Here is a 115,343-nt window from a genome sequence, read left to right on the forward strand (position 1 = left end):
CGCCTTGACCTTCAAAATAAATTGCTGGTTCCACCGATACAACCATATTTTCTTTCAAAACTGTGTCATTACCTAATGATAAAGTTGGCTCTTCATGGTTATTTAATCCGATGCCATGACCAGGTCGATGAAGAATGTTAGCCGTAAGATGCTGGTCAATAAGGTAATCTCGCACTTTTGTCTCTACTTCAGATGCCTTAACACCAGGTCGCAGCATATCGAGCATTATATTTCTAGCCGTCATCATCTGATTAAAGTGTAATTCTTCTTCTTTTGTTGGTTTCTCCATGAAGAAGGTACGTTCACATTCGGCAGCATAGCCCGCTAATCTAAACACAGCGACGTTAACATTTGGTCCATGATCAACTGTTGCCGCCATATCAGGAATACTATGAGGCATGAAACTATAAGTTGACGGCCATACACCGTTTGTTACTCTATTTGTGAGACTAAAATTATCCGCGATTTCTTTACCAACTACCTTAAACGGAAGGTTATAAAGGTCTATCACTTTGGAGTCGTTATTCACTTGGCCTAACGTTGCACGAACCACTCGACTACATACTCTTGCAGTCGTTGAAATTTTGTCAATTTCGTAAGCACTCTTTATTTCACGTAACTTTTTGATTATATCATTTGGTTGCCAATCTACTGTCGGTGCCTTTGCAGTTATTTCTAAAAGCGCATTACTTTCGATACCAATTTTATCCAACCCGTCAAACTTTTTTGTAACCACCTCGTACCAGTTTTGACCAACTTCAGACGTAACATCAAAATACGTTTGAATATCATAATCAAAATAGTCAACATCAATATGTGATTCTTCTAATTTTGGTACCAGCATTAAAGGTTTCTTATCTGGATAAATAATTAAGAAAAACGGCCGTTGCTCAGGGCTATAATCAATATTGGTCAGATACCATATGTCCTCTACATCTGTTACTGCGTATGCACTTAACTCTTTTTCTTGCAAGAATCTTTGGCAATTTTGGATGCGGTTATTTATTTCATCACTGAGTATACTCATAATTTCCTTTTTTAAAATATTAACTGTGCTTATAATTAATCTTCTTGATTTTTAATTGCTTGAACATATAGAAACCAATCATAATCAATGTAAAGGCAACAAATATGCCAAACATAACCATCACATCACTTTTAGCGGATCCACCAATCATCAACGTTTCTCGCAGTGCATTGACTGAATAAGTCATTGGCAAATATGGGTGTATGGCTTCAAAGAAACCATTTGACAATTGAATTGGATATGTTCCTGCGGAACCACCTAATTGAATAACCATCAAAATCATTGCCAGGAATGAACCAACTTTACCAAACCACAAGTTAAGGGATGTTACGACATTAATAAAGGTAAATGATACCAGAATCAGTACCCAGAAAGTTGCGACATAGTGAACTGGTTTGATGCCAATCATACTAATAGAAACAAAGTACATAATTGCTGCTTGCAGAAATGCGAATGGATAAAGCACAGACATTTTGCTTGCCCACCAACTAATAGCCTTTTTAGGATACTTTAGAGGTGTCACTAAATCAAACATCAAGTTAAAGGCAACGGCACCAACGAACAGTGCCACTGACAACATATAAGGTGCCATAGCTGTACCATTATTAGGAACTTTGTCTTTTTCCACATGCTTGGTGCTTGCTGGGGTAGCTAATTGATTATAGGTTAACTTATTTGAGTTAATTTTATTAACTTTGTTGTTTGCTTGACCTAGCTTGTCAGCAAGCGTTGCATTCCCATCTTTAACTTTCGTCAGCCCATCACCAAGTTGTGCTGAACCATCAGCCAACTTAGCACTGCCGTCTGCTATCTTTGTGGCACCACTAGCTAATTGAGTCGACCCGCTTAACAACTTGCTGTTATTAGCAGCCAATTTATCCAGTCCTGACGTTAACTGACTACTTCCTGACGATAACTTTGACGTTGCTGAACCTAAAGCAGGCATCTTTTCATTTAGTGATGATAAGCCGCTGCTAATTTTTTGGGATCCAGCATTTAACTTATCACTGTTTTGTGACAACTTTTGGGTACCATCGCTCAGCTTAGAACTACCGCTAGCTAAGCTTTCAATACCACTAGTGAGTGAGGGTACATTCGTATTAAGTTGTTCAAGCCCCTCTTGTAGCTGTGTTGAACCACTAATTAACTGTGCTGATTTCCCGCTCAGTTGTGACAGCCCACTAGTTAATTTTGTTGCCCCAGTACTTAATTGCGCAGTTGAATCACCGACCTTATTAAGTGAGCCAACCAAACTGCTTATGCCACCATACAGCGTTTTTGTATCGTCACTAGTCCCATAACTAGTGTTTAGTGTATTCACAGCTGCTTTTAACTGTGACATACTTGTGTTACTTGATTTAATTAATGTGGTTAAGTTAGTCTGTAATTCACTTAAATTTGTTGTTGCTGATTTGAGTGAATCATTAATGTCATCTGTTGGTAATAGTGCCGTTTCTAATGCACTGACTTGCGTGTCAGTTAGCTTTTGTGTTTTAGCCACAGATTCGATTTTGCTTTGCGTACCGCTGATATAATCGCTAATCGTAGTAACGTTTGCTGCAAGACTACTCATACTACTTGTTAATTTAGTAATTTGCTCAGTATTTTGATTACTGTTGTCCAACGAGGTCTTCAACTGGTTCAAGCCTGTCTGAAAACTTTGCAGCCCTGTTTGCAATTGCGTCATTTTGTTTTTGGCGTCGTCACTATTTAAAGCTTCATTCATTTGTGTCAAGCCATCGGAAACTTTTTGGCTTCCTTTATACGCTTCGTCTGTTCCGGTTGTGTATGCACTAACGCCTTTGGTCAAAGAACTCGATCCGTTAGTTAATTTATTCACCCCAGTAGCTAAATTACTACTACCACGAGCTAATTTTTGCGCACCAGTATTAAGAGCATTGGCACCAGTATTGAGTTGACTCACACCTGCTGTATATTGCTGCAAACCACTGTTTAAACTCGATGATCCTGTAGATAATTGTGAAACACCATTACTTAACGTAGGCATTTTTTCACCTAATTGTCCCAAACCAGCAGTTAACTTTGAGCTTCCTGCATCAAGTTGACTCACACCACTAAAGTATTGTGATAACCCGTCTGTCAGTGTATTCGTACCATTACTGAAAGTTAAACCACTTGAAGCAAGTGTCCGTAGATTTGTTGTGACCGTCTGATTTCCAGATTGTAATTGTTCAGTTCCATCTACTAACTTTTTGTTACCGTTAGCCGCTGTGCCCATACCATTGCCTAACGTTTTAATTTGTTTAAACAATGTCTCAGCATAGGTCTTTGTCACTTGTTTGGAAATTGTGTTTGTAATGCTTTCAGCCGCTGATTTTGAAAACTTTCCAGCGATAAAACTGTGCCCTGAGCTTGTTGTATAGTGAATTAACATCTTTTTGGGATGCGCGTCCAGTAATGTTGTCGCATTTTTAGAAAAGTTCTTTGGAATTGTCATGACCATATAGTACTTGCCATTGGACAATCCTTTTTTAGCTTCTTTTTGCGATGGAAAACTAAACTTCATCGCATCTGAATCCGCTAAATTATCTTTTAACTTAGCTCCTACTGCTAATTTATTTCCTTGGTAATGCACAGATTTGTCTTCATTGATAACTGCCACGGGCAAATCTTTAATTTTGCCATATGGATCCCACATCGATTTCAGAAACCCAATCGCATAAATTGACGGAATCAACACAATAGCAATTAGAACAACCACCATAAATTTATTTTTCCATATTTTTTTCCATTCTATTCCGAGCATGTTACTCCCCTTTTTTTAACAACGTGTTGCTTTTTTTGTAGCTATAGTTTATATTAGCATTGGTTATATATAAATCAATGTACAAGTACTAAGGGATTTGTCTAATTTTATGAGGAGAATAGTATGAATCGGCAGGAAAAAAATAAATTAACACAGCAACGAATTATGGACGCTTTCGTGAAATTAGTGAGCGAAAAAGGCTTCAATAACTTAACCGTCTCCAACATCACACGAACAGCAAAACTAAGTCGTGGCACTTTTTATATTTATTATCTTGATAAATACGATGTATTAGAAAAAATTGAGACCTATTTACTAACTAATATGGAAAAACTAATGCAAATTAATATAGATAAGACAATATCTTGGCTAGACGATGTTGATAATAATAAACTATCGGCTGAGTTAGATACCTATTCACCGTATCGTAGTTTCATTCAGTCTTTTGATTTTCTCGATAAAAACCGTTTTACGCTTAAGACACTCCTCTCTAAGAATGGTGATTCACAATTTGTTTACAAGTTACGTCATTTGATTGATGAACAAATTGACTCACATTACAAAAATATTTTTAAAGATGGTAATGAAGTTATTCCCAGTGACTATACACATGATCTATTAATTAGTTCGCTCATTAGCATTATTGGTCATTGGTTACAAAAAGATGACCCTGAATCTCCAGCTGAAATTGCCGAAATTTTGATTAGAAGTCGTATACTGGCTGCTTACCAGGTAAAATAATTTTTGTAACACAAATCAAGTCTCAGTCATTTTTCCCTAAAGTGACAATGACACCGCAATTAATAAAACAAAGAGAATATGTGACTAGCATATTCTCTTTGTTTTATCTTTATTTTTTCAAAATCAATGACACGAATTATAAGCTTAGCTCGACGAAATCGTACGTTTAATGGTTAGCAACAGTTTTTCTAGTTTTACTAAATCATTAATGGCAGTTATCGATACTCTAATAAAATAGTCGTTATTTGATTTCCAACCACCTGCTTGAAACTGCGGGCTGTACAATACATGTATTCCTAGCTTGTCCAGACGCTCTTTCACTTGTTTAATATTAATTGCAGAATCTATCTTAACCCATTGAAATGGACTCAACGGCGCCTTTGTTTCAAAGACGTTCTCAAATAAAGTTAAACTAGTTTTTATCTGCTTCATTTGGCTATCAATTATCTTTAAAACAAAGTCATGGTTAATTAAATACTTAATAATTTCAAAATCTAAGGTTGGTTCCTGTAAATTAAGATTTGTGAATGAATGCTTTATTTTCTGCTCAAACTTTTTATCAAACAATACCAGCGCTACGCGAATTCCTGGAGCAACTATTTTAGAGAAACTAGATAAGTAGATTGTATGACTCGGTGCCAAGTTAATTATGGCTTTCGTTTTTTCAACATCCAAGTATCGTAAGTAATCATCTTCGATGATTAAAAAATTATGGCTAATGCTTAGCGCTGCTAACTTTTCGCGCCGCGTAATAGACATGGCAACATTAGTGGGATTCGACCGAAAAGGCATGACATAAACACCTGCAACCATATGCGTTGTCAACATATTTTCCAACTGATCAAGCTTCATCCCCTCGTCATCTTGTGAAATTGACAATAACTTAATATGTAACGTTTTAGCTAATTCAATAAAATTAGAATATGTGAAGTCATCCACAACTATAGTGTCTGAAGGTTTGAATAAAGCTGTTAAAATGATGGCGAGTGCGTTCTGCCCGCCATTTGTTATTAGACTGACCATATCGTCAGATACATCTATTTTTAAATATTCAAACCATTTTTGTGTTGCCCCAGCATAACTTTCATCTAAGGATGAATTTGTGAAATACCGTAGTAACTTTTTAACGGGAATATTTTTAATAGCTTCTTTCACATAAAATTCTGCTGAACTATTTTCAACTGAAGTTACATTCAAAATACCTAAATCATTTACGCCTTCTTTTCCTTGAATAGTATGATCAGAAATGCCATTAGGCGATATAAAAGTACCTCGCCCTTTTTCGGTATATAATAAGCCATTTTTCAAGCCAAGATCATAGGCATGTGTCACTGTGGTGAAGTGAATATCCAAAAAATATGACAATTCACGTTGCGAGGGTAACTGATCGTGTGGCTTAAGGACACCTGTCAGAATATCATCATATAAGGATTGATAAATACTTTTATAGAAAGGTTTCTCAAGTGGTAACTTGCTCGGTACCCATGACAATTCATAATCATTCACCCCGTTCAGCCTCCTAAATAAAATTTATCAACATCAACACCTGTAACCACTAAAATATCTGTTCATTAAAAATCAGTATACACTAATCTATGCACAATAAAAATTATATGGCATACAATTTTTTTATTGTATGCTTATTTAATTGCTGGTAGCCTTATACTTATAAATTTGTCCATTGAGAGAGTGAGGTTACATTGAATGATGAATAAGTTATCAAAGAGTGTGCAAGCAATTATATTAGGCGTGATAGCGGCTTTTTTCTTCTCTCTTACATTTATATTTAATGAAGTTATTGCTAATAAAAATGGGTTTTGGCTCTGGTCTGCCTCCTTACGATATTTATGGATGCTGCCAATGCTTGCTTTGATATTCATTCCATTGGGCGGATCCTTTAGGCGAGTTAACCAATCAATACGCAAACAGCCTCTATCTTGGTGGGTCTGGAGCCACTTCTGTTTTGTTCTATTTTATGTTCCGTTATGCCTAGCTAGTACTTATCTACCTGGTTGGCTAATCGCCAGTGTTTGGCAGGTAACTATTGTTTGTGGTGTTTTAACAACGCCTTTACTAAATATCGGTAAGCCTTCAAAAAAAATTCCTTTTCCTTGGCAAAGTTTACCTTGGATGTTCATTATTCTTTTAGGTGTCTTCCTAACTATCCTCCAGTACTTGGGTGCCATTCGCATTTCTAACCAAATATACTTATCAATACTAGCGATAGTGGTTGCGGCTATTTGTTATCCACTTGGGAACCGAAAAGTTATGATGACTGCGCCAAAAGTTACCGGTCTCGAAAGAATGTGGGGCATGCTACTGTGTACCTACCCAACATGGATTTTCTTGGCGTTTGTTAGTTTCTATATTAGTGGTGCCCCTAGTGCCAAAACAATGGTGTCTACTCTTTTAGTGGCACTATTTTCTGGTATTATAGCGACCGCTATATTTTTTCATGCAACTTCCTTAGTATTCCGAGAAATCAAATCGTTATCGAAGGTTGAAGCTACTCAAGCGATGGAACTCGTTTTTTCCATCCTATTAAGTGCAATCTTTCTCCATCACCCCTTCTCACTCAGTTGGGAACTCGTAGGTGTCCTAGTAATTATAGTAGGCATACTAGGAATTAGTTTGCGTAAGTAATCTTCCCTAGTTATCAACCACAGCACTTTTTTATCAAAGCGCAATAGTAAACGATGGCGTTTTAGTTCAACATATAGCCGCTATTCGAATCAAAATAGTGGACACTACCGTCCTTGAACTTGATAGAATAGCCCTTTACTTGTGTACCATCAGATTTAAAATAATAGGTATGTCCGTCAATAATCTGCTCACCTGTTAAAGGTACCCCATTGCTGTCTAAGTACTTCCAAGTGCCATCATTCATTTCTACAAAACGATTCTTAATCGTACTAGTTGCTTGCGACTGATTAGTATCAGTTATACTAAAAGGATATAATACGGCTGAAAAACTTTTTTCAGAATTTGTACTATTAATTGTAGCAGTTAGTTCTGTTGCACGTGTACTGCTAATTAAGTTACCCGCAAAACATCCAGAACCAACCCTTTGAATATTAGATGGTAATATTATATTTGTCATTTGATTATCAATGAAGGTACCATCCCCCATTGTTTTCAAAGTGTTTGGCAAATTGATACTAGTAAGCTGATTACTAGCAAACACAAAATCATTCAATGCTGTCAGACTATTATTTGGTAAGTTAACTTTTGCTATATTGTTTGACGCAAATGCGTACCAGCCAATACCTGATATATCAGCATTTAAGCTGTTTGGTAAAGTTAATGTGTTTGAAATTTGGTTATCATAGAAAGCAAAGTTACCAATCTGTTTCAGATTTGTTGTTTTGGAGAAATCTACGCCCGTAATGCCTAGTGATTTAAACGCGTTAGCAGCAACCTTTGTCACATTCGTGGGAATAACAATAGTTTTACCAAGTGTGGCGACTCCTGATTTAACACCTGTCACTATTGTTGAATTATTGCGATCATAAGTAAAACTTTGTGGGTTGCTTATGCTACCAGATACCCCTTTCCCATAAGATTGATGCTTCAATGCATATTGCTTAGCAGCGGCATCCGCTTGTCCAGTATTTTGTCCAAAAGTTTCATAACCATACCAGCGAACCGGATGATTACCGCTACTATCTAATACGTTATTGGGCAACACCGCAACATGTGAGGCTTGATTTCCATAGAAGGCTCCGGAGCCAACACTTAAGCTATTCGTATTTTTTATCGTTGTTAGATCAACCGTCTTTAAGCGATCACCGGCAAATGTCCAATCACCAATTGATGTAATTGTTGCTGGAAAGGTGACCGATGTCAGATTAGGATTTTTGGCAAAGGCGCCATCGTTAATATGTGTCACACACCTAGCAAACGTGACTGAGCTGATCGCGTTGTCATAGAAAATATACCATCCTAAATTATTATCATTTAGATTAGGATACTGCACAGCTGTTAAACGATTTTTAGCAAAAGCAAAATCTCCGATAGATTTTAGGTTAGTTGCTGAACTAAAATCAACACTCGCAATGCCTTGATTATAAAAAGCAGTGCTAGCAATACTGGTAACATTATTCGGAATCACAACCTTTGCACCTGTATGTTGTGATGAATTGTCCGAAAAACCATACAAGACTCCATTTTTTATTTTGAGAGACGGCTGTGGTACACCATCAGCATGAATGATCGTGCTATTGATACACAATGCACCACCAACAATCAACATAATAAACATCATTCTAATCAAAAAATATTTGCTCCCAGTTTCTCTAACCGCGTCATCGTTATACATCATACATTGATTCCTCCTCTACCCATTCCGTACTGCAATAAAACTCCTTCACAACATGTTTTACGATAGAAAACTGACTAAGCACTGTTAAAGCAAAATACAACATCACATAATCAGAATTTTCTTATATCTGCTTTTATTATAAATCACATTATTCATCAATACATCTTTCAGCAATTGATAGGTTAATAATATATTAAATTAATATATTTTAATCTGTTGCTATATTTGGTATCATTAAAATATATTAAATACGAACGTGCAACAACTTATTCACGTTAAAAGGTGTTGACAATATGGAGTCGCATATGATTGCAAATAAAAATAACTAATCTGCATCACGTTTGAATTGTTGATGCAGATCATAAAGCTCATGACAATTTAAAGAAGAGAGATCAAAGCAGACATGTTTATAGGAAAAAAAGTAAAACTATCACACTATCATGACGGCGACGGTAAAAAATTTGCTGAATGGCAGTGGGATGATGCGTTCAATAACCCATTATCAGATGATATGATTCACCCCCATACTGCTGAGGACTGGGAAAATATATTTAGACGTTCATCTAAAAGCAAAGAAAATGTTGAATTTACTGTTAGAAAAACAGAGAATAATGAATTGGTCGGATTTGTTGCCTTGTTTGACCTCAACATACGCAATCATACTGGCGAATTAGCGATTGGTTTTCCTAAAAAGGAAGATCGTTTAAAAGGTTATGGATCTGAAACCTTGAGCTTAATCTTAGATTATGGTTTTAACAATTTGAATATGCATAAAATTAAGCTCACCGTCTATCCATTTAACACACCAGCCGTGAAAGCCTACAAAAAGAATGGATTTACCAAAGAAGGTACCTTTAAAAACGAAGTCTTCTATGATGGAAAATGGGTCGATATTGACCATTACGCCATCTTCCAAAATGACTGGTATACTTCCCAAAATGAGTATCAATGATAATCATGGATAAAAAACGCGAAATAACATAATGTTATCCCGCGTTTTTTCTATCTCATTATAAATATCGCAATTCAGCGTTAATACATCTTAACACCAAATTTTTTTGTTGTGATACAACTGCTAAACTACTTTTTTGAACAATTTTCCCTTTACTTATCATTGTTTATTCGCGGCCTGACAACACCAACATTTAAAGCAAGCAATTACTTGCATGCTTTAAATGTTGGTGTTATGATAACTCTTGGTAACACATCAAATAGGTTTTATTCAGATACCAAATACTTAAACTTACTTACAACGAACTTTTGATTTTTGATACTTATGGAAAAGGATATACGCATGAATAGACAAGATAAGAAAAACTTGACCAGAACAAAGATTACCACAGTGTTTATAAGTCTAGTCCACCAAAAAGGTTTTACTAATACAACGATATCAGATATTACTCAACAAGCTGGCCTCAGCCGTGGTACGTTCTATGTATATTTTCTGGATAAATATGATCTCTTGGAGAAAGTAGAAAATAATTTATTAAAACACATTGAAACACTCTCCACCATAACAATTAGTAAAACAGTTTCTTGGCTAGACAATCCCTCAGATGATATACTATCTACGCCCTCCTCACCATATTTTAGTTTGATTAATATTTTCAATTATCTGGGTAATAACCGCTTTTTCTTTCAAACCCTGCTATCCGAAAACGGTGATAAACAATTTATTTACAAAATGAACTGCCTTCTCGACCAATTGTTTAAAAAGCTATACACAAATACTAGTGACCATATATTGCAAGCCTTACCAAGTGACTACACAATTGAGTTATTGACCAGTAGCCTTGTCAGTATCATTGATCATTGGTTACAAAAAGCTAATCCTGAAACGCCAAGCGATGTAGCAAAAATTTTAATTCAAAGCCGATTATTTGCTGTTTATCAACCAGCATAATTAGAATTTTCTTTTCCTATACTACAGTGACTCATAAAAAGCTGAGCTCCACTTTTACTAATTCTATATTCGCTTTTGATGACCTCTAATTTTCATCACAGTTGATTTTTTCTCCCAACAATGTCATTTATATTTGATCGTTTTAAAGTTATAATAGTAAGCAATGTGAGGGGAAATCATGAAAAGAGTTTTATTAATTGGCTCAGGCGGTGCTGGAAAATCAACGTTAGCACGCAAAATGAGCAAACAACTAAACATTACAGCTTTTCACTTAGATAAGTTGTTGTGGAAACCGAATTGGCAAATGACGCCAAAACCTGAACAAGCCATCATTGTTAACAATTTAGTGCGTCAAGATAGCTGGATTATTGACGGTAATTATAATGGCACACTAGATATTAGAGTTGCTGCTGCCGATACCATTGTATTCTTGGATAGAAGTCGATTTGTATGTATCTATCAAGTTTTTAAACGTCTTCTGCAGTATAGAGGTACCTCACGTCCAGATATGCAAGACGATTGCCCGGAAAAAATTGATTGGGATTTTCTCAAGTGGATTTGGCAATTTCCCAATAAACAAAAAGTTATAATCATGAACATGTTTGAAACGATAGATCAATCTAAAAATATTGTTATCTTAAAAAACAAAAAACAGATAGAAAAATTTTTGGATCAATTATAAGTTTTACAAAAAACGTACAAATATATGTAATCAAAACAAATGTTGAATCAGGTCGCTCAAATAATCCATCATACTTTAGAAAGAACGCTATCCGATGAAATCATATGAAAGCAAGGCCGCATTAAACGAGGCCATCAAAACCAATTATAAAAAGTACATTGATGAATTTACAAATATTCCAAATTCACTTAGCAATAAACGGATACAAAATGTTGCTCGCACACCAAGCGAAAATATTTCATACCAGTTAGGATGGATTACCGCCTTATTGAACTGGGAAAAAGATGAAATAGCTGGTCAAGATGTCTTTGTGCCAGCAAAGGGTTATACATGGAATAATTTAGGCGGACTCTATCAATCATTTTATGATGATTATGCTGACCTTTCTCTTGAAGAACAGATCAACTTACTAAACAGACGTGTTATTGAACTTTGTGAACTTGTAAGTTCTTTACCAGATGACATTTTATTTGAGCCCAATAAGCGAAAGTGGGCAACTACTCCAGCCCAATGGCCAGTATGGAAATGGATTCACATCAACTCGGTAGCACCTTTTAAAACTTTTAGAACCAAGATTCGTAAGTGGAAAAAATTAGCATTGATTAAATAAACAAAAAGCCATGATAACATATATGTTATCATGGCTTTTTTTACTATAATTTAACGTTCATTTTGATACAAATCAACCAACCGTTGCCTTAGTTGATCATCATAAGCTGTTAAATACATACCATATTTGCCACGCTTAATTAAAACATTCAAAACATTAGCAATAAAATCTTGATATTCTTTGCTTGTAAATTTGATGTCCTTGCGCTTCTTAAAAATCTCTTTATGTGAGTATTTTTCTGGCAAAATAGTCATGCTATCGGTTTTGTCATCATAGCCAAATGATGGACCAATGATCATGCCCACGTAATTTAAATCAAATCCTTGTAACGTATAAATTGTGCCTACTTGTGTAATAGACGATTCACGTTTAGCCCAGTGTGTACGTTGTGGATCCCATTCATCCCAAGGTAAAGAAAAGGTGTCCATCTCAACATTGTGACGCCCATTGATGCGTGGAAATCCAGAAGTTGCGACTACACGACTCAACCCAACTTCGCGATTTTTAGCTTTAACTTCCTCATATAAATCCCCTGCTGTTGAGAATACTTTAAAGTCAAAATCACTATTACGAGGAAAAGGAATCAATGGCTTTTGTGCTGTTAAGTCATCCATCCATTGTACCTGTTCTGAACTAGCAACCATACGATATTGAAAATCCATATCAAATTGTCGGTATGGATGACTACCAACGGTCTGACGTAATAAATCTTGTGACCAGTACATTTTAGATTGAAAAACTTGTGCAAAATCATAGACCACCACAACAACTTTGGCTAAGTTCATTAAATCTGTGAGCTGGTTCTCACCTCGATAGTGTGCATAAGGCTCTGGTTTTGAATATAATAAATGTGCCTCATCTACGAAAATAACATCATATTTCCAATTGTTTTTCTGGGCACGATTAATGAGTGCTGTGGGACGTAAGATATCCTTTTCTTTCATGCCGGGAATATCATGGGCAAGGTCTTGATAAGCTTTAAATAATTCGGGATGATTAACAACTAACGCGGTTTTATAACGTTTATTCGTCATATATTTTGTGACTAAATTCATTAAAACAACTGATTTACCCGTGCCGGCAGCCCCTTGAATAACCGCCACAGCATGCTGATTCCCTTTAATGCTCTTGTTGATATAACTGTTTATATTTGTAATGGTTTCTTTCTGGTTATCAGATAATTGATCAATCATGAACTGATCTTTTAAAATTTTATTCATTGCGATTCACTCCTATTGTATTTATTATACAGACTTAGTAAGGAAACATCAGATTTTATTGTTATTCCCATCAGCTTCATCATGTTAACATTTATTTAAGGTTTTTCTAATAGTATTTGTGTCCTTTTACTATTTGATACTATATAAGCAAAGTAAACTGTTCCAAATACCAACGTGCAAATACTTATCCACGATAAAAGATGTATCAACGGAGTTGCATTATGACTGCAAGTAAGATGAACTAGGCCGCATATTTCTTTAATTGTTTATAGGAAACTCACTAATGCATATTAAAGAAAAGAGAAAAACATGTTTATAGGTAACAATGTAAAACTATCGCATTACCACGAAGAAGATGGGAAAAAGTTAGCTAGTTGGCAATGGGACGAAGATTTTGTAACGCCGTTAGCTAGTGATATGATTCACCCTTATACCGCGGAAGATTGGGAAAAAATATTTAGGGATGCTTCCAACAGCTACGAAAATGTTGAATTTACTATTCGAAAAGTTAGTGATGATAGTTTAGTTGGGTTTGTCGATCTATCTGATATCAGTGTACGCAATCATTCCTGCGAACTTGGGATTGGCTTCCCCAAAAAGGAAGACCGATCAAAGGGATATGGCACCGAAGCTCTATCCCTAATATTGAGTTACGGTTTTAATAATCTCAATATGCACAAAATTAAGCTCTCAGTATACCCCTTCAACATTGGCGCTGTAAAAGCCTACACTAAAGCGGGATTCGTCAAGGAAGGCACAGCCAAAAATGAAATTTTTTACAACGGCAAATGGGTTGATATAGACTATTATGCGATTTTCCAAGAAGACTGGTATGCAAGGCAACAATAAAAAATAAAAGCACTCATTGAGTGCATACATAAACAAGTTAACGTGTATGACTCACGTTAAAAGAATTAGGAGAATGATTATGGATGAGAATGGTAAAATTGTACCTGTTGAGATTAAAGGTTGGAACTGGGGCGCCTTCATGTATAACATATTTTGGGGAATTGGTAACAAAACTTATTTACCTTTACTATGCCTAATCCCTTTATTTAATTTCATTTGGATCTTTGTTTGTGGATTTAAAGGCAATGAATGGGCCTGGCAAAAAGGTGATTACACAGACGTCGAAACATTTAAAGCTGTCCAGGCCACATGGAATCGTGCTGGATTGGTGCAGTTTATTTTGACAATCGCCATATTAGTACTATACTTTTTACTTTTCGTGGTTCTTTTCTCATCAGTCTTAAATCAAAATAACTATTAGTAGTCTCATCCTATTTGATGTGCTTGCACAGAGAAAAATCAACAACAAATTTTAAACCCGTCAATAACTCGTTTGAAATTTATAGGAACTGAAATCAAATGATGACCACTCAAGACAATATTCTTTTAAAATCCGCAATAAAAATGAGACATGAAAAAGAATTTAAGGCGTCCAACCGTATCTTAAAAAAATTAGATGCCAAATATCCGCTTAATGCCAATATTCAATATCAATATGCTTGGAGCTTCGATATTCTTGGACAAGAAAGAGAAGCTGTCCCTCACTACTATGCAGCCATTGATAACAATGGGCTAGAATCTGTCGATTTAGAAAACGCCTACTTAGGTTTAGGTAGTACTCTACGATCAATAGGTTCTTATGATGAATCATTAGATATTTTATCAAAAGGTACGGAATTATTTCCAACAAATAATGCTTTAAAAGTTTTCAAAGGGATGACACTCTATAATTTAAAACGCTTTAAAGAATCCTCAACAATTTTACTGCAATGTCTTATTGAGACAAGTGAAGACACTGATATTAAATCATATGCTAAGGCGCTAGGTCTATACTCACAAGATCTAGACCAGACATTTTAAATAATTATCAAGCATCGCAATTAAAAAAGCCTTAATGGGAACAAAGCATGAAAATAAAACTGGTAAATAGCTGCTGTTCCATTACAAATAACTTGCTGCTTTAATGCGCATATAAAATGCAAAGAAGAAAAAATATGAGCAGAAAAAATATAAAAACACGTTCCAAAAATAAAAGTTTTTATCAAAGTATTTGGATTACCACGCTAATAATAGTAATTGTCGTCATTATTGGCTTTTGGCAAGTTTATACTAGGTATTCTGGTGATTTGGTTAAAAAAGTTGATACAACCTCATCCAAAAACACTTTAAAACCGCAGTCAATTTTTAAAGTTGGTGAGACAGCAGAATATAAAGATATTCAGTTTAAAGTAAATGACTTCAGTTTCATAGATGGTTACCCCAAAATTGATAAATTAGCTGCTGGAAATCAATTTGTTGTTGTCAATATGACCATTACCAATAACAGTAATAAAAAATTTGATTATGATTCATACTTTTTTCACCTTGATGACAATGGTAAACAAACAGATACAACGGAGTCTCCTTACAACGTAACTGCTTCTTTAGACAGCGGCACTTTGCGTCAAGGTGAATCAACGACGGGAAACCTTGTGGGACAAGCAAATACAAATCATCAACTAAGGTTAATTTACCAACAAGATACTAATCTTAACAAAGGAAGAATAACTTTTAAACTGAATCAGGAATAAGGTTTAAAACTGAAAGTAAAAAACAGCTCACCTTTCCCTTGCTACTCTGACTACGTATCAAGTGGACTATATTAAAACACTAATAAATATCGTCCAGCACAACGCTATAATTAGTTTTAATGCCTATGCATTAAAACTTCTTGCTTGACCTCTACTTTGACGAGAAAACAGAAAGATATAGCAAAATTTATGACTTCATGGCGTACTTCGTTATACCTGCGTCACTCGAGAGTGCTGTTTTGAAAACATATAACTTAGGAGTATTTTATGGATTTATTAACAACGTTCCCAATGGCTATGAGTGGACTAACATTTTTAATACTAAGTAAAGATAAGAAAAGTAAAAAGTATCGTGTGGCGGGAATAATGATGTTATTGGCAAGTTTCATTAGCTTTGTGACTTACTTTGTCTATAAATAGAAATCCCCCTACCATCAGTATGTGACTTAAAACGAAAAAAACTGCTTATTTTAACAAGGGGATAAACTCTATGTGTCGCTTCCCTATTGCATAACAGCGGGGGAATAACAATATGCAAAAAGCCACTATTTTTAGAATAATTGCCACAGTAGGAATTTTAGGAACAGTCCTATATGAAATTGTGACTAATACCAACACGTTATATATAAAAATTGTCCAAGCAGTTTTTATGGTAATACTATGGACTGCTCTTGCGGTTGATAGATACCAACATAATAAATCGAAGAGAGAACTAAAAAAAGATTTATTTTTAGTGGGGTGTTTGCATTACCAAGCATTGCAATAATATCCTTTTTTAGATAATTAGCCTAGCCATATTAGCAAATACTACGTGCAGAACCACGTTAAAAGCGTAATTGGGGATTAAGGATGACAAAACATAAACAAGAATTAAAGACGCAAATAGTAGCTTATGGTTGGCAACTATTTATACCTGAAAATACAATCGTTATGGATAATGACCAGGGTAACATAGCCATTGAGGATAGTTCTGATAATTTTAGGGGTGGACCATTTATAGTGTTAAAAGTTAGCGAAAATGAAGTTACAGTAGAATCTAGCGGCATCTTTGACCAAGGCGTCTCAATTACGTTAGACAAAAAGATTGTCATTAAACGTCGTCCTGACATTGAAATTAATGATTAAGTGACCTCTAAATAAAAAGTATTCACAGAGTACTTACATACCGCAGAATAAATTAGGAGCATTATTATAATGAAAAGAACTACACTCTGGTTAAGTATTACATTGCTGATTGCTTTACTAACGATCTATACAGTCTACCAAAATGGGCTTGACTTTAGTTTTTCTCTAACCATATCTAAAAATGCGGCTTCAGCAAATGGCTCAATGGCGTTTTTATTTACTTTGCTGACTATTTTTAGTGGCATAAAATATCTAACGTGTAGATTTACTAAATAAGCACTCACAGAGTGCTTACATACATTAAAATTAATTGGGGATGAGACATGAAAACACAACTGATAAATGGTTACTGGACAGCTACGAGTTTTACAGATAAATTAAACACTGCTTTGGCTCAACTAGAAGCGGACGGGCACGAAATCGTTGAAGTACAATATAAAACGCCCGTAGTCTTCTATTCTGCTATAGTAATTTACAAATAATGTACTCACAGAGTACGTATATACGTGCAGAACCACGTTAAAAGTATAATTGGGGATGACATATGACAAAACAACCATTTAAAATGATGAAAACTATAGGTGCGGTTGCCCTGATTGTAATGGCATTGCTGAATTATGCCAACTTTCAGTTTAACTATACAAAATACAGCGCTCTTATTGTGACATTAATGATGCTGGCTCTTGGATTTCAGAGCTACAGTGAGAAGAAAAAATTCAATTCAGATATTGCTTTTGTCACGATTGCTGGCCTAGCGACGTTATATATTTTTTTCGTTAACTAGAGCATTAAAGGGAATGAAATTATGAAACAAAGGGACGTACCTTTTCGATAAATATAAAAAAGTGGTGTAATTTCAAACAAGTTAGCTGATGACATTGACGAGATTCATATGCTCATCATTGCTAACTCCGTCAACAAAATAGAAGATAAAAATAAAGAAAGAGAAAATGTAAATATGGAAAACATAAATATACACAGCAAAATGTTTCAATATAGAGCAGCGCTTTTTGTAATTGCTATTTCTTTTATTGTAGCCAATTTTACATATCCGAATAATATCTATATTCAGCGCTCAATGCCATTGTTACTAGCATTTATGCTTATTTCATACGCTGTTGAGAGATTTAGAGAGAAAAAATGGTTACCTTTTTCAGCTTACGCATTGGTTAGCCTGCTCAATATTTTTCAGGTTAGCCAAGAACTATATCGCCATTTATATATTTATAAATAATAACCAAATCTCCAAATACTAGTTGGGGGCTTTTCGCTTTATAAAACAAAAGTGATTTAATGGCATGCTTTTGACTCGCTAATTCACAGTGTCAGCAAATAAATAATAATAAGTTAAAACACGCTCTCTCATTATTTTATATATTGACTTCTAATCCAACTCCGACCTCTTCAACAGTAATAAATTGATTTATATATGCCTTAGCTTTAAAAGAAACACAGTGACTCGGATATAGTTGTGCAATATTATTATTTTGAAAATAATCAACAGTTTTTTCTAATCGTTCATCTAGGTCAAACAAATGAAAGCCACCAATGATACCAAGTATTTTATTGGTACCTGTAACTTTCTTAGCATGCTCACAAATATTGCAAATGCCGCTATGGGAACATCCTGTGATAATAAATAGCCCTTCATCTGTTTCATAAGCCATCGCTGTATCATCCATTACATAATCGTCTTCCCATTGGTTATTAACAAAATATTCTCCTATGGCTTCTCGCTCTTCAAAAGCAGTATACTGACCTATTTCTCCTAAGTACCAAATTTTATTTGTTAATTTAATTGGTTCCTTTTGTAAGTTCAAATCAAACTTATTTGATACCCATTCCGTACTTTTGGGAGACCCGATATCTAATTTCTCATATCGCTTTGAATTCAAAAAAAGTGGATGTGCATAAACTGACTTACCAAAAAGTCCTGATGATTTTGATAAAAAACTCATACCACGTGTATGATCATTGTGTCCGTGCGAAAAAACAATTTTAGTCATTTCACTTAGATTAATACCCTTGATTTTTGCATTCTGCAAAAATATGTCGCTGTACCCCATATCAAAAAGTATTTTTTCATCTTGATCTTCTATTAGCATAGATAAAGCGGGCTCACCGAAATAATATTCATCAATAAATGTGTTATTGTCTACCAAAATGTTTATCTTCATTGCTCTCTTCCAATCTTTTATCTTTAATACTTTACTATACAGACTAAATTATTTTTTAAAAGTGCAAATCAGTAAATTTAATATATTGTAAAAATCAGTGATATTCTTTTACTATCAATATTGACAAGTTAGTTAAACATTTATATAATAATGTTTCAAATTCAAAAATTACCTATATAAATATTTTTAATTTTATCTAAAGATTCCCATTCTAAATTGCCTAATAAAAATAGTTAGTTTATTATTAATCTATAGTTTTCTAGGGTTCCGCTATAATAATAGGTCTGGTCCAAGAGAAAACATACAATGATTACATTGTACACACGGACGGATAAAAGCCTAGGAGATATTTCTTAACGAAATATTTCCTAGGCTTTTTAATTTACTAAGGAGAATACACTATGGAATTAATACTTTTGCCAGAACAACTCTCGGTTTTTCAAATCGAATCATTGGAACAATTGGATTTATCAATGAAGCCTCTGTTTATTGGCTCTACTGCAGATGAGCTTTCTATCGTTGCTCCAACAAAGAGTGTGCCAACAAAAACAATAAACCAAGAAGATGGTTGGCGCGCATTAAAAATCAATGGTGTTTTAGATTTCAGTTTAGTTGGCATTTTATCTAAGATAGCAACTTTGTTAACCGAAATTGACGTCAGCATATTTGCAATATCAACGTACGATACTGATTATATTTTAATAAAAGAAACAAATCTCTCTAATTCAATAGACTGTCTGCGTCAAAACCAATATGTAGTTTCAGAAAAATAAGTAACGCAAAATAGCTCACAATCAAAAATCAATAAAATACTGCATTTTTACATAAAAAAAGCGTTGCACCAAGATCTTGGTGCAACGCCATGAAATGCTAAATGGAGAAGAAGGGATTCGAACCCTCGCACGCTTTAACACGTCTACACCCTTAGCAAGGGCGCCTCTTCAGCCGCTTGAGTACTTCTCCATAACAATAACTAATATACCAGAATTTAGAATGGATAGCAATACCCAAAATGCCGTCAACACTGCTTTTTGCGCTCAATAAACAGTTCATGAGCGAAGACTCATAGTACTGTCATAATTACCGTATTTCAATGCCATGGTTTTCCATGAAAGATTGCTTTAGTAGTTTTTAAAAGGCCGACATACATTCACATAGAGTCCGTATCGGCTTTTTTAATTACATTCGGTCAAGCTTAACCGTCGCATATCTGGAAACACCTGCTCATCTATTACACGGGTGCACAGAAATTGTTAACTCTTTATTGTTATTCCGCTTCTTCTTTATAGCTTAATGCGGCAACGTTTAATTCTTTATCTCCTAGTCCCTTTGTAAAGCTAGTTTCGTGGGAAACAATAATCACGTTTCCTGGGAATTTGTCGATAGCTGCACGCAAAGCATTTTTTGTGCCTTCATCCAAGTGGTTTGTCGGTTCATCTAAAATCAAGAAATTACTTGGTTTCATTTCCATAATGGCCAACTTAACTTTGGTCTGTTCCCCACCAGAAAGCTGCTTCATTGGTTTTTGCGCATTTTCAGCGTTAATACCAGCAGCAGCTAACCGAGTACGTAAAGCTTTCGGCTCCAATTTAGGGAAACGATCTTGCATTTCTTGCAGTGGTGTTTTTTGATCATTGTCCCATTCTAAATCTTGATCAAAGTAATTCACAACTGCTGATGGTGAAAACTCTGCTTCACCACCAAGTGCTGGAATAACACCCAAAACAGATTTAATTAGTGTAGACTTACCAGCACCGTTAAAACCTTTGAAGACAACCTTTTGACCCGATGTCATCGAAAAGGTCACCGGCTCCAAAACAGGTGTTACATAACCAACAGAAAGTTCATTCACTGTTAGTGCGTTTGCAGACTGAGAGTTAACATAGGGAAAATTAAACTTAGCTTGCAATGCCTCTGACGGTGGATCAACTCGATCCATTCTTGCCAACATTTTTTCACGTGACTTGGCTTGTTTTGATGTTGACGCACGTGCCTTGTTTTTGGCAATAAATTTTTGCGCTTTCTCAATTTCACCTTGTTGCTTTTCATATTGACGTAACTGTTGCTCAGCTCGCTCGTCTTTTTGACGCATTGCCTTTTTAAATGAGCCACGGAACTTAGTAATTTTACCAAACGATAGGTCAATTATTGCATTGGTTACCTTATCCAGGAAGTCAAAATCATGCGAAATAATCATCGCTGATCCTTCAAAAGACTGTAGGAAATCTTCAAGCCATTCAATATGGGCCACATCTAGATAGTTTGTTGGTTCATCTAAGATAATAACGTCGTCATTTTCTAACAATAACTTAGCCAGAATGACTTTGGCACGTTGCCCACCAGACATTGATTCTAGTGCCCGAGTGCGCCCAATGGCTTCCAATCCCAATCCAGAAATCACGCGCTCAATTTTGGTGTCCACGTCATAAAATCCGGCAGCGTCTAGCTCTTCTTGCATGCGTCCGGCGCGTTCTAACAATTTATCAGATAAGCTCTCTGCATATTCATTGTACAGTTCCGTAATACGGTCTTGTTTGTCATACAAATCTTGATAAGCCGTATGCAAAAAATCAACCAGCGTCATTCCCTCAGGAATTTCTGCATACTGGTCTAGATAGCCGACCTTTAGGCCTTTTTGCCATTCGATTTTACCAGAGAGAGGTAGTTCTTGACCGGTAATGATCTTGATAAGTGTTGACTTACCAGCACCATTTTGGCCAACAATGCCCATGTGTTCTCCAGCCTGTAATTCAAATGCTGCATCTTCGTATAAAGTTTTTTCTGCGTAGGCCATTGAAAGGCCTGAAATTTCTAATAATGCCATAACTATAAGTCTACCATACTTTAAAGCAACATTGAGTATGTACGAGGTATTTTTTGCGTTTCACCCGATAAAACAGCGTCTCGTGTTTTTTCGATAACTTCTTTGGAATATTTCACTTTATCTTTTTGGTCAGTAATTTCGTAAACAGTAAGAACCGAATGAGCTAATTGATAGCCTTCTTCCACACTTCCTTGCATCATCATTAATAAACCCTTTCCAAATTTCAAACGAATTCGCTCACCAGTCCAATCTAATATAAACTGGTCAGCATCGCTCAATATTTGTTCCGATAAGGTTAACATTTCAGCTGCACCTTTAAGATCTACAAAAAGCAGTCCGTTAAAGGCTGTATAAGCAATATCTACTAATCGCTTTTTTTCTGTACGTAACTGTGTATAAAATTTTGCTCGTTTGATAGCTAAACGGCTTAAAATTAACAAGTCACTTGGAGACATACCAAAATAAAACAAAGTAAAAATATCTAATTCAATTTGTCCCCACGTTTCGGCTTGCTTTAAAAAATTAACTGCTGGTCTGACGTGTTTTTTCACAATATCAATGTCATATATTTGTAAATTCTCTTCTTCGGCAAGTGCGCCCTGTATCATTAAACCAAAATCACGTATAAAGCGTGCACTGATACCGCCACGACCTTGACGCATATCATTTGTAGCTTTCAAAATCATTGCTTCTAATTGTTTCTTTTCTTGTGGTTTCCCGGATTGAACACCCATTTCACGGAGCAACATATAAATATAATTATTGTTGGTTTCTCCACCAAGAAACAAGAATTCATCATGACTAACACCCATATCTGATAATAATTTATCTAGCCGATCCGCTGAAATACGAGTATGCCCTTTTTCAAATTTTCCAATCAGTGATCGAGATATGCTAGGCTGTTCTAAGTCAACTATTTTCAAACCCTTATCTTCTCGTAAACGTTTAAAAGTCGCACCATAATTCATTTTCATTACCCTCATTATTTAAAAAATAGAATATATTCTCTTTTTGTTGTCAAACTGACTTTACCATGTATGCTATATTTATTCAATTTATCATTAAAAAAAGGAGTTCTTATATGCGCGTTGCCAAAAATAATACAGCATTTCGAGTAATGATTACATCACAGTTCGTTAATAACTTAGGAAGCAGCTTTTTCAATATTGTTTTTTTAGTTTATGCTGCAACACTGCCAAACAAAACACTTAGTGTTACATTAGTCGCATTTACAGAAATGCTACCAACACTATTCTCCATTATTGTTGGAAACTTTGCTGATAAAACGAAGCATCACCTTCGGTCTTGGCGTATTGCTCGCCTCTCTCAATCAATAATTTTTTTGATTATTACTGTGATATTGATTTTCTTTGACGGTCAATTTTGGAGCTTTTTGATACTGTTATTATTAGTCTTTGTTTCTTCGGTAGTCGGATCTTATAGTAATTTACTAATGAAACCAGTTTCTAGATTTATTTTAAGCGATTCTGATCTGCAAGAAGCAATGAGCTTGGAGCAAACTGTCAGTGTTGCCGTCAACTTAATTGGTGGTTTTTCCGGCGTCGCTTTACTTGGCATTTTGCATCAAAATTACGCTGGATTTAGTCTTATCAATGCTGGGATGTTTGTTATTGCTTGGTCCATTATGGCGCTTAATCATCGTCAATTTTTGGAAGCCGAACAACATATTGAAGCAGAAACAAAGCCAAATACCAATACATCAATTTTTTCAGATTTAAAATCAACTTTTATTTATGTTTACAAGGATCATTTGTTTTTTCAAATTTTACTACTCGCTACCGCCATTAATTTTGTCGGCACCTCTTTTAATGGTGTTTTTAACCTGACCTTATTACATAACAAATCATTATTAATTGGTAACTTTGGGACGACCGTAGCTATTTTTGGCGCAATAAGTTCAATTGGCCTATTAACTGGATCTTTGATTATCAATGATTTTTTCAAGAAACTAACAACAAAACAATTAATTGGCATTTCTGGTATTGGTATTGTGTTAATTGCTGCTGTACCCCTTTTTTATCCAAATGGTGTTTTATGGATGCTAATCATTTTTTTATTTTCATACATTGAAGCTAAAATCAATCCAAAATTAGGAGCAATCTTAATGAAGCGAACCAATCATAATCGCTTGGCGGGTGTTTCTGGTCTAATTAATACATTCGTTATGTCGGCCACGCCACTTGGTCAAATTATTTTTCTCGGCACCGCAAACATCTATTCACCAAATATTTCTTGGTTCTTCATGGGATTTGTCGCATCACTGATTACCATTTATACAATCTTAACTCGCCAACAAGATATGGAACTGGTTGAAAAAACCAGAGAATCCGCTATACTATAATTATTATGAAACCACGTAAACTAAACATCAAAACTATTCCAGCTGCTGACATCAACCGTGCTTATCGCTTTTGGCGTGATGTATTTGATTTGCCGCAATCTGGTCACCAAAGTGGTCGGCACCTTGTGATTGATGGCGAAGATATTGTGTTTGTCACCGGCAAACCAACTGACCGCCTAGAAATGCTCGTTCGTGATCACCAAGCCGATTTGGTAAAACACTTACGTAACAATTTCATCCCAATTATTGGCGAGCCAGAAAAAAGATTTGGAAACAAAATTGCCTTATCAATACATGATTCCGAAGATAATTTAATTGTTTTAGAAGCCAATGCTTAAGATCAAAATAAAAAGCGTAAACAGCTATTATAAGTTGTTTACGCTTTTTTACTATTAAAGTGTTGTAAAATCAATGACCTTACGACCAGTAATTGAACCAGCTTTCATTTCATCAATAATTTCATTCATATCTTGGAAGGCAACTGTCTCAACAATTGGCTTAACTTTTCCTTCAGCACCAAATTGGAAAGCTTCCTTTAGGTCTGCACGTGTTCCAACCAATGAACCGCGAACTTCAATACCATCAAGGACTGTTTTAGCAATATTCAAAGCCATATCACCTTGTGGCAAAGCAACGGCTACAAGCTTGCCCATTGGACGAAGCACATTCACAGCCTGGGAGAATGCAGCATCGTTAACAGCTGTCACTTGAGCATTGTGAACGCCGCCAGTTAATTCATTCACCTTAGCTACAACATCTTCCTTCTTACGATTAACTAGTACTTCCGCTCCATTAGCTTTTGCGGCTGCTAATTTATCATCGTTTCCATCAATAACTGCAACGTGAGCACCGAAAACACTGTGTGCATATTGAACAGCCAAATTACCTAGACCACCAGCACCGTGAACTGACACCCACTCACCAGGCTTAGTTTCACCGACTTTCAAGGCTTTGTACATTGTAACACCAGCACAAGTAATTGATGTCGCTTCAACAGGGTCTAAGCCTTCTGGTACTTTAACTGCATACTTAGCATTTACAACAACTTGTTGTGACATTGCGCCATCAATTGTGTAACCAGAATTACGCACCTTACGGCAGAACGTTTCGTTTCCTGAGACACAGTAATCACAAACGCCACAAGCGTCATAGAACCAGGCAATTGAAACACGGTCACCGACTTTAAGGTAATCGCTAGCACCTTCACCTAATTTAGACACGCGTCCAACACCTTCATGTCCAATAACTCGACCAAAATTACCGTTACGTTCACCGATCTTGTTAGGGTCACCGAAATCGCCGTTAGCACAGTGCAAATCAGTGTGACAAAGGCCAACGTATTCAACATCAACCAATGCATCTCCAAATGCTAACGCACGTGGCTGCCAATCCTCGATCAAATCAACATAACCATCATTTACGTTACGAACAACTGCTGCTTTCATTTTTAACCTCTTTCTTGTATGTGAACTTATTTACAATTAATTTTACCGCTTTTTGTCATATTTGTAAAGTATTATTTACTACGCATCTCCTTCTGTTAGTGACTCGTTTCACATAAATACCCAAAAGAAAAAGAACATTATCATTAAATGTTCCTTTTAATTTTATTGAATTATTGGTCAGTATTTAATTTTTTAAATCCAGGAATTGTTAACATAAAAATTAAACTAATGACGTACATTAACGATAAACTCAGCATCACGGCTGCCACACTATAATTGTCCATAATCCAACCAATCACAACTGATGAAAAGGCACCAATAGCACGGCCAGATCCCATCAAGGTATTGGCTGCAGTTGCTCGAATTTCCGAAGGATACAATTGACTAATAACTGCGCCAAATCCACCATACATGCCGTTAGAGAAAAATCCAACTAATGCACCTAAAATTGTTAATGTCCACATATTATATGCAAATGTAAAGACATAAATCATAAGCGCTGAAGCTACTAAGAATATAGCAAACGCGCGTCGGGGACCTATGGTGTCTAGAATCGTACCAAAAGTAAGCATACCAACCGCCATACCAATAATAATAGGTATCATACCAAGATTGACGTATCCTGCTGTAATTGTTTCTGTGATACCCAATTGCTTCCGCATAATTGTTGGCAACCAGTTCATCAATCCGTAATAGCCCGATGTTTGAATAGTCAACATCACAATTAACACAAAAGAAGTATAAGCGCGTTTGGGGGTATTGGCAATCGTTTTAAAACTAAATTTCTTTTTACCAGTCTTGTAGTCAGCCTGCAGTTGCTCAAATTCAGGTGTTTCTTTTAAGTGTCGTCTCACAATGTATACAACGATTAGTGGCAAAAATCCTAACATAAACAAACCACGCCAACCAAAGAAAGGCATAATTAATGTTGCTAAAATTGCCGCGAGTATGGCACCCACTTGTCCGCCAATTGCAGTAATAGAGCTCATACGGCCTACACGACTAGCTCTAAAGCTCTCAGCAATCAATGCCATACTTACACCATACTCACCACCAGTTCCCATCCCCAGAAGGAAACGAGCTGCATAAATCGTGTGCGTGTTATCCAAAAATGCCAAGATAACTGTCGCAAAGGTCACGAGCATAATAGTATAAGACAATACTTTAACACGACCGATACGGTCAGCTAAAATACCAAACAAGAGACTTCCTAATAGTGCTCCCCAGTTTGACATTGCTGCAATAATTCCACCCTGTGCACCAGTAATGTGTAGTTCGGCAATCATAGGCGCCAATGCGAAAGATAGGAATGTTGCGTCCATATGATCCAAAGTAAACCCTAGGGTTGTTGATCCAAGAACCACCTTTTGTTCGCTGGTCATTTGAGCACCAGTCTCTACCTGATCTTGCTGCATTACGTTTTCGGACTGACTAATTGTCATATATTGTTTTCCTCCAAAATGTCTGCTCACTGGCAAACGTTATTTTGTCCGTTAATTATTAAACCATATATACAGTAATTAATCAATCAAACGTTTAACAATTTTTAAATTATTGTACAAAAAAAGCGCTCTCGCGCTATTTTTGAAATTACTTTTCCGAAATTGAAGCGATTCCAGGCAATTCCTTACCTTCAAGGTATTCAAGTGAAGCACCACCACCAGTTGAAATGTGGGTCAACTTGTCGGCAACACCCAATTGTTGTACCGCAGCAGTTGAATCACCACCACCAACGATTGTTGTACCACCATTTTCAGTCACTTTAACCAATTCTTCACCAATTGCCAAAGTACCCTTTGCAAAATTAGACATTTCGAACACACCCATAGGTCCGTTCCAAACAACAGTCTTTGCATCAGACAATGTGTCTTGCAACAACTTAACAGACTTAGGACCAATATCTAGACCCATGTAGCCGTCAGGAATACCATCTTCAGCATCAACAACTTCAGTCTTTGCATCATTTGAAAATGCGTCAGCAGCAATTGAATCAATTGGCAAAACCAACTTGTCGCCAGCTTCTGCCATCAATTCCTTAGCCAATTCAACTTTATCAGCTTCAAACAATGAATTACCAATCTTGTTACCCTTAGCAGCATCGAATGTATAGGCCATTCCACCACCAACGATAACCTTATCAGCCTTGTTCAATAATGACTTTACGATTTCAATTTTATCAGAAACCTTTGCACCACCGATAATAGCAACGAAAGGACGAACTGGGTTCGCAACAGCATCACCCAAGAACTTGATTTCTTTTTCCATCAAGAAGCCAGCAGCTGCTTGTGAAACATTTGAAGCAATACCTACGTTTGAAGCGTGGGCACGGTGAGCTGTACCAAAGGCATCGTTGATGAACAAATCATCACCCAATGATGCCCAATACTTACCCAATTCAGGATTGTTCTTTGATTCGTTTTTGACCACTTCACCATCAACAACGTCTTCAAAACGTGTGTTTTCAACCATCAAAACTTCACCATCTTGCAAAGCGTTGATTGCTGATTCTAATTCTTCACCGCGAGTTTGTGGCACGAACTTAACGTCCTTACCCAATAATTCACCCAAGCGTGCGGCAACTGGTGCTAATGACAATTCTTTCTTATCGTCTTCAGACTTAATACGTCCCAAATGAGAGAACAAAATTGCGCGACCATTGTTTTCCAAAACATACTTGATTGTTGGCAAAGCTGCCACAATACGGTTATCGTTTCCGATAACGCCTGCCTTGATAGGCACGTTGAAATCAACGCGCATCAATACTTTCTTACCTGAAAGTTCCAAATCTGAAACAGTCAATTTAGCCATGATAGCCTCCAAATTTTTATAGTTACAAGTCTATTATAAAACAAAATTTTGTCTTTGTGTTGTTCGCGTGTGAGAAACTGCACGATTAATTTCGACGGTGAACCTTTTTCATAGGCAATCCCGTCATCCGTAATTTCAAATAATTTTTTTGGTCCACCAAAATCCGTGTTATTTCATGTTGATTATCTTTTAAAATAGCGGTTAATTGACTCCAAATATCTCTTTTTTCGTTTGATAATTCGTCAAGAATTGTTAACGTTGTTCGCTTAGGTACGTAGCTCATTTCTCTTTGCAACTGCGTAACATTATAATCATTTCCAGCATATTTACTTAACGTGTTCATGATATATTTTTCAGCACTAGCATATTTTTGACCAGCAACATAAACAAAATTGCGTTTACCTTCAAAATAATAATCACTGACCACCACTTCAGGATGACCAAAATAAAAATCGGATTCTAATAACTTTCCTTCGCTAAAATATTGTTTTGCAAATAAACGTCCATCCCGTAAATAAATATCTTTATAGTCTATTTTACCATCTGAATCCTGCCAAACAACTGCCTGCACGATTCGTTTAGAATCACCAAACCAACGTACAGTTGCTAGCTGTTGCCCACGACTAACGATACTTTTAGTCCAGTCTTTGTTAATAATCAATTGCGCTTCGTTGGGCACTGGCAATTCACCCCACCAGATGCCTTTGGTTTCATCAATCTCACTTAAATAAGACTGCGCATATATATCAAACACCCTATGAGGATTTAGACCAAGTTTTTTAATGAGATGCGCTGCATCTTCATGTGGTGTAGCCAACCACAATTCATCACTATTACCGGACTTTACTTGCTCTATTTGCCAAGCAACTCCCTTTAAATTGGTTTCTGTGAGGGAATTGATAATCTCTATCTTCATATTAGCACCTCACATATCTTTTGCCACTGATCAGCGATGTTATTTGTCTGATATTCCTGTGCCTTTTTGTGAGCACCAACAGATAAGTGATCATAATTATCGAAAATACGTCGCATCGCATCAGCAAGATTGGAAATATTAGCACGCTCTTGCGCTTTGTCTCTGTCAAAATCAGCTAGACACCCATTCACTCCCTCACACACAAGCTCTTGGGCACCATATAAGTTAGCATAGGTGGCTATCGGTAAAGCGTCCCCAATGGCTTCAATATACGTTAATCCGAACCCCTCAGAATAAGAGGCTGATACAAATGCATCATATTTTTGAAAATCATGAATAATGTCTTGGCTCAAACCTTTTAAATGCACACTAAATTGCAAGTCTAATTCCGCTATTGCTCTTTGTATATTTTCTTTTTCGTTTCCTGAACCGTAGATGGCTAACGTGACATCCATCCCCTCATCGCGTAATTTTTTAATCGCTTTTATGATTTGTAGTATATTTTTTTCTGGATGTAAGCGTGAGGCGGTGACGAAATTAGCTGTACCGCCGTGCCAGCGACGTGGATTTTCTAATTTAGCTACCCCACCGACCGGTACTGCACAAATTTTATCTGCGCCTCGCATATTCATTTGAGTAAGTTGTTTTTTTATCATCTCAGCTTGCAATTCTGTAGCTGTTACGACTAAGTCCATATCATCCAGATGATCAAACATATATTGATAATAATTGTTCCATAAAGGGTGCCCACCTTGATAGGTTACTAGGTGTTCAGCATGAATCATATCCACAATTTTCAAGGGTAATCCAATGCGCTTTAATCGTACTAATGATTCTTCGCACGCTGTCCCACGATCTAAAAAATAAATATTTTTTTGAAAAATATGTTGCATTTCTATAAAAAAGAAATCAATTAATGCTTCTTTTGTTGAAAAAACATAATTTTTACCACGAAAATTACGTAGATGAATATTTGTAGCAATTTTTCCACGTGAACCACTATCTCGATAGTGCCACATTATTTCATGGATACCATTTTTTAAAATAACACGATCATCGTCAATCAAGAATAATTTTTTCGCTTCAGAATAACTTTTAGAACGAAAAATGGTCTCAGTATATTGCCCCGTCGTTTGATGCACGATAGTGCGCTGCGTGTTCGTTAAGTCCCACAAAGAGTTAGTGGAATATTCATTAATTTCCGTTAAACCAGTTTTGGCGTATCGATCTGGATCATCACTTAACAACAAATCATATAATCCGATAACTTCATTTTCTGGTAGGGACCACAATTGCATATGATGGTGTAATTGTGGCAATAAGTCAGTGAAGATAAATTTAAATTCAATCTTTTTTTCACGAAAACAGTGCGCACGATAAAACTGTGCGTGTTCAACGCCACTATTACTTTCTCCAATTGCCTTATTCACAAAAAAGTTCATAATTATCGCCTCACATTTTATCTGTTATGGATAATTATATACAAAAAAAGGAACTCTCCCAAGTTCCTTTTTATATTAGTTGCCCCTGCTGGATTCGAACCAGCGCATGTCGGTACCAAAAACCGATGCCTTACCACTTGGCGAAGGGGCAATAGCTAATTTATTTTGCCGTTAGCTTTTATCGGCAATGGGAGCGGTAGGATTCGAACCTACGAACCCGAAGGAACGGAGTTACAGTCCGTCGCGTTTAGCCAGACTTCGCTACACTCCCATATCTCAAACAACTATATTATAATACCAGAAAATCAGGCCGTTGACAATACTTTTTCATAATTTTTTTAAACATTCTTCTTCATAGAATCACGAACCAACCCAAAAATTGTCCACAAAGCTACAATAACAATTAACTTGTTTAATAAATCGACATTCATACTAGTAAAGAACTTAGCCGCAACAATCACACCTAGAACACCACCTATAGCTACTCCAGCAAACCCTCGCCATGATACCCGATCCATTTTGATTACATTTAAAGCTGTCGTAGGCATAATCAATGCTGCATCTAACATCATTACAGGGAAAGCAACAGCGGGATTAACACCCATCAAAGAGAAGAATATTAATTCTGGCGCATAATTACCCAAACCCATAGTCATCAACACACCAATACCAAAGTTGAAAACAATTCCCAAAATCAACCACCAGCCATGTAACCCATGCACACCCATTGAATTATTACTTCCTGGGGTAGTAATCATACGTACTACCATGATAATAACAGCAATTAATAACGCTACAGCCATCACACGTTGTACCGTAGGTGCGTGCCATTTTTTTGTGACATGGGTCCCGGCGTAAGCCCCAATCACTGCAGCTGTTGTCATAGGTAATAACGTTGTCAATTCAACTTTAACAGCCGTAATAAAAAATAAAGCTTGAAACATTACTGGTATCGCATGAACCGCGTTCAAGGTTCCCGGTAATTTGCGATCATCATCTATATAATGTGTCATCCGGAATGCCGCGGTTGTTGTTGCAAATGAACCAATACCCAGTGTATCTCCAAAATCTGTTATAAATCCAATCAACATGCCTAAACCAAATCGCTTAAAAATGGGTTGTCTATGGAGCAGATAAGATCTGATAACAACTATAATCATTGCTATCATCACAACAACAAGTAGTATTTGTATACTATACAGTATGAAATTTTCAGGAAACATATTTCTCTCACTTCAAAATTAGTCTTTTTTATTGTATCAAAAAAAAGCGCCCATTTTGCGCTTTTTAACTGTAACATATATTTAAAAATAAATTCACCAAATTTGTACACGTTCTTGGGGATCAAGCCACATGTTATCTCCTTGCTTCACGTTAAATGTCGCAAAGAAGTCATCAAAATTTTTCACTTGTATATTGACCCGTAATTTAGCAGGACCGTGAGGATCTGATGCGGCTAGTAACTTCATATATTCTGGTCGTGCTTTCATTCGCCAAATGGCAGCCCAATTTTCAAAGAATTCAGTTGCAGAGAAGTCATCATCACGTTTAGCTGCTTCTAGTGCGGCTGCTAAACCACCTAAGTCTGCTACGTTTTCGGAAACAGTTAGGTGACCATTGACTTTTGCACCGTATGAGTCTAAACCATCAAATTGCGCAACAATTTGATCCGTCCTTACTTTGAATGACTCATAGTCCTTGTCTGTCCACCAGTTATTCAGACTACCAAATTCATCAAATGAAGCACCATTGGTATCAAATGCATGAGAAATTTCATGAGCAATCACTGCGCCAATGCCACCATAATTGGCCGAAGATGATTGTGCCAAGCTATAAAATGGTTCTTGCAAAATAGCCGCCGGAAAAACAATCTGATTTTGCTGTGGATCATAATACGCGTTAACCAAATGAGCCGGCATGTGCCATTCACTACGATCGACTGGTTGATGCCACTTACTCCAAGCATAAGCAATTTCTATCTTTCGAAATTTCAAAGCTGTTTCAAACAACGTTACATCGCTAGAAACTACTTTTTTCTTCAAGCGTTCTGGTAACTTTTCTGGATAGCCAATGTGTGGCACAATGGTATTTAACTTAGTAACTGCCTTCTTGCGCGTTTCTGTGTTTAGCCACTGTACCGACTGCAACCGATTCTTATAAACATCAATCATTGAAGCAACTTTTTCTTCAACATCAGCTTTGGCTTTAGGAGAAAATTTCTCTGATGCATAATATAAGCCAATTGCTTGGTTAAACGGGCGTGATGCAAGATAAAAGGCTGATTTTTCTTGACTCATCGCTTCAGGAAGACCACTTAATGCTCGTTGATAGACTCCTCCCAAGATGCGAATTTCGTCCGATAGATATGGTGTAAATTGATTAACCAATGCCACAAGCAGGTATGCTTTTAATAATGGCCATGCTTCTTCTGAATAAAATTGATCAGCCGCTTGCCAAAAACGTTCTTCTGGAACCACAACCATATCCGGTATCTGACCAACCAATTCATTTAAAATATCGTTTAAGGGTAACGCCGGTGATAATTGGACAAACTTTTCCCACTCATATGGGTGGTATAGCTTTGCATACTCGTGCCCCTCTTCTTGACTCAATACCACGGTCGCAACCCGTGCATCAAATGCAAGATATTTGTCAATCAAATCATTAGTTTCACTTTCTGAAAAGCCAAATTTTGGCAACAAATCCTCTTGTTCTTCACGAAACTTAGCAAGTAACACCTTTGCCTGTGGATGATCTTTAGCATAGTATGTTGTGTCTGGCAAAAGAATATCCAGACCACCCGCCCACAAAACGTTGGTACGTGCGTCCTTGAAATCAGGTTCCACACCAAACGGAAACGCATTTGGTAATCCCGCTTTTTCTAAATCAGCGATGTGTGAAGCAAAGTCAGCAAAAGACGAAAAGGATTGGTATTGCTTCAAAAATGGTCGTATCGGAGACGAACCAAGCTCGTCACGTGTTGCAAAATCAGATGCCAATCGATGATATTTCACAAAGTTATTCAAAATATCGTCATCAGGTAAATCTTGCCCTTTTTGCCAGTCAGCTGTCGTTTTCAGTAACCACTGCTCAATATCATCGGCTAAATCACTAAACCCACCAGTGCGAGGTTTATCAGATGGAATTACCGCCTTTTTTTCCCATTCTCCATTTATTGCCTCATAAAAATCATCTTGGATTCGAACCATTAAATCACTCCTTCTCATTTAATACACTCAATTTGTTAACAAACATTATATACTAGTTTCATTAAAATATAAAAATCGAACAATATTGCATGTTCGATTTTTATATTACTTCTGTTGTACTTTATAAGTTGCGGCTTCTTCTTCAGTTGCCAAAACAAAGTGCCCTGGATTAACTTCCAACATTGTACGTTCTTTGCCGTCTGTTTCAACACTAGAATCGTAATCAATATGTTGGCGATTATTCTCAACTTCCGGATCCGGTACCGGAATAGCCGATAATAGACTTTTCGTGTATGGATGCAAGGGGTGATTATATACGGCGTCTGCCGTTCCAATCTCAAGCAGCTTTCCCCAATGCATGACACCAATACGATCTGAAATATATTTTACCATCGACAAATCGTGAGCAATGAACAAGTAAGTTAATGAATGTTTCTTTTGTAATTCTTTCATCAAATTAACAACCTGCGCTTGAATCGAAACATCCAACGCCGATATCGGTTCATCAGCAATAATGAACTTAGGATCGACCGCAAGTGCACGCGCAATTCCAATACGCTGACGTTGTCCACCGGAGAATTCATGTGGATAACGAGAAGCATGATCTTTGTTTAAACCAACTAAGTCCAACAACTCTTGAACCTTAGCATTACGCTCTTCTTTGGACTTCGCTAAATGGTTCACGTCGATACCTTCAGCAATAATGTCGCGCACTTTCATACGTCCATTCAAACTAGCTTGAGGATCTTGGAAAATCATTTGTGAATCCTTACGAAATTCAGAAAGATGCTTTCCTTTTAACTTAGTGACATCTTCCCCATCAAATGTAATTGAACCAGCCGTTGGTTCATATAATTTTAAAATTGTACGACCAATTGTTGTTTTACCAGATCCAGATTCACCAACAAGGCCAAATACTTCACCTTCATAAATATCAAAACTGACATGGTCAATAGCACGAACTTCATTCGATTTACCTTTGTTAAAATACAACTGTAAATCTTTCAACTCAACCAATTTCTTTGGTGCTTCTTCGGTCATGATTAAGCCTCCTGCCCTTGTAATTCTTGCCAATGGGCCCAACGATTCAAAATTTGTCTTGGTGGGGTAACCTTAGGCGCACGTTCATCCAACAACCAAGTGGCCGCATAGTGTGTCTCACTAACTTTGAAAAATGGTGGTTCCTCACGACTATCAATTGCTAATGCGTATTGATTACGTGCCGCAAAGGCATCCCCAACAGGAGGTTCCAACAAATCAGGTGGTGTTCCTGGAATGGCTTGCAGCGATCCTTCTTCAGTATCTGTTGTTGGCATTGAATTCAACAATCCCCATGTATATGGATGTTGTGGATTGAAGAAAATTTCATCAACAGTGCCATACTCAACAATTTTACCAGCATACATAACAGCCACTCGATTGGCCATGCCAGCAACAACACCTAAATCATGAGTGATGAAAATAATGGATGAATTTGATTCTTTCTGTAGTTCTTTCATCAAGTTCAAAATTTGCGCTTGAATGGTTACATCTAAGGCAGTTGTTGGTTCATCTGCGATCAATATTTCAGGATCAGCTGCCAAAGCAATTGCAATAACCGCACGTTGTCTCATTCCACCTGACCATTGGTGTGGATAGTCATTGATGTGTTCTTCGGCATCAGGAATACCAACACCTTTCATCAATTCTAGCGCACGAGCCAGAGCCTCTTTTTCTTTCATGCCACGATGCTTAACCAATGGTTCAGCAATTTGATGACCAATTTTCATTGTTGGATCCAAACTCGTCATTGGATCCTGAAAAATCATAGCAATTTCGTTACCACGAACGTGTTGCCACTCTTCTTCTTTCAACTCTAATAAGTTTTTGTCCTTAAATATCAATCGACTATTATCAGGAATGATGGCATTCTTAGCATTTAGTCCCATTAAAGTTTTTGTTGTTACTGATTTTCCTGATCCAGACTCACCAACAATTGCTAATGTTTCACCTTCATTTAAATCAAATGAAACATCACGAATCGCCTGCACGGTACCAGCATAAGTATTGAAGTTGACGTGTAAATTTTCAACTTTTAAAATTGGATTACTCATTATACATGTACCTCTTAATCTTCACTCGCACGTGGGTCGAAAGCATCACGAAGTCCGTCACCCAATAGAATGAACGCCAACGAAATTAACACCAACATACCGGAAGGAATCAAAACTTGATAAGGATAGAATTGCAACATACTTTGTGCATCAGAAATCAGTGATCCCAATGATGCTGTTGGTGGTTTAACACCCAAGTTAATCGCTGATAATATTGCTTCAAACATAATGGCACTTGGCACTGTCATCATAATTTGAACAATAATTGTACCAGCCATATTTGGTATCAAATGTTTGATAGCAATTTTTGTTGAACTCTCACCCAATGATTTTGCGGCTAATATATAGTCACGTTCTTTCAAAGAAAGTGTCATATTACGAACTTGACGAGCCATACTCAACCAACCAGTAATGGCAATCGCGATTATAATCGATGTAACACCATTACCAAGTAACAAACCAAACATTGTAACAACAATTAGGTTTGGAACAGATGAGAGAATTTCAATGATTCGTTGCATGACAACATCGACCCAACCGCCTTTCCATCCAGAAATGACGCCATAGGTCACACCAATAACTAAATCAATGACTGTTGCCGAGATTGCAACTAATAGAGAAATGCGCATACCGACAATAACACGTTTTCCTAGTGAACGGCCAATGTTATCAGTACCAAACAAAAAGTTTTGCTTCACATTATTATCACTATATGAATCGGTCGCTTCTGTTGATCCTGGTGATTTTATTTTACCGTTCCAGCCAGGAATTGGTAGTCCAGACTTTGGTGGTAAATTTTTATATTTACCGACATTGTCAGAATCAAACGAGTTTGCGTCACTTTGCTTCACAAAAACATTCGATATAATGGCAAATCCAAGGATAAATACCAAAAACCACATTGATACAACCGCTAATTTATTTAATTTCAGACGACGCCAAGCATCCTGCCAAAATGACAGTGCTGGCTTGGAAATATGTTCGTTGGCATCAGAGCTTTGTGCGCCAACGATGACAAAATCTTCAGTATTTGCAGCCATCATGAGCCTCCTTATTGCAAACGAACACGTGGATCAACAATTGCCGTCAAAATGTCCGTAATCAGAATCATTACCATCAACATCACAGCATAAACAATTGTTGTACCCATGATAACTGGAAAATCTTTTGTAGGAATAGATGAGACGAATTGTTGCCCAATGCCTGGAATTGAGAAAATATTTTCGATCAGTGTTGATCCGGTTAACAAACCAGCAGCCATCGGTCCAACTAATGTCAAAACTGGAATCATTGAATTACGATAAGCATGTTTATTGACAATTTCTTTTTCACTAAGACCTTTAGCACGTGCCAACTGTACATAGTCTGATCCTAAAGCCTCAATCATTTCTGAACGGACAAAGCGCGTCACAACGGCGGCCGGTGTAACAGCTAATGCTAAGGTTGGCAAAACTGACTGAGAAAATGAATCCCCCCAACCAGAGACTGGAAATAGCGGCCACTTAAATCCAAATAAATATAGGAAAATAATTCCTAAAATAAAACTTGGAACCGAAATTCCTAGTGTTGATACCACACCTAATGTGCCATCAATTTTATTATTTTTATTTCGAGCTGATACTGCACCCATTAGCAGACCAGCAACAACACCGATAACCAGTGCTTGGGCACCCAGCTGGGCTGAGATTGGTAACCGTTGTCCGATTAACATGCTGACACTTTGATTTTGATATTGGAAGGATGTTCCAAAATCACCACGAAAGGCATTTACCAAATAATTCAGGTATTGTTGCCATAAAGGCAAATCCAATCCGTATGCTTTGTTTAATTGGGCAATCATTTGCGGCGTTAATTTAGGATTATTGAACGGTGTTCCTGGCATAACTTGCATCAAGAAAAACGTAGCAGTAATCACCAAGAATAACGTGAAAATCAGAAGCGCCAATCGCTTTAAAATATATTTCACCATAGTCTTGTCTTCCTAATAAATAAGAATTGACATACGTCAATTCTCATTTTGATTAAATGTAGTTTAATTCTATCATAAATTTCTTACTTACGGTAAGCGTATTTTAGATCGATATTTAGTCCTGTTGTGTTAATAATTACACCCTTAACATTTGGACGAGCCAATGAATAGCCTGAACGGAAGTAAAGTGGATTAAAGTTAGCTTGCTTATACAAAGCTGATTCAGCTTCCTTATAGTCCGCATCACGAGCAGAATCATTCAAAGCATTTGTAGTTTCTGCTCTGTTCACTGCCTTTGTGTACGCAGCATTATTGAACTGACCGTTGTTATATGAAGAACCATCTTTGAACAGATCATAGAAAGTTGAGCCTTCAGGATAATCGCCGCCCCAAAGTGAAACAACCGCATCAAAGTTTTGCGTTTCTGAATCAGATAAACGTTGCTTGAATGGCACAAACTTTTCTTCAACCTTCAAGCCTGGCAAAGCCTTTTGTAATGAGCCTTGCAAGTAATCCAAAGTAGTTTTTGCACTGGCGCTGTCAGCATCAGAAGTAATTGTCAATGTCATGCTTGATTCACCGACTTCTTTCAAACCTTCAGCAAACAATTTAGCCGCTTCTTTAGTGTCATACTTGTAACCAGGAGCAACGTACTTTGCCAAATCTTCGCCAGAAGCCGTCTTAGCTAATCCTTGAGGTGCTAAACCAGTTGCTGCAGTTGATAGGCCAGAAGTTACTTGTTCTACTAGTTCTTTACGGTTTGTTGCCAAGTTCAAAGCTTGACGAATTTTTGTATTTGCTAGGAACTTATTTTTACCAGTTTGATTATACTCAATATAGGCTGTTGTTGCTTCAGGAGCCTTTACCTTATCTTTATTGTTCTTGTTAGCAGCATATAATTCTGGTGTTGAAATTGACGCACGGTCAAGCTTACCTTGCTTATATAATTGAACAGCTGTCTCTGTCTTCTTAACAACGGAATAGTCAATTTCCTTTGTCTTAACGCTCTTTGCATCCCAATAATTATCGTTTTTAACAAGTTTGAAATTATTATTAGTTCCATTCCAACCTTCAAACTTATAAGGACCAGAATACAGTTGCTTAGCTGAAGTTGTACCATATTTTTTACCTTGTTTTTCAACAAAGCTTTGCTTCTGTGGCATAAAGTTAGCAAAAGTCAGTAAATACTTAAACTGCGGAATTGGTCGTTCTAATTTAAATGTAATCACATTCCCTTTAGAAGTTACACCCAACTCGCTAACCTTTGTCTTGCCTGCAACAATATCATCCGCGTTCTTAACACCGGATGTCAAGTAAGCATATTGCGAAGCTGTTTTAGGGTTAACGATACGTTGCCATGAATAAACGAAATCTTTAGCAGTTAGCTTTGATCCATCTGACCACTTCAATCCATTGCGCAATGTAGCAGTATAAGTCAATCCATCTTTCGATACCTTAACTGACTTAGCCAATTCTGGAACAGTCTTACCCTTGGCATTAACACGGAGCAGGTTAGATCCGGTGTTACCAATAACTGTTCCTGAGTAAGTATCCGTATTTTTTGAAATATCTAAAGTTTGAATTTCTGTCGGAAAAGAAAACTTGAGTGTATCACTTGATGATCCGTTCGAACCACCCCAGAGACCGGCAGCACGCGTTCCAGCGCCAGCAACAACCACAACGGCTGCACCGATCGCCCATTTTTTCCATGTATCCATGAAGATATATCCTCCCGATATACTTAATATGTTGATGTTTTTTAGTTTACCATGTTAATTTCTCATTTGCAACTCATTTATATTAGATTTTAATATTTTGTTGCATTTCGTTAAAATATCAGGAATACTAACAAAATTATACTATTAATAAGTTTTTTTGTGTTAAAAAACACCTCATTCGTCACAAAATTTTTAATCATTGCAACAGCAAAACTATAGCATGCTTAGAATAAAAATAAAAAAAGCATCGTTTTCTTACTTCACAAAAGAAATATATTAAACGCTTCACATTTCGTGTGAAACCCATTTCTTTTAAAGAAAACCATGCTTTTATTAAAAATTATAAGTTGTACTTAGGCTAAGCGACGATCAAACCACTTGGCAATTAACGATAGGCCATAATTCAACAAGAAGTATACTAACGTAATCGCAATCAGAACCGGAATGATATAAGTAGAGTTTTGTGCATAAATAATCTGACCACGATAAGTCATCTCGGCTAAGACAATACCCATAGCAAGACTTGTGTCCTTAACCAATGATATCAACTGTGAAATGATTGGTGGAATCATTTTCTTATATGCTTGGGGCAGGACAATGTAGATCATTGTCTGGATATTTGTTAGTCCATTAGCACGTGCACCTTCAAACTGTCCTTCATCAATTGATTCTAGTCCGCCACGCACAATTTCAGCGAGCATGGAAGATTCAAAAGTACTCATCGCAACAACAGTTGCCCAAAAGATAGGTAAATGAATGCCTAGCTTTGGTAAAGCAAAATAAACGAAGAAAATAATTAATAGTAACGGTAAATTACGAATAATATTATTAATTGTACCGACAAACTTAGAAAAATATGGGATACGTTCAAATTGAACAATTCCAATGATTGATCCAGCAATAAAACTTAGAATAACCGAGATAATTGATACACCAACTGTAATGCCTAATCCACCCAACAAATATTGGACGTTTTGCGGTGTAAAGGCGTCAAAAATTCCTAATGTAACCATATTGTCCTCCTTATGCTGCGTGCTTTAGTTTGCGTTCGAGATTTTGCATGTAGTAGCTCAATGGCAGTGTAATTACCAAATAGAAAAGTGCCACAATGATATACGTGCTAAAAGTGTCAAACGTAGTAGCTGCAACCATATTTCCTTGATACATCAAATCCAATCCACCAACAAAGGCTAGAATTGATGAATTTTTAACCAAATTAATGAATTGGTTTCCAAGTGATGGTAGTGCTATTTTAAAGGCTTGGGGCAGTACAATGTACCGCATACTTTGATTAAACGATAATCCATTAGCACGCGCCCCTTCCATTTGTCCATTATCAACGGAAAGGATACCGGCACGAACAGTTTCAGCAATAAAAGCTGATGTATATAATGATAATGCGATGGTTCCAGCTGCAAACCCGTTCATTGGGATAACCTTAGCAACAACTAGGAAGAAGAAGAAGGTGATAATCAATAATGGAATGTTACGAAATACTTGCACATATACATTACCAATTTTTTGCGCCCATTTTTGTGGCAAAATTTGTAAAATAGCAAAGAACGTGCCCAAAATCATAGAAATGATTAGCGCAATAATACTTGATAGTAAAGTATATCCGAATCCTTGCAAGAACGTTGGGAAATTATTTTGTAATAACGTCATTATTTCGCCTCCAATTCATGCCAATCAAGTCCTGGCACATCGCTGAACCACTTCTTAATTAATTTATTATAGGTACCATTTTTCTTAATTGTTGCAAGCGCTTTGTTCGTCTCTCTAACCATTGGCCCTTGATTATTATCAAAAGCAATACCATAAGGTCCGTGGGTAAAAGTACCGCCCACAATTTGATAATCGGGGTTTTCTGTAGCAAATCCATACAAAATCGCATTATCAGTTGACATTGCCTGACCTTGGCCGGCCTTAAGGGCTTGCATACCTGTGGCATAATCCTGAACAGCTAGCAACTTGGCCTTTGGTGCAAATTTCTTTGTTTCTTCGGCAGCCGTAGTCCCAACAACAACGATGATTTTATACTTTGAATCGTTCATATCTTTAATTGACTTAATGCCTGAGTCTTTTTTAACCAGAATTGATTGTCCGGCATCAAAATATTGATTCGTAAAGTCAATAATTTTTTCACGTTCAGGTGTGATTGTCATTGTTGATACCGTACCATCAATATTAGTATTCTTCAATAATTGTATTTTTGAAGATGAAGACACTGGTACAAATTCCGCAGACATTGGAACACCGGTTTGCTTTGATATCTGAACTGTTAACGCTTTAGCAATATCAACGTCGAACCCTTTAGAAACACCAGTCTTTGTGTCCATTAAACCAAATAATTTGGTGTCAGATTTCACACCCCAAATAATTCGCCCTAGTTTTTCAACACGTTGTAATGTATCTTGATGCTCTTCATTTTTCTTAGCAGCAGTAGTTGCCCACAATAAACCGAGGACAATAACAGCAGCTAAAACGATTGTGGCAATGATACCAAACTGTCTTTTTTTAGCTTTTTCCATAGTAACAGAGCGTTAATGGCTTTTATTTTCAAATATTTCATATCATAAGATACTGAAACTTCCAAAAACGCGTTTCCTCCAAATCTAAATTTTATTTGTGATCAACTTGGCTCAAGAACTGTTGAGCACGTGGTTCTCTAGGATTATTAAAGAATTCTTCGGTTGTACTATCTTCAAGAATTTCACCGTCAGCCATAAAGATAACACGATCAGCCACAGCCTTAGCAAAACTCATTTCATGGGTAACAACAAGCATTGTCATAGATGAGTCCTTAGCAATATCACGCATAACGTCCAACACATCCCCAACCATTTCAGGATCCAAAGCTGATGTTGGTTCATCGAACAACAAGGCTTTAGGTTGCATCGCTAGTGAACGAGCAATAGCTGCACGTTGCTTTTGACCACCTGATAATTCAGATGGCATATTAGCTGCCTTATCTGCCAAACCAACTTTATCCAACAAAGCCATTGCTGTAGACTTATTTTCGTCTTCACTACGCTTCAAAACTAGACGTGGTGCAAGCATCACGTTTTCCAATGTTGATTTATTATTGTACAAATTAAAGTGCTGAAAAACCATGCCAACGTTTTTACGGATACGATTGATATCGGTTTTAGGATCATGTAAATCAAATCCATTGACCAGAAGCTTACCTTCTTGTATTTCTTCTAGTCCATTAATTGCACGAATCAAAGTTGACTTTCCAGACCCTGAAGGACCGATAAGAACAACAGTCTCACCTTCATCAATTTTTAAATTAATGTTCTTCAAAGCATGAAACTTCCCATAATATTTCTCGACGTTTTTAAATTCAATCATTGACATGACTTAATTCTCCTTTTTCTGAGCGTGTACACCGCAGTGCACACGGTAGCAAAAACTAGCCTAACATAAAATCTAAAACTAGTCTCTTCTAATTACCATTTTACGCATACTTAGTCTGTTTAGTCAAAGCTGTATGTGAGGTTTTATAACAAGAAGTTATAGCCATTCACTGTGATATTTGACTTATACCGCTATCCCACTTTGTGCGCCTTGCAATCGATAAAGGTCATAATACCTTCCACGTGCTGCAAGCAGTTCATCATGGGTTCCACGTTCAACGACCTCTCCTTGATCCAGCACCAAAATTAAATTAGCATCTTTAATAGTAGAAAGTCTGTGGGCAATTGCGATCGTGGTTCGATCTTGACGCATTTTAACCAGTGAGTTCTGAATTTTTGCTTCTGTTTCCGTGTCCACGTTCGCAGTAGCTTCATCCAATATTAATATTTTAGGATTAGCTACAATTGTGCGTGCGAAACTGATCAGTTGTTTCTCACCAGCAGAAAAACTGCTTCCTCCTTCTTGTACTTTAGCTTGATACCCGCCGTCCAAATTTTCTATGAAATCGTCGGCACCCACAAATTCAGCTGCTAATTTAATTTGTTCATCCGTAAGACTGTCATTGTACATACGAATGTTAAACGCAATATCGCCATAGAACATGAATGGGTCTTGTAACACTAGTCCCATTTTGCTGCGTAATTTGTCCATCGCAATATCACGAATATCCTGACCATCAATCAAAATTTCACCTGATTGAAAGTCATAAAAACGCATTAATGTATTAATGGTAGAACTTTTTCCAGAACCAGTATGTCCTACCAAGGCAACCGTATCACCCGGGTTTGCAGTAAATGTTAAATCTTTTAGGATTGGATGACGACCATCATAGCTAAAATTAACATGCTTAAATTCAATTTTTCCATCAGTGATGTCTCCCTTAGCATTCGGGTTTTGCGCCGGAGCATAAGTGTCGTTACCGAGGATGCCAAGGATGCGATATCCTGATACTAAACCTTCTTGGAAAGGACTGAATAAATTCATAATACTTTCCAAGGGGCCAAAAATATTGTTTAAATAAGTAGTAAATGCATAAATAGCACCTGCTGAGACAACTGTTTGTATGGAAAGTTCACCAAAATACCATAAAACTAAAACCGTCGCACCACCTAACAACATGTCAATCATAGGTTCTAATAACAGTGCGTCAGCCTTGATCATTTTAAAACGAGCATTAAAGTACTCACCATTAATTTTGCCGAATTCTTTTTTAAAGCGATCCTCTTGATAAAATTCTTGAATGATATCAATTCCGGTGACACTTTCAGCAATTTTAGCATTCAATGCCGACAAACGTTCGCGCATATGGCGAAATAGTCGTGATGAAAAGCGTTGATAAATGATAATACTAGCCACAATGAATGGTACAACAATCATCATAAGGAGGGTTGCATGCACATCAATTGTCCACATGCCAATATAGGCACCAATCATACTCATCACAGCAAAGGTAAGTTGCATAAAGAATCGCCAAAAATCTGTCAACGATGCCGTATCATTATTAACCCGTGTTACCAGTGAACCCGCAGGCATTTCATCGAAAAATTTCATACCCAATGTGTGTAACTTTTGAAATACGCGTAATCGCATATCTTCTAAAGCATATTCACCAGCCACAGTGAAATAGTAGGCATTCAAAGCATCTGTCACAGCTTGCAACACGCGAATAACTGCCACAAAAACAGCAAAACTAATCGTAATTCTCAGCGGAACACTGCTTGTTTGATGCAAATAAGTCGTCATATAGTAAGCAATGACTCGTGGTGCAGCAGCTTGTAATAGCGCAAAAGCCGCGCCAATTACAAGTGCCACGATAAACATTGACCGAAACGGTTTTGCCATTTTAATCAACGTCCAAATAACATGCAGTTGTTCTCTAACAGGAATATTTTTTGCCCAAACAGAATTATTTTTTTCTGTCATCATCATCCCCCTTTCCCTCTAAGTTTTGTTGAAACGTTGTTGCTAATTGTTGTTGCTCATACATTTGGGCATACCATCCTTGTTGCGCAATCAGTTCTTCATGTCGACCACGTTCAGCAATTTCACCGTGGTCAAAGACTACAATTTCATTAGCATTCATCACGGAACTAATTCTGTGAGCAACAATAACCGTTGTTTTCTCTTGCCGGGTAGTTTTTAAAGTATGCAATATTTGTTTTTCCGTCCGTGCGTCGACGGCCGACAAAGCATCATCTAAAATTAAAATTTCTGGATCGATAATTAAGGCACGAGCTATAGCCAATCGCTGCTTCTGACCGCCCGATAAACTTACACCATGTTCGCCAACTTGTGTATCGTATCCCTCCGGAAAGTTCAGGATATCTTCATGTAAGGCCGCCATTTTAGCAGCATTTTCCACTTCCTCTTGTGATTTATTGACATCAGCAAACCGGATATTATCTCTTACTGTTGTTGAAAACAAAAAATTTTCCTGCGCAACATAGCCAATCGCTCTGTGATACGCACTTAATTTATAATCTTTAATGTTTTTACCAGCAAAACTAATTTGACCAGTATAACCATCAAACTGGCGCAGCAACAGCTTGATTAAGGTTGTTTTACCAGCACCAACACGCCCAACAATACCGACAGTTTCGCCAGCACGAATATTCAATGAAATATCTTTCAAAACTTCCGATTGATCATCTGGATATTTAAACTGATCAATCCGAATAGCAACATCACCATGTGATATGCTATCATATCCCTGCTCATCTTCAACAATTGATGATTTTTCAGATAAAATTTCTTGGACACGCATATATGAAGCATTACCACGTTCCAATACGTTAAACAACTGCCCTAAACCAAACATCGGCCATACAAGTAACCCTAAATAAGTTGAAAATGAGACAAGCTGCCCGATTGAAATTGAATCATTCAATACCAACGACCCACCATAAGTAATCATCACAACATAACTAATTGTCATCACCAGCGTAGCCATTGGTCCAAACAAGGAGTCAATGGCGGCTACCTTTTTATTGATCTGAATCGTCTTTTGTATTTCCTCATCAAAAGCATCAACATCTTGTTTTTCTTGCCCCAATGTTTTAATAGCTTTAATTCCAGCTATCGATTCTTGAGACTTGTTTGATAATCGTGAAAAGGCTTCTTGAGATGATGTGAATGCACGTCGCATTTTAGGTGATAAATACCAAACACCGGCCGCCAATAATGGTAAAGGTAAAACACCAATCAACGTCAAACGCCAATCAACCACAAGGGTCATTGAAATAACCGTAAAAATAATAATAACAATCGAATCAACTAGCATCAGTACGCCACCAGATGCCACTCTCTGCACTGCTGACAAATCGTTCGTCGCATGTGCCATTAAATCTCCCGTACGTCGACGCTGATAAAATGTAGTATCCATTTTCAAATAGTGATCAAACAATTGTTGCCGCAATGTTTTTTCTAATAGTGCCGAACCTTGGAAAATATGTGTAATCCACGTATAACGAAATATGTACATCAACACAGAAAAAAGCAAAATACCACCAGCATAGAAAAATAGCTGATGCATCGTCATTTGTCGGGATACTATCACATCAGTGAAACGACCGATTAACGCTGGGGACACCATTTGTGATACTTCTGTCAGAAACAAAAAAGTGAGCCCCAACATATATAGTCGTTTGTGCTCTTTAAAGAACCACATTAATTTGCCAAAAATAGTCATAAGATTCTCCCAGACTGTATAAATCTCCATAATTCATTAAATCTATCTAAATAATATACCATATTTAAAAAGATTTTTTATATTTTATTCATATAAAATTAATTAAAATTACCATCGCACTGCTAACAAACCACACAGTACCATATATAATGTGCTGTTTTGGATTTAAGTTCATCACGCCAGCAAATTCTCTCAAAAACGCTATACCACGGTACGGAAACTGCGTGTACCCTCCTCGGCCTTGCGCATTAACTCCTTGTTTTTTCGCGAGTAAAACACCACGAAAAACATGATACTCGCTTGTATAAAATGTGAATGAACTGTTAGTTAATTTAGCACTATTCCTCAAATTTTCATATGTATTTCTAGAATGTTCTTCCAATATTGTCTTTTCACAGGGAACATTTAGTCTTTTTACAGCAAAGTCTCTCATAGCTTCTGCCTCAGAAACTAATTCATCTTTCCCTTGACCACCCGAAAAAATGATAGTTGGGTACTCTGACATTTTGGTTGCATCTTTAACAGCTGCCTGAATACGATTACCAACAATTCGACCAACATATTGTCCATCAACTAACCCACCGCCTAAGACAACAATCGGACCATGGATTGGTCGTTTAACGACCAATCCATACAAGATACTACTGCTAATAAACTGTAAAAATTGCCAAAGAACGTACAGTGACAACCATGGGATAACAACGAGAATGGGTTTTAAAGATATTGAAAACCCATCATTCAGAAGCCAAATGCCAATATCAGCAATAGCATACACAAGCAACACTAGTGGGAAAACTAACTGATGCAGGCTATGTTGCCATTTACGCCAACTTTGAAAACTGTGATAGGCCAGTGTAATCACCAAAAACAGACCCGCAATATTCCCCCATTTAACGAACAGCTTAGCTTCATTAATTATATGAACAACTGATATACTTGGAAACTGAATCACCTGCAGACTAATAAATAAAAAAATCACAATAATCAATACATAAAATCCCAGTCGTAAACTTGCTGGGTTGATCCTGATTTGATGCCAAAGTAGCCAAGAAAAAATACTTATAGCTAAAGTTAAAATTGTTAGAATTGCTATCATAAAGCTATTGTAACACGTTGCTTTTACACACAGTTGTGCCACCGCTTTTTGAGATATAAAAAGAGCGCTGAACGCTCTTAAAAAAATTTATGCTGTGACAAACTTATTTGCTGCGTCTTCTGGGACTCTGACCAAGTCTAAGTCAACAAGACGTTCTGCAATTTGCACTGTATTCCAAGCAGCACCTTTAAGCAGGTTATCTGAGACAACCCACATATGGAAACTATCATCATTTTCCAAATCGGGACGCACACGGCCGACGAATGTTTCGCGTTTTCCTTCGGCATTAATTGGCTGTGGGTACAACTGTTCCTTTGGATTGTCTTCCAAAACAACTCCTGGGGCTTCACTCAGAATCGCTTGAATATCAGCGGCTGTCGCTCCTGATCCGGCATCCGTTTCAAAATAAACAGTCTCGCCATGACCAATAGGAACAGGTACCCGGACCGCTGTTGCTGTCACTTTAACTGCTTTAGAATTTTTATCACCGAACATAATTTTTTTAGTCTCATGAATCATCTTCCATTCTTCATGAGTGTAACCGTCTTCTTCAAAAACATCTATTTGTGGCAGTAAATTATAAGCTAGGGGATAATGATGCTTAGCACTTTTAACCGGCAAAATCTCAGCATGCATTTCTTTACCAGCATTGTGGGCATCAGTTTCTGAAACTAGCTCTTGCCATGCAGATTGTCCCGCACCAGAAGCAGCTTGATAAGTTGACACGATAACACGTGTCAAACCATATTTAGCTTTAATGGGCGCTAGAGCAACAACCATTTGAATCGTTGAACAGTTAGGGTTGGCAATAATTCCTTGGTGTTGTTTCAAATCTGCTTCATTAACTTCAGGAACAATTAACGGGACATCATCATTCATTCGCCATTGGCTTGAATTATCAACAACCACAGCGCCGCGTTTCACAGCTTCGGGTGCAAATCGTGCTGAAACTGAACCACCACCGCTAGCCAAAACTAAATCAACCCCATCAAAACTTTCTGGAGTTGCTTCCTCAACAACCACGTCTGTACCTTTAAATTGAAGTGTCTTACCTGCTGAACGTGACGAAGCAAGCAATTTTATATTCTTCACGGGAATCGTTGATTGCTCTAATTGTTCAATAAGTCGTGTGCCCACAGCACCTGTTGCGCCAAGAATGGCAACACTATATTCTCTAGTCATTATCTTCTCCTAATCTACTAAAATACGATGTATTCTATCTTGTAGTCCTGTTGTGATTTCCCAGGGCGCCAAACCTGCAAACTGTGCAACGTCCTCGATTGTATTCTCTAAGTCTCCATCTTGACCAATAAAGGTTACCGTTGTACCTTCTGGATATTCACGAGGCAAACGTATCATTAACTGATCCATTGCTACTTGCCCTACAATAGGGGCGTATTGACCGTCAATAATAACCTTAAACCCCATTAATTTGCGTAGCCAACCATCCCCATAACCAATAGGAACAGTGCCTATCCACTCGTTTTGAGTTGTCGTATATTTGTGTGAATAACTAATACCTTCACCAGCAGGTAAGCGTTTAACAAAATTCACCTCGCTCCGAAGGGCCATGACGGGTTTCAGGTTACGTCCATCTGCTAGTTCACCACGAGAGGGCTCAATCCCATAAAGCACCGTTCCTACGCGGACAACCTCATGGGGAACCTCTTCTGCGTGATACATTGCAGCACCCGAATTAGCAACATGATAATACTTTGGTTTTGGCAAGTCATCCGTCAATTGATGCCAACGTGTTAATTGCTTTTGGAAGTACCTGGTATCTGATGAATCAGATTCGGCAAAGTGCGTCGATAGTCCAACATATTCAAACTTATCAGCATGATCCAAAACAAACTGTATCGCTTTCGATAAAGTTTCACGATCTCTAAACCCAATTCTACCCATGCCAGTATCGATACCTAGTGTAACAGGTAATCGCTGTTCACCAGTTAACTGATGTTCTGCTTTCTCCAGCCAGTCCAATGAAACAACAGTTGCCATGATATGCTGGACAGCCATTAGTTCAACATACTTTACCTGTGAAATACCTAAAATTAAAATTGGTGCGGTTATGCGCTCATGCCGCAGTGCAATAGCTTCATCAAGAACAGCTACACCTAAGCCATAAATACCTCCTGCCACAGCAGCTTGAGCCATAGGAATCAAACCAAATCCATAGGCATTTGACTTAACGGTCAAAAAGACTTTGTCTGCACCTGATACATTTTTAACGGTCGTTATATTATGTTCAACAGCGCTCTTGGAAACTTCAAGACGTGTTGGACGTGTTATTGCCTCTACCATATGTTAGCCCATTCACAGATATCTATGAATGCATACCTCCTCTATTAAAAAATCCACAGCGCACAAGTAGCAGCCATGGATCCCAATTAATTGCAATCTATAACATAGCACCCCGCTTACGCGACAGTCCAACGATTTTTCACCGATTGGCCCAGCTACTTGGTGTCACAGCACCAATGCTTCGGCTACATCCCCTTTAACCTGTTTCATTGTGCCTGTAAGCACTCCGCAAGCGACTAATGTCAGCAGCAACCTCTATGATTCTTAAATTGTTATTATTGTATTCTAATTTTTTTTATTTGTCAAATTCAATATTTTTGCGCTTGTTTGATTGATAACACTGTCAAATCACCGTATAATGAATTTAATAACTTATGAAATGATGGAAACTATGACGCGACTTGTTACAGCTACAGAAATGCAGCAAATAGATAATTACACGATTGAGACTATTGGTATGCCACAGGATGTATTAATTGAACGGGCCGCAATGGCAGTGCTTGATGTTATCGGCGCCGGTAGATTCGATTTGAGTCATGTGTTAGTACTAGCTGGTCTTGGTAATAATGGTGCTGACGGCGTAGCAATCGCTCGTCTCTTGTACGCTCAAGGCGTAAATGTCTCATTACAATTTGTCGGAAACGTTAGCCGTGCGAAAGACAGTGTGAAACGGCAACTGGCAATCATTGAAAAGCATGGCTTAGTTCGTTCTGAAAAAAGTGACTTTAATGAGGCAACTTTAATTATTGATGCGATATTTGGAGTTGGATTGAACAACGTTCTACCTGAAGGCTTACAAAAAATGATTAAAGCGGCCAACCACATTGATAAACCTGTTATTGCTGTTGATGTTCCTACTGGTATTGATGCAACAACGGGAGAGGTACGTGGCGCTGCTCTTAAAGCTCATACTACAGTCACTTTCGGCTTCACAAAGGTTGGTTTAACGCAACAGAATGGTTGTTACCTTTCCGGAAATGTTATTTTAAAAGATGTCGGGATGCTTATTCCAGATGATTTTGAATTCAGTTTACAGGAGACGCTACCTGTTGCATAGAATATAATACTTCACAATATAAAAACAGTTTATTAATGCCAGGTTGGCATTAATAAACTGTTTTTTTAGTCAATATGTGTCACTTCATCGCCAATCAACAATTTCTTCTCCTTCTTTAGCAAACAATAACAAATCAGCAATTGATGTACGTTTTAACCGTTTCTTAAAATCTTTTTCTGCTTCATAGACAATAGATAGAACTTCTTTTGTTCCTTCAGCGACAGCAGTTTTGGCAGGAAACACGCGATCTGCCAATTGGGTAGAATGAATAAAGCTATCTTCTCCTTCAATCGCCTCATAAACATCCAATAACGTAATATCATTGGTATTACGAGCCAATTTGAAACCACCTTCCTTACTAGCGATCGCTTTTATTAAATTTGCAACAACTAATTTGCGCATTGTTTTTTTTAAGTACGATTCAGATACTTCTAAGTGTTCACTTAAAACATGACTTTTAACAGGTAAGCCATCTTTTTGCAAAGCTAACATAACCAAGACAACCAAACTTTGTTCAACTGCACTAGACATTTTCATTTATTTTTCCAACTTCATTTCTTTATGTACGCAGTCTGCCGACTGCTTTTAAATTAATGCTTAAAAGTTAACTGATTATGGTTTAATTTCATTTGGTACACAAACCATGTTAGTACCATTGATATCACTCCTAAGGATAACAATACAGTTAAGTCTGATGCAACACTGCCACCCATAGAAATTGTTTCGCGGAAGGCATGGACAGAGTAACTCATTGGCATCCATGGATGAATTGCCTCAAAAAAGCTGTTTGACAACTCAATAGGATAAGATCCTGCACTAGCACTCAGTTGTAATACCATCAAAACCAGCATAATCCCTGACCCTAGTTTACCAATTAGCACATTAAACAAGACAACAAACTGATTGAACCCAAAGGATGCTGCTAAGGCTACAACAAATGTCATCGCTGGCCGCTGCGCTTCCATGCCATCCACTAAGAAGAGTAAACCAGTCATAATCAGTGCTTGTCCAATAAAAACTGGCGCATTAATTAACTGCTTATTAGCCCACCATGTGAAACCATTTTTTGGCTTTTTAGAAACCGTCATGAAATCAAATATGGTCGTAAATGTGATCATACCAACAAATAACCCAACAGACATCATATATGGCGCCATTCCAGTTCCGTTGTTAGGAACCTTTGATAAATTAGATGATTTTTGCTTGACTGGCTGTGATAATGCTACCACATTTGATTTCTTATTGTGTATAGCTGACAATTTCACAGCACCATCAGCTAATTTATTCGCTAAAGTGGTTGCACCAGTACCTGCCTGCTGTAAGGCCTCACTAGCTTGATTTTCACCAGTAAGTAACTGTGTCGTGCCATCATTTAATTGCGAAACACTACTATTAAGTGTATCGTTTTTGGCGGCTAACTGTCCAAGTCCTGTAGTTAATTGAGATGATCCTTGCGCTAGCTGCTGAGCACCTGGTACTGCTTGGTTAGCTATTCCTTGGCTGACAGTAGTTAAGCTGTCATTTAGTGTTTTAATGGCTGTTTGCGCGCCTTGAGTGGCAATGGATCCTTGTTGACCGAGTTTCTGTAATTCTGGAATTTCTGCCTGCAACGCTTGTAATTGTGGCAACATAGCTTTTAATGTAGTTAATTGATTTTGAATTGTAGTGGCTGCTGTTGCACTTGATTGCACATTTTCAGCCAAATCACTTAATGCTGCTTGATATTTAGCAGCAACAGTAGGATTTTCTTGTAAAAATTTTTGGAAATCAGCATCTTGAGCTAATGCTTTGAAAGCAGCTGCGTCTTTCCCAGCGCCAGTTAATCCAGCTGACAGCTTTTCGGACGCTTCGTTAAGCTTTGTTGAATCAACAGTTACCGTTGGTGATTCAACCTTACTTAGTTTTTGCAAGCCCTGTGTCAGTTGCGTCAAGCCTGTATCAAGCTGCTTTAAATCAGCCGCCTTAGCACTTTGCTTTGTATTAATCTCGTCAGAAACCTTTTGGAGCTGTGTGGCAAGTTGTTGAGCACCTGAAGTTAACTGCTGAGCACCAGTATTAGCGGACGACACGCCATTTGTATACTGTGACAAGCCCGTTGCCAACTGTGAAGTACCAGTTTGGAGCTGTGTTGTACCATCTTGCAATTTTTTAGTACCATCTTGTAATTGTGATAAACCACTCCCAAGTTGTGTAGCACCTTTAGATCCCGATTGAAAACCTTTTTTTGAGGAGGCTGTTGCATTTAAAATTGTTTTATTATAAACACCTTGCAGTGATTTTGAGACATTTGCCTGTACTTTATCAGCCGCGGAAGCCGTTAATTTTTCAGCAATGAATCCTTGCCCTGTATTATGCGCAATTTTAATCTCAGGCTTGACTGGCTTAGCATCCAACAGCGTACCTGAATTCTTAGTAAAGGACTTCGGTATCGTGATGGTCATGTAATACTTTCCAGATGCAAGTCCTTTTTTAGCTTTTTCAGCCGAAGTCTTAGTTAATTTTAATTGCTTGCTGTCAAGCAATTTTTTAGTTAAATCATCGCCTATATTCTGTGACTTTCCATTAATCTTTGCGGTCTTATCTTGATTAACAATCGCAACTGGAAGATGGTCCACTCTACCATAAGTATCCCAAAGTGACGACAAAAAAATGACTGCGTATAAACTCGGAATGAGTGTAATACCAACCAATAATAATGGTAACCCCCTGATTTTTCGAACACGGTTCCATTCTGAATTCTCAAAAAACTTCCTCATACTTCGCACTCTTTCGTGTATATTTTTTATCTATGGATATATTATAGACACGGAAAGATGAAAATGCAACAATAGTTTTCATTTTTTTACATGTTACTTATGATACGGTGATCCTTGTTGAATCATAAAAGCACGATAAATTTGCTCAATCAGTACAAGGCGCATTAATTGATGTGGCAAGGTCAGCAACCCAAAGCTCATCTTTAGGTTCGCCCTTTGCTTGATTGCCTTAGATAATCCAAGAGAACCACCAATAATAAAAGTAATGTCCGAATAGCCATTAACCGCAATGGCTTCAAGTTTTTGAGAAAATTCCTCGGAAGGAAACTGTTTCCCTTCTATTGCTAGCACAATAACATAATCACGCGAACCAATTTTCGCTTGAATTCGCTCCCCTTCTCTAGCCATAATTTGATTATTCTGTGCTTCACTAGCATTTTCCGGCGTCTTTTCATCAATCAACTCAACTACTTGAACTTTACAAAAGCGAGATAATCGTTTTGTATACTCCGCAATGCCTTCTGTTAAATACTTTTCCTTTAGTTTACCGACCGTGATTAATTTAATATTCATTTCAAACCTACTCTTTACAATTTCTTAATATTTTTGGTTGATTACCTATATTCATTATATCCGATGTTATCCACACGAACAAAAAAAATATTTTTTTCTGAAAAAGCTTTTATACCAACTCTTTTCGCTGTTCGCTTTTTAAGTTATCCACTGTTTTTTTTAATTTCAAAAAAAATGTGGATAACTTTATAAACGTTATTTTACTCTTATTTAGACAAATTATAGATATTTTCCCGCAAGTTATCCACAGTTATCCACAAAGTTGTACACAATTGTGGATAAGCACACGCGTTCGACTAATGTTTAAAGTAAATTTTCTTTACATTGTTCGGAAAATATATTCTAAATAGCATTGCATCAGTGTTATTTCTTTAATCGCTTCAATACACGAACATTGCTGATATGCGTCTAAAAACTGCCCATTTTTCCCTAAATATTGCCTAAAATTATCAATATTTATTATTTCTTATAAAAACAAAGCACTTATCCACGAATTTAAACGTCTTTTCCACATTTTCTGGTATTTAGTCCACAAATTGTCAACATTTTCAGCTTGTTTTCAACATTTACAGAAAATACATATTTTTTAATAAAAGTCAAACAAGGGTAAAGAAAAAGCTAACATTTTTGTTAGCTTGCTAATTTCTGTGTTAATTTAACCTTGACGGTTTGCTTAGTATCCTGATGATAATAAGTCAATGTTATTGTGTCCCCAAGCGAATGCTTGTAGAGTTCTTCTCGCAGATCAGCCTGTGAGCTGACCTTTTTACCATTAATGCCAACAATAACGTCGTACTTCTTCAATCCAGCTTTATCTGCTGGGCCATTGTTAGTCAAACTCATTACAACAACACCACCAGTAACGCTATCTGGAATTTTCAATGTTGATTTTTGCTCAGAAGCTGTTACTTCTGACAAATTAATCAAACTAATGCCAATTGCTGGTCGTGTGACTTTACCATCTTTGACTAATTTGTTAACAATGTCAACGACTTGATCAGAAGGAATTGCAAAACCCATCCCCTCAACGCTCGTTCCAGAAGAAGATGTTGATAACTTCATTGAGTTAATACCAATAACTTGTCCTGCAAAGTTGATTAATGGTCCACCTGAGTTACCAGGATTAATAGCAGCATCCGTCTGAATAACCGTGGATCCACCATAATTTTGACCATTTTCAGATGTTGCCTCAACTAACCTTTTCTTGGCCGAAATGATGCCTTGCGTCACTGACGAAGCATACTCAGATCCCAGCGGCGAACCAATTGCCAAGACGTTTTCACCAACAGTTATTTTACTTGAATCGCCAAATTGTGCAGTTGTTGTAACGTCTGTGCCGTCGATTTTCAGAACAGCTAAGTCAGTCATCGCATCTTTGCCGACTAATGTAGCGGTCACTTTCTTCCCACTGTGCAGCATAACTTGAATTTTAGCCGCTCCAGTGATTACGTGATTATTCGTTACAATAAATGCCGATCCATCCGTTTTTTTATAGATCACGCCAGAACCTTCTGACGATTCTTGATAACTACCTTGACTGGATTTAGTAAAGTTCAATACAGATACAACTGCATCTGATACCTTATTATAAGCTGATGTAGCAGTTGCATTCTTGGCAATCGTTTTTGTACTTGTTGCTGTCGTACTCACTTTTTGATTTTGATTTTGTAACAATTGTACACCCTGCTGCCCATACAAAATTGCTCCTCCACCAACAACACCAGCAATGACGCCAGTTAACAACGTTTTTGTTAATGCTGGTTGTACCATTAGTCACCTCTCGACTATATTTATTTTATTTTATCAATTTGAAGTTAAGCAAAAATTAAATTATTCTGATAAATTGTCGCTCGTAAAGGCATTGATTTTCAAAATCCCTGTACTGCCATTTGCGTGTGTTACAACAAATACCCATACCGGTAAATAAATGTCATAGCCATTAACCTTTACCGATGTATCATATGATAGAGCGCCTTTTGATAATTTATCACCACTATTTAGCTCATTGAATTTATAGAGAGCGACAATTGCGGCTTCCTCTGTAATTGTTGCACGTTCATCGCGCAATACTGTAACCTTAGTTATTTTAGTTTGTGTAAAATCAGTTACCTTACGGTCTTTATCTTTGTTAAAGATCATCAGCCCTTGTTTAGCGATGACCGGCAAATTATCAATATACTGAGAATAGGTTACACGATTTTTCACATTAACTTTAGACAGAATAGGATTATATCGATATCCTGCATTACGCGCTATCTTTGACGCCTCAACGTCATCCGCCGCAGCTTTCTTACCACTACTGCTACTACTAGTATTCCCTCTACCTAGTTGCGATGTTTTATTGAAAGTCACGTAGAGCGTCTGATTATTAATATTTGCATTGAAGTTTGACAACTTATCAATCGTTGACATTAAACTATTTGATCGTTTACCAGCTAAATAACTAGCATAAGTAACCGAAGTACTAAAGTTAGCTACTTTTATTTTTTGATTTTTAATCTCACTAATGATATTCGCATTGGCGTCGGTTACTTTAATACTTGGTCTCTGATTACTACGCCACCAAAAAAAGAGAAACACGTCCAAAAAGATGAATAACATCGTCATTAATATTTTTAGTCGTCTAAATTGCATAAAAACATATTTCTCCTTTCATAGTTTTCAGAACCCTGAATCATCCTGATTGGAAACTATTCTCGATTAGCTAGAAACGTATTGACGCTCATCCAACCCGTTGGCGTTTCAATCATCCATGTAGGATTCATGTTGACTGAAACGTTATTTTCTTTGTTAGCCAACCATTCATAGCCTGGTGCAATAGAATAATACTCACTACTTTTGACACCAGCTTGTTGTAACTTAGCCAAAACATCTGCTGCTTTTGGTAAAGTAACATCTTCTTGCGTATTAGGAACCGGCACACCCAACTCATTTAGCGAATAGGTGCTTGTTAGGTTACCGTATTTATCTAACGTCATATGAATAGCACCAGTTTTTGATTGGTAATAAACTGGTAGCCCTTCAACAAACGTTCGATAAGTAATATCCTTCCCATTATCACGGCTCTGGTAAAAGCGCGTATCAGAGAGATCTAACTGTAACAAATTAATTTGCGAAAAACCGACATTCAACCGATTGTAATAGCTGCGCTGTAATGTACCAGTCGTTCGATTATCTGTAAAGGTCACTGTTTCTAAATCTGGATCATAAATGATTTGTTGATTACTGTATTTATTAGTATAAATTTTTTTATTGTTCTCAGTGGTCTGGGTTAACTGATTTGTAGTCCCTAAGAGTGCTGATACATAAGTCGTTGGATCACGATGATTCACTAAATAAGAGTACACAGGTAATTTAAACTCTTTTGGGTAGTTCAACATCACATGTCCGTTAACCACTTTAAAGTTTACCGTTAAAGCTTTGGGCAACCGAGCAGCGACCTTCCATGCCTCAGTTGTATCAATTTTGCTAATAGTAACTGTCGTAATCGTTTTAGACTGTGTATTCACAAAATATGCTTTTTTAGAATGGTTAAGTGGCACAACAACATAGTTAAAGTTAAAACTTTTATGCGTTGATACACGCTGAGAATAATAAGAATTAAAATATTCAATTGGCACAACGTCTGGATAGTGATACAAGGCAGTTTGCGTTTTATCCAGTAATTGACTAATCTGCTTATTAGTTGCTTTTCTTTGCGTAGGATTCGTCATTCTAGAATTTGCTAAATACTGATGAATACTTTTATATTGCGCATTCGTGGTGTGCATAACCATATGCTGTTTGCCACTTTTATCATTCACAATGTAGTTCGTAGGTCTAAACAACTCGGAAGCTTGTTGCGATTGTTGATCCGTTTGTGTTGGCGCCTCTTGACTGCCTGCTGAAATGAATATTAATGCAGTTAGTACAATAGAAACAATAATAGCAATCGTCAATAAAATATTGATCATAACGCCTTGGACTGATCGATTATTCTGCATCCCAATCGTCCTCCGGTTCTTCGTCAACATAAGCTAACGAAATATAGAAGGTAGAGCCCTTATTTTCAACTGAATCAACCCAAATACGACCATTAAACTTTTCAACCACTTCCTTAGAAATAGCCAATCCTAGCCCTGTTCCACCCTGCGCACGGGACCTTGATTTATCAACTCGGAAGAAACGATTAAATATATTATCCAAGTCTTTTCTTGGAATGCCTAGCCCTTGATCAGAGATGCTTAAGATTGCACGTGTTTTTGTCTTAATCAGTCGGGCTGTTATGGTGCCGCCGTCTGGTGAATATTTCACCGCATTATTCATGATATTGTCTAATACCTGAGTAAACTTGTCCGGATCAACTTCAACCCAAACATCTTCCTTGGTAAATTCACGCAAAATATTATAGTTTTTAGTGATTGTGTTTTCGTTTTTAGCGTCACTTTCCAAAATCATATCAAAACGATTCAAAACAAAGTTAAACAAACTGTTTAAATTAATAACTTCTAGCTTGACCTCCATCGTGCCTTGATCTAGACGCGATAACTCCAACAAATCATTAATCATTCGAATCATACGCTGTGTTTCATCTTGAACAACACCCAAAAAGTTTTGTGCCATTTCTGGGTCATCAATAGCGCCTTCTGCCAAAGCATCCACATAGGATCGAACTGAAGTCAAAGGTGTTCTTAATTCGTGCGATACATTGGAAACAAACATACGCCGTTCAGAATCTATACGTTGTTGCTCGGTAATATCATGTAGGACCACAACTAATCCAGAAATAAAACCAGATTGGCGTTTAATCAAAGAAACATAGATCTGGACTAACAGTTCTTTACTATCATCTGATAAGTCTACTCTAAAATCATTTAGATTTTCCAATATATCACGTAATGTACGTTTGCCCTCCAAACGTAAGAGACTAACAACATTTTGTCCAAGGGCATCTTCCCGGTTAACCCCTACAAAATCTGCTGCAGCCTGATTAATAATGGTGACTTCACCACGACGATTAGCCGCTAAAACACCATCCGCCATATGTGTCAAAACCGAATCCAAACGATTACGCTCCGCATTGACTGTTTCTGTTGACTCTTCGATACGCGTAGATAGATCATTAACCGATAATGCCAATTGACTTAACTCATCAGAACCATAAATGTGATTCACCATCGAGTAATCACCTTCAGCGATTTTAGTCGTCTGTTCACTGATTTGTTCAATTGGTCTTGTCAAGGTTCTTGCTAAAAATAGGGCCAGTGCCACACTGGCAACTAGTGCAATCAAGCCAGCAATAATAAACAGTCGCATGACACTGTTTATATTCTTATATACTGGCAATAAACTGGCTTTTACAACAATAACACCGGAGACGTCTTTTAATCTCCCCGTAGTCACCCCTAGAGGTGTCGTCATGATTTCTTTACGCTCGCCGTTTTCATTGATCGTTCGAGTGGCAACATACGACTGGTCCCCAGCAAGCGCCTTTTGTGCATTAATGTCGGTCGTTTTTTGGCTGATCGTTTGCTGACCTGATACAGAAGTCGTTCCTCGAATTGTTCCAGTTTTATCAATAACTTGTACTTCTTCAATGTTGGTATTGTTTAATCCTGACAAAACGTCTTGGATTTCATGATTGCCTTCATCAGAGTTACTATTACGTAAAGCAGTGTTAATTGGATCAGTAACATATTTAGGTAAGGTGATCTGTTGTTGGAATGTCCTTAAGTTCTGACGTTCCATTTGGCGTACGAAAAAAGCACCCAAAAGTTCGAGTGCGATAATCATTAGCAGCACAAAAACAAGTGTGATGCGAAAACGAATAGATTGGAAAAATTTAGTAATTGACGTCATCTTCATTATGCTCAATGGCGAGCATTCTTCCCCTCATTATGTACGCGTAAACTTAAATTTCATTCATTTATTCTTCTGATGGGCGTAAATAATATCCGACGCCACGGCGTGTTGCTAGCCAATTAGGATGGCTAGGATTGTCTTCAATTTTCTCACGTAATCGTCGAACCGTAACATCTACTGTACGTACGTCACCAAAATAATCATAGCCCCAAACTTGCTGTAACAAGTGTTCACGTGTCATCACCTGTCCAATATGTTGTGCTAAATAATATAATAATTCAAATTCACGATGCGTTAACTCAATATCAGCACCATCCTTTGAAACCATATAGGCTTGGGGATGGATTACTAAATCACCTAAGTGAATATCTTCTGTACTATTAAAAGTCTCTTCAGAAGTTTGCGAAACAGACTTTCGACTTCGCAAATTAGCCTTAACTCGTGCAACCAATTCACGATTAGAAAATGGTTTAGTTACATAATCATCGGCTCCCATTTCTAAACCAAGAACCTTATCAATCTCACTATCCTTAGCGGTCACCATGATGACAGGCACATCTGACTTAGAACGGATTTGACGCAAAACCTCGATACCATCTACTTCTGGTAACATCTGATCTAGTAAAACCAAATCAGGATTTTCATCATTATACATATCTAATGCTTCTTGCCCATCCGCAGCGGTGACTACATCGTAGCCTTCTTTGGTTAGGTTAAATTTAATAATATCAGAAATCGGTTTTTCATCGTCCACAACTAATACTTTACTCATGGCAGAACTCCTATCGTATATGTGTCGTTTCTTTTCATTATAACATTTCGGGTAAACGAAAAGAACAAGCAATGTCACTTGTTCTCATAAAAATGCAACAATATTTTATTAATGTCCACGTCGGTAGAAGCGATTTTTAAACAAAGAACTAATCGCCTCATTTTTGCTAATACGGGTAATTGCCTCACCAATCAGCTCTCCAACAGAAACAATTTCTAATTTCTCAAATTTCTTATCTTCTGGTAAATTGATTGAATCAGTTAGAATAACTTTTTTAAACACTGAATTCTGTAGACGTTCAATGGCTGGCCCGGAGAAAACAGCATGCGATGCTACTACATAAACCTCTTTGGCACCGTGTTCCATAACAAGTTGAGCACCTTGCGTTATCGTTCCAGCAGTGTCAATCATATCATCAATCATGATAGCCGTTTTACCTTCAACATCACCAACAATGCTACCAACTTCAGCCACGTTTGGTTTTGGACGGCGCTTATCAATCACTGCAACTGGTGACTCAAGTTCTAACATATTATTCAAATTACGCGCGCGTGTCATCCCACCGTGGTCAGGGGAAACAACAACCGCATTTTTTTTATCAGCAATGCCTGATTCAATCAAATAATCTGCTAATAATGGGGCGCCTTGTAGGTGATCCATTGGAATATCAAAGAAACCTTGAATTTGAGCGGCATGAAGGTCTAATGCTAATACACGTGTAGCTCCGGCACGTTCTAACATATTAGCTACCAACTTAGCTGTGATTGGCTCACGAGAACGCGCTTTGCGATCTTGACGTGCGTAGCCATAATACGGCAGAACAACATTGATTTGATTTGCACTTGCACGACGCAATGCATCAATCATAATCAATAGCTCCATCAAATTATCATTCACAGGTGCTGAAGTCGATTGAATAACAAAAACATTATCGCCACGAATACTTTCCTCAATGTTAATTTGCACTTCACCATCAGCAAAGCGTTTAACGGAAATACGGCTCAACGGAACACCAACCGAATCGGCAATCTTTTGCGCAAGTGGTTCGTTTGAGCTGAGTGAAAAAAGTTTCAATTTAGGTTCTGGCATGTCTAACTCCGAGTTTTTATAGGTAGCTATTGTAGTATTACTGTATTCATTTTACCAAAAAAAACATTTAAATACAGGTCTTATTACAAGTTTTAAATAAGATATTATGCTATGACATTTGATAATGCTGTCAAAGCTGCATCATAATCAGGTTCATCAGAAATTTCTGGTACAATTTGCGAATAAAGGACCACGCCTGCCGCATCGATAATGTAAATCGATCGTGTGTCAAAACCAGTGTCTGGTACATATAACTTAGTTGCGTATCCAAATGATTCTTGCTCATCTGAAAGCATACGCATGTTATGTACCCCTTCAGCTGCGCACCAATCACGTTGCTCTGCTACTGTATTTGTGGAGATAGTCACAAAATTAACATCTGTATATTGATCCACAGCTTGGTTAAATCGACGTGTCTGTAATGAGCAAATATCTGTATTTAAATCCGGAACGACAGAAAGCAACGTCACTTTTCCTAACAAATCGGCCGTCTTAACTTTTTCATTGTTTTGATCAACTAATTTGAAATGAGGCACCTCATCACCAACTTTAAGGGGATCGCCTTCCAATGCAACTTTATTACCATTTAACAGAACGTTCATCTTTTTTGCCTCCTTGGCTTATATATCGGAATATTTTAAATTAAGTAATCTACACAGATTATAACTTCAGCTGTGTCAAAACTAAAATACAACTATCTTTTAAAGAACATATTCTTCTAGGGCCCGCGCTACACCGGAATCATTGTTTGTTGCTGTTTCGATGTCAGCTATCGTTTTAATTTTTTCAATTGCATTACCCATGGCAACACCTAATCCTGCGCGCTCAATCATTGAATAATCATTTTCTTGATCACCAATTGCCATTGTGTTTTTAATATCAACATTTAATGCTTTTGCCAGAGCTTCAAGTGCATTGCCTTTCGAAGCATCTTTGTTGATAAACTCTAGGTTATTGGCAGTTGACCGAATCACTGACATTTTGTCAGAAATACTTGTTGGCACATTCGCTTGTACGTTATCCAAATCGTCAGATTCAGCGTTGGCAATGCCCTTAATAATTTCAACATGCTCTAGCTCATTGTCATTATTAACAATATGTAACGGCAAATTTACAAGAGAATTTTCAAAACTAGCCCAACGATGGATTAAACGATTGGTCGTATAAGCCGCGAACTGATCCTCAGCTTGAATATACGTTTTTTGCTCACGCATAAAGGTATTTAGCTCTTTATACTCTGCTAAATCTAGTGCAGCATGAAACAAAATTTGAGAGCCATCAGCAGTTTGCATTAAGCCACCATTATGTGTAATGACATACTGTTCGCTGCCTACAATACCTAACTCGTCTAATATATTGCGAACACCAGGAAGTGGTCGACCGGTTGTAATAACAACTTTGACATCTTGTGCAAGTGCCTGTTGAACTGCAGATTTTACATCTAACGGAATTTGACGCTCATCGTTAATCAATGTGCCGTCAATATCGATAGACACAATTTTTATCTCTGACATGTTTTGACTCCATTTTTAGGGATACTATTATTATACCAAACAGCAGCGCATTCAAAACATTAATTTGTATATTATTAATTGCATTATAAACAACAAAAAATTGGTGATTAGACACCAATTTTTTGCAAATTATCATAATGTTTAAAACATTCTTTTAAAATAAGCTTAGCCGTATCTTCTCCAACTGCCATCATCAAATTCTTATCATCTACATTGATTTGTGGTAACTGATATAGCATTTGCCCGCTATTATTTTTCATAGATACCGGCACTGTTTCAGGTAGACCCGTAATTTTTTGGCTTTCTTCATTTAAAACCTGGTCAACCCATTTAGGAGCAACAACAACATCTAAGCTAGTTGGTTGCTGAATAATAGTTGATATCACACATGATAATGATACGTAGTTTACAACAACATCGGGATATATTTTAGCAATTTTTTCAGCAGTTAGTGCCCATATTTTTGATGTATAAAACGAATCAAAAGGGGTGACGACTGTGACCGCCCTTTTTCGATTCATCGCTCGCTCAAACCCCGCCGTGATAACTTGCTCAACTTCACGTTGTTCATACGTTATTGTGTCTTGTGCGAAATCATCGACCGAAATATTACCATCCACGTGATCATTAGCCCTCTTAGCACTTTGTACAATTATAAAATCCGTATCCCTGACTATTTGATTCTTGAGTGGTGAGGCATCAACATTATTATCAGAAATTTGAACTGCTTTGCAAGCAAGTGTGATGTTTAAATATTTTCTCAATGCCACAAGCGATTCTTGTACGCTTAGTAAACTATCCGTCCCTACCTCTTGGTTCAGTGCGCCAACCAAAATGCCATCATAATTCTTCAATTCGCGAAGCGTCTGGTTTGGTAACGGTTCATTAAATGAAAGTACTCCGTTGACACCAAAAGGAAGTTCCGTCACCTCGAATGCAGTTGAATCATTTACAGATGACTTAATGATTCCCAAGGCTCTGTCAATCACACTGCTAGATTCTTTATCGCCTTTTAATATTGCTAATTTATACATCATAATTTTTCCTTCTTATTCTCATCTTTTCGTTTTTTTATTCTACAAACATTGCATAATATATATTTTTAGATTAAAATATCAACCAGGAGGACATTATCCATGTCAAAGAAAGTCGTTTCAACAACTACAGCGCCCAAAGCACTCGGGCCCTATTCGCAAGCTATTCTAAATGACAATACATTGTACATTTCTGGACAAATTGGTATTGATCCAGAAACCGACGAATTTGCTGGCGCTACGACAGCCGAACAAGCACATCAAATTTTTGATAACATTGATAACATCTTACACGAAGCTGAATTTTCACGAAATGATATCGTAAAAGCTGCATTATTTTTTGATGATATTGCAGACTTTGCATTAGTTAATGATATCTACGCACAATACTTCGATACAACTTCTGTTGAGGAATTTCCTGCCCGTTCAGCCGTTCAGGTAGCTGCTTTACCTAAAAATGCTAAATTAGAAATTGAAATTACGGCGATGAAATAAAAACTTGATTTAATAAATCAAGTTTTTTTCTTTTCCTAAACTAACATATTGAAAAGCACAGTATTTTCTTGCAAATTGATATATTTTGGAAAAAAAGCTGCTAAACGGGCTGTTAAGTCATCTACTTTCGTAACAGGATCCAGCAGAATACCAACCATGACAGAGCCTGTTTCAGAGTTTATTTTTTTAGTATATTCAAAACGAGTAATATCGTCGTTTGGTCCTAAAACATCATTTACAAATTGCCGTAATGCCCCGGGTCGTTGCGGAAACTCAACTAAGTAAAACTGTTGGCGACCCTTATACATTAATGCCTTTTGTTCCATTTCTTGCATACGGCCGATATCATTGTTTCCACCAGAAACAACTAGAACGACGTTTTTCCCTACGATATCACTGGCCATAAAATCCAAACTAGCGATAGGCATCGCTCCAGCTGGTTCGGCAACTATCGCCTCATAAGTGTACAAGTCTAATACTGCTTGAGCAACCTTTCCTTCAGGGATAGCCAGCAGTTTGTCAACATACTGCTGTGCTTGATTATAGGTAAACTGACTGACACGCGCAACGGCAGCACCATCAACAAAGTGATCGATATTCTCGACGGTGGTAGGTTTTTGAGCTTGAAAAGCCGCTTTCATTGACTGTGCCGTTTCTGGTTCGACACCTACTACTGTGGTTTGTGGTGATACCTTTTTAGAATAGGTCGACAGACCACCGATTAAACCGCCACCACCAACAGAAGCAATCAAATAATCAACATTAATATTTTGCTCTACAGCATCTTCAAATACCTCAACCGCCACCGTGCCTTGCCCAGCCATGGTACGCCGATCATCAAATGGTGCTACAAAGAACATATTATGTTTTTCAGTGTATTCAAACGCTGCACTTTGTGCTTCGTCAAAGGTATCACCGACTAGGATTACCGTAACATATTGACCACCAAAACGTTTAACCGCTTCTACTTTTTGATTTGGTGTAATGACTGGCATAAAAATAGTTGCTTGTATCTTTAAATTATGACATGTATCGGCTACGCCTTGCGCGTGGTTTCCAGCTGAAGCAGCAACAACCCCATTATTGAGTTTTTCTTTCTCTGCCTTAATGATATTGTAGTAGGCACCACGAATTTTGAACGAACGAACCCGTTGCATATCTTCTCGTTTAAGATACACATTAGCTCTATATTTTTTTGATAGATAGTCATCATATGCCAATGGCGTATGCGTTACTACCTTTGACAAGACTCGATGCGCCTCATCTATTTCTTCAGCCGTTAGCTTTCCCTCAGTCGTCATGTATTCATCTCCAATTACTAATTCATTTTATGTACGAAAAGCACGCATTTCGGTCAATGCTTCTCATTTTGTTACTTTGCTGCTGAGAATTGCTCAGTATCTGCTGCTGTCGAGTACTTATCTGCATCTGAAATCCATGGCATCATAGCACGAACCTTCTTACCTGTTTGCTCGTACAAACCGCTCTTATACTCTGTCCGCATCTTTTCCAAATCCTTCAAACCAGAATTGTATTCTGCCAACCACTTCTTAGCATAAGTACCATCTTGGATATCCTTCAAAACATCACGCATTCCTTGCTTTGATTCTTCAGTGATGATACGTGGTCCGTTCAACATTTCACCATATTCACAAGTATTTGAGCAATCGTGTCTCATCTTCTCGAAACCACCTTCAAAGATCAAATCAACAATCATCTTCATTTCATGAGATGTTTCGAAATAAGCCAATTCAGGTGAGTAACCTGCTTCCACCAATGTGTTAAATCCTGCCTCAATCAATTGTGTTAAGCCACCACAAAGTACAGCTTGTTCACCAAACAAGTCTTCTGTTGTTTCTTCTTCAAAAGTCGTTTCCAAGATACCTGCGCGACCTGAACCAATACCTTTCGCATAGGCCTTGGCCACTTCAGCTGTATCACCCGTAGGATCTTGATGAACACCATACAAAGAAGGAATCCCACCCCCTTCAACGAATTGGCGACGTTCAATGTTTCCTGGACCCTTTGGCGCAATGATCATGACATTAATATCAGCATTGGGCTTAATCAAACCATAAACAATGTTGAACCCATGAGAAAATCCAAGGTAAGAACCTGCCTTAAGGTTAGGCTCAACTTCTTTCTCCCAAACTGCCGCTTGTAATTCGTCAGGGGTTTCCATCATAACAACATCCGCTTGTGCCGTTGCTTCAGCAGCTGAGTAAACTTCGAACCCATCTTTTTTAGCACTATCAAAAGATTTTCCTGGGCGCAATCCCATGATGACATCAAATCCTGAGTCGCGTAGATTATTCGCTTGAGCATGCCCTTGTGCACCATAGCCAATAACTGCAATCTTTTTGTTTTCCAATGGTGTTGTATCAATATCTTTATCATAAAACATTTTTGTAGTCATAATAAAATCCTCCGTGATTTTAAATTCATTTTCTAATTAATAATGGCAAAAACCATCATTTACCGTTAATACATCTAATTGCTTCAATAAGTTACGTCGTACTGTTGCTGTTTGTTTGTCATTTTGAGATTCAAAGATAAATGAAATTGTCGAAATCTTTTGATCTTCATCTGGCGTCACCATTAGTGATTTAATGTTCAGATTTAACCGTGTCAACACACTCGCAAACCTTACTAACAATCCAGGACGATTGTACACACGTGTTATAAATGTTTTATCCATTAAGCATCCTCCTCGGTAATCATGTCACGATAAGGCGCACCCGCATTAACCATTGGCAAAACCTTTACATCATCAGGAATAATTATTTCAATTAGTACTGACTTGTCCGATTGAAAAGCTAATTGCAAATCTTCAAGCATTCGCTCAGGCTTCTCAATTCGAACATAATTAATACCATACGCCTGTGCTAACTGATTAAATTGTGGTTGTGATTTGAAAACTGTACTAGATAATCGACCATTATAAAATAGTGTTTGCCATTGTCTCACCATTCCTAATGAATGGTTGTTCAACAATATGATCTTAATATTTAAGTCATTATCGTTTAAAATTGCTAGCTCTTCTGACGTCATTTGAAAACCGCCATCACCAACAAAAAGTACCACCTCTTTGTCCCGTCTTGCAAACTTCGCCCCAATCGCTGCCGGAATACCGTACCCCATTGTCCCCAAACCACCGGAAGTCAACATCTGGTAATTATTCTGGAATGGATAATACTGTGCTACCCACATTTGATGTTGACCAACATCTGTGACCACAACCGCCTCACCTTTAGTAACTTTGCCAACCGCTTGAATCACTGCTTGTGGCATAATCGCTGTTTCTGACTTCTGATAGTGAAACATTGAATCTCTTTTCGCTTGACGAATACTTTCTTCCCATTTTGACGTATCTGTCATTTTGGCATTTTTAATTTCCGTCAAGATTGCATTTAACGCATCGTCAGCACTAGCATGTATAGCGTGAGCGGTTGGTAGCACTTTCCCTAATTCCGTTTCATCAATATCAATATGAGCGATGGTTGCATGTTTTGCAAAATCATCAACATTCGTAACAACACGATCATCAAATCTCGAACCAATATTTAAAACAAAGTCAGCCTGGTCAACAGCTTGATTGGCTGCTATGGATCCATGCATGCCCACCATTCCCAAAAATAGTGGGTTTTCTGATTCAACTGCTCCGAGTCCCAATAATGTTGAAACAGTCGGTATGTGGTAGTGCTGTATAAGTATGCGTAGTAAATCTTGTGCATTTGATTTCAAAACCCCTGCCCCAGTAATAATAAGTGGCTGACGAGCTTTAGACAAAGCCGCTACTAATTGATGAATCTGAACAGCATCAACATCCGGTTTTTGCGTATCAATTTGACGTAGCCAGATATCAGCTTGACTTTCTTCAGTGTCCTTTGCCAACATCACGCTCTTTGGCAAATCAATTAACACTGGGCCCGGACGACCAGAAACAGCCACCTTAAATGCTTCTTCAACAATTAACGGCAATTCGCCAACTGTTCTAACTTGGTAACTCACCTTAGTTATTGAACTTGTAATTGACAAAATGTCTAACTCTTGAAAAGCATCTGAACCAATAGCTGCCGATCCTACTTGGCCGGATATCACAACAAGCGGTACAGAGTCACAAAACGCATCTGCTATACCAGTGACGGTATTTGTCGCTCCCGGACCAGACGTGACTAGAACAACACCTGGTTTCCCTGTAGCTTTAGCATAGCCTTCCGCAGCGTGAGCAGCTGCTTGTTCATGTCGAACAAGTATGTGCTTGATGTGCGATGATTCATATAGTGCGTCATATAGCGGTATAACAGCTCCACCAGGGTATCCAAAGAGACTATTAACACCTGCTTTCTCTAAAGAATCTAGTAGTATGTGTGCCCCATTTTTACCTTCGGTTAATACTACATTTTTCATAGCTTACTCCCTTCTTAAATTTATCAGCCACTTCGAAAATTAGTAAAATTAGATTTTGATTAACAAAGCAACAAGTGTATTGTGACAAATCGAATTAGTGCTGTCAACGTTGAAAACGGAAAAACCATGAAAAGAGAATGATATTAAAACTAATCATCACTTGGTACAACAGTATTTCTGAAATGAATATATAACTTTGGAATATTTAAGCCTATATAAAAACGGAATATTTTTAGTAATCACAGCAACTAACTAATTATAAAAATGATATTCTGAATCTATAATTTCATTTATTTTTAATACAAAGGAGAGCAGTATATGACAAATAATGCTGTATTATCGATGAAAAAGGTTTCGTTTGAACGAGACAAAATAATATTAAAAAATATTAATTGGTCTTTGCATAGAGGCGAAAATTGGGTGCTGATGGGGCTAAATGGTGCTGGAAAAACCACACTACTATCATTGATTTATGGTAATCATTGGGCAACAACCGGAAGCATAGAAGTTCTCGGAGAAACTTTTGGGAAGACAAATGTTTTAGCGTTGAAAAAACGCATTGGTCTCATTTCTACTGCCGTACAATCTCAATTTCCAGAACATCATCTAGCCCAATATATTGTATTGAGTGGAAAATTTGGTACCATTGGTATTCACAATGATTTTGAAAAAAATGACTTGAACGAAGCCATTGGACTATTAAAGAAACTAGGCGGGGATGAGTTAATTAATAAACCTTATCGCATTCTATCCCAAGGCCAACGACAGCTGGTGCTAATTGCCAGGGCTTTGTTAGGAAAACCTGAACTGCTTATACTTGACGAACCATGTAATGGTTTAGATTTATTCTCCCGCGAATTATTGTTGGAACAAATTAATAAGCTCGCTCAATTGCCTAATCACCCAACCTTACTATTTGTCTCCCACTACACCGAGGAAATTTTACCGATCTTTAAAAACATTATGTTGCTTAAACAAGGTGAAATTTTTGCACAGGGAACGCGTGATAAGATATTAACAGAAAACGTACTTTCTAATTTTTATCCCAAACCCATCAAAATATTGCCCATAACTAATAATCGTTTCGCAGTATATCCAGCCGAATTATGAAATTTAAATGTGAAGTTGACATTATATTTCTTATATGATTTAATTTAAGTTAAATAAAACGTCGGAGAAAATGCTATGAATAAGATCATATCAGCAACTACAAAACTCATTCTCAGCGTCATCGTCATTATTACCTAATGACAATGAGCTGATGTTTGTGCTGCTTATTGTCGTCTAAGACTATGAGCGGCTGATATGGTGATTTACAAAACCCCCAATTAGCTAACTAATTGGGGGTTTTTATTATTCATATTACGCTTACAATTTTGCATTGCAAATCAAAAAATAAAAGGAACTTATTAAGTAAAACTATGTGGCACTTTTACATGGTTTCGTTTAGTATGTAGTCAATTTAGCCATAAAAAAACCAACTATTAAAAATAATAGTTGGTTTTGATAAAATAATTTTAAATTACTTAAGTGGTGACCATGTCCAGTCAGTGAATTCTTCGATATCACGACCTTCGTTACGAGTAACTTGGAAATGCTTTGCCAAAGTATCATCCATCTTAGCGATGAATGTATCAGCAGCAGCTTGATCAATCTTACCATTTGCAGACAAGATTTCAGCAGCTTCCTTAGCTTGATGGAAGCGATCCAAGTGTGAATATACACGCATATCATATGTCGTTGTGATGTCACCATCTTCACGATATCCATGAACGTATACATCACCCGTGAACTTACGTTCGAAGAAGAATGATTCAATCAAGTTTTCATAAGCATGGAAACCGAAGATAACTGGTGTATCAGCTTGGAAATACTTGTTGAATTCTTCGGCTGATAATTCACGTTCATCATTCATGTTAGGTTCTGACTTCTTTTGCAAACGTAGTAATTCAACAACGTTAACATAACGGAACTTAACATCTGGGAATGCTTGGTTAATCAACCACAAAGCAGCCAAAGTTTCAATTGTTGGTTCAGTACCAGCAGATGCGAATGTAATATCAACATCACTAGAAGGTGCAGTAGAAGCCCAATCAATGATCTTCAAACCTTCGTTAGCCAATACTTCAGCTTCTTCAACTGTAAACCATTGTTGACGTGGTTGCTTAGAAGCAATCAACAAGTTAACCTTATGACGTTCTGAGAAAGCACGTTCTTGAACAGCCAACAATGAGTTACCATCAGCTGGCAAATATTCACGAATAAAGTTAGACTTCTTTTCAGCCAAGTGAGTCAACATACCTGGATCTTGGTGAGTATATCCATTGTGATCTTGTTGGAAAGCAGTTGAAGTTGCAATCAAGTTCAATGATGGATAGTCATTACGCCATGCTTGTTCTGAAGCGTGACGCAACCACTTGAAGTGTTGCGTAACCATTGTATCGACAACACGCAAGAATGACTCGTATGATGCGAAGATTCCAACACGACCAGTCAAAGTATATCCTTCAAGCCAACCTTCAGCTTGATGTTCAGACAATTGTGAATCAATAATGCGACCCGTAGGGCTCAACAATTGATCTTGTGGTTCCTTGATTTCTTCCATCCATTGACGTGGTGTAACATTGAACAATCCCCACAAACGGTTTGACATTGTTTCATCAGGACCGAAGAAGCGGAAACGAGTTGGGTTCAATTGTGAAACAGCACCCAAGTAGTTTGACAATGTTGCCATGTCCATATTGCGCTTGCTATCAGCGAATTCCTTACCACGTGTATCATCATTGATATCGTTAGCGAATTCTCTCCAGTTAGGCAACTTCAAGTCTGAACGATCAGCACCACCATTTGTAATAGGGTTAGCTGACATACGCTTGTCACCCTTAGGAGCGATAGCTTTCAATTCATCCTTCAAAGAACCATCAGCATTGAATAATTCTTCAGGCTTGTATGAGTTCATCCAGTCTTCGAATTCAGGCAATGTTGCAAGATCGTGTTGTTCAAGAGGCAATGGCACTTGGTGCGCACGGAATGAGTTTTCAATAGGATTGTTACTTGCATCGTGCGTTGGTCCACCCCAGCCCTTTGGCAAGCGAGCAATAATTACTGGCCATGCAGGGATTTCACCATCTTGATACTTACCATTTTCACGTGCATCATTTTGAATAGCTTGAATATCTTCAATAGCTTGATCCAAAATGTTTGCTGCAAGTTGGTGATATGTTGCGTAGTCATGAATATCATCGTTTTCGATGAAGCGAGGTGAATAACCCAAACCTTCAAAGAACTTTGTGATTTCTTCATCACTCATACGTGAGAAGATAGTTGGGTTTGAAATCTTGAATCCGTTCAAATCCAAGACAGGCAAAACGGCACCATCATTCTTAGCATTCAAAAACTTAATTGAGTGCCATGAAGCCATTGAAGGACCTGTTTCAGCTTCACCATCACCAACAACTGCGAAAGCAACTTGGTCAGGATTGTCCAAAACGGCACCAAAAGCGTGGCTCAATGAATAGCCCAATTCACCACCTTCGTGTAATGAACCAGGTGTTTGAGCTGTCATGTGTGATCCAATACCGCCAGGGAATGAGAAACGCTTGAACAAGTGGCTCATACCTTCGATATCTTGAGTAATTTCAGGATAATCTTCAGTATATGCGCCGTCTAAGTAAGCGTTAGTAACCATAACTTGGCCACCGTGACCAGGACCACCAACGTAAAACATGTTCAAACCATACTTGTTGATCAAACGGTTAGCATGTGCATACAAGAATGTCTGACCTGAGATAGTACCCCAGTGTCCGATTGGCTTAACTTTTACATCTTCAGCCTTGATAGGTGTATTAGTAACTGAGAACAATGGGTTGCTCTTCAAAAAGATCATCCCAGCTGACAAATAGTTAGTTGCGCGCCACCACTTATCAACAAGTTCCAAGTACTCTTTTGAATCGAAATCTGCCATGAGATTAAGTACTCCTTATTTTTTGCAAGAATCATAAACACCGTAAACCACGAACTTCTTCCGTTATTTACTCTTACAGTATAACCGATTACAGATTTTTCTTCAAGGGAAAAGGTTCAATTGGGTCAGGTTTTTAAAAAATGTGGTTGGCTTTTTAATTATATTGGAACGTACCAATGCTGTAACTTATTCGGAGTCTAAACTCACGAAGGCATTATAGCGAAGATACTTATAATGTAAACGCATTGTCGAAAATTCTAGCGGTGTTCCATCATCCATGAAGAAAATGCCTTCCATGATGCCGACTGGTTCGTTAGCAGTTAATTCTAGCAACTCTTGGTCCTCATCATTAGAAGGCTCAGCCATAATGGTCATAAACGACTTAGTTACCGTGCGGTGCTTTGTTTTTTCGATATATTCATAAACGGATCCGGAAACTATCGTTCTGTTCAGCCCAGGCAAAACATTGATAGGTACATAGCCTCGTTCAATCATAAATGGTACCCCTTCTAGTCGGCGTAACCGTTTAATTTCATAGACAAAATCTCCCTCGTTTAAAAAAAGGGCCTGTTGTTGTTCGGTTGTAGCCGGAATGACTTGAAAATCCAACAATTCAATGCTTGGCGCTTTTCCATCAACACGAAACGAATCAGAAACACCTAGGTTAGATCCTTCATGTTGGAAAATTGCATGGTTTTTTAGATAAAGCGGATTAACAAAGGTGCCACTGCCACGCTTTTTAAAGATAACACCTTGTTGCACCAGTACATTAAGTGCCCGTTTGATTGATGAGCGTGACACACCATATTGCTCAGCCAAAGAACGTTCGTCTGGTAATTTTAAGTTGGGAAATTCGCCCTGGTAAATTTTTTGTTTTAGATCCGCTTGTACGGTAACATAGATAGATTCTGACATAGTAATTATTAGTATACCACACATTGGTCAGACCAGTCATTGTATTGGTGGACCCAATTTGTGATAAAATATTACTTATGAGTAAAAAGAAAATGAAAAAAACGTTGCCCGAACAAGTCATGGACAAACACAAAGTGAAATATGAACCACTTGAACTAAATATCTTGGATAAAACGCCAGTTCAGCGTGATGCAATCCTGGAAACGTTTCACGTGAAACATGATGACATTTATAAAACACTCGCCGCACATGGGGATAAAACTGGGCCCATTGTAGCAGTGTTACCTATCACAAAACATCTGTCACTAAAAAAGTTAGCAGCTGCATCAGGTAATAAAAAAGTGGCCATGTTACCTCTTAAAGAATTACAAAGGACGACTGGTTATATTCACGGCGCTAATAACCCTGTTGGAATCTGGCAGAACAAGCATTTCCCTATTTATTTTGATCTCAGCGCTGCTGAGCAACCTTTCATTCTTGTCAGTGGCGGCGAGTTAAGTCGTTCAGATAAAATCAATCCGCGTGATGTTGCATCATTAGTTGGTGCCGAATTTGTAGATTTATTAGAGCATGACTGAATTTTTACTTCAATTTGCGCAAAATATTGGTTACTTTTTGATTTTACCTATCATAATTGCTTGGTCAATTAGTTTTTTGTCTAGCTTATTATCGCAGTGGCTGACAATTCAAACATCTTATACGATAACTGCTATTCTAAGTTTTTTTGGTGTGGTAATACACGAATTGAGTCATCTAATTGTTGCCATTATTTTTCGCCATCATATTACTGAGTTTCGTTTGTGGCAAATTAGTGACGATGGTGTGCTAGGTTATGTCAACCGCGAATATAATCCCAGTAGTTTTTATCAAAAACTTGGCAATATCTTTATCAGCATCGCGCCAATAGTAGGTGTAACAGCTGCTATTTGCTCACTCATAAAATTTATATGGGTACCAGGTTTATATATTAGAAACACATTCGTTATTTTAATTATCGGTAGCCTGTTACTTGGGTTTAACCTATCAGCTGCAGATTGGCAAAATTTCAGGCGTGGTATACCATTATACTTGATTGTCATTTTGTTCATCTCAACACTACAATATCTATTTTAAAAAGCACTAGTACTTGTTCTGCTGTTTAAGCGAGCATCTCATACTAGTGCTTTTTTAATTTACTGTGTATTTTACTATCTAACGTAAACTAAGATAGTTTATAAATGGATCTTATATAGTTACTTGACTGTTATCTACCTACCACCCTGGACTAACATCAGGCGCTCCAGCGTTCATATCATTCCGATATAGCGGTGCCATAGCATTAAACTTGAATGTCGGTTTATTAAACATCAAGGTAGCTGTACCACGAGCGCCGGCTCGGTTTTTTTCAAATATAATTTCAATCGGCACCGCTTCTTGTTCTTCACGCGGATCCCCGTCACCATCTTCAGAATCGCCACGTGAATAATCATCTCGATACAAAAACGCGACAACATCAGCATCTTGTTCAATCGAACCCGAATCACGTAAGTCTGACAAAACTGGGCGCTTGTCAGTACGTTGCTCCACACCTCGACTCAATTGTGCCAGTGCGATAATTGGTGTATTTAATTCTTTTGCCATTTTTTTAATCGCTCGTGAAACTTCAGAAACAGCTTGTTGACGGCTTTCAGAGTTATTGGACTCAATTAGGCCCAAATAATCAATTACGACCATACCGATTGGATGAGGATTTTGAATACGCTCTTCTTGAGTCATATCACTTAATAAATCACGTTCTAGTTGGTGTAGCTTGGCACTAATCTGGTTAATTTTAATACCAGCAGTATCATCCATGTAAATTTTCATTTGCGCCAATGATTGCATAGCAAGTGTTAACGCCTGCCAATCTTCTTGCGTCATCTGCCCTGTGGTTAAATGATTAGAATCAATTGACCCCTCACCCGCAAGCAATCGACCAACAATATCTGTCGCACTCATCTCCATTTCAAAAATAACGACAGGCACTTTTTCATTTTTGGCTACATTACGAGCGATATTCAACACGAAAGCTGTTTTGCCAACGGCTGGGCGAGCACCAAAAACAATCATCTGATCATTTCGAAAGCCATGTGTAATTTTGTCCATTTCAGGATATCCTGTTGATAAACCAACAACATCACTATCATTTTTAACCGCTTCGTCTAGATTAGCTTGATATTCCTGCAGTACATCTTTAATTTTCCTAAAGTTTTCATCACCACGATTTTCAGCAATGGTATCAATACTACGTGATAATTGCGCTAATAAATCTTCACTTGGTTCTGCAGCATCATAAGCCAACGACATTGTTCTCGTTAACGTATCAATCATTTTTCGTAAAACAGATTTTTCTCGAACAATATTTGCATAATGCTTCAAATTGGCGGATGAAGCTGTTGACTCTGATATTTCTGCCAGATAAGCCATGCCACCAACATTTTCAAGTTGATGCATACTATTCAGTTTATCTTGCACTGTCAACATATCAATTGGACGGTTTTCATCCACTAATGCCTGCATGGCTTTAAAAATAGTTTGGTTCGCTAATTTATTGAAATCCTCAGGTACCAAGATTGCACTAGCTTCAACCATCGCATTTTCTGACTTAACAGCAAAAAAGATGGATCCGAGAACTGCGCGTTCAGCATCACCATCTTGCGGCACTTGCCGATATTCATTTGATACCGGATTATCCATATTAACCCTCGCTTACATGAACACGCAACTGCGCTGTCACTTCTCGGTGTAATTTAACTGGTACATCTGTATAACCAAGTGCGTGTATTGGTTGATTGAGTTCCATTTTTCGTTTATCAATTTTGATTTGATATTGTTTTTCTAAGGCAGCCGCAATTTGTTTTGTTGAAACAGCACCGAATAAACGTCCATCTGTTCCTGATTTGCCAGTTAGCTCAACAACTGTCTTCTCGTTAGCAAAAAAATCTGCTAATTTTCTCGCTTCAGCTAGTTCCTCGGCTGCCGCTTTTTCTTCAGCCTTTTGACGCCCCTTAACTGCGCCCAAGTTTTTGCCTGTAGCCGGCTCCGCTTTCTTATTTTTAATTAGAAAATTATTGGCATACCCATCAGGTACTTCCTTAATTTCTCCTTTTTTTCCGCGACCTTTAACGTCTTCTAAAAATACTACTTTCATTTTTTAATCCCCTATGTTAATCTTCTGATTGTTCCGCAATTATATTTAATAATTGTTGTTTGGCTTCTTCGGTTGTTACATTAGCAATTTGGGTGGCTGCGTTAGATAAATGCCCGCCGCCGCCAAGGGCCTCCATTGTACGTTGAACATTACGTTCCCCAGTTGATCGAGCTGAAATACCAACCCGTCCATCCTGACGTTTAGTGATCACAAATGAGGCATACACACCGCTAATCTGCAAAAGTTCGTCCGCAGCTTGTGCAGTAAGCAAACCAGAATAGATATCCTTGTTATCACCAACAGCAATAGCATTTCCTTCATGAATCTCTGCTAAATTAACCAAATGACTTCGCGATTTGAAATCCGAAAACTTCTCTTTCATAAATGACTGAATCAAGTTGCTATCAGCTCCGTTAGCACGCAAATAGCTAGCAGCATCAAACGTACGTGATCCCGTACGCAAAGTGAAGTTTTTAGTATCAATCTGTATGCCACCTAACATCGCCGTCGATTCTAGCTTTGTAATTGGTGCATGTGACTGATCTTGATATTGCAGCAACTCAACAACTAGTTCTGATGTCGATGATGCATATGGCTCTATATAAGACATCAATGGTTTTTCATCTAAACCTTGCTCGGCTAGACGATGATGATCAATCACAACTACACGGTTGGCTAACCTCTCGAGTAACTGTGGTGCACCAGAAATACTTGCTTTGGCATGATCAACTAATACCAATAAAGTATTATCACGTACTAGCTTCAATGCTCGCGCTTCATCTACGATAGAATCATCAATATTTGATCCTGGTGCCACAAATTCTGCTGGCTTTTTGCGAAGTTCAGCTAACAGTAGCTGGATATCGCTGTACACATGTTTTTCGTCCAACACAAGAAAAGCTGGTTTATTTTTTGTCTGGGCCATACGCCAGACACCCAATCCAGAGCCAACTGCATCTAAATCCGGCATTGCATGTCCGACAATCATAATATTATCAGCCTGCTCCATTAGTTCAGCAATAGTTTGTGATACCATGCGAGCCCGGACACGGGTACGCTTTTCCATCGGATTGCTTGCACCACCATAAAAACGTGCCGCTGCCTTTTCAGATTTCACAACCACCTGATCACCACCACGACCCAAGGCCAAATCTAAGTTCGTCTGGGCCATTTTAGCAAGCTTATTAATATCTGTGTCATCATATGCTATTCCGACCGACAATGTCACAGGTGAGTTCTGTTGTACCGTTGCTTCTCGAATGTCCTTTAGGACACTGAACTTATCTTCCTCAGCTTCTTGAAGGGCTGACTGATAACCAAACATGACATAATGCAGTGTATTCAAACGGCGGATATAAATATGATGTTCGAGTGCCCAATCAGACAATGCGCGTGTCACGTATGTCCGTAAAGTAGACGTTTCGGACTCGCTCATACCATCAGTGACTTCCTCGTAGTTGTCAACCGATATTAACCCACTGAACAGCTGATGATCTTCATATTTTTTAGTAATCGCGGCATACTCACTGATATCCATCAAATAAATGACCCGTAAGTTTTGTTGAACAAATAACGAAAACTGCCTACCCTGCCAGGTGATTGTATTCGTCTCGGAAGCATCGGCATAATTATCAATCTCTAGAGCCAATTTATTATCTAGCTCCGACAATTCTAATCCAAGCACATCTCTTTTGTCTAGATATGCTTGCATATATGGATTAATCCAATCAATTTTTTTATCTTGATTAAGCAGAATAATGCCAATCGGCATTCGAATTAAAGCTTCTTGTTCACTACGTGCAATTCGATACCCCAATCCAGACAAGTACTCTTGTGCATCTTCACTAACCTCTTTGAAAGCTTGTGCACTAAATACTAATCCAATAATAACTATTGCCAACCAAATAAGTCCAAATGTTATATTAAAAAGCATAGCAAAAATAACACTCATTACACTTGATACAAGTAACAGAAATGCCACTGTACTTAGTTTAGTGTTTTGAAAGAATATTGGTAAATTTTTAAAACTAAAAAATCGTTTCACGTGCTACTTCCTTCTGATTATCATATCTTCTATTTTACCACAGGGTGTCATGATTAATATGATAATACTTCAGACAAGCCATAACATGGTGCGTTAGATACAGCTATATCCCGAATTTATACAAAATATACAAAAAAGCCTGAGGCAAACCGCCTCAGGCTTTTAGAAATTAATCTTCCGTAACGAATGGCAACAAAGCCATGATACGTGCACGCTTGATAGCAGTAGTTACCTTGCGTTGGTTTTTTGCAGAAGTACCAGTCACACGACGTGGTAAAATCTTACCACGTTCTGAGATGAAACGTTCTAATAATTCAGTGTTCTTATAGTCAATATATTCGATGTGGTTAGCAGCGATAAAATCAACCTTACGACGACGACGTGGACCGCCTTGTGGGCGACGTGAACGTTGTGGACGTTCTGAATTTTGTGGACGTGAGTTTTGTTCTGACATAATAAAGCTCCTTTCGTAGTGTTTAATTTATTTTAGAATGGTAAATCATCATCTGATATATCAATTTCTGTATTGCCACTAGCCGCAAATGGGTTAGGGGCACTATTTGACGAAGCTGATGATTGCGTATTTGAGTTTGAACTCGCACTTGCAAAAGGATCAACACCGTTAAATGAGTTGTCATTACCGCCAAACGAATGATCGTTTGATCCGCTGAAGTTGTCAGCACCATTATTAGATGCCGATGATCCGTTCTGAGAACGACGCTTTTCACTTTCAGCGCGAGATTCAAGTAATGAGAAATTATCAACAACAACTTCCGTCACGTAAACGCGTTGGCCAGCATTATTTTCATAATTTCTTGTTTGCAAACGACCTTCAACGGCCACAAGTGCACCTTTTCCAGTGAAGTTTGCAAAGTTTTCAGCTGCTTTTCGCCAAATAACGGCGTTAATAAAGTCAGCTTCACGTTCACCACTTGCGTTGGTGAACTGACGGTTAACCGCCAAGCTAAACGTACCGACTGCTACACCTGATTGTGTGTAACGTAATTCAACATCACGGGTCAATCGCCCAATTAATACTACTCGATTAATCATAATTAACGCTCCTTTCCCAGTGAAAATTCAAATTTATTCTGCGTCGCGCTTAACAATCATGTGACGTAAGATGTCTTGAGAAATCTTTGCCAAACGATCAAATTCATTGATAGCCTTATCGTCTTCTGCAGTAAAATTGATAATGTGGTATGTACCTTCACGGTAACCAGCAATTTCGTATGCAAAACGACGAGTAGCCCAGTCGGCTGACTTTTGAATTGTTGCACCATTATCTGTCAAGATTGCATCAAAGCGCTCAACAAGAGTCTTCTTAGCATCCGCATCCAAATCAGGGCGAACAATATAAGTCATTTCGTATGATGTAGCCATTTTATTTCCTCCTTTTGGTCTCTGGCAGCCTTGGCTGCAAGGAGTGATCGCACAAATTGTGCATTCACAACTACTAATTGTACTACAATATAGCCTTACTTTTCAAGTGTTTATCAGAATTATTTCCACTGGTAACTTATAATACGATTTTTTTGTCTGTCTTACTTATATAGATATGCTGTCGAATTACATTAACTACCTATCTGCTTATGCAAAAAAAGCCCGCATTGTTAAGTTTGCGAACTCATTTATCTTCGTTATCGAGTCATTTCATACATTACTTGCGCGAAGATAGCTTGTGTCTTAGGGATGTTATCTACCAATACATATTCGTTTGGCTGATGACTCATGACTGGTACATCAGGAAATTGCCCACCAAAAGCTACACCACGTTTCAATAAGCGTGCATACGAGCCGCCATTAGAAATTTTATATGTCTTTTGCGTATGCGTGTGCTGAGCATAAATATCCGCAAGTACTGTCACAATTGGATCACTTAGGTCTACCATGTGCGGATGTGTACCAAAAGCTTCCTGCTTAAATATTTTGGCGTTCAAGCTCCCCATATGTCGCTGAACTTGTGTCAAAATAGCAGTTTCCGTTATGCCCATTGGATAACGGAAATTGATCCGAATCTCACTATCAGCATTAGCTTGGAATAAAATCTTACCCACATTTACTGTTAAGTCACCCATAATATCATCATGATAAATCAATCCGAGCTTTTCACCGAAAACGTTTTTATGATTTGTCAAACCAAGAAACTCTAAGAATCCATGCGCTTGATCATCGAAATTATAGTTTAATAAAAAATTAGCCAAATACGTTGCCGCATTCAAACCATCTTCTGGGTAAGCGCCATGAACAGATTTCCCATACAGTGTTAATATAATATGACCATCATCATATTGACCTATACCCGAAATCATTAGTGTATCTTTGAGATAACGCTCATACGCAGCTAAAAACCCATTGATATCCACACCATCAGGCAGCTCAACATCAGCAGTTGCAGTCCCTGGTACAACATTATCTCGTTCCCCAGACTGAAATCGATGTAGTTTCCACTCACCCAATGTTGTGCCTTTAAACTGAATTGATAAGGTTAGAACACCTTTTTCACCAGGAACAACCGGGAAGGCTCCGTCAGGTGAAAAACCAAACGTCGGTTCACCTACTTGATCCAAATAGGCCCGCATATCACGCCAATCAGATTCTTCATCACTACCAAAAATCAAACGTATTTTTTTTCGTGGTTGAAAACCAGCATCTTTTAATTGCTTCAAAGCGTAATAACTAGCTATTAAATCAGCTTTCATATCGTGTGAACCACGTCCATACAAGCGATTGCCTATAACTTTAGGGCTAAATGGCAACGTTATCGTCCATGCATCCCCACCAGGAACAACATCAACGTGTGACAAGACCCCAAAGGTTTCCGTTGCATCCTCTGGTCCATAGTCAATAACAACAACCATATTATCCGCGACACGCTCAACTTTAAACCCGTCACGTCTGCCCATATCAACTAGAAATTGTAGTGCTGTTTCAATACCTGCTCCAAAAGGTTGTTGAACATTAGCTGTTGTTTTATCTAACACAGATGGTATTGATAAAAACTGTAACAAGTCAGTCAATAATTCTGATTTGTACAATTGCGACTTTTGTTGCCACTGTTCAGCTGTCATTTGAAAGGATTCCACATCCGACCTCCATTAGTTATAAATAGCAAGACGCCAATCACGACAATCAATGTCGACCATAGAATCATAGCCACATCACGCATGGAAAAACGTTGTTCTTGATACCATGACCGTTTATTATAGCGCCCAAATCGACGCAATTCCATAGCTTGACTAATCGTATCAATCCGACCTAAACTTGAAAATACTAATGGTAGAATAATTTGTACAGTCCCCTTCATCCGTTGGATTAAACTAGATTTTTTTGATATTTCGTAGCCACGTGCCTGTTGGGCCAAACTAATCGTTCGATAATCACTCTGTACATCAGGAATATAGCGCAAGGTAATTGCAACGGCATACGCTACTTTGTAGGGTACGCCAATTTTATTTAACCCAGCAGCAAACTCACTAGGATTAGTGGTGAAAAGCAATACAATTGACAGCGGGAATGAGAATAAATACTTTAGTAGAAGATTAAATTCGTAAAACAACTGTTCTTGCGTAATTGTAAACCAACCGCTACCAAACATCACATGTTTCGTACCATATAATTGTTCACCATATTGAGGGGCCAAAACGGTAATCATCACAAGGTTAATCAAACCAATGAATAATACCAACTTTAAAAGTAGCGCGTATTCCTGATATTTAATATGAGCCATTTTAATTAAAACAAATGACAATATTGTTAAAGCAATTAAAAAACGCGTATCATAAGAAATCATGCCAATCGTTGTTAATGCTAAAAAGCCAACTAATTTGGCGGTACCCGTAGCATGATTAATCCAAGTATTTCTTGCTTTATATCCGAAAAGTGAGTTATCCATCTTATTTCCTTATAGCTGCATTTAATTCTTCTGGATGCACAATGCTAAGACGCTGGGCTAAACGATAAATACTGGTAGTTCGCAAACTAGCAGCGTCAACTAATGCTTCATTTGCAAGTAACTCCGCTGGTGTTGTATCCGCCAATATTTGCCCATCAACAACAACCAGAGCCCGTTGAACAAAGTTTGCTAATAAATGCATATCATGAGTAATGATTATAATAGTCGTATGGTTCGTAATGTTAATATTCTGTAAGAAACTGAGTAACTGAGACGTGTGCGTTGCATCTTGTCCAGCTGTTGGTTCATCTAATATTAGAATTTCTGGTTTCAAAACCAAAACAGCCGCAATTGTAAGCCGTTTCTTTTGCCCAAAGCTTAATGCAGAAATGGGCCAATTACGCATACCATCAAGATCGACAAGTTGTAACATTTCACGCACACGTTCCGTTACTTGTTCTTCATCAATGTTACGCAATCGCAGCCCACTGGCAACTTCATCAAATACTGTTGCTTTCGTAATCATATGATTAGGATTCTGCAAAACATAGCCTATGTGGTCGGCCCGTTCTTTAATAGAATCGCTTAGCAGCGAACGTCCATCTAATTGAATATCTCCCCCACTGGGTGTCAAAAAGCCAGTTAATAGGTGGGACAAAGTTGTTTTACCTGATCCATTTTTGCCCACAATACCAAGAATTTCACCTTCATGAATTGATGTCGACAAATTTTCAAACAATGGTTCTTGCTGGTCGTACGCAAAGGTCAAATTTTGGACCAACAACTGCTTGTCATCATGAGTGACTGTCTGCACTGGTTCTGCCAAAGTTTCAATTTGGTCCCTAAAGTTTGAAACGTCCACTTTTTCAACATCTGCTACGTGAGGTATTTTATTCACTGGAACGCCTGCTCGGCGTAATAGTTGTATGTATAGTGGTTCGTCTAAGCCATTTGCAGACAACACGCCTGCTTGGATAATGGCAGTAGGCGTGTCATTAGCGACAATTCTACCATGTGCCATGACAATTACACGATCAACATGAGCACGTAACACATCTTCTATCCGATGTTCAATCACAACCACTGTCATATTACGTTCTTGTTGAAGTTCATCAATCAGTGCCATTGCAGCCGCACCAGCAGCTGGATCAAGACTAGCCAATGGTTCGTCAAATAACAATAGATCCCCTTCATCAACCAAAACACCTGCCATAGCAGTACGTTGTTTTTGGCCACCAGACAATGATTGCGGTGCCAACGTCAAACGTTTTCCTAACCCAAATCGATTGGCCCATTTAGCGACTTTTTCTCTGACAATTTTTATCGGCTGATTATCATTTTCAAGAGAAAAAGCTATATCTTCGGCGACCGTCATGCCCACAAATTGCGCATCAGAATCCTGAAGAACAGTACCAGCTTGCAAAGATAGGTCAAACAACGACTGATTTAGGATCTTTTTACCATTAATTGTCAGTTCACCAGTAATATCCCCTTGATAGGCTTGCGGAATTAAACCATTCAGTAAACGCAGTAATGTTGTTTTACCCGAACCAGATGCACCGGCTATTAAAACTTTTTCACCAGGATAAATTTGAAAACTCACATCATGTAACGTCGGTTCAGATTGCGCGTGATATTTAAATGTCACATGTTGAAAATCAATAAATGGTTCTACCATGTTTTCCCCTATGTACGTAACCCGTGGCTACTTATTCACTACGCAATGAGCTCTTCTTAGGACGTGACTTGACATAGGCCACTAGTAAAATAGAGCCAATAATAGCGACAGACAAAATGTTAACAATTGTTGCCGCTGCGCCCTGTAAGAATACCTTACTAGCTGGCTGTTTGTATATTAATATATCGCCGATTGGCGCAACAATCAACCATGCAATAACGTTAGCAATTATTTGCCAAACATTAAACTGAACTAACTTTTTTGTTGAAAGATCCCCGCCCTCGAGGTCCAAGAATCTTTTACTCAAACCAAGTAATAGTCCAAACACACCATCAGCTAAGACCCATGACCACCAAGGGGCACCATAAGTCGCGTCAGTAATTGTGTGTCCAATAACACCAACTAAAAAGCCAACAACTGGACCAAATAAACCAGCAATCAATGCTAACCAGCCTTCAGCGACGTTAACATTAGTATTTGGCACACCAGTTGGAATAGCAATGTACTTCATTAAAATGAAAAACACAGCAGCGCCGATACCAGTTGCAACGACTGAACGCACCGATAATCCTGTTTTTTTGTTATTTTCTTTCATTTTTCTCTCCTTTTCTTTGAGACTATCATATTTCTTTGGTTAATGAAACAGCCCATCCTTGGCCAGCACCCACATGGTACGTTTGTTCAAAACTACCAGTATGCAAACCAAACGCAACTGTATACACTGAATCAATATAAATTAACGGTTCGCCAGGATTGACATCGGTAAATGTGTGCACATATGGTAGCACCTCATCAAATAACAAACTACCATCACATTTAATTTGAACACGCAGGGTATCACCATATTGCAAATTCATCTTTTCAAATTCGCGTAGGGGAATATTTGACCACAACGAACCAAAATTGACATCAGTGATATCAATATTACCCACTAATTGTGGTTGCCCATAAACCGTTTCTTGATAAACACCAGGTGTAATTGGTAAACGTACCAAATCGCTAACTGATAGTTCTTCTGTGTAGTCTTCAAATACTACTTGTCCACTAGCTAATTTAGCCCCATTATAAGCATAAATATCACGCCCATGAAATGTTGATGATTTTTCTGAACCGGGAAGGCGTTGTGTTGTTTCATCAATCACACGTACACTTTTGATTAAATCATTAGATAATAGATGCGATAAAGTGCCGTTATCTGGTGTCACAATATAGTGGCCAGCTGTCGTCTTGGCAATTACTGACAAACGTTTTGAGCCAACCCCAGGGTCGACAACAGATACAAAAACTGTGCCCGGTTGCCAATAGTCAAAAGTTTGAAACAAGCGAAACGACCCTTCAAAGATATTAAATGGCGTGATACCATGTGTTAAATCACTAACAACAATGTTATCGGCAACATTGTAGGCAACACCTCTCATGGAGCTTACCGCACCATCCTGTAATCCAAAATCTGTTTGTAACACTAAATGATTGTTTGTCATTTTCAATTCCTCGGTCATCTTATTAATGGCTTTCTAGTAGGTTATAAAAATCGTAAGAAATACAAAAAATCCCTGTTAATCATACAGATTAACAGGGACGTAAAAAACGTGGTACCACCCAGATTTAGCATAATACATGCTCTCATACTGTAACGGCGCTAACCGACCGCGAAACTTAACAACTTAAATCTCACGATATCATCCACGTTCATCTTCAATAAACTGCTTCATGTCAGCTTCCACTATCCTGACTCGCTTGAATTTCCGCTCGTTATCTACTCTTCGCTTCAACGATTTTAATATCCTAATAATACCTTAAGATAATTATGAATATTTGTCAATACGTTTATGATTAAACTACAATAAAATCATTAATAACCTTTGCAAAATCATTATGATAAATTTCAAACTTCTTTTCACCCACACCAGAGATCGCTAAGAACTCTGTATCAGTTTGCGGACGCGCCTGTGCCATACTCATTAACGTTTTGTCTGAGAATATTAAGAAAGGTGGCAAACCAGCTGCCCGAGCTAATTCTAAACGTTTTTCCTTTAACTTTGCAAACAGACGATTATCTTCGTCGGAAAGTTTCAAATCATCAGTAGTCACTTTCTGACTGACAATACGTACCTTCTCAAGACGTTTTTTAATCTCAATTTCACCTTTTAATACTTCGGCACCTAACGATGTTACTTTTAACACGGGAAACTCTGCTCCCTCGAAACGTAAATATCCTTCAGCCGTTAAGTAGTCAATAAAGCGCGTCAGCTCTTTTAGCGTTCGCTCTTTCATCAAACCAAACGTTGGTAAATCATGTAAAAACTCATACTTACGCACACTAGCATCATTTGATCCTTTTAAAACCTTAGCGACCATCGTTTTACCAAAGCGTTGATTCATACGCATCACATTAGCCAGCACTTTTTGCGCATCTACCGTAACATCAACCCACTCGCGCGTATCCAAACAATTCGAGCAATGACCACAATCTTCTGTCACCGTTTCACCGAAGTATTGCAATAAATACCGTGCTAAGCAAGTTTGCGTATTAGCAAAAGCGTTCATTTCTCGAATTTTGTCATATTCATTTTGCTTGTGTTCTTCTGAACCTTCTGACTTTTGAACAAAGAATTCTTGCAGATGCATATCCTGTGGTGCATATAATAATATAGCTTCGGCGGGTAACCCATCACGACCCGCACGGCCAATTTCCTGATAATATGCCTCAATGTTTCCCGGGACGGAGTAATGGATTACGTAGCGCACATTTGGTTTATTAATACCCATCCCAAAAGCGTTTGTAGCCACAATAACTGGATTTTCATCATATAGAAACGCTTCTTGCTGTCTTTGACGTTCCTTTTCAGATAATCCAGCATGGTAACGACCTGCATTAATGCCTATTTTATTCAAATAAGTGGTCAGTTCATCAACTTGCTTACGTGTTGCTGCATAAATAATACCAGTTTGTTCACGATTTTTTTGTAAATATTCAACCACATACTTTCGTTTGTCCTGATTATGTACAATATTCAAAGCCAGATTATCTCGCGCAAAGCCGGTCAAGACCGTATCATCATCGTCTACTTGTAACAATTGTTGTAGGTTTTCACGAACACGCTCTGTTGCGGTGGCCGTCAAACCAAGAACTGCTGGATGTCCAGAAATTTGTTCCAACAAAGGTAGAATATTCAGATAACTCGGACGAAAGTCATGTCCCCATTGTGATAAAACGTGGGCTTCGTCAACAGCAATTAACTCAATATTGAGACTTTGAACAAAACTAAAAAAGCTAGGGACCTCTAGTCGTTCAGGCGCAACATACAACATTTTGTAAAGCCCATGTCTTAGGTCCGACATGCGTTGTGCTTGTTCTTGCCCATCAACTGTCGAATTCAAGAACGTCGCAGGAATGCCCATGGTGTTCAACCCGTCAACTTGGTCTTTCATTAACGAAATTAATGGGGAAATGACTAAGGTAATGCCTTCAAACATCATTGCTGGTAGCTGATAGGTAATTGATTTTCCACCACCAGTTGGCATAATAGCTAAAGCATGTTTATGTGCGAGTACTTTATTAATAACATCTAGCTGACCAGCTCGAAAGTTATCGTACCCAAATTTTTCTTTTAAAATTGTTTGTGGATTCGCAGTTTGCATATTTTCTATTATAGCATGTGCCCTCTAACTAAAAAGCAGACGACGATTAGTTGTCATCTGCTCCCATTGGATTTAATTGAAACTTTATTGGCGTTATACGTCTTAGCAACCAGTTCATAATTGCTAAAATGCCTGACACAAGCGTTAACAACCAAAATTGCTTTACTTGAAAATTAGTAAACAACTGTAATAGAACAAAACCAATTGTAAACCAGCCAAAGTACGCAGCCATCGTATTGCCACCAATTCGCAATACTTTATCTAACAAGTTTTCCGATTCATTCTGAAAAAACTTAACATGTAACCAATCGAAAAAAAGCATGATAAATACAAAACTAACCAGATCCATAGAAACAAACTTCAATATCGTTATATAATCTCGCATGGGATTAAAACGTGTTGATCCTTGATATAACAACAAACCATATGTCATCATAATATCCGAACCAAATATGAATAATAACCAACTAATTGGCTTAGTTCGTACCATATCCCGAATTAACATATATCCCCCAAGAATTGATTCAACATCATGATTATCTTAAATTATTATATCATTTATCGGGTTCTTTAAATGGTTCCGGAACAAAACAAAAGATTATTTTTGATTGCATAGGGTGTTTCTTTGACCCCTAGTAACAGATTATGAGACAACCGCAATTGTTTTAAACTACTCGAAAATAACATGACATACCTCTGAACTTATTTTTACTAGTATGAATGAAAGAATAGACGTTCATCAAGCACTTTAACTAGAAGTAGTATCGTGTTATTCGAGATATATTGATTTTGATGACTTTACGTAGATTATACAAAGAAGAAAATACCTAATATGATTTACTTAGTATTTGCTTTTTATAATGCTGACTATAGTGAGTTACTAGTATTATTCACTTTTCCCCCTGTTATTTAATTAACACCAGATCCGACAAAGCCTCTAATCAGACCGTCTACAATGTCCATTACTGGCATAATAGCATACAAAAATAGAAGAAAGCCGATGGCAATGATGATCTTTTTATTTAAAATGCTAATCAATGAATGCCAGTTAATTTTTGTCAGAATGTAGATAATTAGAATAAACATTGGAATAGATAAATAACCAGATAGGTTAGATTCAATTAAAATCATATTCGATGAATAGAACAGTTTTAAAAATAAATAACCGATAGTTCCAACTATAATTGCACTGATTAAGCTTATCGTAACAATACGATAAAATTTGCGTTCCTGTTGATTTTCTCTTAATTTTCCGACCATCGTTTCGTCTCCTAAAAACAAATCATCTAACGATATGTTTAAGTACTTAGATATTAAAATAATATTTTCAATATCTGGCAATGTTTTACCGGTCTCCCAATTAGATATGGTTTTATTGGATACTAATAACTTATTAGCCAACTCCATTTGTGTTAAAGACATTTTTTGTCTTTTTTCCTTTATCAAATTATGAAATATCATGACTTTCCTCCTGGTCCTTGTTATGACATTAAACATAATACCCTGTCGCTATTTTAGCAATAGAAAGTCCTTACCAATCCTTATAATATTAGGTTTCATCATGTTATTGAGAATTAACAAAATTACTTTAATCTAAAATTATTTCACGACTTGCTTGATTCAAACCTAAATAAGTTAAAGTCATCGCTTCACTATAATGGTTTAATAATTGCATGACAAGTCCGATATTATAGTTAGACTGCATGTAGACACGATAAATACCAATTTTTTTGATTGTAGGTAAACGTATTTTTCTTAATCGTGACATCTGCGTTAAACACATTAGCCTTCTTTTATCATAACATCACTCACCCGTAGCAAGGTTGCTTCCCCAACTTGAAATACGGTGTAGTTACGACATCCAGCACGAAAACTATCAAATAAGGTATTTTTAATCATTTTCAAGACATTAGAATCTTTTATGGAGTACATTTTGTTGCATATTTATTTAACCTCAATAATAGGGATATCCTTGCTTGGCTTACTCTTTTCAAGGAATGACCAATTACTATTACCATAATATTTAAATGTAAATTCTTTAATCTGAAAACTATTTTGATCTTTCGACTTATCACTGATATCTCTCAGAAAGTTAAAATATAAATGCCTCTTATTTTCATTTTCCGATAGATCTAAGAACTCAATTTTTTGTTTAAACCCAGGAGTTGTTAGGGTATTGTGCGTCTTAAATACTTCAAATGATACTAATAATTCTTCTACAATTTGACGCATAGCAGAATATAGGGGATTACCGTTAGGATAATTCCCGTTTTGATCATAGAAACCGAGTAATTGTGACTTTTTAAAATCGTCAATAGGATCTTTTTTTTCATCTACATGTGATCCACCATCTTTATTAGCTATGAATAATACAATATCTCTACGAGAAATATATTCTGATTGTTGTGCAAACACAATTTGTTGCCACCACAGTTCCACAGGACAAAAAACTTCTGAAAGAATCTTATCAGAGCTGTCTCGACGATTATTAAATACTTCCTTACTTCCTAACGGCATGTAAGAAGCACCTTCCGCCCCAATTGACATCATCAACAGATCCCAAGAAGGCAATAAATTATTGGGAGAAAAGCTACTGTTAGGTGAATGCCAAGCTTTAAATTTATTTATTAAATCTAGTTGATTTAGTAAAGAGTTTGAATTGTAGGTTTGATGTATTAGAACGCGAACCTGTGTAGCCATTGGTAGCGCCATATCAGTTACACCAGAGTCAAACATTTTTGCATAGTGACGAAGTAAGTCTAGCTGAACGTCTAGTTTATTATTTTTTTCCTGTATTGATAGTTTTTGTTTAGACATATAAGCCCTCCACTTCGAGGATTATTATATCATTTAACTAAAAAACAACCCCTATACTCAACAATCAGAGTATAGGGGTTGTTTTAACGGGTTTTTCGAGGGGTTATTTTTTTGAATAGCCCCTAAATTTGGTATAAACTTAGTGGTTACCAAAATTCATACCAAAGCCATAACCAAGACCTTGATATTTGTCAGCAAATTCTTGGCTTATTATCTGTAAATAAAACGGGGACAAAGGTTTAGAAAGACTATTTTTCATGGCTAATGGTGTTAAGTCTGTTTTTAAATCAGCAATTATTTTAGGTAGATATTGATTATTTTCCAAACTTAATTTTGCTACTATCAGAGCTTCCCGTTCTGTTTGGTTAATGCTTTCGTCCAAAATTAGATCCGTAATTTGGTTTAACAAATCGATTTCATCATTCATAGTTCAGTTCCCCCTAAAATGTTTACATACTATCTCTTTATTTTGGTAATGCTGATTATGTTAAGTCTTTAAAAATAATTAAGTTGTATTTATAAAAACACAACTTAATCATTTTTTTCGTAAATAAATAATTTATCTACGGTAGAATTAAGTTCTTTCGCTAACTTAAAAGCCAAAATTAAAGTTGGGTCATACTTATTATTCTCAATCGCATTAATTGTTTGTCTAGAAACTTCACAATTATTTGCCAATTCTTCTTGAGATAAATACTTTTTTTTTCGTAACTGATTAATTAAATTTTCCAAAATAACCGCCTCAGTCACCCATTTTGTTACGATTATATCGCACTGCGAATAAAAACGTAACAACTGCAAATGTTAGTGAAAAAAAATCATCAGAGTGATTTGTATAATTATCAAATTGAATATTTAAAATTGGACCTAATAGGAATGTCAAGCATTTTAACGTCAAAGAAATAATAACAACGATAAAAGAAAAACAACCACTTTTTAAAATAATCATATGTTTTCTTTCATCACCTTTTCTTAATAAAGATGCTACAATTCTTATGTCAAAAATAAATACTACAATCCCTATTATCCATAATGCAAAATATCCTTTATTCATAAATTTCTCCTCAGCTAATGTAAAAAAGATTTAACATATATAATATAGTATATTATATTTAATAATGTCAAATGTTTTTGACATTATTAAAGTCGTTATCGGCCACTATATGTCACTTTTTTTGCCGATCACTTGCGGGCACGAGCCTACCCATATCCGAATTATTTATCCCCCACAATACCGTTATTTATATTACTTTAAACGTGTTTTAGACTGTTGTGGTGCAAAATAAAAATCAAATGATGATGAGATTGAATTATGGACCACTTCATATTCTTTATTATGTTTAATGCTCAGGCACTCTACTAGTTTAACGAGTATGAGTGCTTTTTTTATTTAACTTCAATTTCTAACAACTCTTGTAAATCTTTTGTTGTTGCTGGGTTAGCTGTTTTATAGTCGAATCTTTTGCCTTTGAGAGGACTGTTGCCTTCATATTCTACTAAATCAAACCATACACGTCCTGCATCATCACCAGTTAAATGATACCCTGCTTCGTCACCTAAGCTATAATCATCTACAACCTTTTGTTGATACATAGCAACAACGTGAGTAATGTTTTTCTTGATTATTGTGTCAAGGTTAATACGCCAAGCACCTGAAACACGATCTTTTAGCCACCCTGTTTCATTCTTGATCTCACTCAACTTAATGATGAGTACTCTTTCTTTATTCATATCCGTCTCCTAAATTATTTTATTAGTAAATCAATGGTTTACTATTCCATATATTTATAATACATAATTGAATAATTTAATGCAACTTTATATGATAAAATAATTTAAATAAATGTTTTTTGGGGGAAGAAAGCTATGAAGAAGTGGTATGAAGAGAAACAACATAAAGACATGTTATTTTATGGCGCTATGATGTTAATGGTTATCAGTCCATTTTTAGAGGGGTTCGGGATAATTACATCAATGTTAGCAGTATTTATTGCTTTTTATAGTACTGACGATGATGACGAGTCTTAATTGTCCATATAAGGCTGTTAGATACGTTTTATAGTGTTCATTCATAATTTATATTAAATTATATTTATAACGCCTTAGGATTGATCGTATTAACAAAAATTTTACTGTAGACACATAAAAAGCCCACAAATTAATGTGAGCTTATTTTTTACCTTTTTTATCCAGCTTTTTTATAACATAAGAACTAGTGAATCCAATAGAAAAGTATAGAATAGTCCAAAGCCAAAGCAATTTAGGATAATTACTATACAGTATTCTCAGTGGAATCATTAAAATAGCAACTGGAATCATTACCTGTAATAAAGTTTTTTTCATATATTACAATTACATCCTTTGCTTATTCACAATAAGTCAAATTTCCATGCTTGTAAATACCTATCCAACCATTTCCGTTGCCATCAAATAGAGAAGCTAATCTGGTACCGGGATTTGCTAGTGTTGCCAAATATCCAATACTAAATCCTGCAGTGTTAGCCACAGCGGAACTTGCAGCACTAGCTGTGATTCCTAAAGCACCAGCAATTACCTCAGGCAAAACAGCAACTATAGCCGCAGCAGTAAGCCCACAAACAGCTGTATCTACAGTATATGCAAAGAATCTGGCGCCTATAGCTACGCCTGTATAATGCCAAAAACTACTAGCAACAGCCTCAGTGCCATTATTATTAGCTAAGTCAAATACATGTGTTTCTGTTGTATACTTCGCCGTTTCTGAATCAAACGTTGTCTTAATAACAGTTAATTGAACACCATTATTAATTACTGACACATCAGTTTTAGATTCAGAATCTGAGACTTTAATACCAGAAACTTTTTGAGTTTCAGTATTAATAGCAGTTTCAATTTCTGCTGAATCTACCTTTTTTGTACTAGTAGTTACATCATCAGAATTAGAAATTTGATTAAATGAATTATCTGCTTTATTAGTGCTTTCAGTAGATGTCTTAACAATTCCAGAATCTTTTTGTGTTTGTTTGTGAGTATACTCACCATTCTCAGACACAGCTCTTTTTTCCGCTTGTTTTAACGTTGTAGCTTTAGAACCGCTGTAATTCCCCTTAGCTAGTTCGTTAGCACTTACGTTATAAAAGCTTGAAATACTTGGAGCTGTTGCAGTTACAATAGTTCCAGCAGCAATTAAACCTGCTGTTAATTTTAATGCTTTATTCATGTATTTTCTCCCCCATGAATAATATTTTTATAAGCATGGATACTATTTAAACATGAATGATAAACGTATGTCAACACATTTTGTGAAATTGATTACTTTTAATATAAAAAGCCCCTACTTAATTGTAGAGGTTTTATAGTTACTAATATACGCATTTATTTCTTAATTTCCATTGTCTTACCGCAGTTTAAACAGACAAATGTGTTTTTCTTTCCCTTCTTACCAGCAAATCCAACTGCACCACCCGCAATGAATCCTAATCCACCAGTCATAACACCTAATCCAACTGAACCAGCTACCGACTTACCAAATGAATATTTCTTTGAGTTGTCACCAGCTAATTGGAACTCATGACCACCGCACTTCTTGCATGTTAATTTATTTTGCTCTTGTAGTTTAGCCTCATGTTCTTGTTGCTTAATTTCACGTTCGGCTTGTTTTTCTTCTTTAATTTCTGCTACAGCTTGTTTTAGATCTGTATCAGCTGTTATACCTAAACGCTCACGCTTTAATGTATCAAGGGCATACTTACTGGCTTCAGGGTTTTTGAATCCCCATTTCCCAGATTCCCAAATCGACATTGCGTTATATTCGTCCCAATTAAAGTTTAGACGTTCTTCTGTTTCTAAGCTCCGATATTCAATTGCTGGTGTTTGTTGCGCCATTGGTTTTCCTCTTTTTCTTCTAAGTGTACTCTACTATATTAATTTTTATAATAATCAAACTAAATTAACACAAAAATACGATCTACATAGACAAATATCTTTAATTTTCCATATAAGGGCCATACAATTTTTTAAGGCATTATAGTAATTTTTATAACGCCTGAAAATTGATTATATTGAAAAAAATTCCAATATAGACACAAAAAAGCCCACAAATTAATGTGAGCTCACCAGTAAATGGCATTTATTTATCATTTTTTCTGAAATATTTATCACTAATAAAATTAACTATAGGCGATAAAATTACAAAACCAACCACCATGTAAACAATATCCCAAAACCAAAACGGTGTGCCTAACATATCAGGGAACTTTTTTAAGATATATGACAATATAGATATCACAATAAAATTTTCGAATAAATGATTTTTCAAAATGATATACCCCTATTTATTGAGTCATATAAACAGAATCACCCGTTCTATCCGTTTTTGAATATACTCCAACCCAACCATTTCCATTTTTATCTAAGTTATATGCTATATAAGTACCAGGATTAAGTTTTTGGGATGCATAACCAAAACCACCTGCTAAAGAATATTGTTGAATCTTATTAACTGTGCTCACAGAAACACCTAAAGCACCAGCAACAACGCGTGGTAGAGCGATAAACGCAGCTCTACCAGTTAATCCAGAAATACCTAAGTCAATTGCTGTAGCTAGGACATCACGACCTACAGCAATTCCAGTGTATGAAAAATACCCATAAGCTACATTAGTTGCAGAACCATCATTATTGGCTATATTCAAATCAAACAATCTTTGTTCCGTAGTATACTTACCAGTGTTTTCATCGAATGTAGTCTTGTCTACTGTCAAATGTTGCCCATCATTCATAACAGTTACAGTTGTATTATCTTCTGAATTAGTAACCTTAACACCTGCTACCTTATTATCTTCATCAGTAGTGGCAGTTGTTACTTGTACATCTCCTGCTGACTCAGATTCTACGGTTGTCTCTGATGAATCAGCAACTTGATTAAACTTTTCCTCAGCTACATCAGTATTTTCATTAGAAGTTTTCACTACTTTAGCATCTTTTTGCGTTTGTTTGTGAGTATACTCACCATTTTCAGACACTGCTCTTTTTTCAGCCTGTTTTAACGTTGTAGCTTTAGAACTGCTGTAATTCCCCTTAGCTAGTTCGTTAGCACTTACGTTATAAAAGCTTGAAATACTTGGAGTTGTTGCAGTTAAAATAGTTCCAGCAGCAATTAAACCTGCTGTTAACTTTAATGCTTTATTCATGTATTTTCTCCCCCATGGATAATATTTTTATAAGCATGGATACTATTTAAACATGAATGATAAACGTATGTCAACAGTTTTTGTGAAATCAATTACTTTTTTATATATAAAAAGCACCCTTTGGGTCATAGAGATTTTTTGAATTAAATTCCAGGTAATTTATTTTCTAGTTGATATGTTTGTGTTAAATACTTGGCAATTGGGTATAAGTCATCAATGTACATAATTGCCAAACCATTTAATACCTTAATAATAATTACATCATTAACATTTTTAAATATTTCTGGCTCTATTTTCTGATAAAATGCTTTAAAATCAGCTATGGTATATTGACTAATGTCATTATTATGTACTAACATATGTGTTCTTGTTAATACATTGGAAAAAGTTTCCTCAGTACCTCCAAGGTCTTGTATAACAAGTGCTATTGACACTGGTCTTATATACGAATCCCCTAGAAATGTTGCCATTTCCATTAATATTTGTCCTTGTAATCTAACATCTTCAAACATTTATATACCCCCAATTAATAAGCTAATATTACACTTTAACCCACTTGCAATACCGCGATGCTTGTTATCTTCCATACTTCCTTGCAAACCTCTAAATTTTGAAATCTAAAGGCTGTATTCTGCACTATGTTCACAATATTTTCACATAATTCATTTTTTTATAAACATGAATACTATTAAACCTCAATGGTAAACGTTTGTCAATGATTTTTTAAATTAATCATTACTCCTTTGGAAGGTAAGCTATTTTACGAAACCTAAAATGAACCCGCTAACTTTACGAACATTTAATTTGTTCAAGTTAGCGGGTTCATTTTATTGATTTACGTAGACCTTTTTTATTATATTAGGCGTGCGTAATGTGATTTTTTGACTGTGTTGATGACTGACCATAATAGGCATTATCACCGTGCTTCCTATAATAATGTTTGTCTAACAAGTATTGCGGAACATGAATTTCTGATCTTGTTGACTGCAAAGCATGGTAACTAATTTCTGCTGATACTTCGAGCACTTTAGCATTGTATACGGATTTTTCTGGAGTCGCGCCCCATGTAAATGGGCCATGTTGACTGACCAAGGCAGCAGGCGTCGCGTCGGGATCAAGCCCACGATGCTCAAACTCTGATACAATAACTTTCCCAGTATTTAGTTCGTAGGCCGTCTTAATTTCCTCTTCACTTAGGGCCGGTGCACAAGGAATATCCCCATAAAATGTATCAGCATGCGTTGTGCTGACAGCTGGGATGTCCATTTTTGCCGCAGCAAACGAAACGCCCCAAGGTGAATGAGTATGCGTGATACCACCTATATTTAAAAAGTGTTGGTAGAGATAGGCGTGTGTGGGCGTGTCACTAGATGGATTGAGATTACCTTCTACAACTTCTCCGTCCAAATTAACCACAACCATATCGGAAGGTTTTAATTGGTCATACTCAATGCCAGAGGGTTTTATTACAAATAGCCCTTTTTCACGATCAATGCCTGAGACATTTCCCCATGTAAATGTTACTAATCCTAATTTAGGCAACGCCACATTAGCCTTATAAACTTCATTTTTAAGCTTTTCTAACATAATTACACCTCGATTAAAATTCCAGATTCGGTTAGTAAATCAACTATAAAATCATGAGCGTTCTCAATTTTATTAATGCAATCGCTCTCCTTTTCAGACCACATTTCAATTGTAAATGTACCCTGATAATCTAGTCGTCTTAACGTCTTAAATAATCCTAAGAATCCAACATTTCCTGTTCCAAAAGGTACGTTTTTAAATTTTCCTGGTGTATTTGACGTAACAGCTAGCGTATCTTTAACATGTATAGCAATAATACTGTCTAATCCTTCTGTCAAATCCTCTCCTGGATTATTTTCAGGCCAAGCTGAAATATTACCTAAATCTGGATATGCCTGAAGCCAAGGTGAAACAACGGATTTCTTAATCTTCTTCACCTTAGCAATCGAATTAATAAAAGTGTCATCCATTGTCTCAATGGAAATCATAACCTGGTTTTCAGCTGCAAAATCAACTACCCGCTGCAAGTTTTCAATGAAATTTTCACGTGTTAACACTGTCTTAGAACCATAATACTCATCATATCCAGCAATCTGTATGTTCCTGATTCCTAGGTCTTTAGCCAAGATAATTGCTTTCTTACACATGTTATATGCTTGAGTGTATATTTTTGGATTCTCAGATCCGAGAGGATATTTTCTAAGCGCGGACAGCATCATTGTATCAATTGGTATGCCTGTTTCATACACATCTCGAACTAACTGAAACCGTTGTTCCTTATTCCAATCTAAGCGTTTAATACGTTCATCTGTCTCATCAATTGAGATTTCTACAAAAGAGAATCCATGTTTTTTTGCTAAATTGAGTTTATCTCGCCAAGACATCTGAAAAGGTAATGACTTCTCGTTAATTCCAAGTTTTGCCATCGTTACGCCCAATACTTTTTAATCTCATTTTGAAAATCTTGGGCTGTCTTAGCAGGATCCTTTTGCCCTGTAATTGCACGACCAGCAATAAATGTGTATACGGGAACGCCTTTGAATAATTTAATCGTATCGATATTTAGTCCACCTGTAACAGATACTTTGAACCCCATATCCACAAAACGTTTTACAATGTCCAAATCTTTTTTACCCCAAACCTCTCCTGCTAATAATGCGTCTCGGCTTTGATGATAAATGACTTGTTCGATACCAATTTTTTGCCATTCTTTAGCCCGGTCCCAGTTCCATGCTGAATAGAGCTCAACTTGAATGCCATCCAACACAGATTTAGCTGATTTCATTGTTGCAATTGTAGCTGAATCAATTACTGTCATCAGGTCAGCCCCAGCATCCTTAGAATTTTGTGCGACTGTCGACCCCGCGTCAGCACATTTTGTATCAGAGGCAATAATCTTATCTGGAAACATCTCTCGCAGTACGCGAATGGCTTGCTGGCCTGCTTGTAATTCTAGAATTGTCCCAACTTCTACAATATCGACAATTGGTCCTGCTAGATGAGCAATTCTTGCTGCATCTGCCAATGTATTTTGATCTAAGGCTATTTGTAAATTAGGTTTTGTCATTATCATATCCTCACTTTTTATATTTTTCTTCAAAATCTGTTTCATCAATGATGCGTTGGGTGATTTCTTTATCGCTCATAACATTCTTCACACCAACGACCGTCACACCTTTTTTACTGGCATCTTCAAACATACTGACAAAGTTTAAAGGTGTGAAAACTGCGTCATACTGACTTGCTGTCGACTTTCCTTCAGCAATACTTGTATGATTAATCTTACTGATTGGAATACCTAGTTTTTTCATTGATTTTTCAACACTCTTCATCATCATCAAACTGGTACCCGATCCATTGGCACAAGATACTAAAATATTCATAATAATTTCTCCATTTCTTTTTAATTACAAATTGTTTTATTCAATTCCCTTATTTTCTTTATATGCATCGTAATCCTCAACCATTAAGAAATAGTTTTTTGGATCTTTACGATATTCTAGTTGAGGAATCAAGAGTAAGATTGCCGCTACCAGCACTACTCCAAAGTAACCTAAGTATTTCAAAATAACTGTAAACACTGGCCAAACCGTATCCCAATCAAACATACCCAAGTAACCACCAAACTTAGACATACCAATCCATGTTGAAATTAGCGCAGCGCCAACTACTTGAATAATGCCTGAGAAGAAGGGTAATATCATCGCCGCTTTTGCACCCGCACGATTATTGGCAATAACACCAAAGACCGCATTATCGAAGAAGAGGGGGATAAAACCAGCAATTATAATTGTTGGTGAATGAAAGATCATCAATGCACCAATAGCTAAGAATTGACCCAATGCACCAAACAAGAAACCGATTGTTACTGCGTTTTGTTCTCCAAAAGCAAATGTTGCTGCCACATCAATTCCAGGCACAGAATTTGGCAAGATTGTGTCACTGATACCTGTAAAGCTTTCAGTTAATTCGCCAACGAAGGTACGAACCCCTAGTTGTAAAATTGCCAAATTGACAGCAAATCCCAATGATGTAGTCAAAATGTAGAAGAAGAAACTAGTTCCTTGGGCTAATCCTGAAGTCCCCTTACTAGTAATAAACAATTGATGGAAATAGTTTTCTCCTAACACAACCATGATGATTCCAAAGAACAAGAACATCAGGATAGCCGTTGCTACCATGTTTTCATTGAATATTCTCAAAAACCCAGGAAGCGTTATATCTTCTAAACGTTTTGCTGATTTAGTCTTGCTTTTATCAGAAGACTTTTTCATTTTGTCGGAAATCCACGCAACCAAAGCAATTCCAAACATTTGCTGATGCGCAATGGCAAATCCGCCACCATCTGTAAGTTGTTGTGTTGCTTTGATGGTCATATTCGATCCAACCGCCCAATATAAACCGAGTAACACGCCCATCACCAGCAGCACTTCAATTCGTCCTAAGCTAGGAATGGCAAAGAGTAGAATCCAGAATGCTGTCGCAGCTTGTTGCACTTGAACATTTCCTGTTGTAAACACTGCTCGTAATTTTGTATATTTTGAAAATCGAACGAGCAAAATGTTAAAAACAAATGCAATCAACAACAGAATCATCACATCACCAAACGAACGGCCAAATGTTTTCTCTAATCCATCCGTAACAGCATTTTGACCAAAATACGGATCAATTACTGTCGCTGTAAGATGAAAACGATCTTTCAAACCTGTTAAAATCGGACGAAAACTGGTTACTAATCCGTTTGACCCCACTATCAAAATCATATAACCAATCGTGGCTTTTAAAAACCCAGCCAAACTTTCATACCAAGGTTTCTTTTCCAACATATACCCAATCAATACAATGAAACCAATCATGTATGCTGGCTGAGTTAAAATATTATCAGCAAAGAATTCCCAAATTTTTAATATTCCTGCTAGTATGCTATCCATTTTATTCTCCTCATTATTCTGCAGGGATACTCTCAAAATGATTCATAACTTGATTAAAATCATCTAGTGTTTCGATATTAGATAACGCTTCAATCATGCCATCGGTCATTAATAAAGCCATCAAATTTTGAATGTTTTCTAAGTGTTGTTCTTCGTTTTTAGCAGCCAGTGTGAAAAATAGTTTTCCTTGTTTTTCTGGATTTCCTTCTTCAAAAGACACCATCTCACTGAATTTAGCGAAGCCAATACCTGTACCTAAAACACCGGGTCCAGTAGCCAATGCATGTGGCATTACAACTCCTGGAACTATCACAATATACGCACCATTGACTTCGACGTTTTTGATGATTTCATTTATATAAGCGTCAGTGATAATTTCTTTTTCCTTTAAATTTTCACTGGCAATACGTAGTGCTTCACGCCAATCTTGCGGTGTCTCATCATAAATACGTACCAAATCATTATCATGAAAATATTTAAGCATCGTCATTTTATTGCTCCTTTAGAGGAATGATGGGAATGGCACATCATTGTCCGTTGAAAAGACATCTGAAAATCCTCGATCATAATGGTATTGGATTTCATCCTTATCTTGTGGAAATGTATAGCTCCCGCCAACCTTCCATACAAATGGATGGAACTGATAATTAAGCGTGTCCTTCTTCATTTGCCAAAGTTTTACAATTTCTTGTGGATCAGCATCAAAGTTAGACCAAATATCATAGTGAACTGGAATAACCACCTTTGCCTTTAGATCTTCTGCTGAACGAAGTACATCAATTGACGTAACCTTATCAGTAATTCCTCTTGGGTTTTCGCCATAATTAATAATTTCAACATCTATATCATTTTCATTACCATGCTTAGCAAACATATTAGACATATGGGAATCAGCCGCATGATACAAATTGCCACCAGATGTTTTAAGTAAGTAGTTCACTGCAATTTCGTCCATATCCTGTGGTAAAGCACCTTTAATTTTCACATCTGGCTCTACCGTTAATAAAGCTGTGCGATCGAAGGCTTCTAAAGCTTTAATCGTTACCGATTTTACCGTGACCTCATCCCCTGGATGAACTACAACAGTACGATCAGCTGGCACACCCCAACTTTCCCAGATATCAACGACTGCCTGAGGCCCAATAAATTTTGTTTCGGGGCTACTATTTTGTAGCACAGCTGCTGCTGTATTAATATCTAAGTGATCTGAGTGGATATGTGTTACTAGGAGCGCATCTACGTTCTTTATAGCATATGGGTCAATAACAAATGGTTGCAAACGTAGATTGGGTTGCATTTTTTGAACACCACTCATTCGCATCATCTGGTGCCCTTTTTTCATTAAACCGGACCCATGCGATTGTTTTCCAGTACCGTTCCACAAATCTACTAAAATGTTGGTATTTTCGTGTGTTTTAAGCCAAACACCATTATTGGCCAGCCACCACATTCGGAAATTATTTTCCGGTACTTGTGATGCTTCAATTTCTTCGTTTAACCAAGTTCCCCACTCTGGAAATGTATTCTCTATCCAGTTTTCACGTGTTGCTTCTTGAACATTCTTTGCTTTTACCATAGTATTTAAACCCTTTCTATAAATAACTAAACTTTAAATGTATGCGCTTACATTATTTGCTACAACTCTATTATTAAACATGATAAAATAAAAAAACAGTCCCATTCCGCCACAAAAAGAGCGCTCTAATGAGACTGTTTACCTTCTCTTCCACATTGTAAAATAAACATAAACTAGGGATGATATTATTTGTTCACATATAGGAGAGGAACGATTAAAAATGCAAGTGTCAAACATGAATTATGCGAAATTTATTAATTATATAGCCACACAAGAACTATTACCAAACGTACAGACCATGGCAAATCGTTTGAACTTGTCTAGCCGTAAAATTTATTATCTACTTCAGGCAGCGAATTCCGATTTACGTTCATCAAACCAACCTTTTCTTGTTCCAAGCACAAAAATTTCAGATTCTCAAATTTCTGTATTAAAAAATAAGCTATCACACGCGCCATCCGATGAATACCTTACTTCGTATGAACGGCAGCAGATCATGGATATTTGTATTGCCCTCCCCTTAAAAAAATGGACTCTATCTGCATTTCAATCTTTATTTGATGTATCCAGAAATACCGTATTACGCGATATCGCAGATTTAAAAAAGAGAAAAAAATTTCGTCCTGAATTTTCTAAGAAAAATGGTTTTGAGTTTAAGGAACCTCGCTATGATTTATTAGTCCATGCATATAACAGTCTGATGCTACTGCAAAGTCACAGAAACCCGCTTAACTACTTTATTCACTCACTAGATGGAGAACCCTCTCACTCCAAATTTTTACTAGTCAGTGAAAAATTGAAAAATATGTACAAAGATTCTTTGGAAAAAAGTATCTCTATTTCTAATGCATTGACACTCACTATTTTTTCTGTTGTTTCTTCAATGTATAGTAGCCATCATCCTATTACTGAAGAAATGCTGTTCAATGATTCTGATATTACATCATTTACAAATCGGCGAGAACATAATATCATTCAAGACTATGCTCTTGTAGCAGAAACTAATTTTTCGATTCACATACCAACTTCTGTGAAACTATTTTTAACACTACAACTTCTTAGTGTTACCAAAGAGCAGGATGATCACTTTAGCTCACACTCGTTTCAAGACCTCTTGATTCTAAGTGAGCACATTGTTGATGCTTTTATGACTATTTCTCACATCACCAGTAAAAATACTGAAAGAAAAATACTGATCCGAGAAATACAGACTCAACTCAAACCGTTTTGGTACGCTGTTCGTTATCAGAATATTACTGTCTACGAATATTTATATCACGAACCACTTTTTGAAAAGTATGTTGTAGAATCCCTAAATCAATTAACTGATAGCGCTTTATATAACCATTTATTTCCTTACGGTTTGCTTCCAGATCAAATCAGTGTTCTAGCCATGATATTCTACAATTTCAGCCTATCTCAGCAAAAAGAGACCAAACTGAACATATTGATGGTTACATCCCTGCCAATATACAGCCAGAACTTATTTAAAACTGTCATTAAAAAAAACAGTACTGTCCCATGCGCACTGACTATTCATGCGCTAAATAGTTTTGATAATTCATCAAACAATGTCAATCAATTTGATTTAATTATTACTGAATCTACCGAAATCAGTACCAAACAACCAACATTTCTAATCGACAGTGAATTGAAAGAAAGTGAGTTCGATCGTCTTAAGACTGTTATATCACAAATCAATCCTATGGAGAAAATAACAAATGACAAATAAAATAAAAATGATTGCCCTAGATATGGACAATACGCTGCTTATGCCAAATAAAACCTTATCCGAAAGGAACATAAAAGTTCTACAAAGTCTACACACTATGGGAAAAAGCATAGTGCTGACCACTGGTCGCCCATTCCCCAACGTGCAGCCTTTCCTTTCACAACTGCAATTGAATCAAAATAATGATTACGCCATTCTATTTAACGGAGCAATTATCAAAAACATATATACAAATCAAAATCTAATCAATCATGTCTTTACTCTTTCAGACGTTGATGAAGTGTTTAACTTAATACATAATATTCGTTTGCCAATTGACCTTGTTACGCAAGACAGCGTATATTCTATTAAAGATTTTGGAAAATCTGGGTATGTTGAATTAGTAGGGAAACTTATTCCTTATTCAGAAAAACTTTTATCTGAATTAACTCCAGATCTGATGTTTAATAAGTTTGTCGTCTGCGCCACGGACGCAGAGTTAAATTATTTAGAAAACGTTCTCCAACACACGCCCATACTAACTAAAAATATAAATTTTGTCAGATCAAGAAGAAATTTATTAGAGTTTGTTCCAAATAAGGTTAATAAGGGCGCTGCATTATCAAAACTACTCAAACAGTTGTCATTGACTCCAGATAATTTAATGGCCTTTGGTGATGAAGCAAATGATTACTCTATGTTGAGCTTAGCCAGAGTTTCAGTAGCTATGGATAATGCCATCCCATCGATTAAAAAAGTATCAACAAACATTACTAAGAGCAATGCAGAAGACGGCGTAGCTGAATTTTTGGAAAGTTATTTTTCATTGTAGTAGTTATAAAATTAATCAATTTTCTCTCTCAATCGAAATTCTTGACAAAACCATACGATTTTCCTAGGATAATATCTATGTTGATTAAATCATATGTATCTTATGATTCAGATATTTCTCAGAAAGTGGTGAAACCGTCATGCCTTTATTTATTCTTGGATTAGTCATTGGTTTTGGCTTGCCTATACAAACCGCAGTTAATTCCAAACTTCGCAGTGTGCTTGGTTCTGCATTTAATTCTTCGTTAGTTTCATTTGGTGTTGGAACACTTTTTCTAATAGCTGTAACACTAGTAACTACTCATTCTCCCACGATTAGTGGTTCCTTTTTTTCAACTGAACCTTGGTGGATTTGGATTGGTGGTGCGCTAGGTGTCATCTATTTAACCGGTAATATTGTCTTATTCCCCAAATTAGGTAGTGTCCAAACTGTCATTATGCCAATTCTTGGTCAAATTGTCATGAGTATGCTCATTGATAATTTTGGTTGGTTTTACTCTAAGCAACATGATTTTACTTGGTTTAGAGGAGTGGGCGCCCTACTAGTTTTAGCCGGCGTCTTTCTTTCTGTTTCATTAACACAACTAGTATTAAAGCAAAAAAACAGTCCAAAAGAAGCAACTTCACAAAATAATGAGTCAAACTACATAAGATTACCTTGGCAATTTCTGGGATTTGTAACCGGTATGCTTAGCGCTCTCCAAACAGCTATTAACGGTCATTTAGGTAAAGTAATTAACTCCTCACTTAAGGCAGCTCTTATTTCATTCTTAGTCGGGTTCGTAACACTGCTTATTATTGTCTTAATAAATCACTATGCTCATAAAGCAAAACAAGCTATCCAACTTTCACAACAACCTTGGTGGATTTGGGTCGGCGGTATCATTGGGGCTCTATTTGTCTTAGGAAATGTTTATCTAGTGCCTTTACTAGGTACTGGATTGGTAGTTGTCATTGTCTTAGTTGGCCAAATTGCTGGCAGTTTATTCGTAGACCAATTTGGGTGGTTTGGAGCTAAGAAAAATCCCATTTCAGTCATTCAACTTCTGGGTTTATTTTTCATGGTTGGTGGCGTTATGTTAATTAAATTCTTTTAAAAAGTAAATACAATTATTCACCAACTTAAAATAAAAAATATAAAAACGTAAAACACCTATAAGTGTTTTACGTTTTTTATTAAGTGTCGACAAAATACATTCTGACATTGTCTATTGCAAAGTTCAAAGTCCCGTATTCATCCACTGTTTAAAATGATTAACCGTACTTTGTGGTACATATCGCAAATGAATAATATGATGCCCATTGCCATCCCTTACAATGACATCAAGGTGTAGTGCTTTTTTTCTAAAAACTGTTATGAACCCGCTTTCTCGCACCCCTTGAATTTTATCACGACGAATATAATAACCTTCCTTGCTAAAACCATCGCTTCGCTGTATATACACTAATTCTTGATTAAAACCAAGCTTTTGCTCGGTAATCGTCAGTGTGTTCTTCAGAATTAGTATAGCTGTTATCACCATCATGATGATGAAGAATAGCAACATATATGATCTTTGCAACATACTTGGAAAATAAAACATGACAACCGAAATTACCAAAGTCATTATAAAAATGTTGCGCAAAACACTGAAACGGACCTGATACCAAGCCGCTTTATCAATATTACTCACTTGCCAATGATCTACATCAAAATCAATAGACGTTAAGACCTTTTTTAAAGTGGTCATGATTTTATCTATTGACGCCACAGGAATCAGAACCGTTTGGGCATCTTTTTCATCCTGACTCGCCGAAAGCAACACATTAACACTCACTAATCTTACCAAACGCCTTAACATTGTTTGACGAAGTTGTATCGTTTGTATTCTATTAAGTTTTAGTTGCATCGTTTTATGCGCTAAAAACCCACGTGAGATATCTAAATGATTGTTCTGATGTTCAATTTTAAAATTAAAATATCGATTAAATATTCTGAAAAAACCGATAAATATACCAACAATCACGGTTAAGACAAAAAGAATACAAAGTCCTGTCACAGATTGATGATTAAAGAAATCTTCAAAACTCGATTTTAAATTCTTTGGTAACATCTCATCAACTTGAGACCAAATCGTGAATAATACGACAACGCCACCTAACCCACCCAAGGATGTCAACGCATAGACGATCAATTCCTTTGTGGTCACCTGATATTGAAGCTTCGTTGTTTCAATTGTCTCAAATTCTTTCTGAATACTATTTTGAGCAACCCGACGTTTTTGTTCAATTAGGTTAGCTTGTTTTATAGTTAATGCATCAAAAATCACATCTGGTTTTCCTTGACCTGACGTATCAATTTGCATGCGCACAACATGAAAAGGTTGATAGTAAAAAGGTATCGTACGCGTTATCGTTTGAATTCGTTCAAATGGAATGTGCAGCTGATTTTTATTGAAAATACCTTTTTTTACAGTTAATTCGTGTTCATCAAACTCAAAGATAAAGAAAAACCACTGTACCCAAGCGCTTAGCAACAGAAGTAATAAGGTAACAATCACAATGATAGGAAAATATGTGAATCGGCTCTCATTCATATTGAATAGCCCCAAAAGAGCCGGCCATATAATCAATTTTATATTAGTTAACAAATTTATAAAAACAGCAAATAGACTTTGGTGTTGTTTAATCATCGGAAGCTACCTCACGTGCATGTAAAGCAGCTATTACCAATTGACCTCGCATTTTTTTTGCGGTCAATTCCTCAATTTCTCTAATCTTAAAACCATGTGCAGCAGTTTTGATTGACAAGTCCATTAATTTGAACTGGCGTAAAATAGGTCCTTGTGTTGTATCAACATTTTGAATACGATTTAAGGGAATAGTTTCTACTTTTCTAAATACAAATCCTCGATAAATATAAACCGCATGGTCATCTATGTAGTAACGCCTAAAATGGTAAAAATAATTAATCAACGCCATATGAATAAGCGGTATCGACACAACTATTAACATGAAGACTAAAGCAATATTTGTATAAATATCCCTTTTCGATTGTAAAAAAAGGATATAGACAGTGGCTAGTCCTATAAATGTAAACAAAAACCAAATGACATCATGGATCAACCAAACGAATTTGGCTGTTTTGGGTAATTGCACCGCATCTTCTGGTATCATATTCTTCCCTCGATCACTCTAAAATTATAATATTTAGTTTATCAAAGCAATTTACCGAATGCAAAAAAGTGACATCAATTTGAGACTTCAAATCATTGAATTACATCGGTTTACGATACTCGTTCATCAACATTTAAACCATCCTTGCATGATTATACGTTTTTCCTCTATATCTTGTATAACCTTGTTGGAACTCTGATGACATCAGTTCTCACAAATCATGGCTCATTCAGAATGGTACTGTCCACCATTTAGTATAATCTGTGTCGTTAAAAATATGTTCTTCATAACATTACCATCCACAATATATACGTGACAATGTTCCCATACACCTATTTCACATAAACATTAATACTGTTTCACGTTTACTTCATTAAAAAATACGCAAAAAACCGCTAGTAAAAATTTATTAGCGGTTTTGCTACTGTTCATCTTATTTTTCTGGTAACACTCACAATCACATACAAAACAGTCTATTTATCAAGATATTGCTGTATCTTATACATATCATCTCTGATTTCTAGCACTTCATCCTTTGTTAAACCATTAAAAAGTTTCAATATTTGCGCGTCTGTTGAATCATTAACATGTTCTAACACTTTAATGCCGTCATCAGTGATACTTAGAGAGTTTTTCCTGCTATCATTTAAAGACCTTGTCTTTTCAATCAATTCATCTTTCTTTAATTTACGAAGAATTCTACTCATATAGCTTCTATCAATATTTAATTTAGCGACTAGATCATTAGCTATGTATTCACCGTTTTTTTCCCTTATCTCAAATAAGACTCGTGCCTCCGTGATAGAGTATTCTGTATTTGAAATTTTGCTGTCCAACATACCTATAACAGTTGCATAGAAGCGGTTAAACCGTCTGATATCATCAATAATTTCTTTATCCATAATCCCTCATTTAGTTGACTAAGTCCACAAATAGTGATACTATATCCTCAAATATGGACATAAGCAACAATTTCGTTGTTTAATATCTATTATATATCATTGATAGGAGCATGCTTGTTATGATTATTAGAACAATAAAAAAAGAGGATAATTTGATTGTGAAAAAAATTATCCAAGAATCTCTAGAATCTTTAAACTTTGCTATTGAAGGGACTGCATACTTTGATCCCCAATTGGGCCGCCTCAATGAATACTATGATAATTTAGATAACGCAAAATATTGGGTAGTCGAATTAGATAATAAAATAGTTGGCGGTATCGGGATTGCACCATTTGACAATGAACAAGGAATTTGTGAGCTTCAAAAGTTATATCTAATTCCTGAAGCACAAGGATTAGGAATCTCCAGAAAATTGATGGAAACCGCGTTATCCTTTGCCAGCACTCATTATAAGTCCTGTTATCTGGAAACAAATCATGATCTTAAAGTTGCTTGTATTTTATACGAAAAATTTGGCTTTAAATTATTAAATTCTCCAATTTCTGGTTCTGGGCATTTTGCAATGAATGCTTGGTATTTGAAGGATCTAGAGGTAGTAAACCAATAGCATTTTTCAATCTTTTATTTGTTTCAACCCAATACCAGTTAGCGCAGAAGCAATTGACATCACAGGCGACAACAATGCAAACAGCGTGAATGGTGCGAAAGCTAATACCGATACACCTAGTGTTTGCGCTGCAAAGGCACCAGCGACACCCCACGGTACTAAGTAATTTGTTACTGTACCACTATCTTCAATTGTTCTTCCCAACGCCAGCCCAGATAAGTTCACACGTGTAAAGCTATCTTTAAATAACTGCCCAGGTAAAATAGTCGCTAGATATTGTTCCCCAACCAAAAAGTTGGCGCCAATACCTGTTAATAGCGTTGCTAAAACTACTGATCCTTGGGATTGCAAATGTCCTACAACAGGTGCCATTACAGCTTTCAATATACCCAAACCATCTAATAGACCACCAAGCGCTAAGGCTAACATAATCATCATTACGGTATCCATCATTGAAGACATACCGCCACGATTCAGTAAAAGAATTAAGGTAGGATTGTTACTTGTCGTCTTGAAACCATGAACTAATAAGTCAGAAAAATCAGATACACTGTGTTGTGCTAAAAAAGCCACACTGGAAACCAAAATGTTAATCATTAAGGCCGCAATAGCTGGGATTTTAAACCAAGCGGTGACTACCAGCACAGAGAGTGGCACAATAGCCCACCACGTTGGTTGCAATAATGGTAATAATGAAGCAATTTTTTGTGTTGTTCCCGCACCCGAACGGTGGCCGAGACCAAGCATAATTGTCACAAGAAATGTTATCCCGAAAGCAGGTAATGTTGTCCACATTAAATTTTTGATATGCGCAAATAAATCCGTCTCTGAAATGGCACTTGCTAGGTTAGTTGAATCAGACAAGGGAGAACTTTTGTCCCCAAAAATAGCGCCAGAAAGGATAGTTCCAGCGACTAACGCTGGATTTAAGCCCATTAACGTTCCTACACCCATTAACGCCACACCCACAGTTGATAACGTTGTAAACGCACTACCAATTAACGTTCCTACTACGGCGGAAGTTAACAAAGCAGTTGGTAAAAAGAACTGGGGATTTAGCATTTTAAATCCAACCCAAACCATCGTAGGGATTACACCGGTAGCAAGCCAAAGTGCTATCAGGGCGCCTATTAGTAAAAATAAAAACAACGGTGCTATACCTGAAGTGATTCCCTTAATCAAAGCTGCTTGACTTTCTTGCCAACTCACACCTCGTAACCGAGCGACTAGGACAATCATACTAATCACTAGCAAAATCGGCACACTCGGCGATAGTCCAAAGACAATAACAGCAGTAGCTAAAATAATAATTACAACAATCAACAATGTCGTCGATAACTTGGTAGTTAGTTTGTTTTCCATGTTTATCTCCCGCGAATAAGAACTATATTTCTGCAATAAAAAACGTCCCTGCTGTTATAAAACAGAAGGGACGAATCGACATTTACAGAAATCCGTGGTACCACCCAGCTTACGCGTCAAAAACGCATCACTTTAACATTTGATAACATGGTGTTGCCACGCTTAAATATTAATAGCTGTATTTCAGATAACGACACCTGCGCAGTTTTCACCAACCACTGCTTCTCTTCACCCCGAATGTCAATCTTACTTAGTATTTATGCTATTCACAGAAATTTCATTCTACTATGAAATTCTTTTTCTGTCAACTTAATCTCATATGTTACAAAATTTTCTCAAATCCATGTACAAAAATGCTTATTTATTAATAAGTTCAAGACCATATTCTGCTAACAATTTTTTGTCAGAAACACTATTTAATGAAACTCCTTTCGCTCTAAAGGAATCTAACAAAGTGGTTGTAATTTTTTTACTGTCCAATAGATCTTCGTGTTTTGTGTTGGTAAACTTGTACAAGGCATCAGTATCAACTATTCTGAAGACATGCTCTTTGCTTTCATAAATCACCGTTATATATTGTTGTAACCATTCACTTTTATTCTTAATCATAATTGAAGCCCACCTTTCTTAACCACATTGTACACCTAGCAAAGAAACTTTATCTAGAAAAGACATGTGTCTGCTTAAATGAGTTCAATATAATTAACCAAGTTTCTTATTGTGACTAATTTAACTTTATTAGTACAGTCGAGTCTATTAGCTTAGCTTCTTTTCTAACCCTTCCATTGGTGCTAATGCGTTTTGGTAGTCGCTTTGCGTTTCGATGTCATCAGTAAAATGCATGACAGAATAAAAGGACTCTCTTAAATAAACTTGCATGACAGATGGAATAGCCAATTCTGCCATATCGGACGGACTAATCAAAGTACGAATACTTTCCAAATCGTTTCTTTCAATCTTTTGAACCCATTGCGGCTCTCTAATGAATTCTCGACCAATAGCTACTAAATCTGCACCATCAGACATGACAGCATTAACATCATCTGGTGTTTCCACTGATCCTATACCAATAAGCGGTACTATATTCTTCGTATGTTGAGAAAACTGAGAAATTAACGTTTCCTTGTTCGCCTTATTGTTTAGAGATGTCCGTTTATAACTGCCCATAGATAGATGGATATAGTCTACTTTGTGCTTAATCTGATCAACGAAGAAGAGAGAATCTTCTAATCGAATACCGGGCTCCTCAATTTCTTCTGGGGAGATTCGATAACCGACTATGAATGGTTTTTTTGAATATTTTTTTACCGTTTTATTAACAGTTTCAATCACAGCTAATGGGAACTTTAGGCGCTTTCCTCTAGAACCACCCCACTCATCACTTCTTTGATTGGAATTTTCAGAATAAAATTGTTGCAACAAATAAGTGTTGGCGCCGTGTAGCTCGACGCCATCAAAACCTGCTTCAATCGCTCGCCTAGTTGCTTCGCCAAATTCAGTAATAATTTGGTGAACTTCTGAATCGTTTAATGCCCGTGGAGTCTCAGAATCAGCTGGATAACTAGCAGCAATCGCACTAGCACTAACAGGGCGTTCCCCACGAAGGATAGCACTATTGGCTTTTCGACCTGCATGAAATATTTGCAAAATTGCTTTGGTACCGTCTTTATGAATAACCTTAGCTAATTTAATTAATCCTGGTAGCATTGCGTCATGAGCAACTGATAATTCGCCTTCAAACCCTTTACCATTATCACTAACATTAGCAACACCAGTGATGATAATCCCCGGGCCGCCAGCACGAGCTGCATAATAATTAAGTTCATCGGTGGTTATCATGCCATTATAAAAACTAGTCATTGTTGTCATAGGTGACATCACAATATGATTTTTAATTACTAAGCCGTTATCAAATTTAAAACGAGACAAAAACTTTCGTTTTTCCATTGTATTATCCTTTCGGTCAATTGTTTCTTATTCCTGTACATGTAGTATACTGTTTACAGATATTGAAACAAGTACGCACTAATATGTACCATAGGAACTAAAAGGTACTCGTAGAATATATAAGGAGTCACGTAATTACTGATGGAAAAAATATATCATATCGGTGTAGAAGCAACTTTAGACGTGATTGGTGGCAAATGGAAACCAATCATATTATGTCATCTAGGCAATGGCCCTATTCGTACTGGCGAGCTCCGCCGTCGAATACCTAATATCGCCCAAAAAACGTTGACACAACAGCTACGCGAATTAGAAGAAGATGAAATTATTATACGCAAAGTCTATAATCAAGTGCCACCAAAAGTAGAATATTACCTATCTGAGGAAGGTAAGACTTTGCGAGAAGTATTAATAGCAATGGCTATTTGAAATTCGATGATTAATATTAAACCTTTCTCGCTAATTATCTGGCATGTGATTAAAACTATTATCATCAAATTCATTTATATAGTCAATATTTTATGCTCCACTTATTTTACATTTACCAATACCATTGTCAGTGGCCATTTTGATTCAAAAAGTTAATATAACAAATTTAAAGCATTATAAACCTGCTGAAATACGGTTCAACCGTTCAATGTCGCTGTTAGACAAATCGAAATTCAAAGCCTCTACGTTATCTTGCGCCTGTTGTATTTTAGATGCTCCTGGGATCGCTAAAACTGTATCCCCTTGAGCATTAATTAACCAGTTTAAAGAAATCTGAGAAATTGTCATACCATAGTTTAGTGATAACCTCTTTAGTTCTTGATAAAGTGGTTCAGTCCTTTGCAAGGTTTTGGTAGTCAGATTCGACTGTAGCTTTCTAAAACGACTCACCTTTGATAAAGATTCAGGTTGTTCATGAAATCGCCCTGTTAATAATCCTTGTTGCAAAGGCGAGTAAGCAATTATTGTTATCCCTAATTCTTTAGCAGCCTCTAGTGTGCCATTTTTCTCAGGACTACGGT

113 protein-coding genes, 3 tRNA genes, 2 pseudogenes and 2 riboswitches (2 of these 120 running past the window's edge) are annotated in these 115,343 nt (G+C 37.1%); of the genes and pseudogenes, 30 read left to right on the forward strand and 88 right to left on the reverse strand.

Annotation, left to right across the window (positions count from 1 at the left end):
- On the reverse strand, positions 1–1,027 hold the 5' portion of the coding sequence (locus LEUM_RS09205) for a M24 family metallopeptidase (RefSeq protein ID WP_011680447.1). Its footprint begins 98 nt before the window's first position; 1,027 of the gene's 1,125 nt are visible here — the first part of the coding sequence; its start codon is at positions 1,025–1,027; its stop codon lies beyond the left edge, outside the window.
- A gap of 19 nt (positions 1,028–1,046) precedes the next feature.
- Entirely contained in the window at positions 1,047–3,794 is a 2,748-nt protein-coding gene (locus tag LEUM_RS09210; protein WP_011680448.1) for a YhgE/Pip domain-containing protein, read from the reverse strand.
- A gap of 123 nt (positions 3,795–3,917) precedes the next feature.
- Here LEUM_RS09210 and LEUM_RS09215 point away from each other — a divergent pair, with 123 nt between their 5' ends.
- Positions 3,918–4,535 carry a TetR/AcrR family transcriptional regulator gene (locus tag LEUM_RS09215; RefSeq protein WP_010292026.1) on the forward strand — a complete coding sequence of 206 codons (618 nt, stop codon included), beginning with the start codon at positions 3,918–3,920 and terminating at the stop codon, positions 4,533–4,535.
- Between the two features lie 144 nt (positions 4,536–4,679).
- Here the strand turns inward: LEUM_RS09215 and LEUM_RS09220 are convergent, their stop codons facing one another.
- Positions 4,680–6,041 (reverse strand): aminotransferase-like domain-containing protein, encoded by a 1,362-nt coding sequence (locus LEUM_RS09220; protein WP_011680449.1) that lies wholly within the window; start codon positions 6,039–6,041, stop codon positions 4,680–4,682.
- A gap of 198 nt (positions 6,042–6,239) precedes the next feature.
- Between LEUM_RS09220 and LEUM_RS09225 the strand changes: the two genes are divergently transcribed.
- Complete coding sequence (locus LEUM_RS09225; protein WP_011680450.1) at positions 6,240–7,178, forward strand: multidrug resistance efflux transporter family protein; 939 nt, start codon at positions 6,240–6,242, stop codon at positions 7,176–7,178.
- Between the two features lie 61 nt (positions 7,179–7,239).
- Here LEUM_RS09225 and LEUM_RS09230 read toward each other — a convergent pair whose 3' ends face one another.
- A complete protein-coding gene (locus tag LEUM_RS09230; protein ID WP_011680451.1) occupies positions 7,240–8,856 on the reverse strand; it encodes a leucine-rich repeat protein in 1,617 nt (538 codons plus the stop codon).
- 403 nt (positions 8,857–9,259) lie between these two features.
- On the opposite strand from LEUM_RS09230, the gene LEUM_RS09235 reads away from it, so the two are divergent.
- The 4 genes from LEUM_RS09235 to LEUM_RS09250 all read left to right on the forward strand — a co-directional run bounded on the left by LEUM_RS09235 (position 9,260) and on the right by LEUM_RS09250 (position 12,051).
- Positions 9,260–9,808, forward strand: a complete 549-nt coding sequence (locus LEUM_RS09235; protein ID WP_011680452.1) for a GNAT family N-acetyltransferase — start codon at positions 9,260–9,262, stop codon at positions 9,806–9,808.
- Between the two features lie 342 nt (positions 9,809–10,150).
- Complete coding sequence (locus LEUM_RS09240; RefSeq protein ID WP_011680453.1) at positions 10,151–10,759, forward strand: TetR/AcrR family transcriptional regulator; 609 nt, start codon at positions 10,151–10,153, stop codon at positions 10,757–10,759.
- Positions 10,760–10,937: 178 nt separating this feature from the next.
- A complete protein-coding gene (locus LEUM_RS09245; RefSeq protein ID WP_011680454.1) occupies positions 10,938–11,441 on the forward strand; it encodes a DNA topology modulation protein in 504 nt (167 codons plus the stop codon).
- A gap of 94 nt (positions 11,442–11,535) precedes the next feature.
- Positions 11,536–12,051 carry a ClbS/DfsB family four-helix bundle protein gene (locus LEUM_RS09250; RefSeq protein ID WP_010292976.1) on the forward strand — a complete coding sequence of 172 codons (516 nt, stop codon included), beginning with the start codon at positions 11,536–11,538 and terminating at the stop codon, positions 12,049–12,051.
- A 50-nt stretch (positions 12,052–12,101) separates the two neighbouring features.
- Here LEUM_RS09250 and LEUM_RS09255 read toward each other — a convergent pair whose 3' ends face one another.
- Positions 12,102–13,271, reverse strand: a complete 1,170-nt coding sequence (locus LEUM_RS09255) for a DUF2075 domain-containing protein (RefSeq protein WP_011680455.1) — start codon at positions 13,269–13,271, stop codon at positions 12,102–12,104.
- Positions 13,272–13,580: 309 nt separating this feature from the next.
- Between LEUM_RS09255 and LEUM_RS09260 the strand changes: the two genes are divergently transcribed.
- From LEUM_RS09260 to LEUM_RS09300, 10 genes are all read left to right on the forward strand, one after another.
- Positions 13,581–14,120, forward strand: a complete 540-nt coding sequence (locus LEUM_RS09260; RefSeq protein WP_011680456.1) for a GNAT family N-acetyltransferase — start codon at positions 13,581–13,583, stop codon at positions 14,118–14,120.
- 79 nt (positions 14,121–14,199) lie between these two features.
- The gene (locus LEUM_RS09265; protein ID WP_011680457.1) at positions 14,200–14,541 is read left to right on the forward strand and encodes a hypothetical protein; all 342 of its coding nucleotides are present in this window, start codon (positions 14,200–14,202) and stop codon (positions 14,539–14,541) included.
- A gap of 98 nt (positions 14,542–14,639) precedes the next feature.
- Positions 14,640–15,140: a tetratricopeptide repeat protein gene (locus LEUM_RS09270; protein ID WP_011680458.1), complete on the forward strand. Its 501-nt coding sequence runs from the start codon at positions 14,640–14,642 to the stop codon at positions 15,138–15,140.
- A 134-nt stretch (positions 15,141–15,274) separates the two neighbouring features.
- Entirely contained in the window at positions 15,275–15,850 is a 576-nt protein-coding gene (locus LEUM_RS09275; RefSeq protein ID WP_011680459.1) for a DUF4352 domain-containing protein, read from the forward strand.
- A 267-nt stretch (positions 15,851–16,117) separates the two neighbouring features.
- The gene (locus LEUM_RS10765; protein WP_010286061.1) at positions 16,118–16,270 is read left to right on the forward strand and encodes a hypothetical protein; all 153 of its coding nucleotides are present in this window, start codon (positions 16,118–16,120) and stop codon (positions 16,268–16,270) included.
- Between the two features lie 112 nt (positions 16,271–16,382).
- Positions 16,383–16,616 (forward strand): hypothetical protein, encoded by a 234-nt coding sequence (locus LEUM_RS09280; RefSeq protein WP_011680460.1) that lies wholly within the window; start codon positions 16,383–16,385, stop codon positions 16,614–16,616.
- A gap of 83 nt (positions 16,617–16,699) precedes the next feature.
- Positions 16,700–16,975 (forward strand): hypothetical protein, encoded by a 276-nt coding sequence (locus tag LEUM_RS09285; RefSeq protein WP_010286066.1) that lies wholly within the window; start codon positions 16,700–16,702, stop codon positions 16,973–16,975.
- 323 nt (positions 16,976–17,298) lie between these two features.
- Positions 17,299–17,457, forward strand: a complete 159-nt coding sequence (locus LEUM_RS10770; RefSeq protein ID WP_010286068.1) for a hypothetical protein — start codon at positions 17,299–17,301, stop codon at positions 17,455–17,457.
- Between the two features lie 62 nt (positions 17,458–17,519).
- Positions 17,520–17,759, forward strand: a complete 240-nt coding sequence (locus LEUM_RS09295; RefSeq protein WP_011680462.1) for a hypothetical protein — start codon at positions 17,520–17,522, stop codon at positions 17,757–17,759.
- A gap of 108 nt (positions 17,760–17,867) precedes the next feature.
- Positions 17,868–18,209, forward strand: a complete 342-nt coding sequence (locus LEUM_RS09300; RefSeq protein WP_010281030.1) for a hypothetical protein — start codon at positions 17,868–17,870, stop codon at positions 18,207–18,209.
- A gap of 136 nt (positions 18,210–18,345) precedes the next feature.
- Here the strand turns inward: LEUM_RS09300 and LEUM_RS09305 are convergent, their stop codons facing one another.
- A complete protein-coding gene (locus LEUM_RS09305; RefSeq protein ID WP_011680463.1) occupies positions 18,346–19,152 on the reverse strand; it encodes an MBL fold metallo-hydrolase in 807 nt (268 codons plus the stop codon).
- Positions 19,153–19,400: 248 nt separating this feature from the next.
- Positions 19,401–19,500: riboswitch (guanidine-I (ykkC/yxkD leader) on the forward strand.
- Between the two features lie 53 nt (positions 19,501–19,553).
- Between LEUM_RS09305 and LEUM_RS09310 the strand changes: the two genes are divergently transcribed.
- Positions 19,554–19,925, forward strand: coding sequence for an ACT domain-containing protein (locus tag LEUM_RS09310; RefSeq protein WP_010285994.1), 372 nt, complete (start codon positions 19,554–19,556; stop codon positions 19,923–19,925).
- Between the two features lie 102 nt (positions 19,926–20,027).
- Here LEUM_RS09310 and LEUM_RS09315 read toward each other — a convergent pair.
- From LEUM_RS09315 to LEUM_RS09325, 3 genes are all read right to left on the reverse strand, one after another.
- A tRNA-Ser gene (locus tag LEUM_RS09315) sits at positions 20,028–20,115 on the reverse strand.
- 304 nt (positions 20,116–20,419) lie between these two features.
- Positions 20,420–21,976, reverse strand: coding sequence for an ABC-F family ATP-binding cassette domain-containing protein (locus LEUM_RS09320; RefSeq protein WP_011680464.1), 1,557 nt, complete (start codon positions 21,974–21,976; stop codon positions 20,420–20,422).
- Positions 21,977–21,996: 20 nt separating this feature from the next.
- Positions 21,997–22,950, reverse strand: a complete 954-nt coding sequence (locus tag LEUM_RS09325) for a helix-turn-helix domain-containing protein (protein ID WP_010288712.1) — start codon at positions 22,948–22,950, stop codon at positions 21,997–21,999.
- A 107-nt stretch (positions 22,951–23,057) separates the two neighbouring features.
- Between LEUM_RS09325 and LEUM_RS09330 the strand changes: the two genes are divergently transcribed.
- Positions 23,058–24,338 (forward strand): MFS transporter, encoded by a 1,281-nt coding sequence (locus LEUM_RS09330; RefSeq protein WP_010288714.1) that lies wholly within the window; start codon positions 23,058–23,060, stop codon positions 24,336–24,338.
- Between the two features lie 5 nt (positions 24,339–24,343).
- Entirely contained in the window at positions 24,344–24,676 is a 333-nt protein-coding gene (locus tag LEUM_RS09335; protein ID WP_002815665.1) for a lactoylglutathione lyase, read from the forward strand.
- Positions 24,677–24,730: 54 nt separating this feature from the next.
- On the opposite strand, the gene adhP is transcribed toward LEUM_RS09335, so the two are convergent.
- The 23 genes from adhP to alr form a co-directional block, all read right to left on the reverse strand.
- Complete coding sequence (gene adhP / locus LEUM_RS09340) at positions 24,731–25,783, reverse strand: alcohol dehydrogenase AdhP (protein WP_011680466.1); 1,053 nt, start codon at positions 25,781–25,783, stop codon at positions 24,731–24,733.
- A 170-nt stretch (positions 25,784–25,953) separates the two neighbouring features.
- Positions 25,954–27,225: an MFS transporter gene (locus LEUM_RS09345; RefSeq protein WP_011680467.1), complete on the reverse strand. Its 1,272-nt coding sequence runs from the start codon at positions 27,223–27,225 to the stop codon at positions 25,954–25,956.
- A gap of 148 nt (positions 27,226–27,373) precedes the next feature.
- Positions 27,374–28,591: a phosphoglycerate kinase gene (locus LEUM_RS09350; protein ID WP_011680468.1), complete on the reverse strand. Its 1,218-nt coding sequence runs from the start codon at positions 28,589–28,591 to the stop codon at positions 27,374–27,376.
- A gap of 85 nt (positions 28,592–28,676) precedes the next feature.
- The gene (locus LEUM_RS09355; protein WP_011680469.1) at positions 28,677–29,507 is read right to left on the reverse strand and encodes a glycosyl transferase; all 831 of its coding nucleotides are present in this window, start codon (positions 29,505–29,507) and stop codon (positions 28,677–28,679) included.
- Positions 29,504–30,949: a glycosyltransferase gene (locus LEUM_RS09360; protein ID WP_011680470.1), complete on the reverse strand. Its 1,446-nt coding sequence runs from the start codon at positions 30,947–30,949 to the stop codon at positions 29,504–29,506. Before LEUM_RS09360 ends, LEUM_RS09355 begins: the two co-directional genes overlap by 4 nt.
- Before the next feature lie 79 nt (positions 30,950–31,028).
- Positions 31,029–31,100 (reverse strand) — tRNA-Gln (locus LEUM_RS09365).
- A gap of 37 nt (positions 31,101–31,137) precedes the next feature.
- A tRNA-Tyr gene (locus tag LEUM_RS09370) sits at positions 31,138–31,220 on the reverse strand.
- Between the two features lie 67 nt (positions 31,221–31,287).
- On the reverse strand, positions 31,288–32,172 hold the full coding sequence (locus LEUM_RS09375; RefSeq protein WP_011680471.1) for a sulfite exporter TauE/SafE family protein: 885 nt from the start codon (positions 32,170–32,172) through the stop codon (positions 31,288–31,290).
- Positions 32,173–32,265: 93 nt separating this feature from the next.
- Entirely contained in the window at positions 32,266–34,158 is a 1,893-nt protein-coding gene (locus LEUM_RS09380) for a M13-type metalloendopeptidase (protein WP_011680472.1), read from the reverse strand.
- 105 nt (positions 34,159–34,263) lie between these two features.
- Entirely contained in the window at positions 34,264–35,199 is a 936-nt protein-coding gene (locus LEUM_RS09385; protein WP_011680473.1) for an ABC transporter ATP-binding protein, read from the reverse strand.
- A 2-nt stretch (positions 35,200–35,201) separates the two neighbouring features.
- Positions 35,202–36,251, reverse strand: coding sequence for an ABC transporter ATP-binding protein (locus tag LEUM_RS09390; protein WP_011680474.1), 1,050 nt, complete (start codon positions 36,249–36,251; stop codon positions 35,202–35,204).
- A 14-nt stretch (positions 36,252–36,265) separates the two neighbouring features.
- The gene (locus LEUM_RS09395; protein WP_011680475.1) at positions 36,266–37,291 is read right to left on the reverse strand and encodes an ABC transporter permease; all 1,026 of its coding nucleotides are present in this window, start codon (positions 37,289–37,291) and stop codon (positions 36,266–36,268) included.
- Positions 37,292–37,302: 11 nt separating this feature from the next.
- Entirely contained in the window at positions 37,303–38,220 is a 918-nt protein-coding gene (locus LEUM_RS09400; protein WP_011680476.1) for an ABC transporter permease, read from the reverse strand.
- An 83-nt stretch (positions 38,221–38,303) separates the two neighbouring features.
- Entirely contained in the window at positions 38,304–39,938 is a 1,635-nt protein-coding gene (locus LEUM_RS09405; RefSeq protein WP_011680477.1) for a peptide ABC transporter substrate-binding protein, read from the reverse strand.
- 353 nt (positions 39,939–40,291) lie between these two features.
- Positions 40,292–40,951, reverse strand: a complete 660-nt coding sequence (locus LEUM_RS09410; RefSeq protein ID WP_011680478.1) for an amino acid ABC transporter permease — start codon at positions 40,949–40,951, stop codon at positions 40,292–40,294.
- A gap of 10 nt (positions 40,952–40,961) precedes the next feature.
- Positions 40,962–41,603, reverse strand: coding sequence for an amino acid ABC transporter permease (locus tag LEUM_RS09415; protein WP_010288921.1), 642 nt, complete (start codon positions 41,601–41,603; stop codon positions 40,962–40,964).
- Positions 41,603–42,469: a transporter substrate-binding domain-containing protein gene (locus LEUM_RS09420; protein ID WP_011680479.1), complete on the reverse strand. Its 867-nt coding sequence runs from the start codon at positions 42,467–42,469 to the stop codon at positions 41,603–41,605. Before LEUM_RS09420 ends, LEUM_RS09415 begins: the two co-directional genes overlap by 1 nt.
- 91 nt (positions 42,470–42,560) lie before the next feature.
- Positions 42,561–43,298: an amino acid ABC transporter ATP-binding protein gene (locus tag LEUM_RS09425; protein WP_002815685.1), complete on the reverse strand. Its 738-nt coding sequence runs from the start codon at positions 43,296–43,298 to the stop codon at positions 42,561–42,563.
- A 183-nt stretch (positions 43,299–43,481) separates the two neighbouring features.
- Positions 43,482–45,281 (reverse strand): ABC transporter ATP-binding protein, encoded by a 1,800-nt coding sequence (locus LEUM_RS09430; protein WP_011680480.1) that lies wholly within the window; start codon positions 45,279–45,281, stop codon positions 43,482–43,484.
- Positions 45,265–47,046 carry an ABC transporter ATP-binding protein gene (locus tag LEUM_RS09435; RefSeq protein ID WP_011680481.1) on the reverse strand — a complete coding sequence of 594 codons (1,782 nt, stop codon included), beginning with the start codon at positions 47,044–47,046 and terminating at the stop codon, positions 45,265–45,267. Before LEUM_RS09435 ends, LEUM_RS09430 begins: the two co-directional genes overlap by 17 nt.
- Positions 47,047–47,134: 88 nt before the next feature.
- Positions 47,135–48,142: a YdcF family protein gene (locus LEUM_RS09440; RefSeq protein WP_011680482.1), complete on the reverse strand. Its 1,008-nt coding sequence runs from the start codon at positions 48,140–48,142 to the stop codon at positions 47,135–47,137.
- An 87-nt stretch (positions 48,143–48,229) separates the two neighbouring features.
- Positions 48,230–49,324 (reverse strand): aspartate-semialdehyde dehydrogenase, encoded by a 1,095-nt coding sequence (locus LEUM_RS09445; protein WP_011680483.1) that lies wholly within the window; start codon positions 49,322–49,324, stop codon positions 48,230–48,232.
- Positions 49,325–49,333: 9 nt separating this feature from the next.
- Positions 49,334–50,446, reverse strand: a complete 1,113-nt coding sequence (gene alr / locus LEUM_RS09450; protein ID WP_011680484.1) for an alanine racemase — start codon at positions 50,444–50,446, stop codon at positions 49,334–49,336.
- Positions 50,447–50,543: 97 nt separating this feature from the next.
- A riboswitch (Lysine riboswitch) is annotated at positions 50,544–50,712 on the reverse strand.
- A gap of 125 nt (positions 50,713–50,837) precedes the next feature.
- On the opposite strand from alr, the gene LEUM_RS09455 reads away from it, so the two are divergent.
- Entirely contained in the window at positions 50,838–51,503 is a 666-nt protein-coding gene (locus LEUM_RS09455; protein ID WP_010285559.1) for an NAD(P)H-hydrate epimerase, read from the forward strand.
- Positions 51,504–51,587: 84 nt separating this feature from the next.
- Here the strand turns inward: LEUM_RS09455 and LEUM_RS09460 are convergent, their stop codons facing one another.
- From LEUM_RS09460 to LEUM_RS09515, 12 genes are all read right to left on the reverse strand, one after another.
- On the reverse strand, positions 51,588–52,040 hold the full coding sequence (locus tag LEUM_RS09460) for an Rrf2 family transcriptional regulator (RefSeq protein WP_011680485.1): 453 nt from the start codon (positions 52,038–52,040) through the stop codon (positions 51,588–51,590).
- Between the two features lie 53 nt (positions 52,041–52,093).
- On the reverse strand, positions 52,094–54,259 hold the full coding sequence (locus LEUM_RS09465) for a YhgE/Pip domain-containing protein (RefSeq protein WP_011680486.1): 2,166 nt from the start codon (positions 54,257–54,259) through the stop codon (positions 52,094–52,096).
- Between the two features lie 93 nt (positions 54,260–54,352).
- Complete coding sequence (gene rlmH, locus LEUM_RS09470) at positions 54,353–54,832, reverse strand: 23S rRNA (pseudouridine(1915)-N(3))-methyltransferase RlmH (RefSeq protein ID WP_011680487.1); 480 nt, start codon at positions 54,830–54,832, stop codon at positions 54,353–54,355.
- Positions 54,833–55,462: 630 nt separating this feature from the next.
- The gene (locus LEUM_RS09475; protein WP_011680488.1) at positions 55,463–56,602 is read right to left on the reverse strand and encodes a S1C family serine protease; all 1,140 of its coding nucleotides are present in this window, start codon (positions 56,600–56,602) and stop codon (positions 55,463–55,465) included.
- Positions 56,603–56,662: 60 nt separating this feature from the next.
- Entirely contained in the window at positions 56,663–57,466 is an 804-nt protein-coding gene (yycI, locus tag LEUM_RS09480; RefSeq protein WP_010289058.1) for a two-component system regulatory protein YycI, read from the reverse strand.
- A gap of 56 nt (positions 57,467–57,522) precedes the next feature.
- Positions 57,523–58,815 carry a hypothetical protein gene (locus tag LEUM_RS09485; RefSeq protein ID WP_011680489.1) on the reverse strand — a complete coding sequence of 431 codons (1,293 nt, stop codon included), beginning with the start codon at positions 58,813–58,815 and terminating at the stop codon, positions 57,523–57,525.
- Positions 58,805–60,670: a cell wall metabolism sensor histidine kinase WalK gene (walK, locus tag LEUM_RS09490; protein ID WP_041775298.1), complete on the reverse strand. Its 1,866-nt coding sequence runs from the start codon at positions 60,668–60,670 to the stop codon at positions 58,805–58,807. The genes LEUM_RS09485 and walK overlap by 11 nt, the downstream gene beginning before the upstream one ends.
- A 67-nt stretch (positions 60,671–60,737) precedes the next feature.
- On the reverse strand, positions 60,738–61,445 hold the full coding sequence (gene yycF / locus LEUM_RS09495; protein WP_010281559.1) for a response regulator YycF: 708 nt from the start codon (positions 61,443–61,445) through the stop codon (positions 60,738–60,740).
- 108 nt (positions 61,446–61,553) lie between these two features.
- On the reverse strand, positions 61,554–62,534 hold the full coding sequence (locus LEUM_RS09500; protein ID WP_011680491.1) for a ribose-phosphate diphosphokinase: 981 nt from the start codon (positions 62,532–62,534) through the stop codon (positions 61,554–61,556).
- A gap of 104 nt (positions 62,535–62,638) precedes the next feature.
- Positions 62,639–63,136 carry a thiol peroxidase gene (tpx, locus tag LEUM_RS09505; RefSeq protein WP_002815705.1) on the reverse strand — a complete coding sequence of 166 codons (498 nt, stop codon included), beginning with the start codon at positions 63,134–63,136 and terminating at the stop codon, positions 62,639–62,641.
- Positions 63,137–63,235: 99 nt separating this feature from the next.
- Positions 63,236–64,048 (reverse strand): Cof-type HAD-IIB family hydrolase, encoded by an 813-nt coding sequence (locus tag LEUM_RS09510; RefSeq protein WP_010289308.1) that lies wholly within the window; start codon positions 64,046–64,048, stop codon positions 63,236–63,238.
- Positions 64,049–64,155: 107 nt separating this feature from the next.
- A complete protein-coding gene (locus LEUM_RS09515; RefSeq protein WP_242824522.1) occupies positions 64,156–65,085 on the reverse strand; it encodes an isocitrate/isopropylmalate family dehydrogenase in 930 nt (309 codons plus the stop codon).
- 99 nt (positions 65,086–65,184) lie between these two features.
- Between LEUM_RS09515 and LEUM_RS09520 the strand changes: the two genes are divergently transcribed.
- Positions 65,185–65,577 carry a RidA family protein gene (locus LEUM_RS09520; protein WP_002815709.1) on the forward strand — a complete coding sequence of 131 codons (393 nt, stop codon included), beginning with the start codon at positions 65,185–65,187 and terminating at the stop codon, positions 65,575–65,577.
- Positions 65,578–65,612: 35 nt separating this feature from the next.
- Here LEUM_RS09520 and ilvA read toward each other — a convergent pair whose 3' ends face one another.
- From ilvA to ilvB, 4 genes are all read right to left on the reverse strand, one after another.
- Positions 65,613–66,878: a threonine ammonia-lyase IlvA gene (gene ilvA, locus LEUM_RS09525; RefSeq protein WP_011680493.1), complete on the reverse strand. Its 1,266-nt coding sequence runs from the start codon at positions 66,876–66,878 to the stop codon at positions 65,613–65,615.
- Positions 66,879–66,949: 71 nt separating this feature from the next.
- Complete coding sequence (gene ilvC, locus LEUM_RS09530) at positions 66,950–67,993, reverse strand: ketol-acid reductoisomerase (protein ID WP_011680494.1); 1,044 nt, start codon at positions 67,991–67,993, stop codon at positions 66,950–66,952.
- A 36-nt stretch (positions 67,994–68,029) separates the two neighbouring features.
- The gene (locus LEUM_RS09535; protein WP_010296022.1) at positions 68,030–68,275 is read right to left on the reverse strand and encodes an ACT domain-containing protein; all 246 of its coding nucleotides are present in this window, start codon (positions 68,273–68,275) and stop codon (positions 68,030–68,032) included.
- A complete protein-coding gene (gene ilvB, locus LEUM_RS09540; protein ID WP_011680495.1) occupies positions 68,275–69,987 on the reverse strand; it encodes a biosynthetic-type acetolactate synthase large subunit in 1,713 nt (570 codons plus the stop codon). Before ilvB ends, LEUM_RS09535 begins: the two co-directional genes overlap by 1 nt.
- 318 nt (positions 69,988–70,305) lie before the next feature.
- Here ilvB and LEUM_RS09545 point away from each other — a divergent pair, with 318 nt between their 5' ends.
- Positions 70,306–71,097, forward strand: coding sequence for an ABC transporter ATP-binding protein (locus tag LEUM_RS09545; RefSeq protein WP_011680496.1), 792 nt, complete (start codon positions 70,306–70,308; stop codon positions 71,095–71,097).
- A gap of 412 nt (positions 71,098–71,509) precedes the next feature.
- On the opposite strand, the gene LEUM_RS09550 is transcribed toward LEUM_RS09545, so the two are convergent.
- On the reverse strand, positions 71,510–73,951 hold the full coding sequence (locus LEUM_RS09550; protein WP_011680497.1) for a phosphoketolase family protein: 2,442 nt from the start codon (positions 73,949–73,951) through the stop codon (positions 71,510–71,512).
- A gap of 186 nt (positions 73,952–74,137) precedes the next feature.
- Positions 74,138–74,866 carry a GntR family transcriptional regulator gene (locus LEUM_RS09555; protein ID WP_011680498.1) on the reverse strand — a complete coding sequence of 243 codons (729 nt, stop codon included), beginning with the start codon at positions 74,864–74,866 and terminating at the stop codon, positions 74,138–74,140.
- Positions 74,867–74,943: 77 nt separating this feature from the next.
- On the opposite strand from LEUM_RS09555, the gene LEUM_RS09560 reads away from it, so the two are divergent.
- Positions 74,944–75,444, forward strand: a complete 501-nt coding sequence (locus LEUM_RS09560) for an aminoacyl-tRNA deacylase (protein WP_025268551.1) — start codon at positions 74,944–74,946, stop codon at positions 75,442–75,444.
- Positions 75,437–75,979 carry a hypothetical protein gene (locus LEUM_RS09565; protein ID WP_011680500.1) on the forward strand — a complete coding sequence of 181 codons (543 nt, stop codon included), beginning with the start codon at positions 75,437–75,439 and terminating at the stop codon, positions 75,977–75,979. The genes LEUM_RS09560 and LEUM_RS09565 overlap by 8 nt, the downstream gene beginning before the upstream one ends.
- A 138-nt stretch (positions 75,980–76,117) precedes the next feature.
- Here the strand turns inward: LEUM_RS09565 and dnaB are convergent, their stop codons facing one another.
- The 20 genes and pseudogenes from dnaB to LEUM_RS09665 all read right to left on the reverse strand — a co-directional run bounded on the left by dnaB (position 76,118) and on the right by LEUM_RS09665 (position 93,842).
- Positions 76,118–77,581 carry a replicative DNA helicase gene (dnaB, locus tag LEUM_RS09570; RefSeq protein WP_002815498.1) on the reverse strand — a complete coding sequence of 488 codons (1,464 nt, stop codon included), beginning with the start codon at positions 77,579–77,581 and terminating at the stop codon, positions 76,118–76,120.
- Position 77,582: 1 nt separating this feature from the next.
- Complete coding sequence (gene rplI / locus LEUM_RS09575) at positions 77,583–78,035, reverse strand: 50S ribosomal protein L9 (RefSeq protein ID WP_011680501.1); 453 nt, start codon at positions 78,033–78,035, stop codon at positions 77,583–77,585.
- 16 nt (positions 78,036–78,051) lie between these two features.
- The gene (locus tag LEUM_RS09580) at positions 78,052–80,079 is read right to left on the reverse strand and encodes a DHH family phosphoesterase (RefSeq protein WP_011680502.1); all 2,028 of its coding nucleotides are present in this window, start codon (positions 80,077–80,079) and stop codon (positions 78,052–78,054) included.
- A 169-nt stretch (positions 80,080–80,248) separates the two neighbouring features.
- On the reverse strand, positions 80,249–80,533 hold the full coding sequence (gene rpsR, locus LEUM_RS09585) for a 30S ribosomal protein S18 (RefSeq protein WP_004911134.1): 285 nt from the start codon (positions 80,531–80,533) through the stop codon (positions 80,249–80,251).
- A gap of 32 nt (positions 80,534–80,565) precedes the next feature.
- Positions 80,566–81,132, reverse strand: coding sequence for a single-stranded DNA-binding protein (gene ssb, locus LEUM_RS09590; protein WP_002815494.1), 567 nt, complete (start codon positions 81,130–81,132; stop codon positions 80,566–80,568).
- Positions 81,133–81,165: 33 nt separating this feature from the next.
- The gene (rpsF, locus tag LEUM_RS09595; RefSeq protein WP_011680503.1) at positions 81,166–81,462 is read right to left on the reverse strand and encodes a 30S ribosomal protein S6; all 297 of its coding nucleotides are present in this window, start codon (positions 81,460–81,462) and stop codon (positions 81,166–81,168) included.
- 257 nt (positions 81,463–81,719) lie between these two features.
- Positions 81,720–83,150 (reverse strand): dipeptidase PepV, encoded by a 1,431-nt coding sequence (gene pepV, locus LEUM_RS09600; RefSeq protein WP_011680504.1) that lies wholly within the window; start codon positions 83,148–83,150, stop codon positions 81,720–81,722.
- Positions 83,147–83,974: an energy-coupling factor transporter transmembrane component T family protein gene (locus LEUM_RS09605; protein WP_011680505.1), complete on the reverse strand. Its 828-nt coding sequence runs from the start codon at positions 83,972–83,974 to the stop codon at positions 83,147–83,149. Before LEUM_RS09605 ends, pepV begins: the two co-directional genes overlap by 4 nt.
- Before the next feature lies 1 nt (position 83,975).
- On the reverse strand, positions 83,976–85,652 hold the full coding sequence (locus tag LEUM_RS09610) for an ABC transporter ATP-binding protein (RefSeq protein ID WP_011680506.1): 1,677 nt from the start codon (positions 85,650–85,652) through the stop codon (positions 83,976–83,978).
- A 31-nt stretch (positions 85,653–85,683) separates the two neighbouring features.
- Positions 85,684–86,247 carry an ECF-type riboflavin transporter substrate-binding protein gene (locus LEUM_RS09615; RefSeq protein ID WP_002815489.1) on the reverse strand — a complete coding sequence of 188 codons (564 nt, stop codon included), beginning with the start codon at positions 86,245–86,247 and terminating at the stop codon, positions 85,684–85,686.
- Positions 86,248–86,272: 25 nt separating this feature from the next.
- Positions 86,273–87,133, reverse strand: a complete 861-nt coding sequence (locus tag LEUM_RS09620; protein WP_041775255.1) for an SAM hydrolase/SAM-dependent halogenase family protein — start codon at positions 87,131–87,133, stop codon at positions 86,273–86,275.
- Between the two features lie 352 nt (positions 87,134–87,485).
- Positions 87,486–89,294: a DNA helicase RecQ gene (gene recQ, locus LEUM_RS09625; protein WP_011680508.1), complete on the reverse strand. Its 1,809-nt coding sequence runs from the start codon at positions 89,292–89,294 to the stop codon at positions 87,486–87,488.
- 46 nt (positions 89,295–89,340) lie between these two features.
- On the reverse strand, positions 89,341–89,799 hold the full coding sequence (locus LEUM_RS09630; protein WP_011680509.1) for a hypothetical protein: 459 nt from the start codon (positions 89,797–89,799) through the stop codon (positions 89,341–89,343).
- A gap of 404 nt (positions 89,800–90,203) precedes the next feature.
- Positions 90,204–90,755 carry a helix-turn-helix domain-containing protein gene (locus LEUM_RS09635; protein WP_010280506.1) on the reverse strand — a complete coding sequence of 184 codons (552 nt, stop codon included), beginning with the start codon at positions 90,753–90,755 and terminating at the stop codon, positions 90,204–90,206.
- Between the two features lie 127 nt (positions 90,756–90,882).
- A pseudogene (locus LEUM_RS09640) lies at positions 90,883–91,226 on the reverse strand (site-specific integrase).
- A 12-nt stretch (positions 91,227–91,238) separates the two neighbouring features.
- Complete coding sequence (locus tag LEUM_RS09645) at positions 91,239–92,111, reverse strand: hypothetical protein (protein ID WP_011680510.1); 873 nt, start codon at positions 92,109–92,111, stop codon at positions 91,239–91,241.
- A gap of 139 nt (positions 92,112–92,250) precedes the next feature.
- A complete protein-coding gene (locus tag LEUM_RS09650) occupies positions 92,251–92,538 on the reverse strand; it encodes a bacteriocin immunity family protein (protein WP_010280513.1) in 288 nt (95 codons plus the stop codon).
- A 104-nt stretch (positions 92,539–92,642) separates the two neighbouring features.
- A complete protein-coding gene (locus LEUM_RS09655; RefSeq protein WP_010280515.1) occupies positions 92,643–92,843 on the reverse strand; it encodes a helix-turn-helix transcriptional regulator in 201 nt (66 codons plus the stop codon).
- Positions 92,844–92,853: 10 nt separating this feature from the next.
- Positions 92,854–93,165, reverse strand: coding sequence for a hypothetical protein (locus tag LEUM_RS09660; RefSeq protein ID WP_011680511.1), 312 nt, complete (start codon positions 93,163–93,165; stop codon positions 92,854–92,856).
- A 332-nt stretch (positions 93,166–93,497) separates the two neighbouring features.
- Complete coding sequence (locus tag LEUM_RS09665) at positions 93,498–93,842, reverse strand: hypothetical protein (protein ID WP_010281504.1); 345 nt, start codon at positions 93,840–93,842, stop codon at positions 93,498–93,500.
- Between the two features lie 135 nt (positions 93,843–93,977).
- On the opposite strand from LEUM_RS09665, the gene LEUM_RS10775 reads away from it, so the two are divergent.
- Positions 93,978–94,139, forward strand: a complete 162-nt coding sequence (locus tag LEUM_RS10775; protein WP_010281505.1) for a hypothetical protein — start codon at positions 93,978–93,980, stop codon at positions 94,137–94,139.
- Positions 94,140–94,476: 337 nt separating this feature from the next.
- Here LEUM_RS10775 and LEUM_RS09670 read toward each other — a convergent pair whose 3' ends face one another.
- From LEUM_RS09670 to ulaG, 11 genes are all read right to left on the reverse strand, one after another.
- Positions 94,477–95,310: a hypothetical protein gene (locus tag LEUM_RS09670; RefSeq protein WP_011680513.1), complete on the reverse strand. Its 834-nt coding sequence runs from the start codon at positions 95,308–95,310 to the stop codon at positions 94,477–94,479.
- A 155-nt stretch (positions 95,311–95,465) separates the two neighbouring features.
- The gene (locus tag LEUM_RS09675) at positions 95,466–95,975 is read right to left on the reverse strand and encodes a Zn finger protein (RefSeq protein WP_010290205.1); all 510 of its coding nucleotides are present in this window, start codon (positions 95,973–95,975) and stop codon (positions 95,466–95,468) included.
- 449 nt (positions 95,976–96,424) lie between these two features.
- A complete protein-coding gene (locus LEUM_RS09685) occupies positions 96,425–97,282 on the reverse strand; it encodes a hypothetical protein (protein ID WP_011680514.1) in 858 nt (285 codons plus the stop codon).
- 143 nt (positions 97,283–97,425) lie between these two features.
- Entirely contained in the window at positions 97,426–97,794 is a 369-nt protein-coding gene (locus LEUM_RS09690; protein ID WP_010280076.1) for a hypothetical protein, read from the reverse strand.
- Between the two features lie 346 nt (positions 97,795–98,140).
- Complete coding sequence (locus LEUM_RS09695; protein WP_011680515.1) at positions 98,141–98,869, reverse strand: L-ribulose-5-phosphate 4-epimerase; 729 nt, start codon at positions 98,867–98,869, stop codon at positions 98,141–98,143.
- Between the two features lie 2 nt (positions 98,870–98,871).
- Entirely contained in the window at positions 98,872–99,735 is an 864-nt protein-coding gene (locus LEUM_RS09700) for an L-ribulose-5-phosphate 3-epimerase (RefSeq protein ID WP_011680516.1), read from the reverse strand.
- Between the two features lie 2 nt (positions 99,736–99,737).
- Positions 99,738–100,376, reverse strand: a complete 639-nt coding sequence (locus tag LEUM_RS09705; RefSeq protein ID WP_011680517.1) for a 3-keto-L-gulonate-6-phosphate decarboxylase UlaD — start codon at positions 100,374–100,376, stop codon at positions 99,738–99,740.
- Between the two features lie 10 nt (positions 100,377–100,386).
- Positions 100,387–100,692 carry a PTS sugar transporter subunit IIB gene (locus LEUM_RS09710; protein WP_011680518.1) on the reverse strand — a complete coding sequence of 102 codons (306 nt, stop codon included), beginning with the start codon at positions 100,690–100,692 and terminating at the stop codon, positions 100,387–100,389.
- Positions 100,693–100,728: 36 nt separating this feature from the next.
- Positions 100,729–102,240 (reverse strand): PTS ascorbate transporter subunit IIC, encoded by a 1,512-nt coding sequence (locus LEUM_RS09715; RefSeq protein ID WP_011680519.1) that lies wholly within the window; start codon positions 102,238–102,240, stop codon positions 100,729–100,731.
- A 13-nt stretch (positions 102,241–102,253) separates the two neighbouring features.
- Entirely contained in the window at positions 102,254–102,730 is a 477-nt protein-coding gene (locus LEUM_RS09720; protein WP_011680520.1) for a PTS sugar transporter subunit IIA, read from the reverse strand.
- Between the two features lie 12 nt (positions 102,731–102,742).
- Positions 102,743–103,816 (reverse strand): L-ascorbate 6-phosphate lactonase, encoded by a 1,074-nt coding sequence (gene ulaG / locus LEUM_RS09725; protein ID WP_011680521.1) that lies wholly within the window; start codon positions 103,814–103,816, stop codon positions 102,743–102,745.
- 220 nt (positions 103,817–104,036) lie between these two features.
- Between ulaG and LEUM_RS09730 the strand changes: the two genes are divergently transcribed.
- The 3 genes from LEUM_RS09730 to LEUM_RS09740 all read left to right on the forward strand — a co-directional run bounded on the left by LEUM_RS09730 (position 104,037) and on the right by LEUM_RS09740 (position 107,455).
- Complete coding sequence (locus tag LEUM_RS09730; RefSeq protein WP_010285658.1) at positions 104,037–105,548, forward strand: BglG family transcription antiterminator; 1,512 nt, start codon at positions 104,037–104,039, stop codon at positions 105,546–105,548.
- Complete coding sequence (locus tag LEUM_RS09735; protein ID WP_010285656.1) at positions 105,538–106,359, forward strand: Cof-type HAD-IIB family hydrolase; 822 nt, start codon at positions 105,538–105,540, stop codon at positions 106,357–106,359. Before LEUM_RS09730 ends, LEUM_RS09735 begins: the two co-directional genes overlap by 11 nt.
- Positions 106,360–106,498: 139 nt before the next feature.
- Complete coding sequence (locus LEUM_RS09740) at positions 106,499–107,455, forward strand: DMT family transporter (protein ID WP_011680522.1); 957 nt, start codon at positions 106,499–106,501, stop codon at positions 107,453–107,455.
- A gap of 123 nt (positions 107,456–107,578) precedes the next feature.
- Here the strand turns inward: LEUM_RS09740 and LEUM_RS09745 are convergent, their stop codons facing one another.
- From LEUM_RS09745 to LEUM_RS09755, 3 genes are all read right to left on the reverse strand, one after another.
- On the reverse strand, positions 107,579–108,934 hold the full coding sequence (locus LEUM_RS09745) for a PH domain-containing protein (RefSeq protein ID WP_242824523.1): 1,356 nt from the start codon (positions 108,932–108,934) through the stop codon (positions 107,579–107,581).
- An 88-nt stretch (positions 108,935–109,022) separates the two neighbouring features.
- The gene (locus LEUM_RS09750; protein WP_011680524.1) at positions 109,023–109,514 is read right to left on the reverse strand and encodes a PH domain-containing protein; all 492 of its coding nucleotides are present in this window, start codon (positions 109,512–109,514) and stop codon (positions 109,023–109,025) included.
- Between the two features lie 473 nt (positions 109,515–109,987).
- Entirely contained in the window at positions 109,988–110,416 is a 429-nt protein-coding gene (locus LEUM_RS09755) for a MarR family winged helix-turn-helix transcriptional regulator (protein WP_011680525.1), read from the reverse strand.
- A 119-nt stretch (positions 110,417–110,535) separates the two neighbouring features.
- Between LEUM_RS09755 and LEUM_RS09760 the strand changes: the two genes are divergently transcribed.
- Positions 110,536–111,024 (forward strand): GNAT family N-acetyltransferase, encoded by a 489-nt coding sequence (locus tag LEUM_RS09760; protein WP_011680526.1) that lies wholly within the window; start codon positions 110,536–110,538, stop codon positions 111,022–111,024.
- Positions 111,025–111,030: 6 nt separating this feature from the next.
- On the opposite strand, the gene LEUM_RS09765 is transcribed toward LEUM_RS09760, so the two are convergent.
- The 3 genes from LEUM_RS09765 to LEUM_RS09775 all read right to left on the reverse strand — a co-directional run bounded on the left by LEUM_RS09765 (position 111,031) and on the right by LEUM_RS09775 (position 114,333).
- A complete protein-coding gene (locus tag LEUM_RS09765; RefSeq protein WP_011680527.1) occupies positions 111,031–112,386 on the reverse strand; it encodes a Na+/H+ antiporter NhaC family protein in 1,356 nt (451 codons plus the stop codon).
- A 357-nt stretch (positions 112,387–112,743) separates the two neighbouring features.
- Complete coding sequence (locus LEUM_RS09770; protein ID WP_011680528.1) at positions 112,744–112,995, reverse strand: hypothetical protein; 252 nt, start codon at positions 112,993–112,995, stop codon at positions 112,744–112,746.
- Positions 112,996–113,142: 147 nt separating this feature from the next.
- On the reverse strand, positions 113,143–114,333 hold the full coding sequence (locus tag LEUM_RS09775) for an NADH-dependent flavin oxidoreductase (RefSeq protein WP_010292669.1): 1,191 nt from the start codon (positions 114,331–114,333) through the stop codon (positions 113,143–113,145).
- A 141-nt stretch (positions 114,334–114,474) separates the two neighbouring features.
- Here LEUM_RS09775 and LEUM_RS09780 point away from each other — a divergent pair.
- Positions 114,475–114,759 (forward strand): annotated as a pseudogene (locus LEUM_RS09780) (winged helix-turn-helix transcriptional regulator); the annotation flags it as partial.
- A gap of 177 nt (positions 114,760–114,936) precedes the next feature.
- On the opposite strand, the gene LEUM_RS09785 reads toward LEUM_RS09780, so the two are convergent.
- Positions 114,937–115,343, reverse strand: the 3' end of a protein-coding gene (locus LEUM_RS09785; RefSeq protein ID WP_011680530.1) for an aldo/keto reductase. Its footprint extends 568 nt past the window's final position; only the last 407 of its 975 coding nucleotides appear in the window; the start codon falls outside the window, past its right edge; the stop codon is at positions 114,937–114,939.

The organism is Leuconostoc mesenteroides subsp. mesenteroides ATCC 8293, from assembly GCF_000014445.1.
In the GTDB taxonomy this organism is placed as follows: Bacteria; Bacillota; Bacilli; order Lactobacillales; family Lactobacillaceae; genus Leuconostoc; species Leuconostoc mesenteroides.

Coding starts and splice junctions, on each gene's coding strand:
- LEUM_RS09245 (WP_011680454.1), top strand. CDS start 10,938: ATGAAAAGAGTTTTATTAATTGGCTCAGGCGGTGCTGGAAAATCAACG.
- LEUM_RS09300 (WP_010281030.1), top strand. CDS start 17,868: ATGCTCATCATTGCTAACTCCGTCAACAAAATAGAAGATAAAAATAAA.
- LEUM_RS09660 (WP_011680511.1), bottom strand. CDS start 93,165: ATGAATAAAGGATATTTTGCATTATGGATAATAGGGATTGTAGTATTT.
- LEUM_RS09355 (WP_011680469.1), bottom strand. CDS start 29,507: ATGAAGATAGAGATTATCAATTCCCTCACAGAAACCAATTTAAAGGGA.
- LEUM_RS09645 (WP_011680510.1), bottom strand. CDS start 92,111: ATGTCTAAACAAAAACTATCAATACAGGAAAAAAATAATAAACTAGAC.
- LEUM_RS09730 (WP_010285658.1), top strand. CDS start 104,037: ATGCAAGTGTCAAACATGAATTATGCGAAATTTATTAATTATATAGCC.
- ilvB (WP_011680495.1), bottom strand. CDS start 69,987: ATGAAAAATGTAGTATTAACCGAAGGTAAAAATGGGGCACACATACTA.
- LEUM_RS09705 (WP_011680517.1), bottom strand. CDS start 100,376: ATGACAAAACCTAATTTACAAATAGCCTTAGATCAAAATACATTGGCA.
- LEUM_RS09405 (WP_011680477.1), bottom strand. CDS start 39,938: ATGGATACATGGAAAAAATGGGCGATCGGTGCAGCCGTTGTGGTTGTT.
- LEUM_RS09335 (WP_002815665.1), top strand. CDS start 24,344: ATGAAACCACGTAAACTAAACATCAAAACTATTCCAGCTGCTGACATC.
- LEUM_RS10765 (WP_010286061.1), top strand. CDS start 16,118: ATGGATTTATTAACAACGTTCCCAATGGCTATGAGTGGACTAACATTT.
- LEUM_RS09670 (WP_011680513.1), bottom strand. CDS start 95,310: ATGAATAAAGCATTAAAATTAACAGCAGGTTTAATTGCTGCTGGAACT.
- adhP (WP_011680466.1), bottom strand. CDS start 25,783: ATGAAAGCAGCAGTTGTTCGTAACGTAAATGATGGTTATGTTGATTTG.
- ilvC (WP_011680494.1), bottom strand. CDS start 67,993: ATGACTACAAAAATGTTTTATGATAAAGATATTGATACAACACCATTG.
- LEUM_RS09550 (WP_011680497.1), bottom strand. CDS start 73,951: ATGGCAGATTTCGATTCAAAAGAGTACTTGGAACTTGTTGATAAGTGG.
- LEUM_RS09500 (WP_011680491.1), bottom strand. CDS start 62,534: ATGCCAGAACCTAAATTGAAACTTTTTTCACTCAGCTCAAACGAACCA.
- LEUM_RS09285 (WP_010286066.1), top strand. CDS start 16,700: ATGACAAAACATAAACAAGAATTAAAGACGCAAATAGTAGCTTATGGT.
- LEUM_RS09210 (WP_011680448.1), bottom strand. CDS start 3,794: ATGCTCGGAATAGAATGGAAAAAAATATGGAAAAATAAATTTATGGTG.
- LEUM_RS09225 (WP_011680450.1), top strand. CDS start 6,240: ATGATGAATAAGTTATCAAAGAGTGTGCAAGCAATTATATTAGGCGTG.
- LEUM_RS09740 (WP_011680522.1), top strand. CDS start 106,499: ATGCCTTTATTTATTCTTGGATTAGTCATTGGTTTTGGCTTGCCTATA.
- LEUM_RS09520 (WP_002815709.1), top strand. CDS start 65,185: ATGTCAAAGAAAGTCGTTTCAACAACTACAGCGCCCAAAGCACTCGGG.
- LEUM_RS09620 (WP_041775255.1), bottom strand. CDS start 87,133: ATGACAAACAATCATTTAGTGTTACAAACAGATTTTGGATTACAGGAT.
- LEUM_RS09265 (WP_011680457.1), top strand. CDS start 14,200: ATGGATGAGAATGGTAAAATTGTACCTGTTGAGATTAAAGGTTGGAAC.
- LEUM_RS09215 (WP_010292026.1), top strand. CDS start 3,918: ATGAATCGGCAGGAAAAAAATAAATTAACACAGCAACGAATTATGGAC.
- LEUM_RS09310 (WP_010285994.1), top strand. CDS start 19,554: ATGGAATTAATACTTTTGCCAGAACAACTCTCGGTTTTTCAAATCGAA.
- rpsR (WP_004911134.1), bottom strand. CDS start 80,533: ATGTCAGAACAAAACTCACGTCCACAAAATTCAGAACGTCCACAACGT.
- LEUM_RS09420 (WP_011680479.1), bottom strand. CDS start 42,469: ATGGAAAAAGCTAAAAAAAGACAGTTTGGTATCATTGCCACAATCGTT.
- ulaG (WP_011680521.1), bottom strand. CDS start 103,816: ATGGTAAAAGCAAAGAATGTTCAAGAAGCAACACGTGAAAACTGGATA.
- LEUM_RS09445 (WP_011680483.1), bottom strand. CDS start 49,324: ATGACTAGAGAATATAGTGTTGCCATTCTTGGCGCAACAGGTGCTGTG.
- alr (WP_011680484.1), bottom strand. CDS start 50,446: ATGGTAGAGGCAATAACACGTCCAACACGTCTTGAAGTTTCCAAGAGC.
- LEUM_RS09475 (WP_011680488.1), bottom strand. CDS start 56,602: ATGGTACAACCAGCATTAACAAAAACGTTGTTAACTGGCGTCATTGCT.
- LEUM_RS09380 (WP_011680472.1), bottom strand. CDS start 34,158: ATGGTTCGAATCCAAGATGATTTTTATGAGGCAATAAATGGAGAATGG.
- LEUM_RS09435 (WP_011680481.1), bottom strand. CDS start 47,046: ATGACTATTTTTGGCAAATTAATGTGGTTCTTTAAAGAGCACAAACGA.
- LEUM_RS09555 (WP_011680498.1), bottom strand. CDS start 74,866: ATGTCAGAATCTATCTATGTTACCGTACAAGCGGATCTAAAACAAAAA.
- LEUM_RS09715 (WP_011680519.1), bottom strand. CDS start 102,240: ATGGATAGCATACTAGCAGGAATATTAAAAATTTGGGAATTCTTTGCT.
- LEUM_RS09685 (WP_011680514.1), bottom strand. CDS start 97,282: ATGAATAAAGCATTAAAGTTAACAGCAGGTTTAATTGCTGCTGGAACT.
- LEUM_RS09770 (WP_011680528.1), bottom strand. CDS start 112,995: ATGATTAAGAATAAAAGTGAATGGTTACAACAATATATAACGGTGATT.
- LEUM_RS09510 (WP_010289308.1), bottom strand. CDS start 64,048: ATGTCAGAGATAAAAATTGTGTCTATCGATATTGACGGCACATTGATT.
- LEUM_RS09455 (WP_010285559.1), top strand. CDS start 50,838: ATGACGCGACTTGTTACAGCTACAGAAATGCAGCAAATAGATAATTAC.
- LEUM_RS09320 (WP_011680464.1), bottom strand. CDS start 21,976: ATGGCATTATTAGAAATTTCAGGCCTTTCAATGGCCTACGCAGAAAAA.
- LEUM_RS09635 (WP_010280506.1), bottom strand. CDS start 90,755: ATGATATTTCATAATTTGATAAAGGAAAAAAGACAAAAAATGTCTTTA.
- LEUM_RS09615 (WP_002815489.1), bottom strand. CDS start 86,247: ATGAAAGAAAATAACAAAAAAACAGGATTATCGGTGCGTTCAGTCGTT.
- dnaB (WP_002815498.1), bottom strand. CDS start 77,581: ATGGATAATCCGGTATCAAATGAATATCGGCAAGTGCCGCAAGATGGT.
- LEUM_RS09395 (WP_011680475.1), bottom strand. CDS start 37,291: ATGGCTGCAAATACTGAAGATTTTGTCATCGTTGGCGCACAAAGCTCT.
- LEUM_RS09755 (WP_011680525.1), bottom strand. CDS start 110,416: ATGGATAAAGAAATTATTGATGATATCAGACGGTTTAACCGCTTCTAT.
- ilvA (WP_011680493.1), bottom strand. CDS start 66,878: ATGACGACTGAGGGAAAGCTAACGGCTGAAGAAATAGATGAGGCGCAT.
- LEUM_RS09775 (WP_010292669.1), bottom strand. CDS start 114,333: ATGGAAAAACGAAAGTTTTTGTCTCGTTTTAAATTTGATAACGGCTTA.
- LEUM_RS09460 (WP_011680485.1), bottom strand. CDS start 52,040: ATGAAAATGTCTAGTGCAGTTGAACAAAGTTTGGTTGTCTTGGTTATG.
- LEUM_RS09230 (WP_011680451.1), bottom strand. CDS start 8,856: ATGATGTATAACGATGACGCGGTTAGAGAAACTGGGAGCAAATATTTT.
- tpx (WP_002815705.1), bottom strand. CDS start 63,136: ATGAACGTTCTGTTAAATGGTAATAAAGTTGCATTGGAAGGCGATCCC.
- LEUM_RS09305 (WP_011680463.1), bottom strand. CDS start 19,152: ATGAAGATAAACATTTTGGTAGACAATAACACATTTATTGATGAATAT.
- LEUM_RS09325 (WP_010288712.1), bottom strand. CDS start 22,950: ATGAAAATGAATTATGGTGCGACTTTTAAACGTTTACGAGAAGATAAG.
- LEUM_RS09235 (WP_011680452.1), top strand. CDS start 9,260: ATGTTTATAGGAAAAAAAGTAAAACTATCACACTATCATGACGGCGAC.
- LEUM_RS09400 (WP_011680476.1), bottom strand. CDS start 38,220: ATGGTGAAATATATTTTAAAGCGATTGGCGCTTCTGATTTTCACGTTA.
- LEUM_RS09430 (WP_011680480.1), bottom strand. CDS start 45,281: ATGACAGAAAAAAATAATTCTGTTTGGGCAAAAAATATTCCTGTTAGA.
- LEUM_RS09650 (WP_010280513.1), bottom strand. CDS start 92,538: ATGAATGATGAAATCGATTTGTTAAACCAAATTACGGATCTAATTTTG.
- LEUM_RS09720 (WP_011680520.1), bottom strand. CDS start 102,730: ATGACGATGCTTAAATATTTTCATGATAATGATTTGGTACGTATTTAT.
- LEUM_RS09330 (WP_010288714.1), top strand. CDS start 23,058: ATGCGCGTTGCCAAAAATAATACAGCATTTCGAGTAATGATTACATCA.
- recQ (WP_011680508.1), bottom strand. CDS start 89,294: ATGCAAACTGCGAATCCACAAACAATTTTAAAAGAAAAATTTGGGTAC.
- LEUM_RS10770 (WP_010286068.1), top strand. CDS start 17,299: ATGAAAACACAACTGATAAATGGTTACTGGACAGCTACGAGTTTTACA.
- LEUM_RS09250 (WP_010292976.1), top strand. CDS start 11,536: ATGAAATCATATGAAAGCAAGGCCGCATTAAACGAGGCCATCAAAACC.
- LEUM_RS09535 (WP_010296022.1), bottom strand. CDS start 68,275: ATGGATAAAACATTTATAACACGTGTGTACAATCGTCCTGGATTGTTA.
- LEUM_RS09690 (WP_010280076.1), bottom strand. CDS start 97,794: ATGTTTGAAGATGTTAGATTACAAGGACAAATATTAATGGAAATGGCA.
- LEUM_RS09345 (WP_011680467.1), bottom strand. CDS start 27,225: ATGACAATTAGTCAGTCCGAAAACGTAATGCAGCAAGATCAGGTAGAG.
- LEUM_RS09280 (WP_011680460.1), top strand. CDS start 16,383: ATGCAAAAAGCCACTATTTTTAGAATAATTGCCACAGTAGGAATTTTA.
- LEUM_RS09750 (WP_011680524.1), bottom strand. CDS start 109,514: ATGATACCAGAAGATGCGGTGCAATTACCCAAAACAGCCAAATTCGTT.
- LEUM_RS09275 (WP_011680459.1), top strand. CDS start 15,275: ATGAGCAGAAAAAATATAAAAACACGTTCCAAAAATAAAAGTTTTTAT.
- LEUM_RS09440 (WP_011680482.1), bottom strand. CDS start 48,142: ATGATAGCAATTCTAACAATTTTAACTTTAGCTATAAGTATTTTTTCT.
- LEUM_RS09545 (WP_011680496.1), top strand. CDS start 70,306: ATGACAAATAATGCTGTATTATCGATGAAAAAGGTTTCGTTTGAACGA.
- LEUM_RS09760 (WP_011680526.1), top strand. CDS start 110,536: ATGATTATTAGAACAATAAAAAAAGAGGATAATTTGATTGTGAAAAAA.
- LEUM_RS09270 (WP_011680458.1), top strand. CDS start 14,640: ATGATGACCACTCAAGACAATATTCTTTTAAAATCCGCAATAAAAATG.
- LEUM_RS09375 (WP_011680471.1), bottom strand. CDS start 32,172: ATGTTTCCTGAAAATTTCATACTGTATAGTATACAAATACTACTTGTT.
- LEUM_RS09745 (WP_242824523.1), bottom strand. CDS start 108,934: ATGAATGAGAGCCGATTCACATATTTTCCTATCATTGTGATTGTTACC.
- LEUM_RS09410 (WP_011680478.1), bottom strand. CDS start 40,951: ATGGTTACATTAGGAATTTTTGACGCCTTTACACCGCAAAACGTCCAA.
- LEUM_RS09390 (WP_011680474.1), bottom strand. CDS start 36,251: ATGAGTAATCCAATTTTAAAAGTTGAAAATTTACACGTCAACTTCAAT.
- LEUM_RS09260 (WP_011680456.1), top strand. CDS start 13,581: ATGTTTATAGGTAACAATGTAAAACTATCGCATTACCACGAAGAAGAT.
- LEUM_RS09630 (WP_011680509.1), bottom strand. CDS start 89,799: ATGTTAATTCGGGATATGGTACGAACTAAGCCAATTAGTTGGTTATTA.
- LEUM_RS09295 (WP_011680462.1), top strand. CDS start 17,520: ATGACAAAACAACCATTTAAAATGATGAAAACTATAGGTGCGGTTGCC.
- LEUM_RS09425 (WP_002815685.1), bottom strand. CDS start 43,298: ATGTCAATGATTGAATTTAAAAACGTCGAGAAATATTATGGGAAGTTT.
- LEUM_RS09710 (WP_011680518.1), bottom strand. CDS start 100,692: ATGAATATTTTAGTATCTTGTGCCAATGGATCGGGTACCAGTTTGATG.
- yycF (WP_010281559.1), bottom strand. CDS start 61,445: ATGAGTAAAGTATTAGTTGTGGACGATGAAAAACCGATTTCTGATATT.
- LEUM_RS09350 (WP_011680468.1), bottom strand. CDS start 28,591: ATGGCTAAATTGACTGTTTCAGATTTGGAACTTTCAGGTAAGAAAGTA.
- LEUM_RS09610 (WP_011680506.1), bottom strand. CDS start 85,652: ATGGTAGAACCATTTATTGATTTTCAACATGTGACATTTAAATATCAC.
- LEUM_RS09360 (WP_011680470.1), bottom strand. CDS start 30,949: ATGAACTTTTTTGTGAATAAGGCAATTGGAGAAAGTAATAGTGGCGTT.
- LEUM_RS09255 (WP_011680455.1), bottom strand. CDS start 13,271: ATGAATAAAATTTTAAAAGATCAGTTCATGATTGATCAATTATCTGAT.
- LEUM_RS09565 (WP_011680500.1), top strand. CDS start 75,437: ATGACTGAATTTTTACTTCAATTTGCGCAAAATATTGGTTACTTTTTG.
- LEUM_RS09735 (WP_010285656.1), top strand. CDS start 105,538: ATGACAAATAAAATAAAAATGATTGCCCTAGATATGGACAATACGCTG.
- LEUM_RS09415 (WP_010288921.1), bottom strand. CDS start 41,603: ATGACGTTATTACAAAATAATTTCCCAACGTTCTTGCAAGGATTCGGA.
- LEUM_RS09515 (WP_242824522.1), bottom strand. CDS start 65,085: ATGATGTATAAATTAGCAATATTAAAAGGCGATAAAGAATCTAGCAGT.
- LEUM_RS09675 (WP_010290205.1), bottom strand. CDS start 95,975: ATGGCGCAACAAACACCAGCAATTGAATATCGGAGCTTAGAAACAGAA.
- walK (WP_041775298.1), bottom strand. CDS start 60,670: ATGACGTCAATTACTAAATTTTTCCAATCTATTCGTTTTCGCATCACA.
- LEUM_RS09240 (WP_011680453.1), top strand. CDS start 10,151: ATGAATAGACAAGATAAGAAAAACTTGACCAGAACAAAGATTACCACA.
- pepV (WP_011680504.1), bottom strand. CDS start 83,150: ATGACAGCTGAACAGTGGCAACAAAAGTCGCAATTGTACAAATCAGAA.
- LEUM_RS09485 (WP_011680489.1), bottom strand. CDS start 58,815: ATGCAGAATAATCGATCAGTCCAAGGCGTTATGATCAATATTTTATTG.
- yycI (WP_010289058.1), bottom strand. CDS start 57,466: ATGCAATTTAGACGACTAAAAATATTAATGACGATGTTATTCATCTTT.
- LEUM_RS09385 (WP_011680473.1), bottom strand. CDS start 35,199: ATGACCGAAGAAGCACCAAAGAAATTGGTTGAGTTGAAAGATTTACAG.
- rpsF (WP_011680503.1), bottom strand. CDS start 81,462: ATGGCTACATCATACGAAATGACTTATATTGTTCGCCCTGATTTGGAT.
- rlmH (WP_011680487.1), bottom strand. CDS start 54,832: ATGAATATTAAATTAATCACGGTCGGTAAACTAAAGGAAAAGTATTTA.
- LEUM_RS09695 (WP_011680515.1), bottom strand. CDS start 98,869: ATGTTAGAAAAGCTTAAAAATGAAGTTTATAAGGCTAATGTGGCGTTG.
- LEUM_RS09700 (WP_011680516.1), bottom strand. CDS start 99,735: ATGGCAAAACTTGGAATTAACGAGAAGTCATTACCTTTTCAGATGTCT.
- ssb (WP_002815494.1), bottom strand. CDS start 81,132: ATGATTAATCGAGTAGTATTAATTGGGCGATTGACCCGTGATGTTGAA.
- LEUM_RS09560 (WP_025268551.1), top strand. CDS start 74,944: ATGAGTAAAAAGAAAATGAAAAAAACGTTGCCCGAACAAGTCATGGAC.
- LEUM_RS09665 (WP_010281504.1), bottom strand. CDS start 93,842: ATGAATAAAGAAAGAGTACTCATCATTAAGTTGAGTGAGATCAAGAAT.
- LEUM_RS09605 (WP_011680505.1), bottom strand. CDS start 83,974: ATGGATAACTCACTTTTCGGATATAAAGCAAGAAATACTTGGATTAAT.
- LEUM_RS09465 (WP_011680486.1), bottom strand. CDS start 54,259: ATGAGGAAGTTTTTTGAGAATTCAGAATGGAACCGTGTTCGAAAAATC.
- LEUM_RS10775 (WP_010281505.1), top strand. CDS start 93,978: ATGAAGAAGTGGTATGAAGAGAAACAACATAAAGACATGTTATTTTAT.
- rplI (WP_011680501.1), bottom strand. CDS start 78,035: ATGAAAGTAGTATTTTTAGAAGACGTTAAAGGTCGCGGAAAAAAAGGA.
- LEUM_RS09765 (WP_011680527.1), bottom strand. CDS start 112,386: ATGGAAAACAAACTAACTACCAAGTTATCGACGACATTGTTGATTGTT.